Origin of the sequence: Paraburkholderia phytofirmans PsJN, assembly GCF_000020125.1 — a bacterium.
Lineage (GTDB): Bacteria > Pseudomonadota > Gammaproteobacteria > Burkholderiales > Burkholderiaceae > Paraburkholderia > Paraburkholderia phytofirmans.
Window position 1 is genome coordinate 914353 of sequence record NC_010681.1, and the last position, 115343, is coordinate 1029695.

Here is a 115343-nt window from a genome sequence, read left to right on the forward strand (position 1 = left end):
ACTTGTGGTCAACGAGGCGCTCGCGCATGGTTGCCCGGCCGTGGTCAGCGAAAGTTGCGGCTGTGTGCCGGAACTGGTGATCGACGGGGTGAGCGGCTATGCGTTTACGGCGGGCGATGTCGCCGGCCTGCAGCGCACCATGCTCAAGGCCATGGAGGCGTTCGCCGATGCGGGCGGCACCGCGCGCCGCTGCATGGATGTGATTCGCCGTTTCGATCCGCCATCCGCGGCCGCCAATATTGCTCGCGGCTGTGCATTGATGTTGAGCGACTGAGCCGCTTCGCCCGGCCAGGTCGCGCACAACGCCCTTACTCGCTCCGGCAGTCACGATGAAGATACTGATCTACGGCATCAACTATGCGCCTGAGCTGACGGGAGTGGGCAAGTACACGGCGGAAATGGCCGTGCTGCTGGCGAGCCGCGGACATGACGTGCGCGTGGTGTGCGCTCCGCCGTATTACCCGGAGTGGCGTGTCGGCGAGGGCTACGCGTCGTGGCGCTATCAGCACGAGACGCGCGACGGCGTGGCGATCTGGCGCGCGCCGCTGTGGGTGCCCGCGCATCCGAGCGGCCTGAAGCGCATGCTGCATCTGGCGAGCTTCGCGGCGACCTCGCTGCCGCTGCTTGTGCGACACGTGCTGTGGCGCCCGCACGCGGTCATGCTGATCGCGCCGACCTTGATGTGCGCGCCGGGGGCGCTGATGCTTGCACGCGTCACGCGAGCGCGAGCGTGGCTGCATATTCAGGACTACGAGGTCGATGCGGCATTCGATCTGGGGCTGCTAAAAAGCTCGCTTGCGGCCCGCGTGGCGCGCTGGGTGGAAAGCGCTTTGCTGCGGCGCTTCGATGCGGTGTCTTCGATCACGCGGCAGATGAGCGAACGCGCGACGACCAAGGGCGTCGACGCATCAAAGGTCGTTTGCTTGCCCAATTGGGTCGACGTGGCGACGATCTTTCCGCTCACGCGGCCGAGCGAATTCCGTCGCCTGCTGGGCATTCCTGACGACCGGAAAGTGATTCTGTACTCCGGCAACATGGGCGCGAAGCAGGGCATCGAAACGCTCGCCGATGCGGCGGTCGCGCTCGCCGCGCGCACGGACCTCACCTTCGTGTTCTGCGGCAGCGGCGCCGCGAAAGAGGATCTGCGCCAACGCTGCGCGGGATTGACGAATTGCGTGTTCCTGCCGCTGCAACCGTTGGACCGCCTGAACGAATTGCTCAACCTCGCCGATATCCACGTGCTGCCGCAACGCGGCGACGCGGCCGATCTCGTCATGCCGTCCAAGCTCACCGGCATGTTCGCGAGCGGACGCGCGACCGTGGCGATGGCGCGTCGCGGTACGGCGCTCTACGAAGCGGTGGCGCCGCGCGGCGTGGTCGTGCCGCCGGACAACCTGAAAGCGCTGACGGCGGCGATCACCGCGCTGACGAACGATGCGGAACGACGCGCGGCACTTGGCAAAGCGGCGCGCGTTTATGCGGAGCAGACGCTCTCGCCGGAGTCGACGATTCGCACCTTCGAGGAACGGCTCGCCATGCTGTTGCGCGAAGTGGGAGGCAAACGCGACAAACTTTACAAACGCGGCAAAGGCGGCACGCCGTCTTTCGCCGCACGGCCTTCAGGTGCTGCGGCACGGCGCCGGCGAAAACCGGCTACCGCGGAGGAAGCCGCGCCGGATTGATCCGGCACGCGGCTCTGTCATGAAGTCGATATCACCACGGAGAACGGTACACGCCCTGCTTGCTGGCGTAGGGATCGGTATAGGTGTTCCTTATGGCGCCTCCGGGCGCCGCACCGGCGCCCGCATTCGGACGTCCCGGCTGGGCGGCCACTCGCAGTTGGCCGTTGGCCGCAGCCGGCGCTTTGCCCTTGGCTTTGCCTTTGCCAACCGCGGGCTGCGCGGCCTGGTCGCCGCCCAGCACCGTCATGCGTTGCGTGTCGAGCAGCGCCGTGCGTTGGGCATCGTTCGTATCGCCTTGTGCGCCGTCGGCGCTGTAGGGGTTCGGGGAGCCGAGCAACGCCTGCTCGCTACTGCGATGCGCAGCGCGCCGGTTGGCGGGAAGCTGTGCATTGAGACCGTAGCCGTTGGCCGCTGTCGCAGCGGGCGGGAGGGCGGGCGCCGCGTTATTGGGCGCGGCGTTCTGCGCGAACGCCGGCACCGCGCACGATGCGATCGCGAGAAGCGTCCAACTGGCAGTGTGTCGAAGCGAGGTCGTCATCTGATTCCCCAAGGAGATGCTGTCGGGATGAAGCTATCGTGCGCCAACCGGTACGCGTGTAGCCGCCAAAACGCTTGCCTGCACAGCCACTGTGCGAAGCCGGGCCAGGCGCCGCAACATAATGTAAGAGGTTTGCCTGGCATGCCTGCCTATGTTTACCACTGTTCGTGGTTCGGAGAAAGCTGATGGGTAACGTAGCCGACGATCCTCACGTCGGGCGCATGCCGCAGGCCGAGGGCGCGCGCGAGAGCGGCCGCGTGATCGATCTGTCGCAGGCCGGAAAAGGAAACTATCAGGCGAGGCGCGGCGCGCTGATCGAACTCATCTGGTTCGTGCTCGAAGCCTGTGTGATCAACAACAAATTGCTGCCGTTCTCCAGTGTGCGCGTTGCGTTGCTGCGTCTGTTCGGCGCGAAGATCGGTACAGGTTGCCGATTCGTGCATCCGCTGCGCGTGAAGGCGCCATGGAATCTCGAGGTGGGCGAGAACTGCTGGTTCGGTGTCGATGTGTGGATCTACAACCAGACGCTGATTCGCATCGGCTCGAACGTGTGCATTTCTCAGGGCACGTTCCTCACCGCGGGATCGCACGACATGAGCACCACGATGGACCTGCACGTCGCGCCGATCATCATCGAGGACGGCGTCTGGATCACTTCGAAGTGCGTAGTGCAAATGGGCGTGACGATCGGCCGTTCGGCGGTCGTGACACCTTTGTCGGTCGTGCATCGTTCGCTGGAAGCGGAAGGCGTGTACGGCGGCAATCCTTGCCGTTTTATCAGGAAACGGTTCGACTCCGTGACCTGAACCACAGACTTAAAACCGCAGCGTTTGTACGCTGGGGTGGCCGAGGTCGTTTTGCCGGAATGCCGGCCGTCGCAATGGAATTGCCGCGCTGCATGATGCGCGGCATTGGCGATGGCACCCATGCAAGTTACGGCTGCGACGTCTGCGTGGTCTGGTTGCCGGCTCCGCCTGGCGAACCTCGCCATGCTCAGGAAATGCGTGAAGCAGATGGGAGTAGCGGATGTTCATCGATACACGTACTGTTGAACAGAACACCGTCGTCGAGACGACGGTCTGCATCATCGGCGGAGGGGTCGCGGGCATTACGCTCGCGCTCGAAATGTCGAGGGCGGGTATCGACGCCTGCATGCTCGAAAGCGGTGGCTTTGGACCTGACGACGCAACTCGCGACCTCTATCGCGGCGAGAACATCGGCCTTCCCTACACGTTCGCGGACGGCTCGCGCAGCCGCTATTTCGGCGGCAGCAGCAACTGCTGGGGCGGCTGGTGCCGCCCGCTCGATCCCTGGGACTTCGAAAAGCGCGACTGGATTGCGCACAGCGGCTGGCCGTTCGGCCTCGATGAACTGGCGCCTTACTATGCACGCACGCATGAACTGCTGAAGCTCGGTCCGCAGAATTTCGACCCCGCCTACTGGGAGCGCGAGATTGGCCGTCAGGACGTGCGCCGTCTGCCGCTCGCCACCGGCGACATGCGCGATACGGTTGCGCAGTTCAGTCCGCCGGTTCGCTTCGGCAAGGCGTATCGCGAAGAACTGTCGCATTCGACGCGGGTCCGCGTGTTCCTGCATGCAAACGTGCTCAGTATCGACGCCGACGCGCAGGGCACGACGATTTCGAAACTGAAGGTGGGCACCATCAGCGGCCGCGCGATAACGGTGACCGCGAGAATTTTCGTGCTGGCCACGGGCGGTATCGAAAACGCGCGCCTTCTGCTGGCATCGAACAACGTGCAGGCGGCCGGACTCGGCAATGCCAACGATCTGGTCGGCCGTTACTTCATGGATCATCCGCGCATGATGTCGGGCAAGGTGCGCTTCCGTCCGGGCATCGCGCGCAACAAGCTATACGACATCAAGTACCACTACCAGAATGTGGCTGTCTCGGCGCACGGCACGAAGATCTCGTCGCAGTTCGCGCCGAAGCAGGAGTGGATGGAACGCGAGAAGCTGCTCAATTCGCGGGTGTGGCTCTACTCGAAATGGTACGGCGAGGGCAGCGCGGGCTCCGAGGCGCTGATCCGTTTCAAGGAAGCGCTGATGGGCAAGGATCAGCCCGGCCGCAGCGTGAGGCGCGACATCGAGACCATGATCGCGCACCCGCTGGACACTGTCGGTTTCGGTTTGACGCGGCTGTTGCAATGGCCCGCGTTGATCACCGACGTGACGCTGCAGGCCATCGTCGAAGCGGAGCCCAATCCGGATAGCCGGGTGACCTTGTCGGCCGACAAGCGCGACCACTTCGGCATGCCGCGCGTGCGGGTGGAGTGGCGTCTCGGCGACCAGGTGCAGCGCACTTTCGACAAGACGTTCCAGTTGCTCGCGCAGGAATTGCAGATGGCGAACGTCGCGGACGTCACGCTCGATGAGCCGCTCGAAGGCCGGATGTGGCCGGCGAAGCTTGAAGGCACGTGGCACCACATGGGCACCACGCGCATGCACGATTCGCCGCGCGAGGGCGTGGTCGATCGCGACTGCAAGGTGCATGGGATCAGCAATCTTTACATTGGCGGCAGCTCGGTGTTTCCGACCGTCGGCGCCAATTTCCCGACTATCACGATTGCCGCGCTGTCGTTGCGTCTCGCCGGCCATCTGATGCGGCAGCTCAATGTGCCGGACGCCGTCGGCAGTACGCGAGGCGAAGCAGCCAACAGCACCACCATGTCGCTTCAGACACCGCCGCAGGTCGACACGTTGCCGATCGCGGCTTCGACCTTGACGCCGCTGATGAAAGAGCAGTGATGGGTGATCAGGACAAGCGAAATGGCGCGCACGAGGCGCGCCATTTCGCTTTGTTGTCGGCTGAAGAGGTTGCCCGCCTGGCGACAGGCGGCGCGCGTCAGTGGGTTGGCTGGGTCGTTTCGCGCAACGTGGTGAGCGTGTTGTCGCTGTTACGCGCGTCGTCGTGGGCGCCTCTGGTTTCGAGCAGAGCGGTCAGCGCGCTGACCATGGTCTCGACACGGAAGCGCGCGTTGAAAGTCTCGGCCGCCTGCGCGCGCATCGCCGCGCGAGCCGCGTCGTCCAGTTCGAGCCAGCGCAGCAGATTCTTTTCCGTTCCGTCGATGGTGTCGGCAGCCACCATTCCCGCGCCGTCCGCTTCGATTTCGCGCCACACGTTGACCTTATCGGAGATCAGCGCCGGCAATCCGCATCCAAGCGCCTCGGCCACCGCCACGCCGAAATTCTCCTGATGCGACGGCAGAACGAACACGTCGCTCGCATGAAAAGCGCCCCACTTGAGCTCGCCCTGGAGCATGCCCGGCAGACTCACGCGATGCGCGATGCCGGCCGCCTGCGCCTGGCTGCGCAGCGTCGAGGCCCAGCCGGTTTCGTCCGGACCCGCGATCACGAGATGCAGCGTCGGATCGCGGCTGGCAACGCGTGCGAAAGCGTCGATCAGCAGATCGCAGCCTTTCTTCGCGTGGACGCGGCCGAGAAACAGCACGATGCGTTTGCCGCGCAGGCTCGGTATGGCTTGCAGGAACGCCTCGCGCAGTGGCGCCGCCTCGAGTTGCGGCACCGTCGTGCCGAACGGCACGATCCGTTCATGTGCGCGATACAGCCAGAACGACTTGCGTGCGCGCGTGCGTTCTTCTTCGGTTGTGAAGATGACGGCGCGCGCGTCGCGCAACACGCGATATTCGGCCCACGGCCAATACAGCCATTTCTTCAGATGCTTGAGCGGGTACGCCTCCTTGAACCACGGGTCGAGCATGCCGTGCACATACACGTAGTACGGCACCTCGCTCCCGTGCAGCGCTTTCCATGCCGCGAAGCCGTGGTATTGCCACAGGCCGTGCACGATCACCGCGTCGAAGCGCTTCGCGTTGGCGGCGAGCCACGGCGCGAGGCGTTCGCTGAAGCTGTAGCGGCCTTTGGTCGGGCCGAAGACGTGGATCGGAAAAGGGAAGGACGCGAGGTAGGCGTCGCGCGGCGCGTCGCAGGTCGCCACTTCGATCTCGTGGCCGGCTTCGCGCATCGCCAGGCCGCTGCGGCGAACGCCTTCAACGGGACCGCCGGCGCGTGGGTCGACGCTTGCTAGCAGGTGGAGAATTTTCATCGGGCGGTATTCGGTCAGTTGGAGCGATGCCTGGGCGGCGAGTGCGGGACGAGGGCGCCGAACTGGCCGGCTTCGGACGCGGAACTGGCGGTGTGCGACATGCCGAGCGTGGACGAGAGGTCGGCGCGGCCCATGCCCGGCCGGATCCGTCCCGGTAGCTCCGGCATCGCTTCCGGGCGCACGGGTGGCGGGCTACGGAAGCGCCGTACGCGCGCCGGCAGCGCGCGCTGCAAACGTGCGTGCGTGGCGATCATCAAGCCGAGCGCGACGCCGAAGATCAACCCGGAAAAACGTGGCCCGAGCGGATTGCCGCCGATCGACGTGGCCGGCAACGCGGCAAACAGCATGATGGCGCGCCCCAAGACCGGCAGCATGGGCGCGTCGGGCACGACGGAACGCCAGTAGCGATACGAGAAGAAGCAGATTGCCAGCGCGGCGAGCGTGGCCAACGGCATGCCGATGCCGAACAGCAGGCCGCCCGCGAAGAATTGATAGACCCAGAAGTTGTGGCCCGCCGCCCATTCGCTGATCGCGTAAAAGTCCTTCTCGCTGATCTGGCCGGCGAGGTCCGGCAGATAGACCGGCGAGTAGCGGTAGTAGTGGCCGTAGCCTTCGCCGAACAATAAGGTGGTCGGCTCCGCGGTCACCTGATCGTACTGGTCGCGCATTTCCGCGAGACGTGTGATCGTGGTCGGATCCTTGCCGGAGCGCGTTTCCTCGGAGAAGAATATGCGCTGCGTCCAGTGCTCGGCGACGGTCGGGAAAGTCAGGGCGGCGATGCCGGCCGCGCCGGCGAGCACGGCGCCGATGATAATAGTGCGGCTCATCGCGCGCCAGATATGCCGGATCGACGGCGCGCTCAGCCCCATTGCGATCAGGAACAGCAGGACTGTGCCGATCATCACGCTGCGGGTCACGCTCAGCAATTCGATGATCACGCTCAGGGCGAAAATCGATACGGTGAAAAGCGAATAACGCTTTGCCACGATGAATTCGTGCAGCAACACGCCCTGCAAACCCAGCAACGTCACGGAGAGGATACGGAAGCGCACGTCGTCGAGATCGCCGCCGGTCGCCATGCCGTAGACCAGGGTGAACAGAAGGCTGATGACGTTGGCGACAAACAGCGCTTTTTCGAACTGGGCGATGCGAAACTCGCTCCACGGGCGGCACGCCACGAGATAGCCCAGCGTGAAGAGAATGAATGGCAGCAGCACACGCAGATAGTTGCCGGTGTCGTTATCCTGAACCAGTTGCGCGACGATGCTGCCGGCCACGCACAGGATCATGCTCCACGTGACGATGGAGCGCAGCCGCGAGCGCTCGTGAAAGCGCGGCGCGATGAGGAGCAGGGCAATCCCTGCGGCGATCGCCGGCAGAACGAAAATGAATTGCGCGAAGTGACCCGTATTCGCGTCGGTCGCCTTGTAGTCGAACGCGAGCGGCAGCAAAAAAAACCATATCCAGGGCGTTGCATACTGATGGCGCATTAACGATTCCCTCCCCGTCGCCGTAGATTCGCCGCGGTCTATAGCGGACGGTCTCGCATCGGGTTATTTTGAAGGAATGGCTACGCCTGTTAGTGGGCTGGACCGCATTCGTCGAACATTGCCTGGGTTTAGGCGTCAGCGGAAAGCGTAAGCTCTGCAAGAGGCGCGCACACTTGCGCAGGTTGTCGGTCAATGCCTTGAAGTTGGCGCGCACACACGCTTGGCGACACCGAATATGCAAAAAGGGGCCGCGTGCCTGGCGTGAGACAGAGGGGAACAGCATGAAGTTATTCGGCGGGGCGGGACCCGCAAAAGCCGGACGGGCAATCGAGCTCGACTTCGTCCGCGGCATCGCGATCATCATGGTGATGGGCTTTCACTTTCATGCGGTTCATACCGGCAATTACCTCATCCAGATTATTGAGTACCCGCTGAAGAGTTTCGGCCGCGAAGGCGTGAACCTGTTCTTCACATTGAGCGGCTTTCTGGTGGGCGGCCTGCTGCTTCGACAGTACGCCGAGACCGGTCATGTCGATGCCCGCCGCTTCATCATCCGGCGGATTTTCCGCATCTGGCCCGCGTATTACGTGCTGATCGCCTTCCATGTGCTGGCCGGACGCCACCCGTGGAATAGCTTCCTCGTCCAGAACCTGACACACTTGCAGAACTACCTGGGCACGTCGATTACGCAGACGTGGAGCCTCGCAGTCGAAGAACACTTTTATCTCGTGCTGCCGGCGCTTCTGTTGATTTTCTCGCGCTGGCGTCTTGGCGCGTGGACGATTGTCGGCATACTCACCGGTATCTGCGCGGTGGTGCTCACGGCACGCTGTTTCGCGGTGGCGGGGGGCAATCTCGATGGCGCCTTTGCTTATACGCAATACCGCATCGACAGCCTGCTGGTGGGCGTGATTCTTTCCGCGATCTACTGGATGAAGCCTGGCGTTTATCATCAGCTCGCAAAGCGCAAGTGGCTGCTCATCTTCAGCGTCTTGCTGCTGTGCGCGTGGCTTGCATTCGCCACGAAGAACCTCGTGCTGGACGAAAGCATCGGCTATACGATCCAGGCGCTCGGATTCGCCGCGCTGATCGTGCTGGTGCTCGAATATTCGGGATCGTTGCGTACTTCGTGGATCTATCGCGGCGTCGCATGGATCGGACTTTATTCGTACGGGATTTACTTGTGGCATTCGCTCGCGCTCGCGCCCGGCGACATGCTGATCCGCAAAGCGACCGCGCTGGGTCTCGCGCCGAGCCTGATCTGGGTCGTCGCGCTCGCGGCGCAGTTCGCGATCGCGATTGCAATCGGCTATGTGACCACGCGCGCCATCGAGTATCCGTTCCTGCTGATGCGCAATGCGCTGTTCCCCGAAAAGCGCAGCAGCTCGGTGCGCGAGGAAGTGCCCGCCGCTGCCGCCGGTGGGCAGTTATCCTGAACATGCAAGAGCATGCGCGCCGCTTACCTGCATAGGCGGCTATGAACCGACGCCAAATGTGACGAGGCGTCCATCCCACCGATGGACGCCTCGTTTTTTGTAGAACCCGCTGCGGAATCAGGCCATCTGTTGCAGCAAGGTCTGCTTGAATTGCCCAAGCGTATGCCGTGACAGCAGATCTTCACGCGCGGACGGCATGGCCTCAGGCGCATGCGGCCACGAGGTCATGGTCTCGGTGATCGCACGGCCGATCGACGCGGAACTCAGGTCGCTCAAAATCGGCCCCAGTTCGCAACGCCGGCTGAACCAGCCGATCAAACCGTCTTCAGTGGCGATCACGGGCTTGCCGAAACGGTACGCCTGCACCAGCACGCCGCTCATGCCGTAATGCCCCTTATAGCCGAGCCACACCGCGTCGCATGCCGAGAACAGATCGCGCTCCATATCGTTGGAAATGAAGGCGTCGAGCACCAGCGGCGCAGGGTTGAGACTGCGCACATGGTTGCGCATGAAGTGACGCGTGCCCGCATCCTGTTCGCCGGCGACGATGAGCGTGGGCGCATGCTCGAGCCGCGTCAGCGCATGCACCAGCTCGTAGATGCCCTTGCGTTCCGTGATCGCGCCGTACACCAGCAGATAGCGCTGCTCGGGATCGAGCCCCAGACGCTCGCGGGCCAGCACGGGATTTTCCGCATGTTCATCGGGAAACGGGTCGGCCACATAGGCGATCGCCGCGCTGTGCTTCGACGCGCCGCGTGCCGACCATTCCGGCAAGGTCGGATCGATCGTCAGCAGCGTACGCAGGCCGGTGGTGCGGATCGCGCGCTTGAAGAGCAGCGCCTTGATCGCATTGACGACCGGGCGATCGGGGGCCTTGATGCCGACCTTGTGATGATGAAACGTCGAGCGCATCGTGATGCCGATCCATGGCGTCTTGCCGAAAGGCGAGCCGAGAAATGGCAGCGAATAGAAAAAGTAATCGACGTAGGGCACGACCACGAGACGGATCGATTGCATGCGGGTGATGATCGAGTGCACGCGCTTGAAATAGCGGTGGAAGCGCCAGTATTCGTTGGGGTCGGGCAGACGGTTGCGGCTTCGCTCCTCCGGGTCGACGAAAGCGATCTGCTGGTCCGGGCGGTTGGCGGCGGTGATCTGTCTTGCGAGCCGGTGGTCTTCGTTGGCGCACTCGGTCACGAGCATGCACGGATAGCCGGCTTCCGCGCAGGCCTGCATGATCCACTCGGCGTATCGCCAGCGGTGGCCGGTGAGATTCGGTTCCACGATCAGGACGTAGTCTTGTTCCATTGCGTCGGTAACCATTTTCGTTGCGGAAATAAGTACCCGAGCGCCACTTCCCGCATGGCGCTGGCTGAACAACGTTAGCATCGCCGGAATCCGTGTAACTACTAATTTGTCCGGCTTTGTGGTTCAGCGTACTAGGGGGCGCTGGCTTAGGCTGAACCGGCCTAGCTGATGGCGGTTGTAGGCGATTCTCTCGCGGTATGGTCGTGCATGAAGTTCGATGAAAAAACTCGCCAGCTTGCTGGCGCGACCTAACAAAATATGCGCTGGCGGCGTTCGCAGGGCGATCCACGAAATCGTTCTGTGCGCGGCCGATTCAACGGCGCTCCGATTCGACGGAGAAACAGCTTGCGGGCGATCAGGCTTCCGGCGTTCTCGGTGGCGGGCAGCTTCGGCGCGAGTGCGGCGACGTGGGTCCTGCTACAGCAGTTCGCCGTGCGTGGACTTGTAGCGATCAAATTTCTTGCGATTGGCCGGATGCTCGGGCCGGCGGCAATTGGTAGCGTGAGCGTGGCCCTGCTCGCGGTGGCGATTGCCGAAGCGCTGTCCGATACCGGCCTCGCGCAAGCGGTCATTCAAGGCGAACATCCGCCTTCGCGCTCGCAGCTCGGCGCGGTGTGGACCACATTGACGGCGCGAGGCGTGCTCATCTCGCTGCTGCTGGTCGCGCTCGCCCCATTGCTGAGCAGCCAGTTCCATCTCGACGGCTCGCTGATCCTGATCCAGCTCGCCGCGCTGCTGCCGTTGCTGCGCGGTCTGGCGTCGCCGGCTTATTACGTGGTGCAGCGCGAGCGGCGCTTCCAGCACATCGCGGGCGTGGAAGTGGCGGCGTCGTTCGTCGATTGCGCGGTCGGACTCGCACTTGCGTATTTCGGCGCCGGTGCATCCTCGGTACTGATCGGCCTCGTGGCCGGCGAAAGCCTGAAAAGCACGCTCACCTGGGCGACCATGAAACCGCGTCCGCCGATCCGCGCCGTGTGGTCGGGCATCGGCCACTATGTCGGGTTCAGCCGCTGGATCTGGGCCAGCAGCGTCATCAATCTGCTGCTCAATCAGTTCGACAAGGTCGTGGTCGGCAAGCTGCTCGGGCCGGCCCAACTGGGCAGCTATCAGATGTCGTCGCGGCTCGCGCAGATGCTGCTCGCCGACGCCGCGATCGCCATGTCGCAATACCTCTTTCCGACCTTCGCGGCGCATCATCGCCGCAGTCCGCAGTCGGCGGCGCGCATCATCAAGATCTATCTGCTGGCGATCGCGCTCGGGCTCGCGGCTTTCGTCGCGCTGCTGAGGCTGATCGCCGAGCCGCTCTTCTCGCTGATTCTCGGCGCCGCATGGCTGCCGGCGGTGCCGCTCTTCAGGATTCTCGTGATCAACATGGCGATCGGCGCGTTGATCGCCGTGCTGGTGGCCTATCTGCGCGCGGTGGGCGACGCGAAGGCGACCGTGCATGCATCGGCGATTCAGGTGGTGGTGCTGTTGTTGAGCGCGCCACCCGCCGTGCACTATTGGGGCGTGACAGGCATTGCGTGGTCCATGACGCTCGGCCTCGGCTGCGCTGCGGCATGGATGCTATTCCGAACGTTGACGGCAAGGACGCCGTGATGCGCGTCTTTCATCTGGTTCTTGCGCCGCGTCTGTCAGGAGCTGAAGTTCTGGCCAGAGACCTTGCGCTCGATCAGTGCGCCGAGGGCATGGCGGTGTGCGTGGCTTCGCTGTTGCCGGCGCACGCCGATTTCGCGCCTTTGCAAAACGAGTTGGAAAGCCACGGCGTGGAGTGCTTCTTTCCCGAGCGGCGTCATCGTTCGTTCATCAAGCTGTGCCATCTGTTCGGCGCGGTGCGGCGTTTTCATCCGGATGTGATCTTCGCCCACGCGACCATTCCGTCGTTCTATGCGCGCGCGTTGCCGCTGCGCGTGCCGGTGGTCTATGTCATGCATTCGGCGACCAACGACTTCGAGCGTCCGCTGTTCAGGCGCATCGAACATGTCCTGTCGGGACGCGCCCGGATGGTGATCGGCGTGTCGGAGCAGGGCGTGACGGACTACGTGCAGGCTATCGGGGCGCATCCTTCGATGACCGTGGTGCCGAACGGCGTGGATCTCGCACGCTTCGCGTTCACCGACGGCGTGGAACGCGACGGCCGCGCGCCGCAGGTGGTGCAGATCGGCCGTTACGCGGCGGTGAAGAATCAGTTGCTGACGGTGCGGGCTTTCAGCGAAGTGCTCAAGTACGAGAAAGACGCGCGGCTCGTGTTGTACGGCGTGATCGAAGACCCCGACTACTGGCGCGATGTCATCGCGCTGGCGAAGACGCTGGGCATCGCGGAGCGTGTCGCGGTGGCGGGCCCGCGCACGGATGTCGCCACCGTGCTGTCGGAATCGAACGTGTTCGTCATGCCGTCGCAATCCGAAGCGCACAGCGTGGCGTTTCTCGAGGCACTCGCTTCCGGCGTGCCGATCGTCGCGAGCAAGATCCCGGCCTTCGCTTTCGCGAGCGGATTTCCGGGCGTCCAGTTGGTCGATACCGGCAACGTGCAGTGCTACGCCGAGGCGGTGATCGTTGCGCTAGGGCAGGCACGGGCGCAACGCTCGCTGGCCGGCTTGACGCTCAGGGATACCGCTGACCGCTATCGCGCGATCGCGCGGCAGGTGAGTCTCGCCGTGTCGGCCCGCTAGGGCGCGCGTGGCGCGCCTCGTCCTGCTCCTGTTCAAGCATGGCCCGTTGGGCGCTGGGATCAGTGATGATTGCTCACGTCACGTATATCGGGCGCGGGTTCGGGCGCGGGCTCCACGGGCGGCGGAATCTGCAGTTCCGTTTCGCGTTGCGCGAGTGTGACGAGACGCTGCGCCTCCTTGCTGCTCGCATCGATCCGCAGCGCGGTGCCGGCGTTGTGCGAGACGCAGGCCCATCGCGCGATATATCCGCAGCCTCGCGCGAGGCTCAGTAGCGCGTCGCGCTGCTGTTCGCGTGTGTTCAGCGTGGAGCGCATGTTCAACGCGTCGCGATTGTTCGGTTGCACGGCGATGATCGCCGCGAGGCGCGCTCTGGTCGCCGACAGATTGTTCTGCTGCAGATTGGCCCGTGCGGCTTTGAGATGCCGCGACATATCGGCGCGTGGTTGCTCCGGCGCGTTGCCTGATTGTCCGCCCGGATTGCGCTTCGCCTCGGGTCCAACGGATGCGACGCGGCGCGAAAGCGGCGGTGCAGTGTCCGCTGGCGGAATTGGCGGCGAACGCAGGGGCGCGGGCCGCACGGCGGCGATGGTCGTGGTGGTCGTGGCGCGCTGTGCGGAGGCGGTGACCGCAGGCTTTTGTGTGGCCGCGGACGGCGCAATAACGGGCTTCTGGGCGACGACGGTGGCCGGTTTCTGGGTGGCGGCAGCGGCGGGTTTCTGAACGGCGACGGCGGCAGGCTTCTGAACGGCGACAATCGCGGGCTTTTGCGGGGCGGCAGGCGCGGGCCGCTGCGCGACGGTGGCCGCCGGCTTCTGCGGAACGACGAGCGGCGCGACATTTTGCGTCTTCACCTTGCCTGACACCGCGATTGGCGTGCCGACATTCGAGTCGTTGCTATGGATGAAACCCAGGTACACCGCCGAGGTCACCACCAGCGCCGACGCGCCCAGCACGAGGGGTTGGCGCAGTCGCTGATAGGCTGAGACGGCGACCTCGGGCTCCTCGACGAACTCGTAGGGATTGACCAGTGCGCGCGAGGACGGATTCCAGATCCTGCGTGCCGGCAGACGGCTGTCGACGAGCGGCTGCGAGTCGTCCAGTGGACTGCTGAGCGGGACTTTGAGCGAGGCAGGCGGCGCCGGACGCACGCCGAACGAATCGGCCGGACGCCGATGGCACGAAGGACAAGGCGTGAAGCGGCCGGGTAGCGGGACACCGCAGTGCCCGCATCGGAAGGGATCGTGCTGATCGGAAGTCAAGTCGCTAAGCATCGCCGTGTCGCAAAGGGGCGTCGAATGCCGGCGCCACAATCAGAAAAACAAGGCACCGTAACGAGGCATGCAAGCAGGGTTACTGTGCGACTACGTAACCCCGCGCTTGCATGCACGCGCCATACGCGGCCCAGTACTGTGTCATTGGCGGTTCGGGCGCCGGCAGCGGCGGCAGCTTCACGCTGGATGCCGCAGCCGTCTGCGCCGCGCTCGCAGCCGCCATTTCCGAGGCGCTGTTGTCCGCAGTCGTCGCCGATGCCGCCGTGGCGGCCGTAGTCGTGGTGCCCGCGGAAGTCGCGCTCGCCGCCATGGGTGCAGATGCACCCTTCGCCGTGGCCGCCGTGGCCGCCGTGGCCGCCGTGGTTGCTGCAGGCGCACTCGCGCCAGGCTCGGCGGCGGCCGGCATGCTCGCGCCGAACGGCGCGGACGCGAAGGTGCTGGACGGCAACGGCGGCCGCGACGGCGCGCCGGTCGAAGAAGTCTTGGTGGCAGCCGGCTTGCGCGGTGGAATCTGCGATTCGTGAACGATGTTGACCTTGGTCTGTTTGTTCGCGGCCGCGTAGCACAGCGCGGTATCGACGCTGCGCTGATAAGGGCTTTGACTTCGGATTGGATAAGTGAGCGGCTGCCATGCGAAAGCAGCACTGCTAAACACCAGGAGCGTCAATACGGTATATGTTTTGATTTGCATCGCAGTCTCTCCCGCAGCGATGTTTCGCCTCTCGTAGGCAATGGCGCTTCGCGATGTGTTCTATGCCTGCTAATTTTGCCGCTGGACGGCGGCTCACTACCGCGAAGGCTGCTTTACCGAGCGTAACACCGTGTATTGTCAACGCAATACACTGGCATAGCGCGCGAAACCGCCATCCTGCAGTCGAAACAAGACAGATCGACGTGAAATGGCGGAAAACGTAGGGAGTATCCCCAGGCATCGCGGCCGTGCCGGGAGCGATTGGGCAGCCGCGCCGCCATGGATGATGAGGAGTCGGACATGAGGCAATGGAAGTACTGCTATCGAATACTTTTAGCGGTGACATCCACATTGTCGTTATCGGTGGCGTGGCCGCTATCGGTCGTGGCGAACGAGCAAACCGCGAACGACAATGCGCAAACCGCGGGTCAGCGAGCATATTTCGCGCAGACATACTGCGGGATCTCGCCCGGGCGCATCGGCGCGTATAAGGAGCGCTTGCGCAAGGTGCTGCACGACGCCAGCAATTTCGATCTGCGATGGCAGACCGGCTGGCGCCGCGGCGAGAAGGACGGCATTCAGATGAACGCCCTGCGGTTGAACGATCCGCAGGAATTCGCGGCGCGAACGAAGGCTGACTGCGAGCGGCTCAAGTGGATGGCGCAGAACGCCGTGCGGGTTCGTCCGCAGAAGTGAAACGGTTAACTGGCGCTTGCGGAGAAATGCAGAGACGTTGCGCGGCATCGTGAGCTGGACAGTGCACGGACAAGGATAGCGGACAGTCTGCCGTGCCACATAAATCCAGCATCGGTTGGCAAGAACAGATGTGCCCCTGGGAAGGGGCACGGAAGAATCGCTTGCAGATCGGGCGGATTACGGAACCGGCGGGAAGTGCCGCTTGCCGGTGTGCATCCGCAAGCGCCGGAAGCGCTCTTTCTTGTGCTCTTCGTCGAAGTGCGCAAGAGACGGTTTGATCAGATCGCTGCGCGACACGATGCCGATCAGTTGCAACGTGGTGGAATCCGCAACCACGGGCAAACGTTCGAGACCGTGCACCGCAAGCCGCGTGGCGACGAGGCGGCAGGTTTCACCGGGCAGCGCGAAAGTGGGCGAACGGTGCCGCAATATATCGGCGAGTCGCGAGTCGAGCGTATTGTGCGTCTCGTCGTCGCGGATTGCCTCCAGCACCGCGCGATCGACGACGCCCACCAGCGCGCCTTGGCGCACCACCGGATAAGCGCGATGTGTCTGCGTCGCGCCGAAGTACGTTGCCAGCGCTTCTGCCACGGACATGTCGCCATCGATCGTCTTGACCGTGCGCGACATCACCTCGTCGACATGGTGCCGTTCGAGTGGATCGACACCGTATTCCCGGTAGATGTGATACCCGCGCCGGGCGATTTTCTCGGTCATGATGGAACGCTTCATGACGACCGTTGCGAACCCGTGCGCGATCAGTGTCGCGGCCAGCAGCGGCAGCAGGGCGTTGCTGTCGTGCGTCAGACCGAAGGCGAACACGATGGCGGTCAACGGCGCGCCCAACGTGGCGCCGAGCGTGGCCGCCATGCAGACGAGCGGCCACAGTGCGGGTTCGCCGCCGGGCAGCACGTGCCCGAGCAGGACGCCGAGTCCGGCGCCCAACATGAGCAACGGAGCGAGCACGCCACCCGAGGTGCCCGAGCCGAGCGCGACGACCCAGATGACAGCCTTTACGATGAGGATTGCCAGCGCGATCTGGATGGCAATGTGCTGATGCAACAGATCGCCGATCACGTCGTAACCGACGCCCAGCGCACGCGGCTCAAGAAAGCCGCCAATGCCGACGACGAGTCCGCCGAGCGCGGGCCACCACATCCAGTGAATCGGCAGCTTGCCGAACAGGTCCTCGACTTTATAAAGCGCGGCCGACAAGCCCGAGGCAAGCGCGCCGGACAGCAAGCCGGCGACGACGCAGGACAGCAGCGACAGCGCGCCGGGCGGCGCGGTTTCGAGCGGAAACAGCGGGCCCGTGCCGAAGAATGCCGCGCGCGCAAAACCCGCGACGGCGCATGCCAGCGCGACCGGCAGGAAACTGCGCGGACGCCATTCGAACAGCAGCAGTTCGACTGCCAGCAGCACGGCCGCCACGGGCGTGCCGAAGACCGCCGTCATGCCCGCCGCCGCGCCGGCCACCAGCAGCGTCTTGCGTTCCGCGGCGGTGACCTTCACGCACTGAGCGATCAGCGAGCCCAGTGCGCCGCCCGTCATGATGATCGGGCCTTCCGCGCCGAACGGCCCACCGCTGCCGATCACGATGCCGGACGACAACGGTTTGAGAATCGCCACCTTCGGCGACATGCGGCTCTTGCCGAACAGAATGGCTTCAATCGCTTCGGGAATGCCGTGACCGCGAATCTTCTCCGAACCGTAGCGCGCCATCAGACCGACGATCAGGCCGCCGATCACAGGGATGACCACTACCCAGACACCCAACGTATTGACGGCAGGCGAGCGGTCCGCAAACGAAAACTGCTGGAAGAAAAACAGATTGGTGAACAGATGAATCAGGCTCAGCAGCACGAACGCCGCGAGCGTGCTGAGCGCGCCGATTCCGGCGGCGAGTGCGGAAATGCCGGGAAGCCGCGCGTTGACGGAAAAATCGCGCTTATGGGTATCGAAACTCATGGCGACTCAAATATCGATCTGGGGCACGTTAAACGCGCCTTTGAGCGATTTCAGCTCGGCGCGATGCATCTCGGCGAGACGGGCGAGCACCTGCTCACCGGCCTTCAGCAGATGAACCTCGACCTGGCGGCGATCCGTCTCGCTGACTTTCCTGCGGACCAGATCGAGCGCCTCGCAGCGGGACACCAGCGCGACTACGCCGTGATGCTGCGCCTGCAGCCGTTCCGCAAGCTCGCCGACGGTCGCCCAATCGCGCTCCGGATAACCCTTGATATGCAGAAGCAGCAGATACTGCAACGGCGTGATGCCCTCGCCCTGAGCGGCCTGCTCGGAAAAACGCTCGAAGCGCCGCATCTGATAACGAAACTCTGACAGTTGCTCGAAGTTCGCCTTGGTCAAGCCGCGCGTGAGTGTTTTCATTGGCGTGCCGTGGAGGAAGGGGTAAAGCGCGGATTATATCATGACGTGATATGTATGTCCGTGCTTGATCCCGGTGTGAACGACGAAGGCTATGCCGCGGTTCGCTGCCTGGCGTAAGCCTGGCGATACAGTCCCGCGATGAGATCGGCCTGCGTGATCATGCCGGCAAGCCGCTGTTGCGAGTCCAGAACCGGGATGTGGTGGTGCCCGTAGTTCGCAAACACCGGCACCAATTCGACGATCGGGGTGGTTCCTTCGACGGTCTGAACGTCCACGTTCATGAGTGCGCCAACGAGCGGCGCCGGAGTGACGCTGCGCCTGAACCAGCGTTTCATGGGAGAGGTTTGGCCGGGCGCTTTGCCGAATGCCCGTTTGTCCACAAGGTCGGCACGGGTCACGATGCCGATCACATGCTGCTTCTCGTCGGTGACCGGCAGTGCCTTGATATGGCGCTGTTTCAGCAGGCTCCATGCGGCGGAAGCACGCGTGGTTGCCGACACGGCGACGAGCGACCGCGACATGATGTCCGCGCAGGTCAGTTCATTGAACGTGCGGGCATAGGCCTGCAACTGCACGTCGCGCAGCAGGGATTCCAGATCGTCCGTATCGATATCGAGCAATTCGCCGCGCCGGTTCAGCACCGCTTCGAGGTCTGCGCGCGTGAAACCTTCGCTCGACGCCGAGGCCGATGCTCCCGCGCCTTTGAGCGAGCTCGCCTGGGCGACGTGGGGGTATCGATGCCCGGTAGCGGCGTGGTAGACGATGGCAGCGCATAGCAGCGTCACCGACTGGATCGCAATCGGCTCGGCCACGAAGCGATAGCCCAGCGCGTGCACCGCTGGACCGCCGAGAACCGCGGTCAGCGCAACGGCGCCCGACGGCGGGTGGACACAACGCAGCGCAAACATCGCACAAATCGCCAGCGCAACGGCCAAAGCGGCTGCGCCCACCGGATCGCCGATCCAGCTCGCACAGGCCACGCCGACCGTAGCGGAGACGATATTGCCGCCGATAATCGACCACGGTTGCGCGAGCGGACTTGCGGGAACCGCGAACAGCAGCACGGCCGAAGCGCCCATTGGTGCGACCAGCAATGGAATATTTGCCGCCGGTCCGAGAAGGACGTGCATGGTCCCGCCGGTGAACGCGATGCCGAGCAATGCGCCGACACACGATCTCAGGCGTTCCGGCCACCGGACGGCCATGGGATGCGGGGCGAAGCTGGCGAGCCAGCGGATGAGAGCGTAGCGGGACAAGGTTCGAATAGAAGAAAGAAGGCGATGCCGCGTTAGAGGAGGCCACACATTAAGGCCAAATCCTCGGGAAACGAAAGACTGCATCGTCATGATTATATTTCATTGTGATATAAAACTTCGTTCCGGGCTGCGGCAGCGCAGCAGACGTGCGGGCGGGCACGGGTCCGGGCTGGTCCGCGGGATGTTCCGCAGTTACGGCGCGCTTCCTGGCGTCAAGTCGGGTGTTTGCCGAACTCGCGGTGCAACGTCGCCAGCCACTGCGCGGACCTGCGTGCGTTGGGTCAGCCACGAGGCAAGAACCGAAGTCATGCCGCCGATAGCGGCGCCGACAAGTGCAGCCAGGGCAGAGATAACCGAAGCGTTCATGGACCATTCTCACGTTGTCATTCAGCTATCCATAATAATGCCGAGGTGTGTAATTTTGGAGTCGCCAGTCCGCAAAGGGAACGCGATGACGACCGCGTGGAAGCGATGCGTAACACCGCGCCGGCGAGCGTTCGTATCAACGGTCAGCTTTGGACCATGACCACGTGCGCCTGGATCTTACCGTCGACCGGCCCCGTGCCGAAGCGCTCGGCAATCGCAGTGGCGCATGCTGACGTCGCGTCATCCACGGCGCCGCCGGAGCGCGCCTCGATCTCACTGCGCAAAGGCGTGCCCTGACAAAGGCCGACGGCCGGCACAAGCGCAGATGCCGCACGGCTGCGCGCCGCAATGGTCTCGAAACGTGGAGCCGCGCTGAAGCCCGCATTCACGAGGTCGCGTGAAATGATCGCCGGGTCGAAATAACCGTACGGCGTGCGCGCCAAGAAAAGTGGAGGATCCGCCGGGAAGAGACCGGCGAGGGTTGCCGTGACGGTATTGGCAAACTCGTTTTCTTCAATGCGATCCCAGACGTTGAACAACAGCGCACCGTCGCGACGAAGTACGCGCCGAGCTTCGGCGAACGCATGCGCTTTGTCCGGAAAAAACATGGCCCCAAACTGGCAGACGACGACGTCGAAACTCGCGTCGTCGAACGGCAGGCGGGTCGCGTCTGCCTGTTGCCACCTCACTGGTCTCGAAGTGCCGATTGCGGCGGCGCGATCGAGCATCGGCTGATTCAGGTCGGTTGCAACTAGTTCGACATGCATGGGTAATGCATGCGCCATCGGGCGAGTCACTACGCCCGTGCCGGCCGCGGTCTCGAGCACGCGTGATGGCTGACGCCGGTCGACCCGGTTCGCCAGATCCGCGGCGTAGGGTTCGAAGAGCATCGGAACAAGGTGGCTCTCATAGAGCTCGGCGATCGAGCCGGTGAAGCGAGTATCGGTACCGAAGCTGTTCATACGCCTCCCTGCTGCTTTTCAGGCAATGTTAGGCGCAGCGGGGCGAATAGAACAGCCGTCTTGCCGGGTCTTCTTTGGCGGCAGCTTCGACGTACGCTTCGAGCGCCCATTGGTCGCGACACGGTGCGGCCACCGGGCATCCAGCGCGTTAGAATCAACCGGGATGAAGACACAGTACGGCGTGCCAACGTCGAAGCTCACCAACGATGCCGACGTTTCCGGAATCAGTCTTCGACACACTACGCTCGCAGCCAGCGATGGCGAACCATTGACGACCATGGCCGAATCCAATCCACCACTCACCTCGTCTGCGCCGCCGGCCGACACCGAACCGTTGCAGGATCCGGCGCTGCTGCGTCGCCTGCTGCGCGCCAAAGACCGAATGGACGCCGCTTCGCACGAGGCTTGGCCCGTCGATCGGCTGGCTACGGTCAGTGGCGTTTCCGAGGCCCATTTCGCGCGTTCCTTCAAGCGGGCTTTCGGCATCCCGCCACATCGCTACCTGTTGACGCGGCGCATCGAGCAAGCCAATACGCTGCTGCGCGACACGGCGCTCAGCATCACGGAAATCGCCTTCGCCACGGGCTGGGAGAGCCTGGGGACCTTTGGCCGCGTCTTCCGCGACATCAACGGTCGGAGCCCCAGCGCCATGCGCCGGGAGGCGCAGGCCGCCGTGCGGCAACTCGACCGCGTACCCGCCTGCGTTCTCAAGGCCGCCCAGCGTCCCGATCTCACCATCGCAGTTTTGGAGAAGCGGCGCCGCGAGGCCAAAGGTACATTGCCCACATCAACCAAGGAGGTCTCATGAACCAGGGTATCAGTGTGGTGGGCTTGTACGTCGACGATCAGGACGAAGCGCTCAAGTTCTATGTCGACAAACTCGGATTCCGCGTCCATACGGACGTGGCCAACGGCGCCTACCGGTGGCTAACGGTGCAGCATCCGGATCAGCCTTCTTTCCAGCTCGGGCTGTTCAGACCCGGTCCGCCCGTCCATGACGACGCCACCGCGCAGACCCTGCGTGCGATGGTCGCGAAGGGCGCCATGCCGCCACTCGTCCTGCTGGTGTCCGATTGCCGCGCGAGCTACGCTCATCTGAAGGCAAGTGGCGTGGAATTCACCCAGGAGCCGGTGGACCGTTTTGGCAGCGTCGATGCAGGTTTTCGCGACCCCGCCGGTAACGGTTGGAAGATGATTCAGGAGCCGCGAAGCGGGACGTGAATAGCCACTCCCGTCGTGTCGATGCTACCGTCGTTCGGGTATCAGGTAGCGGGGAATTGAGCCCACTTGCCAGTGGAGCGCTTGAGCACTGATCGGCAGAGGCGTATCGACACCTTGCCAGTCACGTTGTATGTATTTTCCCGGCGGCAGGGTCACGACTGCGTCATGTTGCTTGCCGTCGGCGGTCCAGCCGACGATAACCGGATCGTCGTTTCCGTATTGATACGCCTTGACGTTGTCCGAGTCGATCAACGCCTTCACCCACGGTCGCTTGCCGACTGTGCTGGTTAATACAGATGCCGCGACGAATGCCGGTTTCGGCGTCAGGTCGTAATGCAGTAACCCAAAATTATGTTCGATGTTATATGGGTCGGTGCCGTCATCGACAAAGTCATACCAGAACAGGACGCGAACCGTGCCATAGCGCCGTGACAGCAAAAAGCTGCGCGCCAGATTGGCCGCTTGCATGGCCTCGTCTTGCCCCGGTTCCTTGGGGTTGACGGGCCAGCCCATCTCCGTCACCCAAACTTGCAGAGGGCGGCCGTCGGCTTTCACACGGTCAGCGGCAAAGTCCTTCAGATAGGGCCACACTGTCGGGATACTCACGGCGTCGATTGGTGCGTCTACGGTTTTGTAGCCCTTTTCTGGCGTATTTGGCGACATATAGGGATGTACGCTGAAGCCGGTCTGGTCGTTTAGCCCTCCTTCCTCGAGTAAGCCGACCACACAGTCGCCGCCGGGGCCGCCGCCCGAGCCGCCGCCGCCGCAGGAGATAACCGATGCATTGGGATCCACATCTTTAATCGCGCCGAACGTTTCCCATAGTAGGGAAAGATAGGCTGCGTAGCTGATCTTGCTGAAGTCAGGCTCGTTCCACACTTCCCAATGGCTGACTGCTCCGCCGTAGGGCGCAGCCACAGTGGCGTCACCGTATCGCGCAACCACTGCGTCGACGTAAGCTGCGAAGCGCGCACGGGCGTCGGATGAAAAGGGAAAGTCCGACTTCGGAAACAGTGTAGGGTAGGCATCCGCGTTGCCGCCGCCAAGAACGATTACAGTCGAAATGCCGAGTTGTTTGCATAAGGCCAGGTAGGCGTCATAGCTCTGGGGAAATTTGAATACTCCGGGCTTTTTCTCGATTGCCGCCCAATAGAGGTCGTCCCGAATCCACGAGAATCCAGCCTGCTTGACGAGCGGCAGCAGCACCGACGCAGGTGGTATCACACGTTGGGCGAAGTGCGTGCCGACCCCGAAGTCGGAGGGCCCGATCTCGTCGCGTTTCGTGACGACAGCGATCGTGCTCGTGGTCTTGTCGAGCATTTCCCCATCGGATAATTTTAAGGTTGCGTCGACCCGGAATAGACCGGAGCGCGGGATCGCTACGTCGACGTCGATGGCCTTACCGCTGTCCATGCTGCCGATGGTTTTCTCGTACGACGCGAGCGGCGTGTGCACCGCCTTGCCGTCGCTGTCGTAGGAATAAACGACCACCGTCATTCTCGCTGCGCGCAAACGGGCCGGCGACAGAACCTCGAACCGTAGGGTCTTCTTTCCGCTTGTCAGCATGACTTGCGAGCCAGGCGGGTTGATCAGTTGCAGCTTGACCTGCGCGTATGAGACGCCCGAGAAAGCCAGAAACATCAGTGCGGGCAGCGTAGTGCGCCAGAGCGTGCGTGATCTGAACGGGCTGCGGCGGCGATGAATCGTCGGCATCGGATCAATCCTCATTGAAACGCTGATGAAATGGCCCGATCGGTTTGACGAGCGAAGAGACAGGCGCGGCAGGCACTTGGAGGCACGCGGAGCACCGTATCTTGGGCGGCAAGCAGACCCACGATAGAGGGCGTTCGCTGGCTTGTCAGTGCGACATCGAACTTTCAGAGCCATTCGCCGCCGCGCTACGTTTGAACTACAGCTTGCCGTTGGAAGCACTCGCTCAACCCACGCACAACCGCTATTCGTATGGAGAATCAACCGAATGTCTTACGAGAGCTTCAACGCTTACAAACGAAGTTCGGAATGGATTTCGGTATGAGGGGGGTTAAAAGATTTTCTATTGATCTAATGGAAAACCCTTCGATTATTTGAGGGTCGGCATCTTTTTAGGTGAAGTGACTTATTAACAGTATTTATCAGACAAAATCATTGTGAATTGGTATATTCGTATGAATAAAGGTGCCTATTATTTGATCTTTTCATCGCGATTCGGTTCGATGGCTCAATGCGCAAAAGCGGCCTGTGGAAAGGGATTGAGCACAAAAATTAAGATTTGAGAACCCCTAATTAATAGGTAAATAATTTTTTTATCAGTGCGCCGACGCAACATCCCGTATGTGCGGTGGCGCACATATGTTCTCTTTTTCGATACGCGTAATGCGGATATTTGCTTTACAGCATTAGTCTGGAGATAGTTCGCCTTATTGTTTCGTTTTTACATCCAGTTACATCATACGCAAATGTTGGGCACATATACTGCGATCCCCAACCGAACTGCGTAAGTTGTACTCATGACCTTACCTATCCGACCAAAAAATCAGCAACTTCTTCCACTGTCCGTCCCTTCTCTGATTCCTGCTGGACCCGTGCCTCGCAGGAAGTTCCTCGCGGGCCTCATCGCGGGTGCTGGGTCGATCGCACTTTCCGCGTGCGGTGGCGGCGGAAGCAGCGACTCGCCTGCGGCGGTAGCCAACGACGAGAGTGTCGCCAAAAGGGCCGGTTCAAGCGGTTTCACGGTAACGGCCCCAGCGGCCAACGCCTCTGTGTCCGGCACCATCACGGTGAGCGGCACTGCCGGCACCACCTGGCACAACGTGGCCGTTTATGACCACGCCACGGTCGCCAAGATCGGCGCCGACACGACGCCTAGCAGCGGCAAATTTTCCATCCAGGTTGATACGACCAAATTGACGGTGGGCTCGCACCAGATCGACGTGGTGGCATTTTCCGTTGCGGCGGGACAAGCCGGCGGCACCAAGACCACACAGACCATCACCATCAAGGTCACCCGGGCGACGTCCGGGTCGACTTCGGGTGCGCTGTTCTACGGCATGAATGGCCATCTTGCGTGGCCCGACGGTATCTATCACACCATGTCGGCAGCGGCCCAACTAGCCTTGCTCAAGGATCTCGGCGTCACGAACTATCGCGTGGACGTTGCAGATGGCGGCATGGCTCAGACGGTAGCCAACGCACTGACCGGCGCGTTCGCCGGCAGCGGCGTGGCCATCATGCCGTGTATTAACGCCGCTTCGACCGCCTATGATCAGAACGGTTCGGAATCGGCCGCCTACACATTGGGCTACAACCTTGGCGCCTCGATCGCCAAGCCGCTGAAAGGCCTTGTTAAGTATATCGAGTGTGGCAACGAACTCGACTCGGATGGCCTGGTTACGAACGGCGACGGGAGCAACACGAATAACTACAGTCCAGCGATCTGGCCGGCATTCCGCGGCGTCATTCGAGGCATGATCGACGGGGTGAAGGCAATCGACCCGACGATCCAGTGCGGTGTCAACGTTGGTATCCCGCTTGCCTATCGCGCCCTGCAAATGCTTTGGAGCGGCATCACGCCTGATGGCTCCGTCAACGGTGTTTCGGGTGCAGCCCCGGTCCGTTGGGACTACACAACGTTCCACTGGTATCAGAGTTCGGGCGATATCACTTGTGGTTGGCGAAATAACGCCTGCGTGAACGTACTGCAGATTCTGAAGGATTCTTTTAACTTGCCGATCTGGTTGACGGAATGGGGTTGGGAAGGCAGCCAGGTTACGCCGACGCAGCAAGCCAGCTATGTGACCCAGGCACTAACGGAGTACCGTTCGCTCAAGGATCAGTACAACATTCAGTCCGTCCAGATGTACTGCCTGATCGATCCTGACTTCGGTCTCATACAGGCAGATGGCGTTACGAAAAATCCGTCGTACTCGGCGTTCAAGAAATTCGTGGCCGCCAATCCAGTCTGACCTGAGCCATCACGCCACCGTCCTGGTGTAACGAGCTCCCGCAGCCCGCGCGCTTCTTTAAGCCGCGGGCTGTTCTTCTTCTGGCGGCAACCCGTCAGGCGGCGCGAATTGGGAGTCTTGTGCGGTAGGGCACAGACGTTGTCGCTGCTGCGCCGCAATCTGTCAGGCGAGACCGGACTGCACCACCCCCTGCCAGCAACGACCCCTTGATCCCCACCCACGCGTGACGGATGCCTGATTCATTCTGATGCGCCATTCAATCGGCGAGGCGCGTCCCGGGAGAGGATTTGCCGGTCAGTAGTTCACTCCGGTTCCAACCAACAAGGAGTTCGTCGTATGAATCCGAGTGTTTCCCGTACTCCGCCGATCGTGCTACAAAATAACGCTGACGCGTTCTCAGTGCATGAACTGGCACGGCAGATCGTAGACAACGTGTGGCTGGTCGCCGGCATTGTCGCGCTGGTCACCGGACTGGCCGCGCTCTACGCATTCGCGGCAACCCCGGTCTATTCCGCCGATGCGTTGGTCAAAGTGGATTTCCCTAAGCCCAATGCGCTCGGTGAAGCGTCAAAGGCGCAGGAGCAAGTGATTCCGCCCACACTCCCTACCGAAGCTGAGATTCAGATTATCCAAAGCCGAAGCGTGATTGTGCCGGTGATCAAAAAGTTCAAGCAGGATACCTTAATAACTCCGAAGCGCGTTCCGCTTATCGGGGCTTTGATTCGGCCATTTGCCACACCGGGTTCACCGATGCCGGCACCCACTGGCTTGGGATCCTTTGCATGGGGTGGAGAGGAAGCGTCCGTGGGTTCGCTGACCGTACCGGCCCGGCTCGAAGACCAATCAATGACGTTGACCGCTCTTGCCGACGGCCGCTACCGTCTCGCCGATCAGAACCGACGAGTATTGCTAGTGGGCACGGCCGGCGTACCGTCCCAAGCAAACGGTGTTGCTCTCACGATGGATCGGCTCGTCGCGCGTCCCGGAACCGAGTTCACGCTTGTACGTTTAAGCGAAGCCAAGGCAATCGAACGTTTCCAGCATCAGTTGAAAGTTAGCGAGTCGGGTAAGGACACGGGCGTCGTGCAGATCGTCTACGAAAACACTGATCCGGAATTGGCCCGGGCGATCGCCAACGGCATCGCGCAAGGCTACATTGCTTCCCATATCGCGCAGCACCGCGCAGAGGCCCTCACGACCCGGGACTTTATCATTGGAGAGCTACCGCAGCTTCGCGCCAACCTGACGCAGGCGGAGGCCGAACTGAGCCAGTACAAAACCGCATCGAGCTCGATGCAGGCGGGTACTGAAGCCGCGTCCTACCTCCAGGGAAGCATAGAGTTCGATCGCCAGATCGCGACGCTCAAGGTGCAAAAAGCGGCGTTAGAAAGTCACTTTGCGCCAAACTCGCGTGACGTGCAGACAGTCGTTAGCCAGCTCGCACTACTTCAAAATGCCAAGAGTGCGTTCGAAGCACGCTTCGACCAGTTGCCCGCATCCGAGCGTCGCTCGGCCGACCTCACGCGTAATGTCAAGGTGGCCGAAGATATCTATGTCGCGATGGTCAACAAGTCCAACGAACTTGCAGTGACGCAGGCCGGGACGCTTGGTAACGTACATATCATCGACACCGCGTTGTTGCCCGTTGACCCTGTGAAACCCAAGCGCCCGCTGGTGATCGGCGTGGGCGCCGCAGGCGGTCTGATCGTGGCGTTTCTGTACATCTTTATCCGGCGCCTATGGTCTTCCTCGCTCGAGAATTCGGTGGTGGCCGAGCGACATCTGAACCTGCCTGTTTTTGGTCACGTGCTGTTCAGTGACGAGCAGGCCCGTTTGGATCGGGCGCAGAATTTGAACTTCCCGTCGGCGAAGAAAGGGCTTTCTGGCCGAGCACAGCAAACAGCGGACGAGAGGATAACCGGATCGCCGCCGAGATTGACCTATGGTGGATCTGCTCCGCAAGATCCCGTGCTGGCCGGCGGTCGCTTCCTGCTCGCCACCGATGGATATGACGACATGCCGCTGGAAGCATTGCGCAGCATACGTGCATCATTGCAACGGCAGATTCAGGACGCACCGAATAAAGTACTTGTCGTGACCGGCGCGACGCCCGGTACAGGCAAAAGCTTTATCTCGTCGAATCTGGCCGTCCTGAGCGCAGAGGCCGGCAAGCGGGTATTGCTGATCGACGGCGATATGCGCAGAGGCCATTTGGCCGCCATCATGAAGCGAACCGGTACAGGTGGCCTCGCCGAAATTCTGAGTGGTGATGTCGATGCCGGTGCCGTCATTCAAAACACCGACGTTCATGGCCTGTCGTTCATCGCTGCCGGCCGGTATCCGCCCAATCCGTCCCGGTTGCTATCGACGCCTCGTATGCAACAGCTACTTGACCGTCTTGATGGACTGTATGACGTGATCATCATCGACACACCGCCAGTACTGGCGGTTAGCGACGCAAACCTGATCGCCTCTCTCGCGGGGTCGACAGTGCTTGTGGTACGCCCGAACGCCCAGAGCGAACGAGAACTGGAGGGTGCCGCGCAGGGTCTGGACCGTGCCGGCGCGCGTCTGATCGGCATGATATTCAACGCGATGCCACGCCGGCGCAGCGAAAAACGCAGCTACAGCTATGCGGAGGCCTATTCCGCAGCAAGTACTCCGCCGCCGGCAGAGCATGGCGTTTCGTGATCGCGACCTGGCGGATGTTGCGCGCTCTTGCATTGAGAAAGCAATGTACTCCAGACTGATATCCGTGCTGTTCTACATGTTTTTTACCTGCGTGATTCTCAATCCACAGGTAGATGGAACCACGCTTTATTTTTATATCGTGATTCCGTTTCTCGACCCGGACTTCTCTCGGTTTCTCGCCAGTACGGCGCGCCGCTGGGTCGGTCCGTTGCTGATTGCGGTTCTGGTAAGCGCGCTCACCTCACCTTCCGTGGCCGTGCGGGTTCTGTCGATCGGCATCTGCATCGGTTACCTGATGTACACGACAGTGCGACGCATTAGCTACCTTCATCCGTGGATGGTCATCAACATTGTGTTCGCGACCGTACAGTTTGCGATGTACTACGTCGATCGTGACTTTTCGTACCTGCTCGGACCAACGAATCTCTCACAGATGATCTGGGGCGACAACGCGACAATGACGTACACGAATTTCTATGAGGTCTTCTTCTTTACGCGCGTCTCGGGATTCTCTCGCGAGGCGGGATTCTTCTCTTCGTTGCTGGCTGTGTCGCTTATCTTGCATCTTTTCAGCGATGCGCCCAATAAAAAGCTCATTGGTCTTTATCTCTTCGGTCTTTTCATCAGCTTCTCGAAGTCGTCAATGGTGCTTTTCCTTTTTGCAGCGGTCTATCCGTTTCGGGACAAATTGCGTTTGCTCCATCCGCTCCTGATAATGAGCGCTTACTATGCGGCTATGTCAGTGATTTCGGTATACCTTGCGTCCAATAACTTTTTCGGCTCGGACACGTTTGGCCACCGGTTGGCCGGCTACGCTTTCATGTTCGATGCTCGGCTGGAGGATATCGTTAAGGGTACCAGTGCTGCAGAAATCATGGCTCACTACAAATACCTTCCATACATCCGCTTGATCCAGGAGGACATGGCGCAGGGTGCTCTCTTTGGCGGTCTTCCCGCCACAATTGCGGAATTGGGGCTCTTCGGTGCTCTGGTCGTTCTCGCCGTGATCGCGTTTACAGCGAGCGACGGTTTCGTCATGATGATTTTCCTGTTTATCAGCGCGACTGTCAGCGTGACTACGGTCACTTCCTTCATTCCGCTAGCGTATTTGATTTGCTACTGGCCCCGATTCGCGGCATACAGCGCAAACCGTCTGGAAACTGCGGCTCAATTCCAGCCACTTCCACAGTATTGCAAGACATAAGTTAGCCTCGTTGAAACGACGAGAACGACATTGCTGCGCGCCGCATTGTTATTGTGTTGATCTGTCCGCAGGTATGCGCGTTGCATTTCCGAAAAGTGCAGCAATTCGGGGTGCAAAGAGTGTCCGTCAGTTGTTGGCGCGGGCTCGCTGCCTTGAGTACGCAGGTACAGGCAGCCTAATCCCATTGTGCCCTGCCATTCACCGATCTCGCATGTGGCGCGGCGTCCAATGTCACGACGGACACGTCTGTTATTTTGAAGAGCCTGCCACGGATTCACGCCGTCTGCTGCAAGAATGTCTGCCTGAATGTCCGAGTTGTGACGGGACAGCAAGCGCTCTGCGCTGAAGGCGCGGCGGCTGACGCGTACAGCCACGAGGTCATCCTCCCGGTGACCACGCCTGACGACGCGGAACTCAGTCGGCTCAGGAACGGTCCCAATTCGCAACGCTGCACCGGCCGATCAGGCCGTCTTTTGTCGCGATGACGGTTTGCCGAACGGGCGCCCTTTACAACCGAGCGAGACCGCATCCCGTGCTTGAGCAGATCGCTGACACTGTTCTTTACCACCCGAAGTCCGAAAGCGGACCTCATAACAGAATACTGAATCAAAAATTCACGAGTCGTCTACACCGGGATCAATTCGTGCTCGGTAATGGAGTCGCCATGTGAGTAAGTTGGTCGACGCAGTAGTTCTGAGACGTACGCGGAATTCCACTCCATGGCCCAACTACGACGCATTACCTAACTAGCACTACGTAATGAAACCAGTGATCTTTAATGGCCATTCTGGCTGGCTGCATCCCGCGGATGGTAATAACGGCGTCGTGCTTTGTAATCCCTTCGGGCACGAGGCACTGTGGCTGCATAGAGCGATGCGCGAATTGACAGATCGTCTGGTTGCGCGCGGCGTTCCGGTTTTACGTTTCGATTACCGTGGTACCGGTGACTCCATTGATGGCCAAACTTTGTTGCGACCCTCCGAATGGGCCGACGAAGTTCTGGAGGCAATCGCCTATCTGAAAAGTGTGACCGCCGTTGAACAAGTTTCCCTGGCGGGCTTTCGCTTGGGGGCAACGGTTGCAGCTCTGGCCGCGCGCAGGTGCGACATCAAATCCATCGCAATGCTCGCGCCGGTCCGGTCACTCCGTCTATTCCTGCGCGAGATGAACGCTCTGCAGCGCATATGGTTAGAGGGTGCATGCGTCGGACAAGATGAGGTCACGCCGCCGGGGGCACGGGATTTTATGGGGCACAGAGTCAGTGCAGAGGCCTTGGAAACGATCGGCAGCCTAGACCTATGCGACGAGCCTATGTTGCCAGCGCAACGTATCCTGATCGCTCATAGTGGTCAGCCCGACGGCAGTCGTACACTCAGTGCACATTACGAACTCAACGGCGCCTTCGTAGAGTCGGTGGATTTCGAAAATTACGCGCAGTTACTACAGACTTCGTGGCTGTCCGAGCTTCCGGAAACACTCCTGAACAAGGTGGCGGATTGGTTGTCGACGGACGTAGAGCCGTGTGTCCATGCGCCGAAGGCGACGGTCGATGCAAATCCCGTTCTTGTCACGGCGTCTGCAATTGAATACCCACTGCAACTGCGGGAAAGGGGTATCTTCTCCGTCCTTTGCGAACCTGCAACGCGGAGCCCGACGGATGAGCCACCGCCTGTGCTGCTCATTGCTAACACGGCCGCGACTCATCACGTGGGGGATGGCCGCTTTGGTGTGGAACTAAGCCGCGCGCTTGCAGACCGCGGGTTTGCGTCGCTGCGCGTCGACGCCCGAGGGCTGGGCGACAGTCATTACGCGGCGAGCGGCCACCCTGGGCAAACGGTCCTCGATGCGATAGGCGCCGATCTGTCCTGGGCGGCCGACTGGTTGATTGAACGCGGTTACCGGGATATTGTCGTTTTCGGAATTTGTTCGGGGGCATACACGGCGTTGCAAGCGACGAGACTTAATCGTGCTCGTGCCGTGCGCGGTCTCGTCATGGTCAATCCGTCCGCCTTTGTTCTGCCGGACGGATGCACGATGCAAGGCGCGGCCGAGCGGAGGTTGGGATCGCCGCGGACGTACTTGCGTAGTTTGATGCGGGTCGAGAAGTGGATGGAGGTTATGCGTGGCAACGCGCGACTCGGACTTGCTTTGCGCACGATCTGGCGACACGCGGCGGCGCATGCCCAGGATCTCGCGGCCGCATGGAGCGGTGAAAAACTCTGCCCACCGACAGACAGATCCAAGGTTCGCGCATTATTTCAGCGCCTGGATGCGACCGGTGTTCATGTTCGTCTGCTCTTTAGCGCTCAAGACCATAGCATCGGCCAATTTCACCTGCACTTTGGCATGCACGGACGCCTCATGGAAAAGCTCGCAAGGGCACAAGCGTCTATTGTAAGCAATATGGACCACGAGGTACTGAGCCGGATTGCGAGACAAAATGTGACGGCCGTCTGCGAGGAGGTTCTTCGCACAACGCATCTCGCAGCCGCTGCTAACGGAAAAGTTACAACCGTCGTTAGGAAAAGGGGCGGCCCTCCAATCGAGGAGTACTCGCCCCCTGCCGACACCAGCGCGACAAAAGCGAGGTCGCGAATTGCAAACCGTAAATCGCCACTGTCGCCGACTTCCCGCCGGACAAAAGACTCGGCGTGACAGGGCGCCGTGTGCGCTGGTGAATCTCGTCGACTCGCGCTTTACTGCGATGGTGTCGATCATTTCAAAAACTTGCAGCAGACAAGCCAATTCTGTCGTGGCTAAATTTGCAGCACGACGGCTATGCGCTGGGCGTCCGCAATCTCCCGGCAGGGAGGATTTTGCTTGCGCACTCGCCACTACCGGCCCGTTGCGCAAACTTCACGGCTCGGATCCACCGTGCGATTACGAACATACGTTTCGCATATGAACCTGTACTCTCGCTTGTTGGAGCGCGCGGCGCTTGGCGAACCTTGACGGGTATAAACGCATGCAGAAATACAGAGTCTTGGTGATCAACGATTTCGTGCAAAAGGGTGGTGCCGAAGTGGTATACCGGCAGTCCGCTGACCTTTTGCGAGCTATGGCCGGTGTGGAAGTCGAATGCTTTCATGCCAGCCGTATCGATGAGAACTCGTCGTTGCTTTCCAAGTCGTGGAACGTGGCCGCAGCACGCGCGCTCAAGAAGATGCTTGCCGGCTATCGTCCCAACAGGATTCTCGTTCACAACTATCACAATGCTTTGTCGGCATCGGTGTTGGGCGTGATAGCCCGATACAAGCGAGAGTTGGACTGCGCGACGTACATGACATGTCATGATTTTCATCTTGTGTATTACAACCCAACCTTGCACTACGTGATGGGTGGCCGTGTAGAACAATTGACACTCGATGCGTTGCGGACTAGCCATGTACTGACCTTGCGTTCCAGCGCAAAAGGTGTGGTCCATGATTTCTTTTCGAAAGCATACTGGCACGCGGTGCGTGCAATACACAAGCCGGAGCGTATCTTCGATCGGATCATCTGTCCTAGCGACTTCATGCAGGAGGCGTTGCACCGGAAGGGCATCGACAACACGGTAGTCCTTTACAATCCTTCCGCGGTCGCAGTAGTGAGCGAACCGGTAAGCGTCCTGGATCGTAAGGGCTTCAATATTGCATTCGTCGGACGCGTCGCTCGTGAGAAGGGACTCGCGCAGTTTATCGAGCTGGCCGCATCGATCGATTTTTCACGTATTGAACGCATCGGTGTGTTTGGCGACGGCGCCGACCGCGAGGTGATCGAGCAACGATATGCACCTCTTATTGAGTCGGGAAAGCTTGTCTTCTTTGGTAACTTGCCGCAAGAGCAACTTTTTTCCAAATTAGGAGCTTTCGCCGATGCCATCGTGCTGCCCTCAGTCGGGGTGGAAGTGGCGCCGCTCGTTATTGTTGAAGCCGCGATGCTAGGCTTGCCCACGTTGATGCGTGAGGGCACGCATCGGCTGGATTTTGGCGACACAGTAGGCAGCAAGATAATGTATCGCGACGCCCCACAAAGCCTGCAAGCGGCGCTCGAGGAGCTTGCCGCGCATCTTGCAACACCGGAGAGACGGTACGACGTGAGTGAGTTCTTGCCTCAGTCCTACGCCGAGCGTTTGGCGAATATTATGCGTTTGACCTAGCCGATACGGTATGTGCCGGAGGACAGCACGCAAAAGCACGTATGGCAGGAAGTGGCCGACATTGACGGGAAATGATCGAGCGATGGCAGACGGAAGTGTTCAGTCAATCGTCGATGCGTGTGCTGCGAAGGACGCATTGGTAACCAGGCATTATTTCCTTCCCCTTTGAGCGACGATCTACAACCACGGGCAGACGCATTATGGCGCATCGACTGTTGCAGAACATGCTGGCATTGTCGGTATTGCAACTGGCGAATATGGTGCTTCCACTCGCCACATTGCCGTATCTTTTCCGCATTTTAGGCCCTGACCAGTTTGGGGCCTATGTATTTGCCCAGGGTGTAATCGCCTATCTTGTGCTGCTGGCGGACTACGGCTTCATTCTGTCGGCCACCGGAGCAATTGCAAAGGTGCAGAACGACCGCAACGCCGTTTCGAAAATCTTCTGGACGACGCAGGCCGCCAAATGCATCGTAGCGTGCGTGGGTCTCGTACTGCTACTCCTGGGCGTGCTTTTCGTGCCGAAGCTGAGCGAGCTTCGCCTCGTCATGTTTGCGACGTTTCCATTGGTGATCGGCACGTTGCTATTTCCGCAATGGCTCTTTCAAGGTCTGGAGCGGATGTCCTTTGTCACCATTTCGACCCTGACTTCGCGCCTGTTAGTCATACCGGCTACTTACCTCTTCATTCACTCGTCTGACGACACCTGGCGGGCGGCACTCATCAGCTCCATGAGTACTGTAGTCGCTGGATGCATCTCGCTTCTATTCGCCGCTCGCTTGAGGTTGATTTCTTTCTGTCTGCCAAGCGTGAGCGAAGTGGCGGGCGCATTTCGCGAAGGGTGGCACGTCTTCATGGCGACTGCGGCAATCAGCATGTACACAACCACCAACAGCGTAATACTTGGTTCGTTGGCGGGCAATGTGACGCTGGGTTATTTCGGTGCCGCCGACAAGATCAGGAACGTTGCGCAGGCGGTGATAACTCCACTTGGCAATGCCCTTTACCCGCGTGTCAACGCGCTGTTTGCCGAGGATACGCAGAAGGCCTTTGCGCTCGTTCGCAAGGCGCTTTACGCGATGAACGCCATTATGCTTTTTGTTTCCGTGATGCTCTGGGTACTTGCGCCGTGGATCGTGCGCTTCGGCATGGGACCACAATATGAACCGGCGATCGCTGTTTTACGGTGGCTGGCATTCGTGCCTTGGCTGGTGGCGCTGAGTAATGTGCTAGGGCTGCAAATGATGCTGCCGCTCGGCATGAAGAGAAAGTTTAGCGAGATTCTGCTCGTATCGGGCGTGTTCAACGTAGCGCTGTTGGTGCCGCTGTCGTCCGCCTTCGGAGCACAAGGTGCAGCGATGTCGATACTTGCAACCGAAGCTCTTGTCACTGCCACCATGGCATTCTATTTGATCCAGAAGAGAGTTCCGCTCTTTGCGCCGCGAGCGGTCACCGACTGAAGTGAGGCTGTGGCAATGGCGAAACTATTGCGCAAGAAGGGGTGAGCGGCCACGCCACGGTTGGACATCGCCTCAATTAGTCGAGGCGATGTCCATAAATCACGCACCTCATTGGACTCAGGAATCGCCTAGCGACCTCTTCCAGTCGGCCGGCAGTACCGTTTCGAATTGCCGTCGTCCCACAGCCTGCACAAAGTAGCGGAGGTATAGCGCGATGACACTGACGCGGCGATCTCCGAACACCAGAACCCGGGCAAGTCGTCGTGCAAAAAGCGACGCGGCCCAGAGCGGTGCCGGACCGCGATGCCGAAATACCATGTCGACATAGTTGCGCAGCCCGCATGCGTGCTTCCATTGCGTAGCTGCCGGCATGCGCCTCGTTTCCATCCATTCGCGTATTGAGTGCGGGCGCTGCACTAAATCCCGATTCTCTCCGTCCTTATGCATCATGTGCGAGGCGGTCACGCAACGCAATTCACCGATGCGACTCAGGCGGGCGGTGTATTCGACGTCGTCGTTCCAGACGAAATACTCGCGGGCGGGAAAACCCACGCGTTGAATCGCATCGTGCCGAATGCAGGCACCGACGAACGACATATAGTCGGTCTGGAAGGAAGCGTTCGTGTGCAACTCGGGCATCGGCGTGACCAGCCGCATCCGACTGTCGAAGGTTCCCTGATGCCAGTACTGCAAACGCTTGTCGATGCCGAATACCGAACCGCACATTGCAACGACTTCAGTGCGCGCGGCGTCTTCTGAGGCCATCAGTTTTTCGAGCGCGTCGGGCATTGGCTCCGCGTCGTCATCCATTAGCCAGTACCAATCGAAACCCTTGGAAAACGCGGTGGTGATTCCAGTAGCGAAGCCGCCTGCCCCACCAGTGTTGCTTTCCGCCAGAACAACAAAAACCGTGTCCTGATTTGCTTTAACGGCGTCCAGATACTCTCGCGAACCGTCGCTGCTACCATTATCAATCACGAAAATCGCATCGACAGTCTGCGTTTGAGCAAGCAACGCTTCGATGCATTCTTGTAACAAGGCTCGCCGGTTGTACGAGACAACGATTGCGGCAACACTTTTCGGCTTCATTGGGCCAGCTCCTCAGCGACTTTCAGTGCCGCGCCAACAACCTGATCCATGTTGTAGTAGCGATACTGCGCGAGCCTCCCGACGAACGTCACATCAGGCGTGGCCTCGGCAAGTTCGTGGTACCGCTTGAAAAGCGCCTCATTTTCAGAGCGGGGAATGGGATAGTACGGGTCGCCTTCGGCTCGTGGATACTCTCGCACGATCGACGTGCCGGAGTGTTGCTGCCCGGTCAGATGTTTGAATTCGGTTATCCTGGTGTATTCGTGATCGTTGGGGTAATTGATCGTCCCGGTTTGCTGGAATTGATCGACGTCGGTCAGATGTTCATGTTGGAACGACAGGCTCCGATAGGGGAGTTTGCCGAAGCGATAATCGAAAAACGCGTCGATCGGACCGGTATAGACAGTGTGTTCGCGTTCAACCACTGACCTCAGGACGCGAAAATCCTCGGACAAGCGCACTTCGATATTCGGATGTCCGAGCATCTTCTCGAACATTGCCGTGTAGCCCCGGGCGGGCATGAACTGGTATGTGTCGGTGAAGTAACGATCGTCGTCGTTAGAGCGGGTCGGTATGCGCGCGGCTACGCCCGCTGAAAGATCGGCCAGGTCGAGTCCCCACTGCTTCTGTGTGTAGCCGCGAAAGAACTTGTCGCACAAGTCGCTGCCCACGCTGCTCAACACGACGTCTTCGCTCGTCGCGATGTCGTTCCGGGCTTCGCGCACGGATTCAAGGTACGCTTTCACGCCTTCCTCGTTCAGATCCAGTCCGTACAGCTTGTTGATCGTCGTCCGGTTGATAGGAATCGGGTAAAACTCTCCGTCCAGGTGAGCGAGTACTCGGTGCTCGTAAAGTCGCCAGTCGGTGAAGTTCGACAGGTATTCGAAGATTCGCTTGCCGGAAGTATGAAAAATATGCGGTCCGTAGGGATGAATCAGCACGCCGTTCTCATCATAGCAATCGAACGCGTTTCCACCGATATGATTCCGCTTGTCAATCACCAGCACTCGTTTGCCAGCGGAGGCAAGGCGTTCGGCACATACTGTGCCCGCAAAGCCGGCCCCAACGATCAAGGCGTCATATTTCATCAGTTGAAGTCCTCTAGAAATGCGCAAGGTGGCTGCCATTCATGTCGCCAGCAGGGCGCACGGATGACCGTAGAGTTATTTGCGAGCCGGACGGGACGGTGCGGCACAGAGAAGCGCATGGGCCGACACTTGTCGCCTTCGGAAAACGCGCTCTCGTTCCAGGTAGAACTGTATGGCGCCAGAAAATACGGTGAATCTTGTCTGCGGACTGAAGGCAGCGTCGCCCACCGCAAGGGTGCCTGTTTGAAATTCCGCCATCGGTACGTTTGCGCACACATCGCCGTTCCCGTGGCGTATGTAAGAGAAATTGAATCTTCGACTCCGCATGGAACAGTGTGCAAAGCCTGCAATGCAAAAAACGGGTTCGCCGACCCCGAACAATCCGCTTCTCGTCACTCGCATGTAGTGTCGTCGCTTTAGTAACGATGCGACGGAGGGTTTTCGTTGGGAAACTTGTCGCGCTCGCCGGTTGGAACGCTGAAAGTGAGCGGCGTCGTGAGAATCAGAACATGGCTTTCTTCCATTGCGTCGGTAGCCATCGCGTCAACAAGTTGCCCACGCTTTGTGGGTAACCGAACGAGGAGTCGCCGGTAGCGGCGGAACTGGCCTAGCTGATGGCGGTTGTCGGCGGTTGTCTCGCGGTAAGGTCGTGCCACGGAATACCTTGCAAAACTTTGCCAGCTTGCTGGTGCAATCTAGCTCATTAAGCGCCGGCGGCGTTGCAGCGAGGCTTGAAATCGTTGTACGTTGCCGATTCACCGGCGCTGTGATTCAACGGAGTGATAGCTTGCAGGCGATCAGGCTTCAAGCGTTCTCGGTAGCGTACCGAGGCGGTGGGTAATAGCCGAGTCGCACAGGGGGACATCAAAGCAACATCCGCCGTCGCGCTGGCAACTCTGCGCGCCATGGACGATAGTGACAGCGCAAGGCGTGCTCATCTTGGAGAAGTCGTTCTCAGCGTCCGGCGTTGAGCGGTTGTGTGATCGCGTCGTCATCCAAGTGAAAATCGCGTTCTTGACCGAAGTTTGCTATGCCGCGGTTGAGAGCAGTCGGGAAATCCTTCGTGTGATAAATAAGGCGACGAGTCATCTATTGCTGCCGGCCACGTCAACACACAACACGCTTTACGACCAATATGGGACAGCACGAGTTTTTTCTTGCAATTATCGATATGGTTTCGGTCGATGGCGGGCAGTCCAAACTCACATCAAATTTTTGGACTAAGGTTTGCGGCCTCTATGTGACCGGTCCGTTTTCCGCGCACACATTCGGGTCCGTGATGTGGCTTATCGCGCCTCGTTGGCAACGGGTGCTAGGCGGAGCGACTGGCCCGCTGCTTAAGGCGGCATGGCGGACCGAAGTGGCGAGTAGCGGGAGCCATCCAGGCGGTCTGTCCTGTCCTCAGCTGTTCCTTTAATTCAGCACTAGACAAGACGTAGTGGTCACAGCGTCGAGGTCTTGAAAGCGCATGAGCGGAGACGCGAGATGAATCGGGGTAAGGCTTTAATTAAGGAGTTCCTGGCTGCACTGCTCGTCCTGACGGGCGTTGCCCGAGCGACGCGCGCATGGCTGTGGCGCGACCGCGTAGCGATCTTGCTCTATCACGACCCCGATCCTGCGACGCTCGACCGGCACCTTACTTACCTTAGGAAATTATGTGATTTTGTTCCGCTGACTGATGTCGCCGCGCCGGGTCGCGGTCGTGCTCGTGCGGCCATTACCTTCGACGACGGGCACAAGGGCAACGCGAAATTGCTGCCTATCTTTATCAAGCACAAGGTGCGGCCGACGATCTTTCTGTGCAGCAGCATCGTCGGCCGCGCGCGTAGTCATTGGTGGTTGCATCCCGGCTCGCTGGAGGCAGGCCATGAACGCTTGAAGCGGATGAGGAATGCAGAGCGCCTCACCGAACTCGCGGCGCATGGTTACCACCAGGAAGCCGACAATTTTGCAACCGGCCTTAGCATCGAGCAGATTGACGTCATGAGTGCGCACGTGGATTTTCAAGCCCACACGCGATTTCATCCGGTGCTGACTCGCTGCAGCGATAGCGAATGTGCAGACGAAATCGGCAGGAGCAAGCACGAAATCGAAGCGCTGCTGCACTGTGCCTGCGAACATTTCGCCTACCCGAACGGAAACTATGGCGATCGCGAAATTGGCTTCGCGAAGGCGGCGGGATACAAGAGCGCCCGCACGTGCGACGTCGGCTGGAGCGATCATCGAAGCGATCCGTATCGACTGCCCGCGATCATCATCGACGACAGCGCGTCGACGCGGCAATTCGCGGCGCAATTAACCGGGATTCCACTCTTTCTGCATTATCTAAAAAAGGGCGGAGGTTGGCGGGGCCGATTTCCTCAGTTCTGACTCTGCACAGCTTCCGCGGTTTTACGTTCTGGCCGCGAGAGGCGACGAGCAAGCACAGCCGGCGGTGACAACGGTCGGCTGACGAGAGCCGTATGAGGCAAGAGTTTCATGTACGGTTCCGCGAGAGAATTGAGGCGAAACCATCGGGCTAACTCACTATCCCCACATCCATGGGACCGACGGTTGAGCGAAATACAAACGGTCTATCAAGGCAGTACTTCCACAAAGGCACCGATCTGTCTGCGTATTCGCAGGCGGAACTCAATTCCGTGACGAGCCGTTTGAACGAGCGCCCGAGAATGACTTTGTATTACGAAACGCGCGCTGAACGATTCCACCAATTTATTACGCCCGCCAGTTGATTCTGGAGACATCAACGTAAGACTTTCCCTTAGTGCACTACCAAACATAACGGTCGACTCTAACGAGCTACACTTCGCAAGATTAGTAAAGGTGGTCGCTATCTCCCGCGTTTTGCCTGATTGTATTAGTGCCACAAAAATGGAGCGGAGACATGGAACGCTGCAGAGTCTTAATGATCAATGATTTCTCGGACAGAGGCGGCGCAGAGATTGTTTATAGGCAGTCGGTCGGACTCTTCAGGACCTTATCCGGCGTAGAAGTCGAGAGTTTCGACAATAGTCAATTTGTCGAACAAACTTCGTTAGTCTCGAGAGCCTGGAATCATGCCGCGGCCCAGGCTCTCGAAAAGACTATCCTCCGATTCAGGCCGCATCGCGTGCTGGTACATAACTACCATAACGCGCTCTCGCCCTCGGTGCTGGGCGTTATCGCGCGCCACAAGCGCAGTGTCGGCTACCGCACGTATCACACCTGCCACGACTACCATCTCGTCTATTGGAACCCTGCACTGCAGTTCTTCAAGAGCGGACTACCTCAAATTCTTCCGCTTGACGCGCTGAGTACATTCGCTGCGCTCAGGCTTCGTTCGTCGCCGAAAGGCTTCATGCACGACCTCCTGACGAAGACATACTGGCATGCGGTGCGGGCGGCGTGCCGACCGTCACGTGTCTTCGACCAGATTCTTTGCCCGAGTGCCTATATGCAAGAAGCACTGAATCGCTGCGGGATTACCAATACGGTGATCCTCCATAATCCATCGTCGGTGCCAACTGCGCGGATTGCGTCGCCTAAACGCGGCAAGGAACGCTTCAACCTTGCCTTTGCTGGACGACTGGCGCAAGAAAAAGGTCTTCGACAGTTCATCGAACTCGCACAAGCGGCAGACTTCGAGCATATCGAATCGATCGGTGCTTACGGCGAGGGCCCGGAGCGGGCAGTGATCGAGCAACGCTTTCCGGCGCTCATCAAGCAGGGTAAGTTGATTTTTTTCGGCAGCCTATCGCAGGAGCGATTGTTCACGGAAATGCAATGTTTTGCCGATGCAGTCATCGTGCCGTCGGTGTGCGCGGAAAACGCGCCGCTGATTGTCATCGAAGCCGCGATGCTCGGCTTGCCTGCACTCGTGCGCGATGGTGGAAGCATGGCTACGACGGCGGATGCAGTCGGCAACAAGATCAAATTCAGCACAAGTCCGGACGGTCTGAAGAAGGCGCTCGCGCAACTGTCCGCTCACCTGTCGAATCCCGAAAGGAGGTACCAAATCAGCGAATACTTGCCGGAGTACTACACCGAGCGCCTTGCGGCGATCATGGGTATTCGCGACGAGTTGCCGCTGGCCTCAAGGCACGAGTTTGCTGTGCGGCGCGCGTAGTGACCAGATTCATAGCGTTAACTCGACGCAGGCGTTGGTGTATTTCAGATCATCGTGTCCCGAGGTAGTCCGTCGTCCTGGGTGCCACTATCGCGTCGATGCTCCATCTGAACCCACAATTCACTTGAGCTCGAACTATTTAGAGCTCGGTTCGTTTGACTTTGAACCTTCTGGAACGCACCCAAAACCATATTGGCCGACGGCCGATGCCCGCGTATCAGTCCTGAGCGGCCATATCAGTTGCCTCGGCCTGTACCAGCGCGCGCACGAGCAGGTACACGGCCGGCAAGTTGTCGTCGTCACGCCGCCAGTCGACGGGTTCGTCGAGATCCATCCCGCACAAACGACTGTCCTCGAACCGTACGAACGTCGAACGTACCGTCTCACTGTGCCTGGCCAGGAAGCCACGATTCTCAAAGACCTGTTCATCGATTGTGAGCAGCGTGCGCCAGGTCGGCAATCGCGCGCTATTCGAGTGACGGCGACGACCCGTGTCGAGGTGACGACCTGCGACCGTGGCAATGATCTGCTGCAGGTCCAACGACGCGCTGCGGAGCGCGCGCTCAAGGGCGGCAGGGTTGATCTCGTGGACATCCATATCAAGAGCAGCGTCGCTAACCATATTGTTATCTTCCTGAGGATTCGCAGTAACTCGAAGCATCAAAACTGATGCTTCGACAATGCCCGGTTTCGCTGTGCCAACAATTCGCGAATCTGGGCTAGATGGTTATCGCCGACCGTGCAGTCTTCAACAGGCCGGCTATGTTGATGAGGCATTGGCGGACGTACGCCGAGATAGCGGCACACGGCGGATACGTACGGCTTGCCGTTGCCTCCCAGATGTCGCGCCGCAGCAGCCACACGCACGTCTCCAACATGCTTGCGCAACCACGCAAGCGTTTCGCGGTCACCGTCGTTCAAGATGCGGATGAGTTGGTTCATGGCCGATTCTGTATATAAAAACAGTACTGTGAATTTATACAGTATTTGTCCGGGATGCAAGTCAATTCGCAGGATGTCGGATTCGACTGGAAGAGAAGAGGGCGATCAAGCCCGGTGGGCGGTCGGTCGTCAGCTGCGCAGAGGCGGCTGACGGCGTACCTGTGCTCGATCTTCCGGCGTTTGGGATGAGGGTCTGGACGGCTCGGCCGGCGCGACGTGAGAGGTGCAACTTGGGTATCGCATTGGCAACTGTGGGCATACACGAGTGCCCACACTGCCACGAACTTTTTTACCCGGACGATCTTTTGATCAGCCCACGTGTTCGAGAGCGCGCGTCGTCTGAACTTTGCGCGGCCGGTCGCGCAGCAGCAGGGGCATCAAACGTCGGTTGGCTGTCTGCGCCGCCCACTCGCAATATGTGGCGCTGCCGAGCACCCAGCCCTTGAGCGTCGACTGCATCAGGTTATCGACATCGCGTTCGTCGAGGGCCTGTGCGCACAGAGCGCGGTAAGCCTGGTGGCGTTCGGACGGCGTGTTGCCGAGCGCCCGGTGGAGTGGATGATCCTTGGTGAAGCTATCGACACGCAGCCCGACGTGGTGCGTGTAGCTCGACCACGGGTAGTGTCCTGGCTCGACCACTAGGCGGTTGCGCACCGGCGCATGATCGATGGCCTGGCTCGCGAGCAGGAAATAACGGTCGGGCTCGATCACCGTCGCCCGGTACTCGCCACGCCACATCGTTCCGCGGCGTCCATGGCGGCGGTTGAAGGTTTCGACATAGCGACGGCAGACCGCCTGCATCGCCATGGCCACGCTCGACTCGTATGAAGGCGTGACAAGGAACTGTACCGTGTCGGGCATGAGTACCCACGCGTGGACTGCGAGATCGGCGACACGCGCTGCGTCGGCGAGGCAGGCGAGGAAGTACCGGTAATCTCCTTCGTCCAGGAATGCGGGCCCTGTGAGCCCCTGCAGAATAACGTGCTGCGGTTGGTCTGGGACGTAGTGCCGTGCAAGCCGTGTCATGCTGAATTAACCGGGAAAACCGATGTGAGAAAACGATCCGACAGGTGTCGGGCGCGCGACGTTGCGTAACGTGCGCATCGGAATAAATTCTATCGGTCATGTGCGTGCGCTTGCGTCACGAACAGGGCTTTTTTCTGGCCTCTTTTCGATGATTTGCCGGTCGCAACCGGCATCTTTTTACGCCACTGCTGAATAGCAGTGCCGCGCGATACATCTTAAGACGCTCTTGCAGTCTCATCCGGCACCAATATGCGTCAGTCTGCACGACAATACGGCGGTTGCGAGGGTCTTCGGCAAAAAGAAAGCCCGCGCGAACGCGGGCTAAATCTACATCCATGGAGGCGTGGAGGAGACGTTCATCAAGGTCGCCTCATACCCTCGAATGACCTTGCATAACCGCTCGTTTTCGTGAGGCGGCAGCGAATCTCTTACCTATTTGACCTTCGCTGCAGCGGCGACCTTGCGCATTGCCTCTTGCGGGTCTTCATTCGAGTTCATGAAGCCGGTCACGACATCGGTAATCGCGCCTTCGGTGGCTGACGACTGAACGTCGCCGAACGCGAACGACGGAAAGAACGTGTTGGATTTAATAGTGGTTTGCTCATCTGCGTATGACTTCTTGGCGCAGGCGTCGAACTTGTCCATTGAAACATCCTGCCTGACCGGAATCGAACCCTTGTACAGACTGAATTGTTCCTGGAAAGCGGGCGACATGATTGTCTTTGCCAACGCAAGCTGTCCGAGCGTCGCTTCTTTTTTGCCGTTCTGCTGGAAAAACACGAACGAGTCTACAGTGTAGGTGAAGGCATTCGACGTACCAGGCGCAGCCGCGCAAATATAGTCGACGTCGGCTTTCTTGTTCGCATTCGCGAATTCACCTTTTGCCCAGTCCCCCATGAATTGCATCCCACCCGATCCGTTGATGACCATCGCTGTCGCGAGATTCCAGTCGCGACCAGTCGAGCCTTTGTCGAAGTAACCCTGAATCTTCCGGGCAGTCTGGAACACCTGCAACATCTGCGGCGAAGTGAGTGTTTTCTGATCGAGGTCGATCATGGCCTTGCGATAGAAATCCGCGCCCTGAGATAGCACGACTGTCTCCCAGATGGTCATGTCTTGCCAAGGCTGGCCACCACGCGCGACGGGCGTAATGCCCGCAGCCCGGAACTTGTCGGCGAGCGCGAAGAACTCGGGCCATGTGGTCGGCGGCTTGCCGCCCACTTTATCGAGGGCGGCCTTGTTGATCCACAGCCAGTTGATTCGGTGCACCGAAAACGGCGCGGCCACGTAGTGGCCTTTTGACATCATCGTCTTGTTGATCTGCGCCGGAAGTTGGGCTTTCCAGTCGGTCGCGGACTTGTCGATATCGACCAGCACGCCTTGATCAGCCCAGTCCTGTATCAACGGCCCCTTGATCTGCGCAGCCGACGGTGCGTTGCCGGACATGACCTGGGTCTTCAACGCCGTCATGGCGGCCGCACCGGCTCCTCCGGCTACGGCGAAGTCTTTCCACTCGTAACCCTGTTTATCCATGTCGTCCTTAAGCACTCTGATCGCCTTCGATTCCCCGCCCGAGGTCCACCAGTGCAATACAGAAAGTGACTCGGCAGCACTTGCCACCTGTGCGCTCGTGGCGAGGGTCGATGCGACAATTGCAGCCGACATGAGTGTTCTTTTCATTGCTGTCTCCGTTAATTTTCTTTATGAATCACCAGGCAGGCGCACGCCACGATGGCGTGCGTGCACATTGCCCCTACAGATCGAAACCGAGCTGGGCTTTACCGAGGGGCGTCAGATCTTCGGCGGTTGCCCGTCCCACGAAGTCGACTTCGAAATGGTCGGCCGGGAAATCGGGCGGGCTCTTGCCTTCAAGGAAGCTTGGCAACTGGCGCTTGAGGTATTCGTCGTTCTTGGCACACGCGGGCGCCGACGCGATATACATCACGTTGCTGAAGCCCGCGCCGCGATGCGCGTCTTCGACTGCGTGGATCACGTCGCTGTGCCAGAACACGGTATCGCCCGCTTGCATGTGGGGAATCGATGAGAGCGCGTCGAAAAGCGGCGCATGAAATTCCGGCTTGATGGAGAGCGCGCGGCCTGGCATCGCGCCGCACAGGTCGTCGTCGGCGACATCGTCCTGAAGGGCGCGCAACAGGATATAAGCCATCGAATTCGCAATGGGCACGAGTTGCAATGTGCCGTCGCCGGGACCTTGCGGCGTCAGTGCGGTCCAGCCCTGAAACGTGCGGAACATCGAACATACGGCGGGCGACGCGATCTCTTCCACGTCGGGCCGGAACGCGGCATCGAACGGATCATAGCGACGCCAGTTGCCGTCGAACACATGCCGGTACACCTTGCGGAAATTCGCCTCGATCCACCGCTCGACCGAGCCGCCGTCGCAATGCGCGGACAAGCCCAATGACTCGGAACCAGGCGGCCGCCGACGCATCCGGTCGGCGTAAACCGGCACTCGCTCCGGATCGAAATGGACCCGGCCTTCGCTTTCATTGCTCCACAGCCGGTTCAGAAAGACGCGGGCCGCAGTCAGTGACGGCGCCTGGCGCGCGAGGACTTGCGGCTTAGACCAGTACACGCCGTAAATCTGTGGCTTGCTCGACGCGAGCTGGCCGAAGTATTTGTCCTCGGCGCGGTTCTGCAGACGCGTATCCAGGTCGTTGCGTTCGACGTAGTCCGCGATGTCGCGGTCCCACCTTTCGACCAGAGCGCGGTCGAACACATTGCGGATCACGCACGCCCCACGCGTTTTGACGAGTTCGATCTGCTCGGCGCTCACGCGCTGCTCCGCGATGTCGGAGAACTGGATTTCGGGGATCACGTTTTCGCCGCGATTGCGCTGCTCGGCGATTCTGCCGGCTTCGGCGCGAATCGCTTCATCGACCTCGGCGAAAACGTCACGATAGTTCGGAAGTCGTGCGCGAAGCTCCTGCTTGGCCTGCCGGATGGCTGCCGGCAAATCGTCGATGATGAGTGCCATGGTCGTCTCCTGGTGGGTTCTGATGTATCCGCAGGATAGGCTGATCGCACTCGTAAAAGTGATACCATCCAGACAATTTATTTGCGTCTTCTGCCATGAAACCAGCATACGAACACGTCGAATTTGGCGACGACTGCTCGGTCCGGGTTTACCATCGGCGCCTGCCGCGCATTCCGTTCGAATGGCACCATCATCCCGAGTACGAGCTGACCCTGACGCTGAACAGTCAGGGCAAGCGTTACATCGGAGATTCGATTGCGGACTATGTAGAGGACGACCTGGTTCTCGTGCCGCCGAATCTTCCTCACACGTGGGCGTCGAACCGCTCGATCGACGCGGCGTCCCCGCAGGTTGCCATCGTGATCTGGTTTGGCGGCGACTGGGCGCGGCGACTGGCGGATGTCTGCCCGGAATATGCGCCGTTGCGTAACCTGCTACGGCGGGCTGCGTGCGGGCTGGCATTCAGTCCGGACGTCGCCGCCGCCATGCACGGCCAGCTCGACGATCTGCTGTCCAACGCGCCGCGCGAACGCCTTGCGGTCGTGCTGAATGTTTTATGCGCGCTAGCGGAAGCACCCGGTGAGCCGCTCGCTTCGCCTGCCGCGTTTAGCGACCGGACAGAGGGTCCTTCAGGCCACGAACCGGAGCGTATCAACCGCGTGCTTTCGATGATCGATTTGCGCTTCGCCGAACCTCTGCGTCTATCCGAGTTGTGCGAGGCTGCGAACGTGTCGGAGCGTTCTCTTGCGCGCTACTTTGAGCAGCACATTGGAGAGAGCGTCGGGCGATATATCGCGCGGGTCAGAATTGGACATGCTTGCCGGATGCTCGCGCACACGTCCACGCCTGTTTCCGTGGTTGCAGCCCGGTCTGGATTTCCGAACGTCGCCAACTTCAACCGACAGTTCAAGGCGTTGAAAGAACTTACGCCCGCTGCGTACCGCAAACAGTTCGCGGCCGGCGCTATCGCCGAGACTGACACCGGCCCGCGCATCAACGAACGCTCATTTTCGTTGCAACGGAACCCGCGACTACCGAAATCCATTGCGTAACGCAGGCGGGCAGCCGGGCGTCGAAATATTCGCCAGAGAACTGCGCTACGGGATTCCCCTGGGTCGCTGCGGTAGGCTCTCACGCAAAGCAGAAAAGCCACGAGCGCGCGATATGCCTGCTATGGGCGAAAGATCAGTCTGCGGCGCAAGCTAAACCTAACCTATTGTTTTTTATGTCAATCGACTGACGTCGAGCGATTCCCGGTTACGGGAAAGAATGCAAACTACAGCGCTTAAGGTTCAAAGCTAAGCGAATCTCGACAAATATCAACAACCTCAGCATCCCTTCTTGAATTTGTCACCACCCGTCCATATAATTAGCACTCGCTGCACGAGAGTGCTAACAACATCGCCGGTTGGCTCAGCCAGCCGGGTTTTCTCAGCGTTCTTCAGTCTCAATCAAGAGAGGAGTATGTATGAACCTTCGTCCTTTGCATGATCGCGTGATCGTCAAACGTCTGGATCAAGAAACCAAGACCGCGTCGGGCATCGTGATCCCCGAAGCCGCAGCAGAAAAGCCGGATCAAGGCGAAATTCTGGCAGTCGGCCCGGGCAAGCGCGACGACAAGGGCGCTCAAATCGCGCTCGACGTGAAGGTGGGTGACCGCGTCCTGTTCGGCAAGTACGCAGGCCAGACCGTTAAGGTCGACGGCAACGAACTGCTCGTGATGCGCGAAGAAGACATCATGGCCGTGGTGCAGAAGTAAGCGGCAAGCCGCTACTTTTCCCGGTCGTATCTTAAAGAATTCAAGGAGTTAGAAGATGGCAGCTAAAGACGTCGTATTCGGTGATTCCGCCCGTGCCAAGATGGTTGAAGGCGTGAACATCCTCGCGAACGCTGTGAAGGTCACGCTGGGCCCGAAGGGTCGCAACGTTGTCCTGGAACGCAGCTTCGGCGGCCCGACGGTCACGAAAGATGGTGTCTCGGTCGCGAAAGAGATCGAACTGAAAGACAAGCTCCAGAACATGGGCGCGCAAATGGTCAAGGAAGTGGCTTCCAAGACCAGCGACAACGCAGGTGACGGCACCACGACCGCAACGGTCCTGGCTCAGTCGATCGTCCGCGAAGGCATGAAGTACGTTGCATCGGGCATGAACCCGATGGACCTGAAGCGCGGTATCGACAAGGCTGTGACGGCCGCAATCGAAGAACTGCGCAAGATCAGCAAGCCGTGCACGACCAACAAGGAAATCGCTCAAGTCGGCGCGATTTCGGCAAATAGCGATTCGTCGATCGGCGACCGTATCGCTGAAGCAATGGACAAGGTCGGCAAGGAAGGCGTCATCACGGTTGAAGACGGCAAGTCGCTGCAAGACGAGCTGGACGTGGTCGAAGGTATGCAATTCGATCGCGGCTACCTGTCGCCGTACTTCATCAACAACCCGGACAAGCAAGTTGCCGTGTTGGACAACCCGTTCGTGCTGCTGCACGACAAGAAGGTGTCGAACATCCGTGATCTGCTGCCGGTACTGGAACAGGTCGCCAAGGCTGGCCGTCCGCTGCTGATCATCGCAGAAGACGTCGAAGGCGAAGCGCTGGCTACGCTGGTTGTGAACAACATCCGCGGCATTCTGAAGACGGTTGCTGTCAAGGCTCCGGGCTTTGGCGATCGTCGTAAGGCCATGCTGGAAGACATCGCGATCCTGACCGGCGGTCAAGTCATCGCTGAAGAAACCGGCCTGACGCTCGAAAAGGCAACGCTGGCTGAACTGGGTCAAGCGAAGCGTATCGAAGTGGGCAAGGAAAACACGACGATCATCGACGGCGCTGGCGAAGCTGCCAACATCGAAGCACGTGTGAAGCAGGTTCGCACGCAAATCGAAGAAGCAACGTCGGACTACGACCGTGAAAAGCTGCAAGAACGCGTTGCCAAGCTGGCAGGCGGCGTTGCAGTGATCAAGGTCGGCGCTGCGACCGAAGTCGAAATGAAGGAAAAGAAGGCACGTGTCGAAGACGCACTGCACGCAACGCGCGCAGCTGTGGAAGAAGGCATCGTGGCAGGCGGCGGCGTTGCGCTGATCCGCGCACGTACGGCAATCGCCGGCCTGAAGGGCGCTAACGCCGATCAGGACGCAGGTATCAAGATCGTGCTGCGCGCGATGGAAGAGCCGCTGCGCCAGATCGTCACGAACGGTGGCGAAGAAGCCAGCGTCGTGGTGGCAGCTGTTGCTGCTGGCCAAGGCAACTACGGCTACAACGCAGCAACCGGCGAGTATGTCGACCTGGTCGACGCCGGTGTTGTCGACCCGACGAAGGTGACGCGCACGGCGCTGCAAAACGCAGCTTCGGTCGCAGGTCTCCTGCTGACGACCGACGCAGCTGTTTGCGAACTGCCGAAGGAAGATGCACCGATGGCTGGCGGCATGCCCGGCGGCATGGGCGGCATGGGCATGGACATGTAATTTCGATTGGGCCTCACTGCGAGGTCCAGTTGGAAGCACATGGGGAAGCGCGCCGCAAGGCGTGCTTCCCAAACAAAAAAACCCGCAGAAATGCGGGTTTTTTTATGGGCGCTCGCCGCAGGCAGAAGCGCCCGGATCAGAGGGCAGCCGGCGCTCGGCGCCGGCCATCAATTATCAGTGCCGCGCTTCGCCCGGCGCCGCGTCCTTGCCGGCTGCCGGCGGCGTTTCGTCATCAGCGCTGCGCGCCCAGAAGAACCGATCCGGCATATACGCGCCCATGCCCGGCCGGAACGCATTGCGCACGGCCTGGTACAAATACTCCTGCGCCTCGCGCACCGCTTCGGCGGGATCCTGGCCGTTGGCGAGCAAAGCGGCGATCGCCGCGCCCAACGTATCCGTCAAGCCCATGATGCGATGGTTGCCACGGTCCCACATGTCCTGACGCAACTGGCCGTCTTCGCTGAAGAGCGTATTGACGTGCCGGTGCGTGCCGGTTTCCGTCGACAGAATGTATTCGCAGCCTTGCGACAGCAGATGCGAGATGGCGGCGTCGAGGCTGGGCGCTTCGGCGTCGCCGTCCGGTTGGGCGAGCGCGAGCAGCGTGGCCGAGTCGGCAACCAGCAACGTGGTTTGCGGCGCGAGCAGGTCGGCGATCGCTTCGCGCAGTTCGTCGGCGGACAGCACGTGCTCGTCGTCGAGCGTGAAGTCGGGGGCGAGAATCAATGGGATGTCGTCGTAATCGGCGACGACTTCGGCAATCGCGCTCACCACTTCCGCGCGGGTGCAGGCGCCGACCTTGAACGCGGCAATCGGCATGTCTTCGAGCAGCATCCGCGCCTGGGTCGCGACCACTTCGGGGTCGAGCCCGGTGACTTCGTCGCAGCTTGCCGAGTCGCGCACGGTGTAGCCCGTGAGCACGGAGACGCCATGGCAACCCATGCTGGCAAGGGTCATGAGGTCGGCTTGCAGGCCGGACCCGCCGGTGGGATCGGAAAGGCCGAAGGTGAGGACGATCGGAGGCGTGTCGCTGGGCATGAAGATTTGCGGAAAGGAGCTGAATTTAGGCGCAGAGAGTGCGCAATCGACTCAATTATGCGGCCTAAACCGTCCCGAGGGCGTTTTTTCGCATCTCGCGATGTGTCGCAGCAAGCACGCGCGGGCCGGCGCGCGGCACGACGCCGCGATCACTTTGCCGGCGGACGCGAACTGCATAGCCAAAGGCCGTCGCACGCTACGATTGCACGTTTCGATTGCTAGGCATTGGGGCGGCAACACGGTACCATCATGGCTCCCGTTTCCACGGACTCTACGACGCGACACAAGAATGGAATATCAAAGCTGGATGTGCCTGATTTGCGGCTGGATTTACGACGAAGAAGCCGGTTTGCCGGACGAAGGCATTGCGCCGGGCACTCGCTGGGAAGACGTCCCGATTAACTGGACCTGCCCGGAGTGCGGCGCGCGTAAGGAAGACTTCGAGATGGTTCAGATCTGAAGTCGGGAGCGGCGGGCCGTGCCGCGTGCCTGCGGCACGGTATCGGCAAGGTGTTTCGCAGCCGCCGGCGTGACGCGCCGGATCAAACGCACCCGGTGCGCGCTGAAGTTTGCCCCAACGCGTCGGCGTGGAACGTCTTCGGTCGTGCCGTGTCGCAACGTTAGTCTGTCATTGTCCCGTCGCCGGTTCGCGCGTTAGCCGATCAGTCTGCGTGCGGCGCGAGGCGACGGCCCGTCAGCTTCGTGTCGCCTGCCCATGACTCCTCAATCCGCTGCACCCGTTTCCTTCGATGCCTTGCCGAATCCGCGCGGCGGCGCTGTGCGTCCCGCCGAACTCGCGTTGGCTGAGGCGCTGCTGGCATTCGAACAGCACAGCGAGAGCACGTCGGCGTTGCTGCGGGCGTCACACGCATTGCGCGGAGCCGGCTGGCTGAGCGCACAGCGCTTCGCCGACGCACTGGTGCGGCTGTCGCCGCTCGCGGAGGGCGACCCGGCGGACGCGGTCAACGCGCGGCCCGTGTTCGGCGCGGCCTTGCGCGACTTCCGCGCCGCGCTCGAGCGTCATAATTTGCGCGAACTGTCCTGTTCGCCTGTGCTGTTCAATCATTACCGGGCGCTCTGCGCGCATCTGTCGGAGCACACGCCCGGTTCCACCGTTGCCTTTGAAGATCTCGCGCTGACCGCGCGGCCGGTGCCGCCGGTCTCGCTGCACGCGCAGTCCGCCGATCAACTGGCGCATCTGCGGGCGCGCTATGAGCGCGCGCTGCTGCCGGTGCTGCGCTCGCAAGCCGATACCGGCAGTGCGGCGGCGCTGGCGGTGACCAACGCGGCCCTCGACGAACTGGACGCAGTGTTCGGCGAACTCGCCGGCCCGGACCCCTATGATTTCTGGCGCCTCGCCAAAGCTTGCGCCAAGGCGTTGCGAATCAGCGGCCGCGCCGCGGGTGAAACCGACGCGAGGCGTTTTTACGCCCGTTGCAACCTTGCGCTTGCCGACCACGCGCGCGGCATCGAGCTTGCGCCACGCTCGCTCGTGCGCGCAACGCTTGCGCTGCTGTGGCGCGACTACGCGTTGTTCGGCGCCGCCGCTGAAGACGCCGATCAGGTGGAAGTCCTGCACGACTACGGCTTGACTGTCGACTGGCACGTCGCGGGCACCCAGGCGTCCGAAATGCTGTGGGAAGCGGGCGCCGTGCAGGCCCAGGCGATCAGCGCCACTCGCAGCGCGTTGACGCGCGAGTTGGGCGTGCTGGCCGTCAATGTGAACGCCTACGAAGATTTTCTGCAAACGGCGGATGCATCGATCTCCGCGTTGACCGAGCATGCCCGTGCAGCCGACCAGCCGGAGAAAGCCGATCCAAGCGAAGCGCTGCAAGCGGGCGATGCCGCTTATCGGCTCGGCTCCGCCGCGTGCGCGCTGGGCCTCGGCCACGTGGCGCTGCTGGCCGATGCGCTGGGGCTTGCGTGGCGTCGTCGCGCGCATGCCGGCGTCTCGACGCCTGCGGTGCGTGCGCACGTGATCGTCGGCGCGCCAGCGGCGAGCACGCTCGAACAGGCCGCCGAAGCCTTGCGCGCCACGCTGCACAAAGTGGCGGCGGGCGTCGCGCCCCCCGGCGGCAACACCGCGCTGGCTGCCTTGACTCGCTCGATCGAGCAGGGCGGCGCGTGAGCGAGATGCGTGACAGAACCGGTAAGCCTCACCGTCCGCCCGCCGGCAGCAACGGGCCGCAATGAGACAACCCGCCGGCACGCAATACGTGTGCCGCCAACCCTCGCGAACCCGCACCGTGGCGAGCGCCCGCGTGCGTGATAGAGTGCAACTTAATTCGCCGTCGATGGCTCGCGGCACGCTTCATGGCACACATCGCGGTTCCACGCTCAAAGCCCCGCCATCCTGCATCGTCTTTGCTAAAATCCGAACTATGTCCAAGAGTACCGATCGCATCAATCTGACCAACCAGTTCCTGATCGCCATGCCGAACATGGCGGATCCGACGTTTTCAGGAACGGTGGTCTACCTTTGCGATCACAGCGAGCGCGGTGCGCTCGGCCTCGTGATCAACCGGCCGACCGATATCGACCTGCAAGCGCTTTTCAGTCGCATCGATCTCAAGCTCGAGATCGAACCCCTTCTCCATGTGCCCGTCTATTTCGGCGGCCCGGTGCAAACCGAGCGCGGCTTCGTGCTGCACGATCCGAAAGACGGCAACGCGTACACGTCGTCCATGTCGGTGCCGGGCGGCCTCGAGATGACCACGTCGAAAGACGTGCTCGAAGCCGTGGCAAGCGGCACGGGTCCGGAGCGTTTTCTCCTCACGCTCGGCCATGCCGGTTGGGGCGCAGGCCAGCTCGAAGAAGAGATTTCGAAGAACGGTTGGCTAACGGTCGAAGCCGACCCGAAAATCGTCTTCGACGTGCCTGCCGAAGAACGCCTCGAAGCCGCGTTGGCCTTGCTCGGCATCAACCTGTCGATGCTGTCGGGCGAGGCGGGCCACGCATGAGTCTGCCGGCCGGACGTGAGGCGACGCTGCTTGCGTTCGACTACGGTGAAAAACGCATCGGCGTGGCGGTCGGCAATTCGCTGACACGTCGCGCGCGGCCGCTCGTGATCGTGCAGAACCGCAGCCGCGAATATCGCTTCGAGGCAGTCGGCAAACTGATTGCCGAGTGGAAGCCGGACGCGCTTGTAGTCGGGCTGCCATTCCATCCGGACGGCGCGCCGCACGAAATGACGCAACTCGCGAAGCGCTTCGGCAACCAGCTGAATGGCCGCTTCAATCTGCCGGTCACGTGGGTCGACGAACGCTATTCGTCGGTCGAGGCGAAGGCGGAAATCCGCGCCGGCAACGGCCGCGCCGACATGCTCGATGCCGAAGCCGCCAGCATCATCCTCCAGCAATATCTAGACGGACTTTCCGACGATCATGAGTTCCATTGACGCCGAAGCGCTTTATCGCGCGTTGCTCGACCAGATTCGCGCGGTGTATGGCGACCAGCTCGGCGCCGGGCAAGACGGTGCCGAGGGTGCCGTGCTAGCCGGCATTTACAGCGGCGGCGCGTGGCTCGCCGAACGGCTGGCGCGCGACTTGAACCTGCCGAGCTTCGGTGTGGTGAACGTCGCGCTGCATCGCGACGATTACGCGAAAAAAGGCCTGCACTCACAGGCGAGCCCGACCTCGCTGCCGTTTTCGGTCGACGGCCGCCGTATCGTGCTGGTCGACGACGTTCTCTACACCGGCCGCACGATTCGCGCGGCGCTCAACGAACTGTACGACTACGGCCGCCCGGCATCGGTCGAGCTGGCGGTGCTCGCCGATCGCGGTGGACGCGAACTGCCGGTGGCGGCGCGTTTTGTCGGCGGTGTGGTGAACATTCCCGCCGACGCCACACTCGTCCTGGCCCGTTCGGATAGGGCGCAGGACCAGCCGCGTTTCACTTTTCACACTGAAGCACGCGTCGATTGAACGCGGCGCGAGACTGCGCGAGTGTGTGTCGAACCCGTCGCGTTCCGCGCTTCGCATTGAATCAACACACGCCACGCAAAAGAGAGTTTTCTAGCCGTTCGTCGCAGCTCAACACGCGAAGCACCGCTTGGCATCGTCACACGCAGTTCGCATCGACACCGATCACGTTGAAGCCCGTATTTGAAGCAGGTACACCATGAACACCGCCACCCAGGCTCCCAAGGATTCCGCCGATAGCGCCACCGAGCGCTTCCGTTACGGCTTCCTCAAGGGCAACCCGCAGCTCACGAAAAACGGCGAGCTCAAACATCTGTTGTCGATCGAGGGCTTGCCGAAGGCGATCGTCAATCACATTCTCGACACCGCCGACCAGTTCGTCAGCGTGACCGATCGCGAAGTGAAGAAGGTGCCGCTGCTGCGCGGCAAGTCGGTGTTCAACCTGTTCTTCGAGAACTCGACGCGCACCCGCACCACCTTCGAGATCGCCGCGACGCGTCTGTCGGCGGACGTGCTGAATCTGAACATCAACGCGTCGTCCACGAGCAAGGGCGAGTCGCTGCTCGACACGATCAACAACCTCTCGGCAATGCATGCCGATATGTTCGTCGTGCGCCATGCATCGAGCGGCGCGCCGTATCTGATCGCCCAGCATTGCGCGCCGCACGTGCACGTGATCAATGCCGGCGACGGCCGTCATGCGCACCCCACGCAGGGGCTGCTCGACATGTACACGATCCGCCACTACAAGAAGGACTTCACGAAGCTGCGCGTGGCGATCGTCGGCGACATTCTGCACTCGCGGGTTGCGCGCTCCGACATTCACGCGCTGACCACGCTTGGCGTGCCGGAAGTGCGCGCGATCGGTCCGCGCACGCTGTTGCCGGGCGGTCTGGAACAGATGGGCGTACGCGTGTTTCATAACCTCGACGAAGGCCTGAAGGACGTCGACGTGATCATCATGCTGCGTCTGCAGAACGAACGGATGAGCGGCGCGTTGTTGCCCTCGGCGCAGGAGTATTTCAAGAGCTGGGGCTTGACGCCGGAGCGTCTCGCGCTCGCCGCGCCCGATGCGATCGTGATGCATCCGGGCCCGATGAATCGTGGCGTCGAAATCGATTCGCAAGTGGCCGACGGTCCGCAATCGGTGATTCTGAATCAGGTGACTTTCGGTATCGCGGTGCGCATGGCGGTGATGGGGATTGTCGCGGGCAATCACGATTGAACCCAACCAAGGGAGCGCATGAACTATTGCCGGCGCATTCCCTCCTTGGGCAGCCGGTTCGTTTGCGAACCCATAGGCAAAGCCGAGCGGAAGGAGGGAGTCTAGCGGGCAGGTTTGTTGTTTGCCTTTGCGGCCGACTTCCGGACGTGCTCCGCAGTACCCTGCGCTTAAGCGTAAGCGCGCGCCGCTTCCAGTGTAGCGCCCCCAGCGCTGCCGACAAAATGGGCGTGGCTCCAAAAAACAATGGTTATAACGGCGCAAGATGGTCGGCAAATCTCTTTCGTGCGCGCCGTGCGCTCGCCGTCTTCAGGTTGTCGATCAGCACGGATATATGTAGCGCCGGATGGGTGTCGATCAGCAAGTGCACGTGGTGCGGTTCGCCGCCAGACTCGATGAGTTTGCAGCGCCACGCGGCGAGGGTTTCGCCGAACGCCGCTTCCAGATAGGCGAGCAGTTTCCTGCGACAAGATTTTGCGCCTGTATTTCGTCACAAAAGCGACGCGGAGTTCAAGGTTATAAACAGCATGGGGGCCAGATCTGTTAGTGTTATCGACCGTTGCGCCTTAACGGTTCATTGGTCCTGATATAGCAGCTATGGAACGCCGCAAAGTCACCTTCAAGCTTTATCCCAGCGCTACGCAGGCCGAGCGCCTGACGGGCTGGATTCGCTTGCACTGTGAGCTATACAACGCGGCTCTCGAGGAGCGAATCGACGCCTATCGGAAGACCGACAAGTCGATCAGCTATTACGAGCAGCAAAACGTGTTGCCGGCGATCAAAGCCGATCGTCCGGAGTTCGTCGAACTAGGCAGTCACGCACTCCAGCAGACACTGCGCAGGCTGGATCTGGCCTTTCAGGCGTTCTTTCGCCGCGTCAAGGCTGGGCAGACGCCGGGCTTTCCGCGCTTCAAAGCCAGTAAGCGGTTTTCTGGCTTCTGCTATCCGGACCCGGCCGGCTGGAAACTCATGCAGTCCGGCACGCGCGGCGCAACGATTCGCATAGGCAGCGGCAAGGGCGCCATGTCGATCCGCGCACGCGGCCGGCATCGCTTCGGCGACGGCGCGAAGCCCAACGATCTCACGATCATGCGCAAGAACGGCGACTGGTTCGCGTCTGTCACGTTGCGTGTATCGGCGGCGGCTTGCGCTCGGATGCGGAATGGTGAAGACCATCGCGGCGTTGACTTCGGCATCAACGATTGGGCCACGTTCGACAACGGCGAGACGATCGCCAATCCGCGATTCATCCGCAGCAAGCTGTCATGGATGGCGGATCTGCAGCGACAGCAGGCGAGGAAGAAGCGCGGATCTATCCGCTATAAGCGGCTTGGCAGGCACGTAGCGAAGCTTCACGAGCGGATCGGTAACCTGCGCCGTGAGTTCCTGCACACGGCGACCTCGCGCATGGTCGCGTCGTGCGCAGTGCTCGCCACGGAAGAATTGCGCACGCAGAACATGAGCCGTTCGGCCGGGGGCACGCAGGACAAACCCGGCCGGGTTGTCAGGCAAAAGGCTGGACTCAATCGCGAGATCCTGTCGGCCGGATTGGGCATGGCGCACAACATGCTGGCGTACAAAGCGGTAGAGGCTGGTACGCGACTGCATGTGTCGAACACACGCCAGTTAAAACCATCGCAGCGCTGCGCCGCATGCTGGGAGATCGTGCCCAAAACGCTCGCGCAACGTGTGCATGAGTGTCCGCATTGCGGCCACACGGCACCACGCGATCAAAATGCAGCGGCGGTCGTGCTGATCGACGCGCACACGCCTGGGACGGGCGTGGCGGCGAGACCCAAACCTCTGTCGCGGCAACGCGCCAAGTCAAAGTCCGGGACCCGTGAAACCCCTGATACAGTGTCGCAAGACGCTTAGCAGAGGGAGAGTTCATGATTCATATTCAAGGCGGTACGCTGATCGATACGGCAGCCGGCACCGAACAGCAGCAGGACGTTTTTATCGCGGAAAGCAAGATCGTCGCGCTCGGCAACGCGCCCGCCGATTTCGAGGCGACGCAAACCATCGACGCGCGCGGCCTGCACATTGCGCCAGGCCTCGTCGACTTGTCCGCCCGTCTGCGCGAACCCGGCTACGAACACAAGGCGACGCTCGAATCCGAAATGGCCGCCGCGCTCGCGGGCGGCGTGACGAGCCTCGTCTGCCCGCCGGACACCGATCCGACGCTCGATGAACCCGGCCTCGTCGAGATGCTCAAATTCCGCGCGCGCAATCTGAACCAGGCGCACGTCTATCCGCTCGGCGCGCTGACGGTCGGCCTCAAAGGCCAGGTGATCACCGAGATGGTCGAGTTGACCGAAGCGGGCTGCATCGGCTTTTCGCAGGCGGACATGCCGGTGGTCGACACCCAGGTGCTGATGCGCGCGCTGCAGTACGCGAACACCTACGGCTATACCGTGTGGCTGCGTCCCGTGGACGCCTATCTCGGCAAGGGCGGCGTCGCCGCGAGCGGCGCGCTGGCGTCGCGGCTGGGGCTCTCGGGCGTGCCGGTGTCGGCGGAAACCATCGCGCTGCACACCATCTTCGAACTGGTGCGCGTGACCGGCGCGCGGGTGCATCTGTCGCACGTGTCGTCGGCGGCGGGCATTGCGTTGATGCGCGCGGCGAAGGCCGAGGGCTTGCCGGTGTCGTGCGACGTCACCGTGAATCACGTGCATTTGATCGACCTCGACATCGGCTACTTCGACGCGCAGTTCCGGCTCGATCCGCCGCTGCGTCAACAGCGCGATCGCGAAGCGATTCGCGCGGGCCTGGTGGACGGCACGATTGACGCGATCTGCTCCGACCACACGCCGGTCGACGACGACGAAAAGCTGTTGCCGTTCGCCGAGGCGACACCGGGCGCGACCGGATTGGAGCTGTTCCTGTCGCTGACGGTGAAGTGGGCCGATGAGGCACGCGTGCCGCTCGCGAAGGCGCTGAACCGCATCACCACGGCGCCGGCCGATGTGCTCAAACTCGACGCAGCCGGCCGTGTCGCCGTGGGCGGCGTGGCCGATCTTTGCGTGTTCGATCGCAATGCGCATTGGCGCGTCGAGCCGCGCGCGCTGAAGAGCCAAGGCCATAACACGCCGTTCCTCGGCTACGAACTGCCGGCGCGCGTGCGGGCGACCATCGTGTCCGGGCACGTCGCATTCGAACAGCGCTGATCGCCGCGGTGTTGCTACGCTCATTGTCCCGCTTATAGGCAAGTTCATAGGCCAGCTCACGGGCCAGGCCACTGGCCCAATCAGGAACGCTCCGACCATGAAGCTCGCGTTACGTAAAGCCCGTCTCGTCGTTCATCTGCTGCACGGCATGTGGATCGTGGCGACGCGCTTTCCCAAAGCCAGCGCCGAGGTGCGTCACACGCTCAATCGCGAATGGTCGCTGAAGATGTTGCGCCTATGCGGCATGCGGCTCGTCGTGCATAACGACAGCGCGCGGCTCGATCGCGGCGCGCTGGTGGTTGCCAACCACATTTCGTGGATCGACATCTATGTGATCAACGCGTGGCGGCCCACGCCGTTTGTATCGAAGGCCGAGATCCGGCAATGGCCGGTGGTCGGCTGGCTCGCGCAGCAACTGGACACGGTGTTCATTCAGCGCGAGAAGCGCAGCGACGCGAAGCGGATCATGCATGAACTGTCCGACCGCCTGGGCGCGGGCGAGTTGATGTGCGTGTTTCCCGAGGGCACCACGTCCAACGGTCTCGCGGTGCTGCCGTTTCACGCGAACATGTTTCAGGCGACTGTGTCGGCCTCCGTGCCGGTGCAGCCGCTGTGCATCATGTATGAAGACGCGCAAGGCCGGCAATCCACCGCGCCTGCGTATATCGACGATCTGTCGCTCGCCGATTCGCTGAATCTGCTGCTGCGAGGCGGACCGCTCACCGCGCATATCTATGTTTGCGCACCGCTCGCGCCAGGCGCGGACCGGCGCACATTGGCAGCCGAAGCGGAAGGCGTGATCGCGGTCGCATTGCGGGAGATGCAAAGCGGCGCCGCGATGACCGGCGCGGTGATGGCGGAGCGCGCCGCGACATCCGCTGCCGTGGCGCCGCTGATCGAAGAACCGGTCGATCAGGTCGATCGGTCAGGGCGTTCGGCCTGAAATTCGTCCTACGGTCGATCCAAACGCGTAACTGAGCGGACGCGGCTGCTTAGTTGCCACCGGCCGCCGCGCGGCAGCTCTCGCACTCGACCTGTGTCAGCGTGCGCTCCGCGGGCTTTTGCGCAAGACGCACGGCGGAAAGTTGTCCGCCCCACACGCAGCCTGAGTCGAGACCGATCAGATTGTCGCGCAGAATCAGCCCGAGCGCGGCCCAATGACCGAACACCACGGTCACATCGGCGGTCTTGCGCGAAGGGACATCGAACCACGGCATGCAACCCGGCGGCGCCGCATTCAGGCCGCCGCTGCTGCTGAAATCCATGGTGCCTTCGGCGTTGCAGAAGCGGATGCGCGTCAACGCGCTGCACGTCAAACGCAGCCGCTCGATGCCTTTGAGTCCCGGTTTCCAGCGGTTCGGCTCGTTTCCATACAAACCGGCGAGCGTCTCCTTCCAGTTCGGCGCGCGCAGGGCGCGCTGCAATTCGTCGGCGAGTTCGAGCGTCAGATTCACGTCCCACTGCGGCAGCACGCCCGCATGAACCATGAGCATGCCATTGTCGAAGTGCGCGATCGGCCGGTGGCGGATCCATTCGAGCAGGTCGGCGGCATCCGGCGCGGTAAGAATCTCGTCGATCGTGTCGCCTTTCTTGGACTTGCGAATCCCCGCCGACACCGACAGCAGATGCAGATCGTGATTGCCCAGCACCGGCACCGCCTGCTCGCCGAGCGCGATGACGTCGCGCAACGTAGCCAGCGACTCCGTGCCGCGGTTGATCAGGTCGCCCGCGAACCACAGCGGCGTGCCGGCCGGCGGCGCGGCCTTGGCAAGCAGTCGCTGGAACGGCGTGCGGCAGCCTTGCAGATCGCCGAAGGCGAGCGGGTGTGGGGGCGGATCGGAACGAGTGGAAGACGTAGTGGCGGGTGTCATCAAGAAAGTGGGTGCGGTTTGATACACGCTGTTACGCACGAGGCGTGCCGCGTTGGGCAATGCAACATATTAGCGTGACATAATAGCCCGTTTGAAGGCTTGATATCGGGTGAGGCGCCGCTGGCAAGCGGCTCGGCGCAGGGCGCTCACGATATTGCGACACAACAGGATGACTTTCATGAACGGAGAAAGCATGTCGTCTTTTCATGCAGAGCAACCTATTCGTACGCTCGTCACCGGGGCGAACGGCTTTACAGGCCGCTATCTGGTCGACAACCTGCTCGGCCGCGGCCACACGGTGATCGAAACGATCGCCGGGCGCGACGAGCCGGAAACGCCGACGCGCGTGCGGCTCGACATCACGTCGCCGGATGCCTGCCGGCGCGCGATCGAAATCGCGCGGCCCGATTACATTGTCCACCTCGCAGCGATCAGCTTCGTAGGCCATAACGATCCGCTCGACTTTTACCGCGTCAACGTGATCGGCACGCTGAATCTGCTGGAGGCGTGCGCCGCCGCCGGTCATACGCCGCGCAAGCTGCTGATCGCGAGCAGCGCGAACGTCTACGGCAACGTGACGAGCGCCGCGATCGACGAGAGCTTTCCCGTCACGCCGGTCAATCACTACGCGGCCAGCAAGGCGGCGATGGAAACGATGGTGCGGACCTGGTTCGACCGCCTGCCGATTCTGATCGTGCGGCCGTTCAACTATACCGGCCGCGGCCAGGCGTCCAACTTCCTCGTGCCGAAGATCGTCGAGCACTTCGCGCGCCGCGAACCTGCGATCGAACTCGGCAATATCGACGTCGCGCGCGATTTCTCCGACGTGCGCTACGTGGCGAGCGCCTACGAAGCGTTGCTCGACTCCGAGGCCGCCTCGGAAACCGTCAATGTGTGCACGGGCACGCCCTTCACATTGCGCGAAATCCTTTCGGCGGCGAGTGATTTGACCGGGCATGAACTCAAGATTCAGATCAATCCCGCTTTCGTGCGGCAAACCGATGTGAAGATGCTGGCCGGCTCGCCCGCCAAACTGCGCGCGCTCGTGCCGAAAGTCGAGGCCATCCCGTTCATGGATACGCTGCGCTGGATGCTGGCGGCATAATCGGCCGCATTTGCGCGGCCATCCGCCATCTTTTTGCGTCACGGTGACGCGCGACTTTCGTTCGCGTATAAACAATCATCATGCGTCGCATTACCGGCTGATTTGATCAGGCGTGTGCGGCGTGTGCTTCCGTTTTTCCCAGTGCATCACGCTCAGTAAGACCGCTAGCCGTTCCATCGGCGCGGCGCTCCATCACGCTTGCGACCGTTCTCAGCGACATGCGTCATGAAAGTGTGACGGCCGAATTAACTGATGGAAACCAAACTTGTCAAGCTGTTTCAAGTTGTTAGGGTTCTAGTTTTTGCCTTTGGCGGCTTTATAATCGGGGCTTCATAAGATTGGCGTTTAAGCGCCCGCCCGCAGTGCCCAAGGGCGGCGGCGAGCGTCCACAAGATTCCGACACCACAACGCGTGGTTGCAGATCAGTCAAATCATTTCGATCTGCCACCAACATCTAGAAGGGAATTTCATGATTCTGGTAACGGGCGGCGCCGGTTTTATCGGCGCCAATTTCGTGCTCGACTGGCTCAATGCGTCGGACGAAGCGGTACTGAACGTGGACAAGCTGACGTACGCCGGCAATCTGGGTACGCTCAAGTCGCAGCAAAACAATCCGAAGCACGTTTTCGTGCGCGCGGATATCTGCGATCGCGCCGCGCTCGACGCGCTCTTCGCCGAGCATAAGCCGCGTGCCGTGCTGCACTTCGCCGCCGAAAGCCATGTGGATCGTTCGATTCACGGCCCGGCTGATTTCGTGCAAACGAACGTGGTCGGCACCTTCACGCTGCTCGAGGCGGCCCGTCAGTACTGGACTGCGCTCGGCGAGGCCGACAAGGCCGCGTTCCGTTTCCTGCACGTATCGACCGACGAAGTGTTCGGTTCGCTCTCCGCAACGGATCCGCAATTCTCCGAGACCACGCCGTACGCGCCGAACAGTCCTTACTCGGCCACCAAGGCCGGATCCGACCATCTGGTGCGTGCCTATCATCACACGTACGGTCTGCCGGTGCTCACCACGAACTGCTCGAACAACTACGGTCCGTACCAGTTCCCCGAGAAACTGATTCCGCTGATGATCGCCAACGCGCTCGGCGGCAAGGCTCTGCCGGTGTATGGCGACGGTCAGAACGTGCGCGACTGGCTGTACGTCGGCGACCACTGCAGCGCGATCCGCGAAGTGCTCGCGCGCGGCACGCCGGGCGAGACGTACAACATCGGCGGCTGGAACGAGAAGAAGAATCTCGACGTGGTCCACACGTTGTGCGATCTGCTCGATCAGCTGCGCCCGAAGACAGGCGCGTCGTACCGCGATCAGATCACGTACGTGAAGGATCGTCCGGGCCACGACCGCCGTTATGCAATCGACGCGCGCAAGCTCGAACGCGAACTCGGCTGGAAGCCTGCGGAAACGTTTGAGACAGGTCTCGCGAAAACGGTCCAGTGGTATCTGGACAATCAGGCATGGTCGGACGAGGTCGCCTCCGGCGACTATCGCAAGTGGGTTGAGACCAACTACGCGCAGCGCGCGTAAAGGCAAGGCAATGGCGCGCAAAGGCATTATTCTCGCGGGCGGATCGGGCACACGCCTGTATCCGATCACGCACGTGGTTTCCAAGCAGTTGCTGCCGGTCTACGACAAGCCGATGATCTACTACCCGCTGTCCACGCTGATGGTGGCGGGCATTCGCGACGTGCTGATCATTTCGACGCCGCAGGACACGCCGCGTTTCGAAGCAATGCTGGGCGACGGCAGCCAGTGGGGCATGAATATCCAGTACGCGGTTCAGCCGTCGCCGGATGGGCTCGCGCAGGCGTTCATCATCGGCCGGGATTTCGTGGGCAACGATCCGTCGGCGCTGATTCTCGGCGACAACATTTTCTACGGCCACGATCTCGCGAAGCAGCTCGAGCGCGCCAGCGAGAAAACCGACGGCGCCACGGTCTTTGCGTACCACGTGCACGATCCCGAGCGTTATGGCGTGGTGGAATTCGACAGGCAGTTCCGCGCGTTATCAATCGAAGAGAAGCCGGTCAAGCCGCGTTCGAACTACGCGGTCACGGGTCTGTACTTTTACGACAAGCAGGTCTGCGACATTGCCGCGGACATCAAGCCGTCGTCGCGCGGCGAACTCGAAATTACCGACGTCAACTCGCGTTATCTCGCCAACGCGGCGCTCGAAGTGGAAATCATGGGGCGTGGTTACGCGTGGCTCGATACGGGCACGCATGACTCGCTGATCGAAGCCGCGACCTTCATCGCCACGCTGCAGAAGCGTCAGGGCCTGGTGGTCGCGTGTCCGGAAGAAATCGCTTACCGGCAGCAGTGGATCGACGGCGAGCAATTGCAGGCGCTCGCCAAACCGCTCGCGAAGAACGCCTACGGCAAGTATCTACAAAACCTTCTTACGGACCAAGTGGCATGGCCATCCAAGTAACCGCTACCACGCTGCCTGAAGTCAAGATCATCGAGCCGAAAGTGTTCGGCGATGCGAGAGGCTTTTTCTTCGAGAGCTTCAATGCGAAGGAATTCGCCGAGCAGGTCGAGCCGGGCGTCGAATTCGTGCAGGACAACCATTCGCGCTCCGCGAAGGGCGTGCTGCGTGGGCTGCACTACCAGGTCCAGAATGCGCAGGGCAAGCTCGTGCGTGTCGTCGAAGGTGAAGTGTTCGACGTCGCGGTGGACATCCGCAAGAGTTCGCCGAATTTCGGCAAGTGGGCGGGCGTGGTTCTGTCGGTCGACAACCATCGGCAGTTGTGGGTGCCGCCCGGTTTCGCGCACGGTTTCGTGGTGCTGTCCGAGTCCGCGCAGTTCCTCTACAAGACCACCGACTACTGGTATCCCGAGCACGAACGCAGCATCGTCTGGAACGATCCGGCGATCGGCATCGAGTGGCCGATCGACGAAGAGCCGCTGCTGGCGGCGAAAGACGCGGCGGCCAAGCTTTTGGCCGATGCCGACGTCTTCGCTTAAGGGGTTGGCATGAGCGCACATGATGCCAAGCGGACGATTCTCGTCACCGGTGTAAATGGCCAAGTGGGTTTCGAGCTCGCGCGTACGCTGCAAGGGCTCGGCACCATGGTCGCGGTGGATCACGCCGCGATGGACCTGTCCGATCCGGATCAGGTTCGCGCCGTGGTGCGCAACATCCGGCCTACGCTGATCGTCAATCCCGCGGCTTATACGGCGGTGGACAAGGCGGAAGAAGAACTCGATCTCGCCATGCGCATCAACGGCGAAGTGCCGGGCGTGCTCGCTGAAGAAGCGAAAAAGCTGGGTGCGGCGCTGGTTCACTATTCGACCGACTATGTTTTCAACGGCGAGAAAGACGGCGCCTACGTCGAAGACGATCCCACCGATCCGCAAAACGCGTATGGGCGCACCAAGCTGGCAGGCGAGCAGGCCATCGCCGCGAGCGGTTGTGACCACCTGATTTTTCGCACGAGCTGGGTGTACGGCACGCGCGGCAAGAACTTCCTGTTGACGATGCTGCGCCTCGGCGCGGAGCGTGACGAATTGAGCGTGGTCGCCGACCAGATCGGCGCGCCGACCTGGTCGAAAACGATTGCCACGCTTACGGCAAACGTACTCGCCCAGGCAGCGGCGCCGGGCCAGGGCGACTGGTGGCAGCAGCGTTCGGGCGTGTATCACCTCACTGCGGCGGGTTCGGCGTCGTGGCACGGTTTTGCCGAGGCCATTTTCGAACTGTCGGGCCTGGCGAAAACGCCGACCGTCAAGCCGATCCCGGCTGCTTCCTATCCGACGCCGGCGAAGCGGCCCGGCAACTCGCGCATGTCGAATGACAAGCTTGCACGAACGTTCGGCGTGCAGGCGCCGGATTGGCGCGACGCCTTGCAACTTTGCCTGGGCGAGCGTTGAGCGGCACCCCGCTGACATCGCGTACGGGTGCCGTCGTTGTTTTCTACAACCCCGATGCGGCCTGTATCGAGCGGGCCAACCGGCTCGCCGCACGGATGCACTGCGTGGTGGTCGACAACACGCCGGCCATGCGCCCGGCGAGCGAGCTGGGACTGGACGGCGCGATCGAGTACCTGCCCAACGGCGAGAACGCGGGCATCGCGACGGCGATCAATCAGGGCATCGAAGCGCTGATTCGCGGCGGCTTCGACATGGCGATCATCTTCGATCAGGACAGCGAGCCGCCGGCTTCGCTATTCACGGAGCTGCCGAAGGTCATCGACGCGGCCAACGCATCGGGCGAGCGAGTCGCGCTGGCGGGTCCGGCTTATGAAGACGCGCGCCTGCGCGGCCTTGCGCCGTTCGTGCGCTTCAAGTGGGGCACGCTGGAGCGGATCGTGCCGCAGGGCGATCAGCCTATCGATGTCGACTTCCTGATTTCGTCGGGGTCGTGCATCAATTTGCGCTGGTGGTCGAGCATTGGTCCGATGGACGACGCGCTTTTCATCGATTTCGTCGACCTGGAATGGTGTGTGCGTGCCAAGCAGAAGGGCTACCGGGTGCTGGGCGTGCCGTGGGTGCACATGAGCCATGAACTTGGCGGCGAGCCGGTCCGTATTCTGGGGCGCGCGTATCCCATGCACAGCCCGTTGCGCCACTACTACCTGTTCCGCAACGCCATCGTGCTGATTCGGCGCTCCTATGTGCCCTGGACGTGGAAGTCGTCCGAACTGGTCAAGTTTCCGGTGCGGCTCCTCATCTATTCATTGATGCCCTCGCAGCGGCTGGCGCATCTGAAAATGGCCTTGCTCGGTATGTGGGACGGCATTCGCGGGCGGCTGGGTAGACTTTAAAACGCGGTGCGACAGCAGTCGGTGCCATTGGCAAACTACACGGGCAACAGGCGTCTCGTCGGATGCGTAGGAAAGAATTGCATGAACACAAAATTTGATGGGCATCAACAGGAAGCAGTCAGTCAGGACGTGTCCCGGGATGAGCCGTTGTCGTCTGGCGCCGAGGATGCACACCGTCTTCAGGCGCGCGTGACACAGCTCGAGAAACAGCTCACCGACGCGCTCACCGACGGCGAGTCGATCGCCAAGCTCAACAATCGGCTTCTGAAGCTGGAAGTCGAGCACGCCGCTTTGCTCCGTTCGACTTCGTGGCGTGTGACGGCACCGCTGCGTTCGGTGAGCCGTATCGCCGCGGCGGTCCGGCTCGCGTTCAGCACCATTGGCCGCCAGGCCGAGGTCAGGGGCGGGCTGGGCAGCGCGCTGGGCTATTACGCGTCGGTGATCGGGCGCGAAGGTCTGCCGGGCGTCGTGGCGCGCGTGCGCCGGCTCAAAAGCGGACGCGGATTCGCCGACGGTCCGCCGCGTGACGAGGTCTACCACGAGTGGATCAGCCAGTACGATACGGTCACGCCGGCCAAGCAACGCGAAATCGAAGCGGAAATCGGCCTGCTGGCGCGCAAGCCGCTGATCTCCGTCGTCGTGCCCACGTTCAATAGCGACGAGCGTCTGCTGCGCGAAATGGTGGCATCGGTGCAGGCGCAGATCTATCCGCACTGGGAGCTGTGCATCGCGGACGATGCGTCGACCCAGCCGCACGTCAAAGCTGTCCTGGAGGAGGTCGCCGCGGCCGACAGCCGCATCAAGGTCGTCTTCCGTGAGACGAACGGGCACATTTCCGAAGCCAGCAATAGCGCGCTCGCGCTTGCAACGGGCGAATATGTCGCCTTGCTGGATCACGACGACCTGCTGCCGCCGCACGCGCTGTATATGGTGGCGCGCTACATCAATCTGCATCCGCATGGCCGGATGTTCTACAGCGACGAAGACAAGCTCACCACCGAGGGCAAGCGCACCACGCCTTACTTCAAGTGCGACTGGAACCCGCAGATGTTCCTCACGCAGAACATGTTCTCCCATCTGGGCGTGTTCGAGACGAAGCTGGTTCGGGACGCGGGCGGTTTCAGGAAGGGCTTTGAAGGCAGCCAGGATTACGACCTGGCATTGCGTTGCGTGGAACTCGCCGGCGACGACAGCGTGATCCACATTCCGCATGTGCTGTATCACTGGCGCATCGTGCCCGGCAGCACGGCAGGCAGCGGCAGCGAAAAGCCGTATGCGCTGGTCGCCGCGATTCGCGCGCTGGAAGATCACCTGGAGCGCGCGAACATCAGCGCGACGGTCGAGCATCCGGTGGAATCGCTCGGGGTGCTACGCGTGCGTTATACGCTGCCGAGTCCGCAACCCAAAGTGTCGATCATCATTCCGACGCGCGATGGGCTTGCGCTGCTCAAGCAATGTGTGGACAGTGTTTTTGCCTACACGCTTTATCAGAATTTCGAAATCATCATCGTCGACAACGGCAGCGTGAAGCCGGAGACAATGAAATATTTCGACGAAGTGTCACAGCGTCCCAATGTCCGTGTATTGCGCGATGAATCGCCATTCAATTTCTCGGCGCTGAATAATCACGCGGCGCGCGTGGCGACCGGTGAATTCCTGTGTCTCCTGAATAACGATATCGAGGTGATCTCGCCGGACTGGCTGAATGAAATGGTCAGTCTGGCCAATCTGCCGCGCGCCGGCGCGGTGGGCGCGTGCCTGTGGTATCCGACTGATGCATTGCAGCACGGCGGCGTGGTGCTCGGGCTCGGCGGGATTGCCGGCCACATGCATCACATGATGAAGCGCGGGCACTTCGGGTACTTCGGCCGCGCGGTGGCTACGCAGAATCTGTCGGCGGTGACGGCCGCTTGCCTCGTGGTCAAGAAGTCGGTCTACGACGAAGTGGGCGGACTGGAAGAAGACCTGGCCGTCGCCTTCAACGACGTGGACTTCTGCATGAAGCTGCTGAAGGCGGGCTACCGCAATATCTGGACGCCGTATGCCGAGATGTACCATCACGAATCGGCGACTCGCGGCTCGGACCTCGATCCGGACAAGTACGAGCGGTTCGTGAGCGAAATCCGCCGTATGGAGGCACGTTGGGAAGGCTGGTTCGAACGCGATCCGGCGTACAACCCCAATCTGTCGCTCAGTTGCGAGGTGCTGCCGTTTACGCTGGCGTCGCCGCCGCGCATCGGCCAGTTCGAATAGCGGCGCAGACGCGCTGGTGTCTGCATGAAGCAGCGTGAGGCGCGCTGAGCCCTTGATTTGACGGCGTTCAGTCCGCTACGGCAGAATGCCGGGTTAAGATGGCGGCGGCTGTATCCACGAATAATCATGACGTTCCGGCGCGCCTGTCAACACGCCGCCGGAATTTTTAGCACCGTTTGCATCGGTTTGACAATCGAAGCGCAGACGGTTTGTCGGAACCTATCAATGCAAATTTCTGTTTTGCGGCATCGGTCGCTCTTGTGGGACTTTGTCCGCCGTGACCTGGCGACTAAATTCCGCGGTTCGGCGCTCGGCTCCGTCTGGATGATCGTTACGCCAATCCTGACTTTGCTGGTCTATTTCTTTGTTTTTAGCGTCGTGTTTAAGGCGCGTTGGGCCGGCGAAGGGTTAAACAGCAAGGCGTCCGCGCTGATTCTTTTCAGCGGGCTGATCACTTACACGTTCTTTTCCGAATGCTTTCTGCGCGCGCCGATGCTGATGCGCGAGAATCCGAACTTTATCAAAAAGGTCGTGTTCCCGCTGGAGGTGCTGCCGCTCGCCATTACGTTGTCCGCGGTCGTGAACGCGGCGATCGGCTATGGCCTTCTGCTCCTGTTCAACCTGGTGTTCGTCGGCTTGCCGCCGCTGTCGGCCATTGCACTGCCGGTCGTTCTGCTGCCGATGTTTTTCGCCGTGCTGGGCGTGACGTATCTGCTGGCGTCGCTCGGCGTGTATCTGCCCGACATCAAGCTGCTGGTGCCGCCTATTTCCATGGCTATCATGTACCTGAGCCCGGTGTTTTATCCGCTCGACATGGTGCCGCAAATCCTGCGCTTCGCGGTCGCGATGAATCCTTTTACGCCGGTGCTGGAAAACGTTCGGCACGTATTTTTCTTTGGCCAATGGCCGGATGTGCTCGGCATGATTATTCAGTTGGCCGTGTCGATTGCTTTTCTGTGCGCATGCTATTGGTTTTTCATGAAATCCAAAAAAGGATTTCCTGATGTGCTTTAGGAAATTCGCTTAAAGGTATAAGTCGAATTAACGTCGGCAGGGATTGGATTAATATAATGAATAGCAAGAAGGCGCGTGTTGGCATTGTTATCGTAACCTTCAATTCAGCGGAGGTGTTCGCGCTTGCGATCGAGAGTCTGATCAAGACCCGAAGCGATACGGAATTCGTGGTGGCCGCGATCGATAACGCATCCCGGCCGGCTGAGCGTGCCGCCGTGCAGGCCACGTTCGAACACGCTGTCGCCCAGCAAGGCTTGCAAGGCAAATTCTTTCAGCAAGACAAGAACCTCGGCTTTTCCGGTGGCAATAACATCGGGATCCAGTACTGCCTGGCGGATCCGACGATCACGCATATCTGCCTGCTCAATAGCGACGTCATCGTCACCGATCATTGGCTCGACTATCTCGTCGCGGCGGATAAGGATGCGATCGGTCCGCTGACCAACGCGTCGAACAATGAGCAGGGCATTCCCATTCCCTACCATCTCGGCGACCGCAACCGACTGGGCGAAGGCAGCGCCGCGCTCGATATGCCGGTGCTCGCGGAGTTTGCGATTCGCCGGCGTGAAGGCTGGCTCGGCTTGACCGTCGACAGCGACTTCCTGAGTTACTACTGCGTGCTGTTTTCGCGCGAGTTGCTCGAACGCGTCGGCGCGCTCGACGAGCGCTTCTTTCCAGGCGCATACGAAGACGACGACCACTGCGTCCGCATTTTGCAAGGCGGATTCAAGATGCACGTGGCGCGCGATGTATATATTCACCATTGGGGCTCGGCGTCGTTCGGCAAGCTCGACGTCGCCGAGGCACAGGGATTCGCCGCGCAGAATCGCGCGCGCTTCGAAGAGAAGCATGGCCGCGCGTGGCAGGACCGCACGCGCCTGTCCGTGACCGCGTGGATGCAGGATTCGTTGTTTGCGATTGCCTCGCCGAAACGGTTTCCGATTCACCTCGAAACGCATCACCTTTACGCGCGCCAGATGCGCACGCTGGTGGAAGGCCTCGAGGCCTATTCGAAGCATCTGAATGGCGAAATCGCGCGCTGGCAGGCTGAGCAGATGAACGATCTGCGTTCGCTGGTGATGGGGCGTTATATCGACGAACCCGTCTCGGCGGCGTCGTTGTTGCCCGTGATCAACGGCATCGATGCGGACATCGAGCAATATTTGTTGACGGACGGCGAAGGCGTGTCGCCGGAAGTCGTGCAGCGCATGAAGGTTCGATTCGAATCGTTCGCTAATGAACTGGATGCGCTAGTCGCCAGGACGTCGCGTACGGCTCGCGAGCTGACCGCGATGCAAGCCGCCAGGTCGCAGGACAAGCCGCTCAGCTTCAAACAGCGCGTGACCAACCGGCTGGCTCGCGCAGCGCGATTCCCCACCTCGAAGGTGAGCCGCCTCGTGCGCGGATACGAATTGTTGCAACTGCTGCGGCATGGCGACGGAATTCTTTTCTTCGCTCCGTATCCGACCAAGGAGCGTGAGCGCGACGGCTATTTTCAGCGTGTCAAGGCGATCGATTCGCTGTTTCCCTCGAAACACAGGGTGTATTGCGATGTGCGCGGTCATCCGGAGGCCAAGCCTTTTATCGAAAGGGCGGCGCATAACGCCTGGGTGCTGAACATTTCCCTGGCGTCTCGCAATCAGCAACGGCTCGTCGCGCTATTGGCGCGCCGCTTCAAACGCGTCTACTTTCACAGCGTTTTGCGCATGCCGAATGCGGCAGCGGAAGCGGCGCTTCGCGCGCCGGGCCTGAAATGGGTGCTTGATGTGCACGGCGTCGTGCCCGAAGAGTTCCGGATGCACAATGATTTCTTCTCCGCGCGCATTCATGACGATTGCGAGCGCATGGCGGTGGAGAATGCGAGCCGCGTAATTGTCGTGTCGCAGGCCATGGGCAACTATCTCGCGCACAAGTACCGCGAGCTGTTGCGCGCGAAAGTGATCGTGTTGCCGATCTTCGCATTGGAAGAAGGAAGCGAAGGAGCGCGGCCCTACAAGGATGGCCGGCCCACGGTCATTTATGCCGGCGGCACGCAGAAGTGGCAAAACGTACCCGCCATGATGAACGTGGTTGCGCGAGCACTGGACCACGCCGACTGGTGGATGTACACGCCGGATGTCGAGGTGATGAGAAACGCGGCGGCGCCCGAGGTTCAAAACCACCCGAACTTCCATGTGGCCAGCGCGACGCGTGCCGAGCTCAACGAGGTGTACCAGCAGTGCCATTTCGGCTTCATTCTGCGCGACGACATGGTGGTGAACCACGTGTCCTGTCCGACCAAGCTGATCGAGTATCTGGCGTTCGGCATCGTGCCCATCGTGGACACGCCCAACATCGGCGACTTCAACACGTACGGCATGCGTTACGTGAGTGTGGAGGATTTTGCCAAGGGGCGGATTCCTGACGCGGCCACGCGCATGGAGATGGCCGCGCACAATCGGGCCATCTGCGAGCGGCTGGTCGAGCAGAAGGCCACGGGCGAGAAGGAACTCATCGAGGCGCTGACCTAGTCGGCTAACCGGGGCCGCCGCGCGAAGAGAGGCGGGCGGCTCCCGATCACAGCTTTGTGTAAAGCTGTTCATCAACAAAGAGAGTGGTCTTGGACGATATAGCTATCCACGTTCGCGATTTGAGCAAGCGTTACGAACTTTATGCGAAGCCTCACCATCGGCTGGCGCAGATGCTGCTTCGCGGGCGTCGGCAGTTTTTCGGCGAATTCTGGCCGCTGCGCAACATCTCCTTCAACGTTAAGAAGGGCGAAGCAGTGGGTATCGTGGGCCGTAACGGCGCCGGTAAATCGACACTGCTGCAGATCATCGCCGGCGTCCTGTCGCCTACTCAGGGCGACGTGGAAGTCCATGGTCGGGTCGCGGCCCTGCTGGAATTGGGCAGCGGTTTCAACCCGGAGTTTACCGGCCGCGAGAACGCTTATCTGAACGGCTCGATTCTTGGCCTGACGCGCAAGGAAATGGACGCGGCCATGCCGGAGATCATCCGCTTCGCGGCGATCGGCGATTTCTTCGATCAACCCGTCAAGCACTACTCGAGCGGGATGATGGTGCGCGTTGCCTTCGCGGTGCAGGTGCAGTTGAACCCGGACGTGCTGATCGTCGACGAGGCACTGGCCGTTGGCGACGCGCTGTTCCAGAAGCGCTGCTATCAGCGCATTCGTCAGTTGCGGGATCGCGGCGTCGCGATTCTGTTCGTGTCGCACGACATCGAGTCGGTTCGAACCTTCACCGACCGCGCGATTTTGCTCCATCACGGCGAGGTCATGGCGGCGGGGCCGTCCGGCGAAGTCGTGCTGGCCTATCGCAAGCTGTTGCACGACGAGGAAAACCTCGCCAAGCAGAAGGAGATCGCCGAGCACAAGCAGGCGCTCAAAGCGAACACCGCACCGGCGGTCGCGGCGCCCGTCGAATCGCCGCAACTGACGGCGCCCGCCGCGACGGCCGAACCGCTCGAGGCCGCTGCAGCTGAAGGCCATCTCGGGCAAGCCGTGTCGAACGTCTCGGACGCAGCGGATCAGATGGAAACCGAGGCGCGCAACGAAGGCGGCAAGTTCGAATTCGGCAGCCTCGAGGCGCTGATTACAGACGTCTCCGTGCTCGACGGCGCGGGCGAGCAGTGCACCACGTTCTATACCGGCGATACAGTCAAGATCGTGGTGAAATTCTCGATCCGTGAGGACATGGACAAGCTCTATGTCAACCTGCGCATCCGCAACAAGGAAGGCATCAAGATGTACTCCTGGGGGACGTTCAACCAGGACGCCGAACTGATCGCCGGCAAGCAGGACGGCTTCGTTTTCTGGAACCGCAAATTCCGCGCGGGCGAAGAGCATTCCGTCGTCTTCACGATGGACTCCTGCGCGCTGGGCGAAAATTTCTACGAAGTGCAGGCTTCGCTGATCCACCAGGAGTCGATGAATTTCTCCGATCAGGCGATCTTGCACTGGATCGACGAGGCCGCATTCTTCATGGTCCGCGCGCGCGTCGACACGCATTTCTTCGGCGGCGTGTGCGATCTGCACATGCGCGCCGAACTTGAAGCACCTACCGGCGAAGCCTCGTAAGTCAACGCCCGTCAGTCGCAACGAGCAGGGCGACTGACCTTCTTCGACAAAACGGCTCGCCGTACAAAACCTTGGTATCGACTGTATGACCGTGTTTTCAAGCCACGATGTGCGAGCATGCTTGCGCCAGTGCGTCACCTGTTTCGGGCACGGCAGGATCCTGTACATCGGCGCGCACGCCGCGGATGCGCTCGACTTCCTGCTTGCCGCGGGAACCGATCCGTACGCGCTTTCGCTCGACGCGGATGGCGGGGCGCAAGCCGATCATCGGTTCGTGTCCGACCGGCTCGAAGCGGCGTCCGTCGCGGCGCCGGCTCTCGACTTTGCCCGGCGTGAATCTTTCGACGCGGCGATCGTGATTCTCCCGCAGAACAGTGTGGCCGCCGACGCGTCAACGTGGCTCCAGCTGATTGCGCAGGCGGGGATCAGGAACGTCGCGCTGGTGACGGCGGTCGCGCAGAACCGCACCGACGCAGCATCAGCCGGCCAGACCAAAAAACAGGCCTTCGAACTTGGGTTCCGCATTCACGCCCGCTCGACGTTCGCGCGGCTGACTCATCCGCTGCCGCCGTTGGGCGGCTACGAAGTCTGCGCGTTCGAGCGTGCTGCGAACGCGTCGGCGGAACGCCACCCGGCGCCGGCCGAAGATATCTTGTGGCATATCGACCCGGCGTCGCAAACCGCAGTCGCCGAGTTCACGCAGATCGACGGTTTCGTTCGAGTCGGCGACACCGTTCTCGTGCTGGACGATACGGCCGGCAGCGGTGCTTACATCGTTGCGCAGAATTCCATCGCGCGTCACGTGCTCGGCATCGTGCTGGACGCGTCGCGGTGCGGTTACGCGTCGACTCAGTATGGCGAGGCCGGACGCGTCGATTTCAAGCCGTGGGCCAGTGATGCATTGCATACCCTTGCGAGCCATTCATTCGACGTGGTGATCTGCCGCGACCTTCGCTGTTTCGCGCCGCTCGACTGGGCACGGCTCGCCGACATCGTGCGGCCCGGCGGCCGCCTGATTCTCGGCCTTCAGGCGCCGGAAAGCGCGGGCGATGCATCTGTCGCATTGCAGTCGCCGGTCGAACTGCTGCGCGCGAGTACCGGTTCGACCCACGCAAGCTGGCTGCCGGAAGGCGCGTTCATTTTGCCGCCGGGTGCGCCCTCGGACGTCGCCTGGCGCAAGATGGCACTCGACGAGCGCCTCGTGGCCAGCGACGGTCATCTGATCGTCGTGTCGATGCGCGATCCCGTCGGCGCGGATGCGTCGGCTTTTGTCGATACGATGTACCAGCACGCCGATTCGCCGGCGTTCAATGTCTTGCCGGACGCACGCAGCATGGTGAATCCATGGCTCTTCCGGAGCATGGTGACCATCGGCACGCGCATGAACAACGATGCCGAATTGGGAAGCCTGCAAGCGCGCGTGCTGGAGCAGGCGCCGCACGACACCGCCGACTACGGCGCCGCGCTGTGCGGCCACGCGTATCGCGTGCTTGCCGCGCGGGCCTCGACCGACACGGTGCGCACGTGCGTGGCGGAGATTCAGGCGTACCTGGATACGAATAAGAAGGACGCACAATATCTGCGGTGGTCGATCTCTCAGAGTTATGTGGCCGCGAAACTGTTGCAGGCGGTAGGCGATCTGGAAGGTGCCGAGGCTTGGGCATTGACGTGCGCCGCGATGGACCCGGTTCCGTTTAGTCCGCTGCTGACGACCAAGACGGTTGCCGCGCTCGATCTGGCGGCCAGCTTTGCCGTAGCGCGCCGCGACTATGAGGCCGCGCGCCGGTATCTCGAACGGGCGGTGCGGGAAGTCCAGCGGGTTCTGTCGGGCGACTGGGTGAACATTCTCGGCGACACGGCGAAGCCGTTGAGCTTCGGCTTGCCGGAAGTGTCGCAACTGGCCGAATTGGGCGCGCGGTGCGCTTATCTCCTGAATTATCTTGCCGATGCCGAGTATCGGCCCGGGCTGGTGTGGCGTGAACACCGGGGCTTTTACGAGCGTGTGTTCGAAGCAAAGGACACTCAGCTCGAAGCTTTGTTGGACCGCAACACCTTCCTGTACGGCGAAACACAGCGCCTGGAAGATGTCGTCCTGCAGTTGAAAGGCGAAGCCGACAGGCTCGAAGGCGTCATCCGGCAAGGCAAAGATGAAGAGGCTCGCCTCGAAGCCGTGATTGGAGAGAAGGATCGCGAAGTGGCTGCTCTTACACAGACCGTCGCCGCAGGCGAAGCAGAAAAGACTCGTCTCGCGGCCGCGCTCAATGAACAGGTGCTGACTAGCGAGGCGCTGCGTGCCGCCGTTGCGCGGACCTTGAAGGCCAGGTTGCTGCGCGCAACTCGCGCGCTGTCGCGGCGGCTAGGTATGACGGGCCGCGCCCGCCAGCCCGCACCGGCCGCTGCGCCTCCCGCGCCGGTCCCGGCTCCCGTCAAGCGCTTCCCCAATGCGCCGTTGTTGCTCGACGGAGGGCGCGTCGCGCAATGGCTCGGGCAGTTCGACGCGGATGCGCCGCGCTGGGTATCCAGCCAGGCGCTCGCGTCTGTCTTGCCTGAGAGCGAGCGCAGTACAGGCGACCTGAATGCGCCTGACGCGCAACTGAAAATCATCGCCGCCGCCGATTTGCGGTCTCTGGCACCGCAAGCGCCGGGCGTGGTGATCGTCGCCGTGTTCGAGGCGGGCGACAACCCGTACGCATTGCGCAGCGACGTCTACGACCATGTCGACTTGTGTATTGCACTCGATCACAAAGTGTTCCTGGGACTGGCGTTGCTGCATCCCATGGTGATCGAAGCGGCACCCGCGAATGTCGTCGACTCCGCGCGCCGTTTCTGGAAGGCGATCAATAGCACGCAGCCGCTGATCGTGCCGGACGCCCCCGCTTTCAACCCGCCGGTTTCACCGGTTGTCATGCTGCAGGTCGACAGCTTCATGGTCGGCGGTCTCGAACGTGTTGTCTTCGACTTGCTGGACCGTTTGGGCAAGGCGGGCTTTAAACCGATGCTCGGCGTTACGGGCGACGTTGCGACCGAGGCCGAGGCCGAACTCAAGCAGCGCCAGTTCGACTACGTGCGCCTGCCGGGCGATCCCGCCGAGCTTCGCGCGGTGCTGGTCGAGCGGAAGGTGGCGCTCGTCAATGCTCACTATTCGCTGACGCTCAGCGACATGTGCGCTTCGCTGAAAATACCGTTCGTCCAGACCGTGCATAACATGTACATGTGGCTCGACGCCGCCGGCAAGGAACAGTGGCGTCGCGTGGATGAAGTGACGGACGCGTATATCTGCGTGTCGGCCAATGTTGCGATGTTCGCGGATGTGAATCTGCGTCTGAGCGCGGAGCGCATGATCGTCGTGCCGAACGGCTGCGACTCGGGCAGCGCAATGCCCTTGCTCGAACCGGAGCGCGACCTCGCGCTGCGCGAGGAGCTCGGATTTCCGGCGGATAGTCCGGTCTTCGTCAACGTCGCCTCGATCAATCCGGTGAAGGGTCAAGGTCTGTTGATCGACGCGTTTGCGATCGCGCATGCGAAGCGGCCCGACATCCGTCTCGTGATCCTCGGGAAGCACTCGGATGCCGGCTACGCTGCGCGGCTCCAGGAGCGCATCGCGCATCACGGCTTGCAAGGCGTGGTGTCGATGCCCGGCTATCGGTCCGACGTCTATCGATTCGTCGATCTCGCGCGCGCGGTCGTGATGCCGTCCTTTACCGAAGGCTGGAGTCTGGCGATTTCGGAGACGCTTCAGCGCAACGCGCCGGTCATCGCCACCGATGTCGGCGGCGCGCGCGAACAGTTGATCGGCGAAGCAAACACGGTGATTCGCGCCTATCGTGACGACTGGTCGACGCTGGACGGTGCCGAGTTCTATCAGGCCATCGCCAACGAATGGGAACTGCACGCGGTTCGCGACGAACTGGCCAGAACGATGGTCGAGCACGCCGGGCGGCCGGTGCGTCAGCCGCGCGAGAGTTTGCAGCAGTCGTTCCAGTCGATGACACCGACGGAAGCCTACACGCGGCACGCGGAGATTTTCGCGGCCATCCTGACTCGCACGAACGCCGATTGCGTTCGCTATGCATCGTATCTGCCTCAGCGTCAAAGCCGTTACTTCAAATTGACCGATGCGCGGCCCGAAGTGGTCTGAAGCTGCCGGAACCAAAGGATATCTACCATGGCAAAGAAAAAAGTAGTGGTGTTTGCCGGCACGCGGCCGGAAGCGATCAAGGTCATCTCGGTGGTGCAGGCGCTGCGCGCGGCGCCCGACGATTTCGACGTGTGCCTGTGCTCGGTCGGTCAGCATCGGGAAATGCTGATGCAGGCTTTCGCGGACTTCGGCGTGACGCCGGACGCGAGTCTGGACGTGATGTCGCAGAATCAGTCGCTGGCTGGGCTGAGCGCGCGTCTGTTCACCGCGATCGATGAATTCCTCGCCGCGCAGTCGCCCGACATCATCCTCGTGCAGGGCGATACGATGACCGTTCAGGTGGCGGCGTTGACGGCTTTCTATCGTCGCATTCGCGTCGGGCACATCGAAGCCGGTTTGCGCAGCCACGACATGGCCGCGCCCTTTCCGGAGGAACTCAATCGACGTGTGGCGTCGCTCGTGACCGACCTCCATTTCGCGCCGACGGAACTGTCGAAGAAGAATCTGCTGGCGGAGCAGGTGCCCGCGGAACAGATCTTCGTGACCGGCAATACCGTGGTGGACGCGCTGTATCTGATGCTCGAGCGCCTGAAGAACGAGCATGTCGAGTTGCCGGAGCGAGTCGAGGCCGCACTCGCGGAAGGGCGGCGCATCGTGCTGGTGACGGGGCATCGTCGTGAGAGTTTCGGACCTGGCTTCGAGAACATCTGCACGGCGTTGCGGACGATCGCCGAGGCGCATCCGGACGTGCGTATCGTCTATCCGGTGCATATGAATCCGAAGGTCCGGGAGGTCGTCAACCGCGTGCTGAGCGATCAGCCGGGCATCTATCTGGAAGAGCCGCTGACCTACAAGCCGTTCCAGCGGCTCATGGCGGCGAGTCACATTATCCTGACCGATTCGGGCGGGATTCAGGAGGAAGGGCCCGCGTTGGGCAAGCCGGTTCTCGTGATGCGCGATGTGACCGAACGGCCGGAAGGCGTCGAGTCCGGTGTCAACAAACTGGTCGGCACGGATGTGGCCACGATCGTTCGTGAAACCGCGCGTTTGCTCGACGATCCCGCTGCCTATCAGGCCATGTCCGCCGGCAAGAACCCGTTTGGCGACGGAACCGCGGGCGCTCAGATCGTCGCCATTCTGAAGTCGAAGTTCGCGCAGTCCTGATTGGCATGGCGCTGACAGTCGCGGGCCGGGCATCGTTGAGTTCGCCCGCTCGCGCTTGCGTCAGCCCGCATTCGGCCGACCGCTGTCAGTGTGCAAAGTCGTATTGATCGATAAAAAAATATGAAATCCAATGACCGCACCTGGGCAGCGGGGGCGCCCATCACGGCCGGCCCGAATGCTTCGGTGATCGATGACAAGGCCTCCAACGGGATCTGGCTGTTAGCCGTCTTCGCAATCACGCTCGGGCTGACCTTTGCGCGGATGCCGCAACGCCTGACGCAAGGCTTCCTGTGGGCGGAGGACGTATCGATCTTTCTCAAGGGCGGCTACGAGGAGGGCTTCAGGTCGATATTTGCGCCATACGCGGGCTATCTTCACGCCGTTCCGCGCCTGATCGTCGCGGCGTACGCATCACTGGGGTCGCCTGTCCACGCGCCGCTGGTCCTGGCGTGGGTCTGCGCGATCGTGCTGGCCAGCGCCGCAACGCTGCTTTTCACTGCCGTGTATCGCCATGTCGGCCGCGTGGCGGCCCTGTGCTTCGCGCTTGCGCTGATTGTCGTCCCTCAGGATGGCGAAATATGGCTGACCGTCACCAATCTCCAATGGATCCTCGGGCCTTTGCTGCTCGTTCTGCTCTGGCGGGAATTCGCGGCCAAACAGGTTTTCCCAGCGCGAGTGTTTTATCTCGACGCGGTGCTAATCGTCCTGCTGGCTCTGACGGGTCCGTTTGGTCTTGTGTTCAGTGTGTTCGTGATTGGGGCTGCTTTTATCAAGGGGCGGCACGAGTGGACAGTTCGCACTTGGGGCCTGTTTGTCGCATACGGTCTGGCGCTGACGGCCCAAATGGCGTGCCTGGTGCACGCGAGCTCGCAAGGCGGGCTGGTCAATTTTAATCCGGCGGATTTCCACTGGATCAGTTCTTTCCTGCGGTATTTCGTTCTCGATTTTATAAGTCCGGCTTCGTTGAACGATAAATGGAGCGTTGGCATGCGTATAGGCGTGTCGCTTATCGCTATCGCATGTTGCGGTTTTGCGCTGTACAAGACGCCCGGCAATTACCGCTTTGCGTGTGTCGCACTTCTTTTTCTCGCCGTGCTGTTCTGGGTACTTGGCATAGCCCGGTTTGGCCGCACGGATCTCCCCATGCGATGGTCGATGGGCGGATCGAGATATCTCTACGTGCCGTTCGTGTTCTGCTTCTGGGCATTGGTCATTTGCCTTTCAAAGGCGAATGGCATCGGTGCCAAACTGGTAGCGGGTGCGCCGCTCCTGCTGATCTGTTTTTCCAGCGCGTCGGGTTTTGCGAGCGGGAAATGGCCCGCGACGAATATAACGTCGCTAGTGACCGGTGATGCTGTTTCGTACCGGTTATTGCCACCGCCTGGCGATTCATTCGGCACGACCATCAGGACCGTGCGGTAAGGCGCCGTTAGCGCCGCGTGGCGTCGGAAAATCGACCTATTGTCGCGGCAGATAACGCTGCGCAAAAAGGCTCGCTTCATCAATTGACGTGGGGCATTGGGGAGATTCCGCTCCCGCCGGATCGTGGGAAGGGAAAAATGCCGGAAAATCACTGGTAAAATCGTTATCTCAGAAATAGGCGGCGGGAGAAGCGATTTATGGTGAATTCGGTAGACGCGGGAAAGGACCGAGCGCCGTCGCTGGACATGCTGCGCGGCTATGCGGCCTTGATCGTCGTTTTCGCGCATACCACGGTGGCAGGGCTTTACAAGGTCGAGCCGCTGTGGGGATGGCTGAAATGGACTCCCCTGCGCGTTTTGTGGGCCGGCCACCAGGCAGTGATCGTGTTCTTCATGTTGAGCGGCTATGCGCTCGCGCATATGTACGGCGAACTGAAGTCGCGCCGTTATCCTACGTTTGCCGCTGCGCGGATCATCCGGCTTTATCCTCCGTTCATTGGTTCGCTCGTGGTCGCCGTCGGCCTGTACTGGCTCGTCGGCCGCGCGGGTTATGTCTGGGAGCGCGGCTGGATGTACACGGCGCATCCCGTACTCGACAAGCAGGTGATCTTCGATCATCTGAAAATGATTGGAAGCTACGACACCAGCGCGATCAATCCGCCAATGTGGTCGATCGTGCATGAGATGAGATGGTCATTGGCATTCCCCATCATTGCCTTTCTCGTCAACCGCTTTCGATTCAAGGCTGTCATTGCAGCGGTAGTGAGTTCGACGCTCATCGGTATTGCGGCGCTGGCTGGATCGCCTACCCATATTCCCTGGCCGCTTCAGGATGCGCTTCTGACGACACACTACGGCACGTTCTTCGTCATAGGTGCGTGGTTTTATTCGCGTCGTTTTCAGATTATCGACAGGGCGACTGCATTGCCGGTCAAGTCACGTGCCATGTGGTGGATCGCGGCGTTGGTCCTGTTCTCCTATCCGTTCGATAATCCGTGGAGCATCGGTGGACGGATTTTCGGCGACCTCGGGGTCTCAATCGGAGCATTCCTGCTAATGGCGCTGTCCTTCACCATCAAGGAAGGGCGTGTTTATTCGATTGGACACTGGTTGGGGAAAATCTCCTACAGCCTGTATCTCAACCACTACGTGATACTGAGCGTGTCGCTGGTGATTCTCTATCCCCGCTTTGGGCCGGTTCCTGTCTGGATCGCCACGGTTTGTGGCGCACTGGTTCTCGCGTTCGCAATGAACAGGCTGGTCGAGGTGCCGTCGCAAAACTGGGCGCGGGCTTTGCGTCGCCGCTGGTCGCCAAAGACGGTTGAGCGTTCGGCAAATAGTGCGAACCTTGTTCAACGATAACAATAACGATGGCAGAGATTCAGATAGACCCCGTTTCTAGCATCGAAAATGAGTTGTCACGACGCAGGTCTTTAGTCGATGGTGCTTTCGTCTTCGTTCTCGCTTTCATCGTGCTATTTATCCGCATGCACGGTCGGCTCACGCGCGGTTACCTGTGGGCTGAAGACGCGCCCATTTTCATCAAGGAAGGTTTCGAACTTGGCGCGCGAGCCATCATTACGCCTTATGCAGGATACCTGCATGCGGTGCCGCGCCTGCTGATATACGGCTATACGTGGTTCGGGACGGTTACTTCCACGCCGCATGCATTTGTCTGGCTTACCACGTCCACCACGCTTGTTTCCTGCCTGTACCTGTATGTGATCGCCGCGCGCTATTTGCCGCGTGCGGGCGCCTATCTGCTCGGTCTGTCGCCCGTTCTCATTCCTCACAACGGCGAGGCGTGGTTGACCGTCACGAATCTCCAATGGGTGCTGGCGCCCGTGCTTATTGCGATGGTTTGGGACTGCACGCAGCGCACCGACACGAACCGGATCTTCGGCCGCTGTGTCGCCATCGGTCTGCTTTCGCTGACCGGCCCGTTCAGCATTCTGTTTTCGCCCATTGCCGCGCTGGGCATCGTGGCTCACCTGAAGCGGTCTGGAAGGCGCCTGTGTTCGTTGCCGCTGCTGGTAGTCGTGGCCGGCGGCGCGGTTCAACTGGCAACGCTACTGACAAGTCCGCCAAACCATCCGGCAGCGCACGCCGCAAGCGAGTATCTGCACTTCGGCTGGCTGAGCGCTTTTTTCCACTATTTCGTGCTCGACTTCTTACTCGCCGATCGGTGGATCAATGGTTTGGGCAAGGGCATGTTTTACGTTTCATTCGCGCTATTCGCCGCAGTGCTGGCGTGTGTGGCGACTTTACCCGGCAAGTGGCGCAACGCCTGCGTGATTGCGCTCGCGCTCGCCGTCGCCTTCTGGATGCTCGGCGTGGTGCGAAGCGACGCGCCGGAGTTGCCCGTCCGGTGGTCGGGCGTGAGTGCGCGGTACACCTTCTTTCCGCTCATCCTGTGCATGTGGACGTTCGTCATCGCGGCCGCCAAAAGCAGAATCGCGCTTGCCCGCTACGGCGCTACGCTCTTCTTATTGCTGATGCTGGTGAACAGCGCATTGCGCTTCGCGGCTCCGTGGTATCCCTACGAGATCGTATCGACGCAAGCCGGCGTTTTCCTTGTCCACGCGCCGCCCGGCGATGTGTTCCGGGCAGAGGTCAAACCGCTGCGTTGATCGTATGGGCGGATAGTTCGGCTACTTCGGCTACTTCACTTCACGCCGAACTGTCAGTGCTTGAAGCTCCACTTCTTGTGCCCCACGTAGCTCGTGAACACCGGTACCGCGACGCCGACGGCATGCGCCAGATCCCGCGCATGCCAGGTCATGCCCATCCGCGGAAACACGTAGTACGCCAATCCGACGCTTACGGCCCAGGTCTGCACGACGGCAACGAGATTGACGAGCGTAAAGAAGAACACCGACCGCCCAGTCGACTGGGTGCTCTTCGTGAACACGAACAGCTTCGCCAGAATGAACGCGGTGATCATCCCCGTGATATACGCGACGACAATGGCGGCCGAATAAGGCATCCACTTGTTGTAGACAATCCGGCTGCCCCAATTGACCGCCGCGGCAAAGCCGCCGGTCAACAGGAACAGCAGAAAGCTCTTCGAGACGAAGGTACGCTTGGCAAGTGCATGAACCCGGGTCATATCATCTTCGCCATCTTGCGCGATAGGCCGATACTCTCCGAGATGCCGCGGTCTTCCGGATAGTAATAAGACGTATCGGCCACGAGCAGGCCTTCCACCGGCAACTGGATCGGCGGCAGCCGGTCGAGATAACCCGGCTCGCAAATCGGTTGCGCGAAGCGATACCGGCTCGCGCGCACGTCGATGAAATCGTCCGGCTTCAGCGCCGGGTTGATTTTCATCAGATAGCGTTTCACTTTGTCGATGAACGCCGAATCCGGTTCCTGGTACTTCGGATGTTCGCCCGGAATATAGAACGGCACGTAGACCACGTGATGATCGAGCGGCCGCAGATTCGTGTATTCGACAATGCCCGGAATATCCATCTCCGGATCGTTAGTGTTCAGCCAGAAGTTTTCGGTTACCGGTTTCTTCAGCTTCGCGATAATGCACACCACGGCCACGTTCTTGACGCTGCGGAATGCGTCGAGTATCCCGGTGGGCAGATCCGGCATCACGCGCGGCACATACGGAAGCGGAATCGTACTGATGACCTTGTCGAACGGCAGGAACTCGCCGCCGGCTTCGATGCCCCTGACTTTACCGTTCTCGATGACGACCTTCTGCGCGGGTGTGCCAAGACGAAACTCGCCGCCGTTGGCCTCGATATAACGGCGCATACCTTCCAGCAAGGTATCGGAACCGCCTTCGAGATAGCCGAGTTTCTCGTGAAAGAGGTTATAGCGCGAACGACCGATACGGCGAATACGACTCCAGATCCAGGCTGCCGACAGGTTGTACGCGTAGTCGTAGAACTTGTAGTCGAACAGACGGCGCCACAACACTTCCCACGCTTCTTCACCAATCCAGCGGCGAATCCAGCCCGTCGCTTCGACGTGGTCGAGCGGCTTCCAGTCGTTGCGCTTGGTCGATAGAAACGCGTGCAGGCCGTAGCGGAATTTGGCTTGCAGGCTGAGTCCCTTGAACTTCAGGAGCGCCATCGGGTTGCCCCACGGCTGCACGCGGCCTTGATAGAAGTAGCCCATCTTCGTTTCGCGCCACTGCATTTTTTCTTCGAGTCCGAGCTCGCGCAGCACTTCGAAGAAAGCGTGGTCGGAAATCGCGTGGAAGTGGTAGTAGCGTTCGATGGAGAGGCCGCCGAAGTCGAAGCACGCGGCCATCCCGCCAACCCGGTCGTCTGCTTCGAATATGACCGGCTTGCGCCCGTCCTTGACGAGCTGGTAGGCGGCGCCGAGACCCATCGGCCCGGCGCCGAGTACTGCAATGCGTTGTTCGCTCATAACGTGGCTCTGCTCAGAATTCCAGTGCGATGTGGCTGTACGTCGGATCGTTGAAGGTCTCGTCCATGGCCTTGGCGAGCGGCGTAGCGCGGATCTTGAAGATGCCTTCCCAGTCGATCACTTCGAATTCGTCGCCGGCCGTCAATGCTTTGAGCTGGTCAGCGGTGAACGGCGGGTTCTTGTCGAAGATGGCATACACCTTCAGCAGAACATAGAAGAGCCCATACGGAATTCGCACGATCGCGCACGGTGCGCGAGTGGCGCGCTTGATCTGGCGGATGATGTCGATATAGTCCACGCGTTCAAGGCCGGTGATATTGAATGATTGGCCCTTGATGCGCGACTCGATGCAACTGATGATCACATTGCAGAAGTCGCCCACATAGAGCGGCTGACGCATGTATTTGCCGCTGCCGGGAATCGGGAACACCGGCACACGGTGCATGAAGCGCGACAGCCAGCCGAGATGCTTGCGGTCGAACCAGCCGAACATCAGCGTGGGCCGCAACACCACGCATTCGATGCCCGAGGCGTGCACGATCTCTTCCTGCTCGCGTTTCGTCTCGGTATAGAAATCCTCGCCCACGGAATTTACCACCGAGGAACTGATGTGCACCGTGTACGGAATCTGGTTGCGCTTGATCACGTCGAGCACGTTTCGCGTCGACGTGATGTTGTTGCGAATGAATGGTTCGATGGTCGGAGCGCCGATCTGCGCCTGCAGCATCACGACGAGATCCGCGCCTTCGAAGTGCTGCTCCCAACCGCCCGGTTCGGCCAGGTCGGCATAAATTGCCGTCACGTCGGGATGGACCTTGCGAAGCACTTCCAGGTTGGCTTTGTGCTTGTCGATTACGACCAGATTGTCGTAGCCGCGCGCTTTGAGGCGCGCAACGAGGTTCTGGCCGACGAGGCCGGCGCCGCCTGGAAGAAGGATGCGGGTTTGGTTCATGCGTTAACTCTTTGAATGGGGCGTTCAGCAACTTTGTAAGGGCTAGATGATACTAGCAAGGCGAGGCATCTCCAGAAACGGCCTGGAAGCGGTTGGAAAGCGCCGGCCGTCGTTACGGGCCGCGTCTATTGAACTGCCGCTGCCGCGGGCAATGCTGCGGGCATCGCTTTTTCGGCCTGCAGTGCGCAATACGCACCGGCGGCTGTTTGTCCATCGACGCGTATGCCGCCGCTTGCCGGCGCCTTGAAGAAGGCCGTCCAGCCGCTGTATCGGGCGCTTCGTCCGAATATGTTGCGAACGTCGCCTCGCTCGGCGCCGATGACACCGGTGCCAAGCGTCGTACCGGTGGCGTCGGTAACGACGATCGCTCGTGGCGTGCGCTTATCTGCCTGATCGTAAATCCAACCCGTCGCGCGGTACGTGCCGGGGGTCGTCGTCGCCGAGATGTCGTCGATGCTGCCGGCGCACGGCAGGGACGCGTTGACCTGGCTCGGCGGCACCAGGTAGTCGGGCTGATCCGGCGCGAAGATGGACAGGTGTTCCGCCTCGGCTTGCCGCGCGATGTTCGGAAGAGCATCAGGAAACGGATAGACCGGGCGGATGATCTCCGCGTCATAGACATGAGCCCGCAGCGCGAGGCCGGCGACGAACCGTGCGTAAGTCTCGTCACGATCCGCCCGCACGAAGAAGCGTTGACCCGACGCGACGGCCAGCGTGGCGAGTGCGGCGACAAAGACGGCACGCCTCAATTGTTCAGGCGTGCGGCTGTTCAACACGGCAAAGAGGATCAGCGCGAGCCAGCCCATCAGCGAGGCGGTCGTATAACGCGAAGCCAGCGCTGTCTCCAGCCCGAACCAAAGCCGCCCGCTCGCCGTCAGCAGCGCATTGCCCGCGATGAACAATGCAAATACGAGCAGCGCCACCCCTTGCGGACGATCGGCACTGGCGCGCAAGAGTCTGAAGCAGTTTGCCGCGAGCGCCGCCAGCACGAGAATACCCGCGACATACGCGCCCGCGAGGCCGGTCCTGATCTGAAAGGCCGGCGAACCCAGATAGAGCAGCACGTAGCGAATCGCGGCAAGCGGGTGTTCGCGCACGCCGGCGAGCAGGTTGCCGCTGCTACCCGGCTTGTGCCAGTCGATGAAATAGGCGAGCCATACGGCAACGGTCACGATGACGATTGCCAGCAGTTGGCGCGGGTTCAGCCGCGCGTAGAGCGCCTGCACGATCAGCGCGGGAAGCACCAGTACACCGCTCGACATCGAATATGCCGCGAGCCACGCACTGACCAACGCCACCGCCAGCCAGCCGAGCCGTTTAGCTGGTTTGTCGCCGGCATTGGCTTCGGCGGTACGATCGATTGAATGGAACGCGAGCAGCGCAAAGAGATAAACGGCGAACCACTGGCTTTGAAATCCCCATGCGAAGTTTTCCCGCTGCATCCACGAGAAGGCGAATACAAGGATGGCGCCTGCCAGTCCGAAGCGCGTCTGCCGCGAGAGAGTAGGGCGGTAGTGGAATGTGATGCGGAAAAACGCCGCTGCAAGCGCGCCCGCGAGCACCAGATTGGAAATGAGCGAAAAGACATTTCGGCCGCCGAAATAACGGATGTCGGCGAAAAATATCAGCCGCGAGAAAGTCAGGCGATGTTCGTTATGCTGCTCGAAAAACGCGTGCCAGGGATCTTGCGCGGCGCGCATATAGAAGCCAATGGAGCCGTCCCATGAGTCGCCGTACGGCAGCGGCGAAAAGTGCTGCCACACCGCGAAAACCGTTGTTGCGAACGTGATGACGCCTAGCGCCAATACCGCGTAGTTGCCAAGAGTTTCTCGCCGACTCATCGTCCCGATTTCCCTTCACAGGGACGCGCGCTTGAACAGGAAGCGTGGCACCGAGCGGATGATCAGCATGATGATCGCCCAGAACCAGCGCGTATACAGCACGTCCTTGCGCTTGTCGACGGCGCGCACGATATCGCTCGCCACCTGATCGGGCGTCGCGACGAGCGGGCCGGGCAACGGCAAACCGGCTGTCATCGGCGTCGCCACGAAGCCCGGCTTGATGGTCAGAACGTGGACGCCGGTTTTGAATAGCCGTGCATTCAGCCCCTCGCAGAATGCGGAAAGCGCGGCCTTCGCGCTGCCGTACAGATAGTTCGAAGGCCGGCCGCGATCGCCCGCCACCGACGAGATGACCGCCAGCGCACCGCGCTTTTGCGCTTCCAGGATGTTGGCAATCGGCGTCAGCAGGGCGATAACAGAAACGGCGTTCGTATTGAATTCACGCACGGCCACCGCGGGGTCCGCCTGGCACGCGGCCTGGTCCGGCAGGGTGCCGGGCGCGACCAGCACGATGTCGAGCGCGCCGAGTTCTTTCTGGCACTGTTCGAGCATGCCCGCATGCAGATCCAGGCGATCAATATCGAGTTGATGACAAGCTGCCAGTTGCGCGCCACGCGCGCTCAGATCCGCAGCCACCTGCTGAAGGCGTTCGCCGTTGCGGGCAACCAGGAAAAAACGTGCGCCTTGCGTGGCCCATTGGCGTGCACAGGCGATGGCGATCGCCGACGTGGCGCCGACGATAAGAATGTTTTTCATGTTCGAGTGGTCCGTTCCCAGAAACGCGAGAGTAACGCGGGGTCGCGCAGCGCTTCGAGTTGCTGCCATTGAGGGTAAGCGGCGCGAAAGTCGGCGCCGGGCATGTGCGCGTCTTTAGCCGGATAGATGCGGCCGCCGGCTTCGCGCACGATTGCATCGAGATTCGCAAAGAGCCGGGTATTCAAAGCGTCGCGCTGCGGGAAATCGAGAGCGAGGGACGTGCCTTCCATCGGAAACGACAACAGGCCCGGCGAGCGCAAGTCGCCACAGCGTTTCAGCACGGCGAGAAATGAGCCCGTGCCGCTTCCGGCAATCGCGTCGAGAATCGCGCGCGTTGCGTCGCGCGCCGTGGCCGACGGCACCACGCATTGATATTGCTGAAAGCCCGCGCGCCCGTAGATTCGATTCCATTCCAGCAAGCTGTCCAGCGGATAGAAGTAGGCGTCGTAACCGACCTGCGCAACAACTTCGCCGCGCTGCTGCTTCTGATAGTAAAGCTCGTTGAACGCGCGCAACGTGAAGCGGTTGAACACGGGAATCGGCAGCGTGAATGGCACGGTGCGTTTCTTTCGCCGTGTGACTTCGAGCGGTCCGTCCGTTGCATGGTCGCCGGCCATGAAGATGCCGCGACCGAGCGCCGAGCCGCGACTTTGGCAATCCACCCACGCCACGCTGTATTCATGCAACGGGTCGAGCTTTTCCGACAACGCGAAGAATTCGTCCAGATCGCCGAAGCGGATGCTGGTCATGTCGATCAGACTCGAGCGGATCGGCATCAACTGGATCTCGGCCCAGAGGATCAGCCCGGTCAGCCCGAGGCCGCCGATCGTGGCGGCGAAAAATTCGGCTTGCTCGTCGGGCGAGCACTCGAACTGCGAGCCGTCGCTGCGCGCCAGCGCGAAGCGGCGCACATGCCGGCCGAAGGTGCCTCGCACATGGTGATTCTTGCCGTGGACGTCGTTTGCAATCGCTCCGCCCAAGGTCGCGTATTTCGTGCCCGGTGTGACCGGCAGCATCCAGCCGCGTGGAATGGCGACGTCGAGTATCTGTTCGAGCGTGACGCCGGGTTCCGCGCGCAAGACACCGGTTTGCCAGTCGGCGGCAATCAGCCGGTCGAGCGGCAGCGTTTGCACGACATGGCCGGAGGCGGCGAGGCAACTGTCGCCGTAGCTGCGGCCATTGCCGAAGGCGAGCGTGGTGCCATGTTCCCGGGCCGCGTCCGACCACGCGGCGCGCGCGGCATCACGCCATGCAATCGCATGCGCTTCCTGCGGTATCGGCGGGTAACGTCCCCATGACAGAACTCGACTCATCGTCTAGATCGCGGCCCAGAAAATCAGGCCGCACAGCACGACGACTGCGAGGCTGACCCGGTCGCGCGCCGCGAACACGATCGGATCGTCGTGCATCAGACCGCGATGCGCAATGATCCAGGTGCGGCTTACCCAGTAAAGCAGCAGCGGACACGCGAGCCAGATGACTTGCGGGTGGTGGTACATGCCGGCGGTTTTCGCGTCCTGGATATAGAGCGCAAGCACGAGCACGGCCAGATAGCCGGACGAGGTTCCAAGCGACGAGATGAGCGACAGGTCGCTCGCCACATAGCCGCGCCCGCGCGTCTTGACGAGACCGCGCGCTTTCATCGAGTGCAGTTCGGCATAGCGCTTGACGAGCGCGAGGCTCAGGAAGATGAACATCGAAAAGGCGAGCAGCCAGAAGGTCAGTTGCGCGTCGACCGCTGCCGTTCCGGCGATGATGCGCATCGTGTACAGCATGGCCAGCACCACCACGTCGACCATCACCTGGCGTTTCAGAAACGTGGAGTACGCGAGCGTCAGTACGTAATAGCCGAACAGCGCCGCGGAGAATTGCCAGGGCAGGAAAAGCCACGCCGTGACGAACGCGACCACCAGCAAGACAGGAAAGAGCGCAAGTCCCCATGTGAGCGGCAGAGCGCCCGAAGCAAGCGGACGTTTGCGTTTGACCGGGTGGTGACGATCGTCTTCGAGATCGAGCAGGTCGTTGAGCAGATAGACACTCGAGGCGCACAAGCCGAACGTGAGAAACGCCAACACCGCAGCGAGAGTCAGTTCGGGCGAGGACAGCTTATGTGCGGCCAGCAGCGGCAAGAAGATCAAAAGGTTCTTCAGCCACTGGTGCAGGCGCAAGGATTTGGCCCATGTCTTGACGGCGGGTGGACGCGATTCGATCACCCGCTCCACATTGCCGATCTTGCGCGCGGCGCGTTCCACGCCATTGGACGGATTCACCACATACGCGCGGTCGGCGGATTGCCAGACTGCCAGGTCGTCGTGCGAATTGCCGGCGTAGTCGAAGCCTTTTTCGCCGTACTCGGCGACCAGCGTATCGCGCTTGTTGTGAGCGGACAGGTTGATGCTGCCGTTCGTTGCGAACGTCCTGTCGAAAATGCCGAGATGGGCGGAGATGGCCTGCGCGTAACGTTCGTGGCTTGCCGTGGCCAGCACCAGCGAGCGGCCGGCGTCGCGCTCGACTTTCAGCCATTGCAGGACCGTGGCGTCGTAGGGCAGCACGGCCACGTCAACGTTCGTCGCGTCGGCGAGGCGCGCTTTCAAACCCGGCTTGCCGCCGCGCGCGAGCCACAGCAGCGGCTCATAAAAGCGTTGCGGGGCTGCCTTCAGATAGGCAAATCCAGACTCGATCAGGATGTCTGAGCGAATCAATGTGCCATCGAGGTCGACGACGAGTGGTCTGCTGCGCATTCATTCTGCCCTGAGGGCGGTTGTCAGATTTGTTGAGCGGACGGCTGCCGTCTGTGGCGCTGCGCTGAAGCCCGAGTTTCGTCCGATTACGAACGGCCGGAGTTTGGCGGCGTTACTTTACTATTCCGCGATAATGCGCACAACCTTACAGGCGAAGTGTCTGATTCTGAGGCAAGAATGCCGGATCAAAACATAATAAATAGCGTTTAACGGAATCGTATCGGGCGTAACAAAGGGAAAGACGGGTTGCCGAACTGCGAAAATTTAAGCAAACTTCGGGTTTGTTGCGTCTGCGCAACGTAGCTTTTCGTCGTGCCCGCCCGAAGTGCTCACCGATGTGCCCACCGAAGTGCCCAAGATAAGGCACGCAGTTCTACATGAAAGAAACGCGCACTCTGCATCCCCTGTCCGACGGGTTGTCCGTGTCGGTGGTGGTCTACCACCCGGATACAGAACAGTTGGTGTCCACGCTCACGGGCCTCGCCGTCGCGTGCGATGCGCTGCACATCAGCCGGCCCGAACTCCCGGTGACGCTATATCTGGTGGACAACGGCGGCCTGCCCGACATCCCGGCAACGCTAGAGGAACTGCGGGCGCGCGGCATCGTGTGTACGATCATCGCGGGACAGGGAAACGTGGGCTACGGCAGGGGCCACAATCTGGCAATCGAACGTAGCGCCAGCCGTTATCACCTGGTGCTGAACCCGGACATCGATCTGGCAAGCGACGCGCTTCGCGAAGCGCTCGATTTTTTCGATGCACACCCCGAAGCGGGCCTCATCACGCCATGGATCGGCGATGAGCATGGCGAGCAACAGTTCTTGTGCCGACGTTATCCCACGTTGCTCGATCTGTTTGTGCGCGGCTTTTTGCCCTCGGGAATGCGTCGGCTGTTCGTCCGCCGACTCGCACGCTACGAAATGCGCGACCGGATCAATGCGCGCGACACAGTGTGGGATCCGCCGATCGTCAGCGGCTGTTTCATGCTGTTTCGCATGACGGCCCTGAAGCAACTGGCGGGCTTCGACGCCCGCTATTTCCTTTACTTCGAAGACTACGATTTGAGTCTTCGCGCGCATGACGTCACCCGCGTCGTCTATGCGCCCGCGGTGCGCGTGTTGCATCACGGCGGCGGTGCGGCGCGCAAAGGCTCTGTGCATATCCGCATGTTCATGTCTTCGGCGTACAAGTTCTTCGACCGGTTCGGCTGGAAGTGGCTATGAGCCGGGTGCTCGTTACGGGGGCCAACGGCTTTGTCGGCCGCGCGCTGTGCCGCGCGTTGCGTGACGCCGGCAACACAGTCACCGGCCTTGTACGGCGGCAGATGCCGCGCGAATACGGCGTGGACGAATGGGTCGACCCCAGCGTGGATTTCGCGGGCATGGATGCAGGTTGGCCCGAAGCATTGCAAGTGGATTGCGTCGTGCATCTGGCGGCGCGTGTGCATGTCATGCTCGAGGACGCCGCCGATCCTGAGGCTGCTTTCCAGGCGACCAATGTCGAGGGCACACTGCGTTGCGCGCGCGCCGCGTGGCGGCATGGCGTGCGGCGCTTTGTCTTCGTCAGCAGCATCAAGGCGATGACTGAAGCCGATTCAGGCCGCCCGGTGCGCGAAGACGATTCCCCTGCGCCGCAAGATCCGTACGGTCGCTCGAAACGCGCAGCCGAAGAAGCGCTGATCCGCCTGGGTGCGCAGACCGGTCTCGAGATCGTGATCGTGCGCCCGCCGCTAGTCTATGGTCCGGACGTGCGAGCCAATTTCCTGAGCCTGATGAACGCCGTATGGAAGGGCGTGCCGCTGCCGCTCGGCGCGCTTGGCGCAAGACGCAGCCTCGTCTATGTCGACAACCTCGCGGACGCTTTAGTGCATTGCGCGACCGACGCGCGCGCGGCCCAGCAGTGCTTTCACGTTGCGGACAGCGACGCGTTGACGATCGCCGAACTAGCGCGCGCGCTTGGCCGCCACCTCGGCCGGCCCGCGCGTTTGCTGCCCGTGCCCGAGAGTTGGCTGCGCCTTGCCGGCCGCCTGACGGGCCGCACGGCGCAAGTAGACCGGCTGGTCGGCTCATTGCAGCTCGACACCAGCCGGATTCGCACGGTGCTGGGCTGGCAGGCGCCGTACTCCACCGAAGAAGGGCTGGCCGCGACAGCCCACTGGTACCGATCCACGCATTGAGGCGCGCATGCTGATGTCCCCTTCCACGATGCCGGGCTGGACGAGCGTGATCCTGATCGCGCTCGGCTCCGCTTGCGCCTGCGCGGCGATCCTGTGGACGCTGCTCAGGACCGGCCTCGCGTGGCGTCTGGCCACCGACATTCCCAACGACCGCTCGTTGCACACGCGGCCCACGCCGCGGGTCGGCGGCTGGGGCATCGTTCCGGTGGTGATCGTGGCAACGCTGATCGTCGCGCCGCATCTCTGGCTTGCCGCGCTGTGCGCTGCGGTGCTGGCGGCGGTCTCGCAGATCGACGACCGGCGCGGACTGCCCGCGCGGGTCAGGTTCGCGGCGCATCTCGCTGCGGTGGCGATCTTCGTCTGGGCGCATCCCGCGCACGCGCCGCTTTGGCTGCTGGCGGCCTTGTCGTTTTTACTGCTCTGGCTGGTCAATCTTTACAATTTTATGGACGGCGCGGACGGCCTGGCCGGCGGCATGACGCTGTTCGGCTTCGCGGGCTACGCCGCCGGGGCCGCGCTCACCGCGCATCCGTCGCCGGAGCTCACGTGGGCGTCGGCCGCCGTGGCGGGCGCCGCCGCGGGCTTTCTGGTCTTCAACTTCCACCCGGCGAAAATCTTCCTCGGCGACGCCGGGTCGATTCCGCTCGGCTTTCTGGCAGGCGCTTTCGGCTATTGGGGCTGGAGCGAGGGCGTCTGGCCGATCTGGTTTCCCGCGCTGGTGTTTTCGCCGTTCATCGGCGACGCGTCGGTCACGCTGCTGCGGCGGCTCCTGCGCGGCGAGAAAATCTGGCAGGCACACTGCGAGCACTATTATCAGCGCATGGTTCAATACGGCCTCGGGCATTCGAAAACTGCCATCCTATGGTATGCAGTAATGGCGGCTGGTATAGTACTTGCTGTCGTGTTGCTTGGCTGGCCTTCAGCCTTTCAATGGTGTAGCGTGGGCGCATGGGTGATCGTGCTGGTATTGATTGGTATCGGAGTCGATTCACGCTGGCGTCGATTCCGGATAGCAGATTCCGAACAACCTGAGGTGTGACGCCGATGTTTCGACACAAAGCCTCATGGCTATCATTTAGCGCTTTCGCCTTCGACCTTTGCGCCGTCGCCGGTGCGTGGCTCGCCGCTTATCTCATCCGCTTCAATGGCTACGTACCAGACGAGTTCTGGTCCGGCGCCGTCCGAACCCTCATCTGGGTCCTGCCCGTCTACGGTGTGATGTTCCGCATCTTCGGCCTCTATCGGGGCATGTGGGTGTTCGCGAGTCTGCCGGACCTGATGCGCATCGCCAAGGCCGTGATGGCCGGCGCATTCACGATGATGATGGTGGCCGTCATGGCCCAGCCGCATCCCATCATTCCGCGCTCCGTACTCGCTGTTTCTCCGCTTCTCCTGTTCCTTGCCATGGGCGGCTCGCGCGCGCTCTATCGCGCGTCGAAAGAGTTCTATCTGTACGGCGGCCTCGTCGGACAAGGCAAGCCGGTGGTGGTGCTCGGCGCGGGCAACGCGGGCGCGAGCCTCGCCCGTGAGCTGTCGCGCTCGAGCGAATGGCGGCTGGTGGGCCTGCTCGACGACGACCCCGCCAAGCAGGGCCGCGAAATTTACGGCTACAAGGTGTGGGGGCCGATCAGCGACCTGCAGCACTGGGCTTCGGACATGAAGGTCGAGCATGCGATCATCGCCATTCCGTCGGCGTCGGTCGATGCGCAGCGTCGCGTGGCAACGCTATGCGTGCGCGCCGGCGTGCGGGCCATGGTGCTGCCCGCGCTGACCACGCTGACGCAAGGCGAAGCGTTCCTGTCGCGCGTGCGGCAGATCGATCTGGAAGATCTGCTGGGCCGCGAGCCGGTACGTATCGACATGCCGCACGTCGAAGCGCTGTTGAGCGGCCGCGTGGTGATGGTGACCGGCGCGGGCGGCTCGATCGGCTCGGAGTTGTGCCGCCAGATTCTGCGCTTCGAACCCGCGCAGTTGATCGCGTTCGATCTGTCCGAATACGCGATGTACCGTCTCACGGAAGAATTGCATGACCGCTTTCCGAAGCTCTCCGTGGTGCCGGTGATTGGCGACGCCAAAGATTCCTTGCTGCTCGACCAGGTGTTGTCGCGCTACACGCCGCACATTCTCTTTCACGCCGCGGCCTACAAGCATGTGCCGCTGATGGAGGAGTTGAACGCATGGCAGGCGGTGCGCAACAACGTGCTGGGCACATACCGTGTCGCGCGCGCGGCGATTCGCCACGACGTGAAGCATTTCGTGCTGATCTCCACCGACAAGGCGGTGAACCCGACCAACGTGATGGGCGCAAGCAAGCGCCTCGCGGAAATGGCTTGCCAGGCGCTGCAGCAGACCAGTACGCGCACGCAGTTCGAAACGGTGCGCTTCGGCAACGTGCTCGGCAGCGCGGGCAGCGTGATTCCCAAGTTTCAACAACAGATCGCGAAGGGTGGGCCGGTCACGGTCACGCATCCGGAGATCACGCGCTTTTTCATGACGATCCCCGAAGCCTCGCAACTCGTGCTGCAAGCGTCGAGCATGGGGCATGGCGGTGAGATCTTCATTCTCGACATGGGCGAGCCGGTCAAGATCGTCGATCTCGCGCGCGACCTGATTCGCCTGTATGGCTTCAGCGAGGAACACATCCGCATCGTGTTCACGGGCCTGCGTCCGGGCGAGAAACTCTACGAGGAACTGCTGGCCGACGACGAAGCCACCACGCGCACGCCGCATCCAAAGCTGCGCATCGCTCAGGCGCGTGAAGCGCCCGACAATCTCCTCGACGAACTGCTGCCGTGGCTGATGCAGCATCGTGTGCCGAGCGACCAGGAAGTGCGCCGCGATCTGCGGCGCTGGGTGCCGGAGTATCAGCCGGCCGCCACGCCGGCGTTGCATAGCGTGGCGTCGGCGACGCGGGCTTCGTGACCGAAGACCACGGTGAAGAAAGTCAGAAAGCAAAAAGCGCTCATTCGAGCGCTTTTTTTTGTTACCGCCGGGTCTTCCTGACCACCATCCAGCGTGGTGACTTGAACCGCACGATACTCACGTAGAGCCACACGTAAGTCGCGGCGAACACCACCACGAAACAGAACAGATGCAGCGTATGCCGCCAGAACAACGTGGCTGGCACGACCGCGATCAGACACAGCAGCCACAGGTACGGGGACGTCAGCGAATTACGACGCGTCAATTCGCGCGCGGTACGCGTGCCGACCGCCCAGCGCATCAGCCGTTTGTACACCAGCATATGCAGATGCACGCCGTCCGGAATGCCCGGCGACATGCCGCGAATGAATTTCTTCCGGTAGATCGAGAAGCAGGTCTCGAAGATCGGGTACATGAACAGCAGCACGGGATACCACGCGGACACGTCGCGATTGCGCATCACTAGCATGATCGACAGCTCGGCCAGCATGAAGCCGATGAAATACGCGCCGCCGTCGCCGAGAAAGATCAGCCCCGCCGGGAAATTCCAGATGAAGAAGCCGAGCACCGCGCCCATCATCATGAACGAGGCGGACAGCACGATCGGATCGGACACCTGGAACGCCACGTAGGCGAGCGAGGCGAACATCATGAACGCGACCATCGACGCCAGTCCGTTGAAGCCGTCGATGATATTGATCGCGTTGGCGAGCGCGGCCACCGCCAGCACGGTGACCGCGCACGAGATCACCGCGTACGAGAGCAGGAAGTCGAGCGGCGGCACGCTGATGCGCGTCACGGCGATGTTCAGCAGGAAATAGGCGAGCGCGGCCGCGGCCATCGTACAGACCAGCCTTGCAAGCGGCGACACGCGCTTGGTCAGGTCTTCGACCAGCCCCGAGCCGAAGGCCGGCATGCCGCATGCAATCAGCCCGAGAATGCCGCCCGACACGGCGGGATACGCGTGATGCAACTGCACGGCGGAGACGATCAGCCCGAGCAGAATGCCGGCCCCGCCGATACGCGGCACCGGGCGCACATGGAATTTCTGCACGCCGGCCAGATCGGTGTCGGTAGAGAATTTTTCATGCAGATGCGCGTAGCGCACGATCAACAGCGTGATCAGCAGTGAAACGAGAAAGCCGAGCGCAAAACTAAGCATGAAAGTGAGCCTGAGCGAAGACGCCGAATTATACAAACGAAACGCACCCTGCCCGGAAAAGCAGCAGCGCCGCGTGGTTGTCCGAAGATCCCAGATAGTGAGGTGAAAGTGGCTCGCAAACGCCCGCCAGTCATGGATTCCACCTATTTAGCAGCGGCCGGCCGGGGTCGTTAACCGGGATGCGGCGAAGAGTAAGTCATGCGCAAAAAAACGCGCGCGGCTGCCAACCCGTTTCGCCGCCGATCGGCAAGACGTTCCGGAGACCCAATGCTAAATAACATCACAATTCGTGGCGGCCTGACGCTGGTGATCAGCGTATTCGTCGCTTTCCTGCTGACAGTGATCGGTGTCGGCTATGGCGCGCTCAAGCTCGCCAACAGCAGCCTCGACGACACACAGCGCAGCGCGGCGGCGTTGTCGCATCTGAAGGCGAGCTCAGAGAAGCTGCTGCAAGTGCAACTCGCGCTGGGTTCGTATCAGACGCTCTTCAGCGTCGGCAAGCAGACCGACGACCTGTTGCCGGCCGCGCACAAGGTGCTGGTCGAATCGAACAAGGACTTCCGCGATTACATGGCCGGCCCGTTTGCGGACGATAACGAACAGAAGCTCGCGCAGGCCGTGGAACAGGCGCGCAGCGCGCTGGTGGATAAGGCGATCGAGCCGGAATTTAAGGCGCTTGCTGACTTCGATTTCAATACCTTCCGAAATATTCAGGGCGAGACGGCCAACAGCTTTTACGCCACTTATTCGAAAGCGATCGACGCGCTCGAACGCTCGCGCATCGAAAGCCAGCATCAGCAAGCACAAACGGCGGCGCAGCGTTTCCAGATCGCGACATTGTTGTTCGCCGCGATTGGCGTCATCGCACTTGTGATCGGCGTGGCGGCGCGCATCGGTTTGTCAGTGGCGTTGATCAAGCCGGTCAATGCCACCGTCAAGCATTTCGAGCGCATCGCGGCCGGCGATCTGACCGTCGCCATCAAGATCAAATCTCGCAACGAGATGGGGCAATTGCTGGGCGCATTGACGATGATGCGCGACGGGCTCGTCGAGACCGTGTCGAAAGTGCGCGGCAGCACGACGGCGATTACTCAGGGGGCCAACGAGATTGCGTCGGGCAATGCGGATTTGTCCTCGCGCACCGAGCAGCAGGCTGCGGCGCTTCAGCAGACCGCCGCGAGCATGGAGCAGTTGTCGGCCACGGTGAAACAGAACGCGGACAACGCGAAGCAGGCTAACCGTCTCGCTCATGGCGCGCTCGACACGGTCACGCGCGGCGGCAAAGTGGTGTCGCGTGTCACTGAGACGATGGATGGGATCAGCGAGTCGTCGCGCAAGGTGACGGAAATCATCGGCATGATCGAGGGGATTGCGTTTCAGACCAACATTCTGGCGTTGAATGCAGCAGTGGAGGCAGCGCGCGCTGGCGAGCAGGGGCGCGGGTTTGCAGTGGTGGCTTCGGAAGTGCGCAGCCTCGCTCAGCGCTCGGGCGCGGCAGCGAAGGAGATCAAGGAGTTGATCGGTGAGTCGGCCGCCAAGGTTCAGGAGGGCGCCTCTCTCGTGTCCGACGCGCAGAAGACGATTCACGAAGCGATGAGCGCGGTCGAGCGCGTGACCGGCGTGATGAACGAGATCGAGGCGTCCGCGCTCGAACAGAGCGACGGTATCGAACAGGTCAACAAGGCCGTCTCGCAGATCGACGAAGTCACGCAACACAATGCGGCGCTCGTGGAAGAAGCCGCTGCTGCGGCGAAATCGCTGGAAGAGCAGGCGACTGTATTGCGGGATGCTGTGGCGGTGTTTCAGATGGCGTAGTGAAAAGGGCCGCGCTCCTTGGGGGCGCGCCATACGCAGCGCGAAAAAAGATGGCCGGCTCAAGACCACGTATCTCGACACGCGCGAAACGCCGATACGCCGGCACTAACCAGCGACATCGCTGTGGTAAATCTGGGCGGCTTGCAGTGTTGAACGGCTGACCTGTAAATCATTGCGCGTGAAGCGGAAATGACCTCGACAGCCGACGGAAGGCGAATAACATCTTGATCGGGCCCGCGGCCGAAAAAATTCATTCGCGGATCGCACAACCATCGACTCTTCGCCTCAGACCTTGTCGCTTTTCATCGATTAGTCCCGCGCAGCGCGGTAAAAAATGCGGAGGAGACGTCCTTAATAATTCGGACATATGCAGTCCGACCTGATATCAGCAGACCATTCGGCTAGCGTCGAATTCGGCTTGCTCTGCTATAAGGGAGCGTCCAGGTACAGCGCAAGAACGAACGCTCAACGCAAATAAGTCCTCACTATTCCGCCTATTCTCCCCAGTATTCCGCCACCTTTATTGGCGCTGCCGTCCTCGGCGGCTACGCTGCATTGCGACATTAGAAGCAACGCAATGACAAGCGCGAAGCTTTTGATCGTCTCCGTTATCGCTTCAGTTCGCCGACCGCCCGAGCCGGGGGGAGTGAATCATCACTGTCTCCTCTATTCGAGTGGCGGTCCGCCATCAGCGGGCCGGGAATACTTACGTGAGGGAAATGACGATGACTAATCAGCTGTGCCGCCGTGGTAACCGTCTGCTAGAGGCACTCACAACGCAGGAATGGGAGGCGTTAGCTCCTCATCTTGAACTCGTCGAGTTGACAACAGGTCAACTGCTGTCGAAATCCGGTGAACTCATACGCACCGTCTATTTTCCTGTCACGGCCATCGTGTCTCTGCTGCAGACAATGGAAAACGGCAGTTCGGTGGAAATCGCCGCGATCGGAAGGGATGGGACGACGGGCGTCCCCATTCTGACAGGCGGCGACACCATGCCCGCCAGTGTGCAGGCGCAATGCGGGGGGTTCGCCCATCGAATAAGCGCAAACGCGCTGCGCGAAGCATTGAGCGACTGCGCGTCCCTACGCTCGCTGATGCTGCTTTACATGCAGGCGCTGCTCACACAGGTCGCACAAACTGCGGCGTGCAACAGGCTGCATCGAATCGACGAGCAACTGTGCCGGTGGCTGCTGGTCGACATCGACCGTTCGGGAACGAGCGATTTGCAGGTGACACACCAAATGATTGCCGACATGCTCGGTGTGCGCCGCGAAGGGGTGACTGAGGCGTCCGGCAAGCTTAGCGCAGCCGACCTCATTCATCACAGTCGTGGCCGTGTTCGCATCCTGGATAGAACCGGACTTGAGGCACGGGCATGCGAATGCTATGGGATCGTCAAATGTGAATTCGACCGCTTATTGCCGCGCCTGAGTGCGCTGGAAGCTACGCGCTAGAATGCCCATTCGCGCGCGAACCTGCAGCCGGCTCGGCGCGCGTCTTGACGCCGGGCCAGCGGTGTTCCAGATTTGCTGTAGATGAATTGGTAATCCAACTGAATCTGGAGCCGCAGACTCGCCGGGCACCGCTTCAAAGACGGTAGGTTCCGCATTCACTCAACCCTGATCGAAATCTCGCAGCAGCGCCGGTCCAATAAAAAGCGCTGTCCTGCGGCCGTTTTGTTGTTTCGCCAATGTGCGGTGCTCCACCTGCTACTTTGCGCCGCGCATCGCCTGCTCCCTGCGACTAATTTCATGTTTGTGTGCGCGACTGGGCTCGAGCTGTAGTCTCTGACCGGCGCGGTCATCTGTGTGTCCCGCCCAAATCCCGTATCGCATACCAGACGAATACCTTACTGGTACGGCCAAAGATGTATCCGTTTCCGACCTGGTAATGTTTCAAGTAAAGTATGATGTTTGGCGCAGCGACCCCGCGTCACACCATCGTTGTTGCCTGTTTGTCCTGGCGTTCGGCGCGTTGCTTGACCGTCTGCGTGCGGTGGTTTGTGATGAATCGCGAAGGGGGAGTCGTATTGAACCACTCTCGCCTTAATTCAAGGGACCAGGTAAATGTCGAGCGTTTTGACACATTTGTTGTGCTTCATATTTGGCGTGGTCATCGGCGTTTTTGTGTGCGCCTTATGTGTCGCGCGGTCCAGAACGCCACGAGACGATAATTAAATTTTTCTGGCGGAGCGCGCGGGCAGTTGTCGTATCAACGCTGTTGCGGCTTCGAGCAGACAAACTCTCTAACCATTGCTCAGAAGCGGACGGCGTCAGCGGGACGCAATCGGAGCACGTGCAACGCGAGACTGCAGACGCTACTCCGCGGCATCAAGCATCCCTTCTGTTCGCATTTGCGCAGGCGAGTGCGCCCATGTCGAACGTACGGCTCCGCACAGACACGTTGCGCTTGAGCAGGGACCATACAAGTTCAGCATAAGCTACTGCAGACGGTCGACGATTGATGCTGTCGGCTTTTGTGACCTTCCGCACCAAGCTACGCTTTCTAGAGGCGTTCGTTGACTCCAGCACATGGACTGATGCGCAGGGATTCGATGGGAGCGATCGTAGGGGGAGCGAGACTAACGTCGCAGTGTCGCTGCCATCTAAAGGAAATCTACCGTCAACGCGTGATTTGACGGCGTCAATGAAGCATCGGCAGAGCGGCGACGTGGGCAGCCTGGAAAGACTATCCAGCGCAATGCCTGGCGGATCATCCAGCAGACGATCAAGGCAGAATCGACGACATTGCTCGAGCAGTACGACGACGTGCATACATGGGATGGCAGGCGCGCGGTGGCGCGTAGCGGCCATCTGCGCGAACGAGAGATCATCACGCTATTCCCGCATGAGCCGGCAAAGATGCGCCGCCCCTCGGTTTCTGAATCGCAATTTAACTCGACGTGGCCAGGTTCGAAATGAAAAACGAGCGCGGACAGAATTTTCTAAAGCGCGTCGATCTTATTGTCGGTGGTACCTTGCTGTACATAATAGGGGCCGTTCGAAAAAAGCGAAGCTTGCCGGCTGAATGCCGAACGGCCGCGATTTTCGCATTCGCTGCCATTGGTGACTCGATTTTGTCATCAATCATCATTTCCGAATTGAGGAAAGTAAAAGATATTTCGAAGGTGGTTGTATTCGCATCGCGAAGCAATGCGCGCATTTATGATCTATTCGCTGGACTGGACGAAGTTGTAGTGGTCCCTCTTACCAGCCCGTTGGCTGCGCTGCGGGAAATAAGGAAACATCAAGTCGATCTGTTGGTCGACACATCGCAATGGCCGCGAATTTCTGCCTTGTTGTCGGCGTTCACGAAGGCGAAGTTCACCATTGGCTTTAAGACCAGAGGACAGTTCCGCCACTATGCTTATGACGCGAGTGTCGAGCATGATGAACGTCTGCACGAACTGGATAATTTTAGAAGGCTGCTGCGGCCGCTAGGGGTTGAGTCGACAGAATCCCCGCGAATAACGAAAGTTATTGGTTCCGGTCGTTCGCCATTCGCCATCGACGACGACTATATTGTTTTTCATCCATGGGCCTCCGGGACAAATTTCCCAATGCGCGAATGGCCGGTGGAGTGCTGGCGCGATCTCGCGCTTAAGCTGATTGATGGCGGGTACGCAATTGTCATAACCGGCGGTCCGGAAGACGCGAGCCGTGCTCAGCAACTGGTCGATCTGATCGCCAGCAAGAAGGTCATAAGCCTGGCGGCCAAGGTGAGTTTGACTGAGGTAGCCGAAGTAGTCAGGCAGGCGAAATGCATAGTCTGCGTCAACACCGGAATCATGCATTTATCCGCAATGCTGGATACCCCAATGGTAAGCCTGCATGGTCCGACCAATCCTTTCCGGTGGGGCCCGGTAAATAAAGAGCGTGGAGTCCTGGCGGTCGCGAGGCAAGACGGTGGCATGTTTCTGAGCCTCGGGTTCGAGTACCCGAGAGATGCGCAGTATGTGATGGGGAAGATAAGCGTCGCTTCTGTCGTCGACGTTCTGAGTGAAGTCTATTCAATCAATTTAGGCCATCATGACAAGAAACCCGCCGGTGAAGCTTTCGCCTCCTGATTTCGATTGCGCTCAATTGATGGTCGTGGGCGACGTCATGCTCGATTGGTACTGGCATGGTTCGACCTCGCGGATCTCGCCGGAGGCGCCCGTTCCCGTCGTTCATGTGCAAGCTGAAGAGACGCGTGTGGGCGGGGCGGGAAACGTCGCGCTGAATGCGGCGGCACTTGGTGCTCGCGTTCGTCTTCTCGGGTTGGCGGGACAGGATGCGCACGCCGACCGGATTGAAGAGTTGCTGCGCGAAGGCGGCGTTGACTGCGTTCTCCAACGCGTCGCGGGCAGCAAGACGATCACGAAGCTTCGCATTCTCTCCCGCCATCAGCAGATGATCAGGGCGGACTTTGAGGACCACTTTCCCGAACGCAACGGCGATGAGTTGATCTTCAGCTTTGAGCGGCAGTTGCACGAAGTCGATGCCGTGGTCTTATCCGACTACGCCAAAGGCTCACTGCACGATTCGAAGAACCTGATCTCCGCTGCTCGCCGCACCGGAAAGCCCGTCATCGTCGATCCGAAAGGAACGGATTTCGAGCGTTATCGCGGCGCCACCGTCATTACGCCGAACCTGTCCGAATTCGAGGCCGTCGTTGGGCGTTGCGATAGTGATGCGACGATCGAGCAGAAGGGTGCCGCCCTCTGCGATGCGTTTGAATTCGAAGCTGCGCTCGTTACACGCAGCGAGAAAGGCATGACCCTGATTGCCCGGGGCCACGCCCCGTTGCATTTGCCCACGCGCGCGCGCGAGGTGTTCGATGTGACAGGAGCCGGGGATACTGTTGTTGCCACGCTAAGTGCCGCGCTCGGCGCCGGCATGCCGCTGGACGAAGCGGTCGTACTTTCCAATGTCGCGGCAGGCATCGTCGTGGCTAAATTGGGAACCGCTACGGTCCGTCGTCCCGAACTCCAGCAGGCACTGCAGCAGGACTTGCACACCGCCCGTCGAGGCAATATTCTCGCGCGGGTTTCGCTGTTACCGTGGCGCCCGAAGCCCCGGGCTGAAAAACTGAATAGTGTGGGCACCTGACACGTTGATTGTTAGCAGCGAGTTCAGGGCCGCGGACCGAACGCATTCGATTGCGCGGACCTCGTCCTTCTCAGGCTGCTATCAAGCGGCAGCGGTACTGCGAGCGCTGAGAGCCTCAACTGGCAGCGCCGCGTAAGCGGTGGCGAGATGATAGGGCGTAGTCGACGGCATGTCGGCGCGCGACACGTTGCCCGTAGCGGTCTTGCATTCGAACCAACCGTGCCCATGCAGAAACCGCTGGCGGAATCGTTCGATCTGTCCAGGCAGCACGGTGCGCGCCGCGTCATCGTCGCGGGTGGCGAGTGCGCGCAGATATTCGCTTTGCGCCCAGATTCGCTGCGTGGCGTCCTTCATCCGGCCGGCTTCGTCGAGCGATGCGCACACGCCGCCCGTCACCTGATCCACGCCATGTTGCTGCGCAAATTCAAACGCGCGCGTGAGCGCGTCGTCGAGTCCCGATCCGTTCAATAGCTCTCCCGCTTGCCGGATCAGCCAGAACCATTCGAACTGATGGCCGGGTTCCAGACGGTTGTCTTCGACTCCTAACGGCAGTTCCGCGATGCAACCGGTCGGCATATGCACGAACGTGCGCTCGATGGCGTCTGCCAGCTTGCGCAACGCGGAATCGAATGCACTGTCGTGGGTTACGTCGCGTGCGGCGAGCCAGGCTTCGGTGAGATGCATTAGCGGGTTTTGCAGCGGCGTGCCCGTCACCGTCGAAAAATCCGCGTCGAGCGCTGCGTTGAACAATCCGTGTTGCGCGGCGAAACGCGTTTCGATCAGCCCCGAGGTGCTGTGGACGAGGTCGCGTGCGTCACGATTGTCGAACCTCGCGGCATATTCAGCGCATGCGAACACCAGGAACGCGTGCGTATAGAGATCCTTCGTCGTATCGAGTGGCGTACCTTGCGCATCGACGCTGTAGAACCAGCCGCCGCGCTGTTTGTCCTGGAAGTAGTGCAACAGCGATTCGAACAGCACATGGGCGTGAGCTGCTTCACCGGCTTGCGAGAAGACGAACAACTGTCGCGCGCACGCCATCGCGCGATAGCGTTCGACCGGCATCGGAAGGTGGCATGCGTCAGCGCTAACGGCTTCGTAGGGCAGATGCATTGCGCTATTGAAGCCTGGCCCCCGCCAGACCGGCAGGACGATGCGTGCGAAGTGATCTCGTAGCGTGGCGGCAAGGGCTATCGTGGAGGCGGGCGTATCCATGCTGCGAATCTCCTTCCACGTTAAACGCGCGATGGCGCGGATTGTGCGGATTGCGCGGATTGCGGATGAACCGGACGAGCCGCTCCACCCGCGAGTTCACGCTCCAGAACATCGAGCAATTGATGTGCAGACCGCTCCCACCGGAAACCACGAGCATGCTCCCGTCCGCGTTCACGCCAGGCTTCGCGTACCGCGGCGTCCTCCATCATCTGCGTCACCTTGTCGACGATGTCGTCGACCGAATGCGCGTCGCAGTAAAGCGCGGCATCGCCGCATACCTCAGGAAGGGACGCTTCACGCGACACGATGACCGGGCATCCGCAAGACATCGCTTCAAGCGGCGGCAGCCCGAAGCCCTCATATAACGAAGGAAACAGAAAGCAGGCAGCATTCTCATACAGCGCTCTCAATTCGCCGTCCGATACGAAGCCTGCGGGGATGATGTTTTTCGACAAGTCGTAACCCACTTTTGCCTGTGAACTGAAGACCCGCAAGTCGCATCCGCCGACGACAACAAATTTCAGGTCAGGGCGGTCGCTCAGGCGCTCCATCGCGGCAACGATGCGTGGAAGGTTCTTTCCTACCGAGAGATTTCCGACAGCGAGTACATAAGCGTCTTTCTGCAGATCCAAGCGCGACAGAATCGCCGGATCGGGTACGATCTTCTCAAAGTGGTCCACACCATTCAGGACTACCGAGATGCGCGACCCGTCGATGCCAAGTCGTTCCATGATGCGTGTCTTCGAGAACTCCGACACCGTCACGATGTGGCTGGCGTTGCGCTTCAGCAGAGAAAACGCGACGCGATACCAGAGCCTGTACTTCCACGAATAATTTTCTGGCAGATCGTAGATCGCAACGTCATGCATCATCACGACCTGCCGGCGAGCGAACAACGGGCCCATATTACAAAGGCTGAGAAGCGTTCGGCCGCCAAGCGCGAATGGCAGTGCGAGTTGCTCCCACAGCGAGCCCTTGAACCACCGGCCGATCACTTTTGTTTTCGGCAAGACAACGTCGGTTCGTGCGTTCGGGGGAACCAACACGGGCAGGTCGGTTTCATCGGGAAACAGACGCTGGAACGCCATCGCCAGTTCATAGCCGACACGTTGCACGCCTGTTATGCGTTGAGATGCGAACTTGCCATTGATTGCAAACCCAGCGGAAGGACCCGGCCAGTGAGACTGTCGCGCCGAACTGATGTCGGCTGGCAACGCAGACTGAACGTGGGCATCTTCCGGACGCACGTGAGACCGCTCCGCAAACTGCTTCATCGGATGTCGCTCCTGTATGCCAGCCGTTGTGAGCATCGGGAAGGCGCTGTCAGCCGGCAAAAACGTTTGCCGTTCGGCCTTGCGTGTGAGATTGCCGCAACTGGACTTTCGGGGGAGAGAGAAGGTGGGATGTCGGCTATTTCGCTACGCCGCGAGGACACGAAGCGAATTTCGTAAGCTTCACCGGCGAGATGATCTGAAACGCCGCAAGGCACGAATAGCGTACCTGTAGAAGCCGATTCGACGACATGAACAACGTCCGTAGGCATTTCGTACGGGTTAGCTTGCGATGCACGGGTGCGCATGCTGTTCAATACGCCCCGCTTCCGTCGAAGACCACCTTGAATGTTCTTAGCAGAATGCTGATGTCGAGCAGCGTCGAACGTTCCTTCACGTACGAGACGTCGAGCGCGACTCTCGTTGCGTAGTCAACGTTATTGCGTCCGCTGACTTGCCACAATCCTGTCACGCCGGGCCTGACCGACAGGTAATAGTGGGCGTCGGGGCCATACCGTTCCAGTTCCTTCGTGACGATAGGGCGGGGGCCGACGAGACTCATGTCGCCCCGCAGAACATTCCAGAGCTGAGGCAGTTCATCCAGGCTCGTCTTGCGCAAAATTCGGCCAACAGTGGTGATGCGTACATCGTTCTTAAGCTTGAAATCGCGATTCCATTCCTCGCGCGCGGCGGCGTCGGTGGCAAGGAGTTCGGCGAGAACGACATCGGCCTTCGGCACCATGGAGCGGAATTTCAGGCAGCGAAACGATCGTCCGCCTCGCCCAACGCGTGGATGGCCGAAGAAAGCGGAACCGCCGTCGCTTACTACGACGCAGCCTATAACTAGAAAAATCGGCAGCAATACCAGGAGTAACGCCGACGCGCCGAAAATGTCGAAAACGCGTTTTGTGAAGTCGCTTTTTCGCGACGGGATGTCAGGATCATTGGCCGCCGGCAACGCACGGCGAGGCATTGGGCCCGCAGCGGAATCCGACGACACGTCCGAAGCGAACGGCTCCTCGGCGCGATCCAATTCGGAGGTGCTGTCCATATGCGAAGCTGAAAAGCCGCGGGCGCCCATATCAGGATGTTCGGCGTGCGAACGACTTTCGTAGCGGGTATCGAAAGGATTGACGTCCTTTGACACTGATTTCGATACCTTGCCGACTAAAGCCATCGCTGCCCCCGGTTCGAAGTTCGTTGACGAATACATCAGTGTTTCGGCATTGCAAGTCGTGCCGGTTGTTTCAATCGTTGAGGCAAAGCACGCCATCAGACGAATGCGGCGGACGACTCGAGATCGGACAGCAGGGATATAGCAATTAAATTGCTACAAAAAATACCGCAAATAATTAAGAAATCCAGCTTATGAAAAAATGAATAGAAACTGCTGTATGCCAAGCGGAGACGAGCGCTAGCGGCATGCTAAGCGTCGCATTCCCCGGCAACTTAAATCCTAATTATTTCAGTAGAAAGTATAGCTTTGCAATTTGGCGTCCGTGCCCGGACAAGTCGTAAATTGCCGATGTCTTGGCCGACTCAGAAAGATATGCCAACTGGCTTCGCCATGCTTCGGACGGCAACCGCTGGCACTACGAAAATGTTTGATCGTTATCAATATCCCAACTGCGATGGCCGAAGCCGGATTCGACAGATAATCCAGTTTCATCCGGCGGGCCGAGGCTCACCGATTACGTATTGACCCACGACGTCGATCAACGCGATAAATACGCGCTTGCTCCGTGCTTGATCGAGTATGTGTAGACGTAGAGTATCTGTACGAATGTCGCTACTCCGTTCGGTACAGCACACAAAGCTCGGTTAGCGCACGCGTAAATCGCCGCGTCCATGTGTATGATGAAAGCGGCGCGCCGCGCAGACGCTTGCTCCAACAAGATGAGTGCCGATTGCCGTCGCAAAAGCGTTGCGCGTTGTTTCCCGGAGTTGAGCCAAACGTGTAGCGAGAGTTGCGCTGGCTTTAGTGTGCCGGCTAGCCCGCGAGACGAGTGTTCGATCTCGCACGCAACGCGCCAGATCTGTCATCTGGCTTGCGCAGTCGAGAGAGGAGGTTGAGTGTGATTCGCACGGTTCGTGCGTCAGGCAAGTTGGTGCGCCTCAGTGGCTCGCCCCAAGGTACGCCGCCTTCACCGAGGGATCGTTGCGCAATTCCGTCGCGGGGCCGTGCGCCGCAATTCTGCCGTTCTCCAGTACGTAGCCATAATCGGCCACATTGAGTGCCGCGGCGGCGAACTGTTCGACCAGCAACATGGTGACGCCCTGACTCTTCAGATTGCCGATGATTCGGAAAACCTCTTCGACCAGAATGGGCGCGAGTCCCATCGACGGTTCGTCGAGCAAGACCAGATCCGGGTTCATCATGATCGCGCGCGCCATCGCCAGCATCTGTTGCTCGCCGCCGGAAAGCGTGCCGGCCAGTTGATGGCGTCGTTCCTTGAGCCGCGGAAACATCTCGATAGCCCGCTCCAGATCGGCCTTCACATCTCCGCGCGGCCGCGCCGAAGTCAGGCGCGGGAACGCGCCGAGTATCAGGTTGTCGGTCACGCTCATGGTCGCGAACACGCGCCGGCCTTCCGGCGAATGCGCAAGCCCGAGCCGCGCGATGCGATGTGAGTCCAGCGCGTCGATGCGCTTTGCGTCGGTGCCGACGCCCATCGTAATCTCACCGGCACTCGGCCGGATCATGCCGGAGATCGCGCGCATGGTCGTTGTTTTGCCCGCGCCGTTGGAGCCGATCAGCGTGACCACAGACGCCTTCGGCACATCGATTGAAATGCCGTGCAGCACTTTCACTTTGCCGTAGCCCGCATGCAGATTTCTGATCGATAACATGTCTGTTCCTGTAAGCGCGCTGGCTCGCTTCACGCCGCTTGATCGGCAGGCTGGCCGCCGAGATAGGCTTCGATGACTTTTTCGTTAGACTGAATATCAGCAGGCTTGCCCTCAGCGATCTTCTGCCCGAAGTCCAGCACCGAAACGCGGTCGCACACGCTCATCACCACGTCCATGTGATGCTCGATGAGCACGACGGTAATGCCGTGATCGCGCACTTTGCGAATGATCGCGACCAGTTCTTTGATATCCGGCGCGGTGAGCCCCGCAGCGGGTTCGTCGAGCAACAGCAATTGCGGATCGAGCGCGAGTGCCCGCGCGATTTCGAGCAGACGCTGTTTGCCGTAGGGCAGGTTGCGTGCTTCCTCGGCGGCGACATTGTCGAGGCCGACGAACCGCAGCATGCCGAACGCGCGCTCACGCGCGGCGCGTTCCTCACGCCGATAGCGTGACGACATCAGACCGACATCCGCGAGATTCGCGTTGAACGTGTGATGCAGGCCGACCAGCACATTCTCGAGCGCGGTCATCTCGCCGAACAACTGCACGTTCTGGAAAGTGCGCGCGATTCCAGACAGCGCGATCTGTGCGGAGGTCTTGCCCGCGAGCGACGCGCCCCGATACTCGAGCGTGCCCGCGGTCGGCACATAGATGCCGGTGAGCACATTCATCATCGTGCTTTTTCCGGATCCGTTCGGGCCGATGAGTCCGTGGATCGTGCCGCGCTGCACGGTCAGATCGACGTCGTTGAGCGCCTTCAGTCCGCTGAACTGCATCAGGATGCCGCGCAACTGCAGGATGTCTTCCGTGCCGCCCGCGTGTACCGCCTGAACCGCATCGCCACCGCTCGTGGCCGGTTGCGTGGCGTCGACGGTAACCGTGCGGACCCGCCCATGCATCACGATCTTGCGCACAAAGCCGACCACGCCGTCCTGCAGGTAATACACCACCAGCAGAATCATCAGCCCGAAGATCGTCAAACGCCAGTCGGCGAGCGTCTCTATCCGGTAGGAAAACGCGGCAAGACCTGCCGTGCCCAAAACCGGAATCGCGACCTTGCGCGGCGTGGACACTTTGCGCGCCAGCGCGACGCCCGCGCCGATCACGACGACCGCTGCCAGCACCGAGGCGACGGTGCGGAACATGTCGATATCGTCGAGCAGTTTGGGCAGCAGCACGATGATCGCCGAGCCGAGCAATGCGCCAGTGCGGGTCTTGCGGCCGCCCATGATGATCGCGAGCAGGAACAGAATGGTGAGTTCGAAATTATAGGTATTCGGCGAGATGTACTGCTCCGAATACGAATAGAGGCAGCCGGCCAGGCCGGCAAACCCGGCGCTGATCACGAACGCATAGACCTTGTAGCGGTACACCGAGACACCCATGCAGTCCGACGCGATCGGACTGTCGCGCAGCGCCTCGAATGCGCGGCCCAGATGCGATCGGAGCACGCGGTGCACGACGATCAGCGAGGCGACCAGCAGCGCCGCGACGAGCCAGTAGTACTCGACTTCGTTCATCGGCCGGCCGGCGAGCGAAGGCTTCGGGATCTTCACGCCCATCGGCCCGTTGGTCAGAAAATCCATCTCGTTGATGAGAATCTGCAGGATCGTGCCGAACGCCAGCGTCACCATCGCGAGGTAAGGACCGGACACGCGCAGCGCCGGCAGCGCGAGAATCGCGCCGAAGGCGGCGGTGATGAGAATCGCCAGTGGCGCGGTGACGATGAACGGCATGCCGAGCTTGAAGAACAACACGCCGGCCGTATAAGCGCCGACGCCGAACAGGCCGGCGTGCCCAAGCGACACCTGCCCTGTATAACCGACCACGATGTCGAGACCGAACAGCAGGATCGCGTAGATCATGATCGTTTCGAGCAGGTGGATGTAGTACGGGTTGCCCGACAACACGGGAAACACCGCGAGCGCGATCAGCGCCAGTGCGGACGCAACGAGCTTCTTCGGATTCACGGCGGCCCTCACACTTTCTTGATCGACGTCTTGCCGAACAGGCCGGCGGGTTTCAATGCGAGCACGATCAGCAGCAGTACGAGCCCGGGCACGTCCTTATAGCCGGTGGAAATGTAGAAGCCGGTCGTGGTCTCGGCGATGCCGAGAATCACGCCGCCCACCACGATGCCCAGCCCGCTCGACAGCCCGCCGATGATCGCCACCGCGAACGCCTTGAGTCCGAGCACGGCGCCCATCGTGGCGCCGGTGAGCGTGAGCGGCGCGATCAGCACGCCGGCAAAAGCCGCGGTCAGAGACGACAATGCGTACGAAAACGTGATGACGAGGCCGGTATTGATGCCCATCAACGCCGCGGCGTCGCGGTCGTTCGCGGTGGCGACCACGGCCTTGCCGAAGATCGTCTTCCGATTGAAGAACTCGACCGCCAGCATCATCACCAATGCGCCGCCGACCACCAGCAATTCCATCGGCAGCACATTGGCGCCGAATACTTTTAGCGGAGCTTCCGGAAGCGGGGAGGGGAAGCGCAGATCGTCGCGGCCCCAGAGGTTCTCCGCGACGTTCTTGAAGATGATGCCGAGCGCGATCGTCGACATGATCCAGCCGAATTCGGATTTGATCCTGATCGCGGGCCGCACGCCGATCCGTTCGACAAACGCGCCTTGCAGCAGACCGAATACGCAGACGAGCGGAATCATCAGCCAGTAATTGACGCCGAGCGTGACGAGCGTGAGGCCGACCAGCGCGCCGAGCATCAGCGCATCGCCCTGACCGAAGTTGAGCGTGCCCGACGTGGCGAACGTGAGCTGATAGCCGAATGCGATCACGGCGTAGATCATGCCGAGTGCAATGCCGCTATAGATGAGCTGCAGAAGAATGGCCATCGCCGACCGCCTTGAAGTTCACCGGATATGAAGCAAAGCCGCGCCCGCCGCGAGGCGGGTACGGCTTTCGTAGCATGCTGCCGCGCTTGGTTCGCGCTTACCTCACGCTCAGTTCGCCGAGCTCGCCTGCTTGCTGCGCAACTGGCTGCCGCCTTTCTTGTCGGCTTCGTACGCGTAGACCACGCGGCCGCCCTTGACCTCGCCGACCACCGGCACGTTCGGGCTGATGGCTTCGTGGTCGTCGTGCGTGAAGGGTTTGTCGTAGACCATCACGACGCCTTCCACCTTGGTGTTGAGGTTTTCGAGCGCGGCGCGCACTTTCGGGCCGTCGGTCGAGCCAGCCTGGGTGATCGCGGCGGCCAGCAGATAGACCGAGTCGTAACCTTGCGCGGCGGACACCGGCGAGTCGATGCGGTTGTTCTTCGGCTTGAATTCCTTCAGGTACGCGTCGATAAAGGTTTTGCGCTTCGGCGTGTTGGCTTCCTGAATGAAGGTCTGCGGCATGCGCGCGCCTTCGCCGTTGGTGCTGGCGTTGTCGATATAGTTCGCCATCGACAGGGTCCAACTGCCGATCAGCGGCACTTTCCAGCCGAGCTTGGCCATGCCGTTGGCGATCTGCGCGAGTTCCGGTCCGATCCCGTACGTCAGCACCGCTTCCGCGCCGGCCTCTTTGGCCTTGAGCAGCTGCGCGGTCATGTCGACGTCCTTGATATTGAATTTCTCGACGGCGACGGGTTTCACACCTTTGGCGGCGAGCGCTTTCTCGAGGTCTTCGCGGCCGAGCTGACCGTAGTTGGTCGAGTCGGCGAGAATCGCGACCTTCTTGAAGCCACGTTTGGTCACGGCTTCTTCGACGATCATCGGCGCCTGGATGCGATCCGCGGCGGCATTGCGGAACACGTAGTTATCCGGCTGATCGGTGAACTGCTTCGTCACGATGCTGCCTGTGGCGACGTTGTTGAACACGGGAATCTTCGCTTCCTGGAAGAAGCGTTGCGAAGCGAGTGCGACGCCGGTGTTGATGTAGCCGACCACCGCGACGACCTTTTCCTTGTTGATCAGCTCTTGCGCGATCTGCACGCCGCGTTCGTTCTTCGCTTCGTCGTCGCGTTCCACCAGCACGATCTGGCGGCCCAGCACGCCGCCGGCTTTATTGATCTCGGCGGTCGCGAGGCGCACGCCGTCGCGCATGCTGACGCCCATCGAAGACGAGCCACCGGTGAACGGTCCGTCGACGCCGATCTTGATCGGATCCGCCGCGTAGCTGACATTGGCGAGGGCACAAAGGGCGAGCGCACCCACAACGCTTTTCAAGCGAATTCCCATAGCTGTCTCCGTAGCATGTCTTTTCTTGCATGAAGCCGCGATGCGGGCTCATGCGCGCCGATTCACACGTTCTTAGGAAGCCTGACCGTCAATCGGTAAGTCAGTATAGAAATCGTAAAGTATTAGTAATATTCGGAATTACCCGTGTGGTGCAATCCCGCAGTCGACGGCGGCGGAACCCCTGCCTGGCGGCTCCTTCGCGCCACCGTCGACTTTCAGTCAGCTCAGGCGAAACCTTGCGGGTTCGTCGATTGCCAGCGCCAGTGATCCGCGCACATCCGCTCGATGCCGAACTGCGCGCGCCAGCCGATGATCTTCTCGGCCGCGGCCGGATCGGCGAAACACGACGCCACGTCGCCGGGGCGGCGCGCGACGATTTCATACGGCACCGGCCGGCCGGCGGCTTTCTCGAATGCCTTGACCACATCGATCACGCTATAGCCCTGACCCGTGCCGAGGTTCACGACGAAACTCGCGTCGCGCTTGACCAGCGCGTCGAGCGCGGCCAGATGTCCGCGCGCCAGATCGACGACGTGGATATAGTCACGCACGCCGGTGCCGTCGGGCGTCTCGTAGTCGCCGCCGAACACGCGCAGCTTCTCGAGC

The 115343-nt window shown here is 60.9% G+C and carries 91 protein-coding genes and 1 pseudogene (2 of these 92 only partly in view); 54 read left to right on the plus strand and 38 right to left on the minus strand.

The annotated features are described in order from the left end of the window. Together BPHYT_RS04010 and BPHYT_RS04015 are read left to right on the plus strand one after the other, a co-directional pair. Positions 1 to 274, plus strand: partial view of a glycosyltransferase family 4 protein gene (locus BPHYT_RS04010; RefSeq protein ID WP_012431880.1) — the end only. The gene continues 869 nt to the left of window position 1, outside the view; only the last 274 of its 1143 coding nucleotides appear in the window; its start codon lies off the left edge, out of view; its stop codon occupies positions 272 to 274. Positions 275 to 329: 55 nt separating this feature from the next. Next, positions 330 to 1682: a glycosyltransferase WbuB gene (locus BPHYT_RS04015; RefSeq protein ID WP_012431881.1), complete on the plus strand. Its 1353-nt coding sequence runs from the start codon at positions 330 to 332 to the stop codon at positions 1680 to 1682. 31 nt (positions 1683 to 1713) lie between these two features. Here the strand turns inward: BPHYT_RS04015 and BPHYT_RS04020 are convergent, their stop codons facing one another. Next, complete coding sequence (locus BPHYT_RS04020; protein ID WP_012431882.1) at positions 1714 to 2220, minus strand: hypothetical protein; 507 nt, start codon at positions 2218 to 2220, stop codon at positions 1714 to 1716. Positions 2221 to 2405: 185 nt separating this feature from the next. Between BPHYT_RS04020 and BPHYT_RS04025 the strand changes: the two genes are divergently transcribed. Continuing rightward, positions 2406 to 3026, plus strand: coding sequence for a DapH/DapD/GlmU-related protein (locus tag BPHYT_RS04025; protein ID WP_012431883.1), 621 nt, complete (start codon positions 2406 to 2408; stop codon positions 3024 to 3026). A 220-nt stretch (positions 3027 to 3246) separates the two neighbouring features. Beyond that, positions 3247 to 4986: an FAD-dependent oxidoreductase gene (locus BPHYT_RS04030; protein ID WP_012431884.1), complete on the plus strand. Its 1740-nt coding sequence runs from the start codon at positions 3247 to 3249 to the stop codon at positions 4984 to 4986. Between the two features lie 97 nt (positions 4987 to 5083). Here the strand turns inward: BPHYT_RS04030 and BPHYT_RS04035 are convergent, their stop codons facing one another. Both BPHYT_RS04035 and BPHYT_RS04040 read right to left on the minus strand, forming a co-directional pair. Next, positions 5084 to 6304 carry a glycosyltransferase gene (locus tag BPHYT_RS04035; protein ID WP_012431885.1) on the minus strand — a complete coding sequence of 407 codons (1221 nt, stop codon included), beginning with the start codon at positions 6302 to 6304 and terminating at the stop codon, positions 5084 to 5086. Between the two features lie 14 nt (positions 6305 to 6318). Next, a complete protein-coding gene (locus BPHYT_RS04040) occupies positions 6319 to 7794 on the minus strand; it encodes a hypothetical protein (RefSeq protein ID WP_012431886.1) in 1476 nt (491 codons plus the stop codon). A gap of 281 nt (positions 7795 to 8075) precedes the next feature. Here BPHYT_RS04040 and BPHYT_RS04045 point away from each other — a divergent pair, with 281 nt between their 5' ends. After that, positions 8076 to 9230 carry an acyltransferase family protein gene (locus tag BPHYT_RS04045; RefSeq protein ID WP_012431887.1) on the plus strand — a complete coding sequence of 385 codons (1155 nt, stop codon included), beginning with the start codon at positions 8076 to 8078 and terminating at the stop codon, positions 9228 to 9230. Between the two features lie 117 nt (positions 9231 to 9347). Here the strand turns inward: BPHYT_RS04045 and BPHYT_RS04050 are convergent, their stop codons facing one another. Further along, positions 9348 to 10553 (minus strand): glycosyltransferase, encoded by a 1206-nt coding sequence (locus BPHYT_RS04050; protein ID WP_041758263.1) that lies wholly within the window; start codon positions 10551 to 10553, stop codon positions 9348 to 9350. A gap of 330 nt (positions 10554 to 10883) precedes the next feature. On the opposite strand from BPHYT_RS04050, the gene BPHYT_RS04055 reads away from it, so the two are divergent. Beyond that, positions 10884 to 12137 (plus strand): oligosaccharide flippase family protein, encoded by a 1254-nt coding sequence (locus tag BPHYT_RS04055; RefSeq protein ID WP_041758268.1) that lies wholly within the window; start codon positions 10884 to 10886, stop codon positions 12135 to 12137. Continuing rightward, the gene (locus tag BPHYT_RS04060; RefSeq protein WP_012431890.1) at positions 12137 to 13210 is read left to right on the plus strand and encodes a glycosyltransferase; all 1074 of its coding nucleotides are present in this window, start codon (positions 12137 to 12139) and stop codon (positions 13208 to 13210) included. Before BPHYT_RS04055 ends, BPHYT_RS04060 begins: the two co-directional genes overlap by 1 nt. A 59-nt stretch (positions 13211 to 13269) precedes the next feature. Here the strand turns inward: BPHYT_RS04060 and BPHYT_RS04065 are convergent, their stop codons facing one another. Both BPHYT_RS04065 and BPHYT_RS39035 read right to left on the minus strand, forming a co-directional pair. Then, the gene (locus tag BPHYT_RS04065; RefSeq protein ID WP_012431891.1) at positions 13270 to 14481 is read right to left on the minus strand and encodes a hypothetical protein; all 1212 of its coding nucleotides are present in this window, start codon (positions 14479 to 14481) and stop codon (positions 13270 to 13272) included. A 79-nt stretch (positions 14482 to 14560) separates the two neighbouring features. Then, on the minus strand, positions 14561 to 15172 hold the full coding sequence (locus BPHYT_RS39035; RefSeq protein ID WP_083772032.1) for a hypothetical protein: 612 nt from the start codon (positions 15170 to 15172) through the stop codon (positions 14561 to 14563). A gap of 498 nt (positions 15173 to 15670) precedes the next feature. On the opposite strand from BPHYT_RS39035, the gene BPHYT_RS39040 reads away from it, so the two are divergent. Further along, positions 15671 to 15868 (plus strand): hypothetical protein, encoded by a 198-nt coding sequence (locus BPHYT_RS39040; protein ID WP_238535621.1) that lies wholly within the window; start codon positions 15671 to 15673, stop codon positions 15866 to 15868. A 177-nt stretch (positions 15869 to 16045) separates the two neighbouring features. On the opposite strand, the gene BPHYT_RS04080 is transcribed toward BPHYT_RS39040, so the two are convergent. The 4 genes from BPHYT_RS04080 to BPHYT_RS04095 all read right to left on the minus strand — a co-directional run bounded on the left by BPHYT_RS04080 (position 16046) and on the right by BPHYT_RS04095 (position 20840). Next, positions 16046 to 17836: a chloride channel protein gene (locus BPHYT_RS04080; RefSeq protein WP_012431894.1), complete on the minus strand. Its 1791-nt coding sequence runs from the start codon at positions 17834 to 17836 to the stop codon at positions 16046 to 16048. Between the two features lie 6 nt (positions 17837 to 17842). After that, positions 17843 to 18256, minus strand: coding sequence for a MarR family winged helix-turn-helix transcriptional regulator (locus BPHYT_RS04085; RefSeq protein ID WP_012431895.1), 414 nt, complete (start codon positions 18254 to 18256; stop codon positions 17843 to 17845). Between the two features lie 89 nt (positions 18257 to 18345). Further along, a complete protein-coding gene (locus BPHYT_RS04090; protein WP_012431896.1) occupies positions 18346 to 19512 on the minus strand; it encodes an HPP family protein in 1167 nt (388 codons plus the stop codon). Between the two features lie 509 nt (positions 19513 to 20021). Then, positions 20022 to 20840, minus strand: a complete 819-nt coding sequence (locus BPHYT_RS04095; RefSeq protein ID WP_012431897.1) for a class I SAM-dependent methyltransferase — start codon at positions 20838 to 20840, stop codon at positions 20022 to 20024. Between the two features lie 277 nt (positions 20841 to 21117). Here BPHYT_RS04095 and BPHYT_RS04100 point away from each other — a divergent pair, with 277 nt between their 5' ends. After that, on the plus strand, positions 21118 to 21648 hold the full coding sequence (locus tag BPHYT_RS04100; protein ID WP_012431898.1) for a helix-turn-helix domain-containing protein: 531 nt from the start codon (positions 21118 to 21120) through the stop codon (positions 21646 to 21648). Continuing rightward, positions 21645 to 22061 (plus strand): VOC family protein, encoded by a 417-nt coding sequence (locus tag BPHYT_RS04105; protein ID WP_012431899.1) that lies wholly within the window; start codon positions 21645 to 21647, stop codon positions 22059 to 22061. The genes BPHYT_RS04100 and BPHYT_RS04105 overlap by 4 nt, the downstream gene beginning before the upstream one ends. Positions 22062 to 22085: 24 nt before the next feature. Here BPHYT_RS04105 and BPHYT_RS04110 read toward each other — a convergent pair whose 3' ends face one another. Beyond that, on the minus strand, positions 22086 to 23774 hold the full coding sequence (locus BPHYT_RS04110) for a beta-glucosidase (protein ID WP_012431900.1): 1689 nt from the start codon (positions 23772 to 23774) through the stop codon (positions 22086 to 22088). Positions 23775 to 24568: 794 nt separating this feature from the next. Between BPHYT_RS04110 and BPHYT_RS04115 the strand changes: the two genes are divergently transcribed. The 3 genes from BPHYT_RS04115 (at position 24569) to BPHYT_RS04125 (ending at position 29918) form a co-directional block, all read left to right on the plus strand. Beyond that, a complete protein-coding gene (locus tag BPHYT_RS04115; RefSeq protein WP_012431901.1) occupies positions 24569 to 26023 on the plus strand; it encodes a glycosyl hydrolase in 1455 nt (484 codons plus the stop codon). Between the two features lie 336 nt (positions 26024 to 26359). Then, positions 26360 to 28714 carry a polysaccharide biosynthesis tyrosine autokinase gene (locus BPHYT_RS04120; protein WP_012431902.1) on the plus strand — a complete coding sequence of 785 codons (2355 nt, stop codon included), beginning with the start codon at positions 26360 to 26362 and terminating at the stop codon, positions 28712 to 28714. A gap of 43 nt (positions 28715 to 28757) precedes the next feature. Continuing rightward, positions 28758 to 29918 (plus strand): hypothetical protein, encoded by a 1161-nt coding sequence (locus tag BPHYT_RS04125; protein WP_012431903.1) that lies wholly within the window; start codon positions 28758 to 28760, stop codon positions 29916 to 29918. On the opposite strand, the gene BPHYT_RS38085 is transcribed toward BPHYT_RS04125, so the two are convergent. Then, on the minus strand, positions 29882 to 30292 hold the full coding sequence (locus BPHYT_RS38085; RefSeq protein ID WP_148225060.1) for a hypothetical protein: 411 nt from the start codon (positions 30290 to 30292) through the stop codon (positions 29882 to 29884). The genes BPHYT_RS04125 and BPHYT_RS38085 overlap by 37 nt on opposite strands. 385 nt (positions 30293 to 30677) lie before the next feature. Here BPHYT_RS38085 and BPHYT_RS04130 point away from each other — a divergent pair, with 385 nt between their 5' ends. From BPHYT_RS04130 to BPHYT_RS04140, 3 genes are all read left to right on the plus strand, one after another. Further along, entirely contained in the window at positions 30678 to 32573 is a 1896-nt protein-coding gene (locus BPHYT_RS04130; protein WP_012431904.1) for an alpha/beta fold hydrolase, read from the plus strand. Positions 32574 to 32856: 283 nt separating this feature from the next. Continuing rightward, the gene (locus BPHYT_RS04135; protein WP_238535622.1) at positions 32857 to 34056 is read left to right on the plus strand and encodes a glycosyltransferase family 4 protein; all 1200 of its coding nucleotides are present in this window, start codon (positions 32857 to 32859) and stop codon (positions 34054 to 34056) included. Between the two features lie 224 nt (positions 34057 to 34280). Then, a complete protein-coding gene (locus tag BPHYT_RS04140) occupies positions 34281 to 35516 on the plus strand; it encodes a flippase (RefSeq protein ID WP_238535645.1) in 1236 nt (411 codons plus the stop codon). A gap of 117 nt (positions 35517 to 35633) precedes the next feature. Here BPHYT_RS04140 and BPHYT_RS04145 read toward each other — a convergent pair whose 3' ends face one another. Then, entirely contained in the window at positions 35634 to 36605 is a 972-nt protein-coding gene (locus tag BPHYT_RS04145) for a glycosyltransferase (protein WP_012431907.1), read from the minus strand. Beyond that, entirely contained in the window at positions 36602 to 37693 is a 1092-nt protein-coding gene (gene glf, locus BPHYT_RS04150; RefSeq protein WP_012431908.1) for a UDP-galactopyranose mutase, read from the minus strand. Before glf ends, BPHYT_RS04145 begins: the two co-directional genes overlap by 4 nt. A 1485-nt stretch (positions 37694 to 39178) precedes the next feature. Here glf and BPHYT_RS04155 point away from each other — a divergent pair. The 3 genes and pseudogenes from BPHYT_RS04155 to BPHYT_RS04160 all read left to right on the plus strand — a co-directional run bounded on the left by BPHYT_RS04155 (position 39179) and on the right by BPHYT_RS04160 (position 41798). Beyond that, positions 39179 to 40063, plus strand: a complete 885-nt coding sequence (locus tag BPHYT_RS04155; RefSeq protein ID WP_012431911.1) for a polysaccharide deacetylase family protein — start codon at positions 39179 to 39181, stop codon at positions 40061 to 40063. Between the two features lie 191 nt (positions 40064 to 40254). Beyond that, positions 40255 to 40425 (plus strand): annotated as a pseudogene (locus BPHYT_RS37085) (IS30 family transposase); the annotation flags it as partial. A gap of 152 nt (positions 40426 to 40577) precedes the next feature. Next, the gene (locus BPHYT_RS04160) at positions 40578 to 41798 is read left to right on the plus strand and encodes a glycosyltransferase family 4 protein (protein WP_012431912.1); all 1221 of its coding nucleotides are present in this window, start codon (positions 40578 to 40580) and stop codon (positions 41796 to 41798) included. A gap of 217 nt (positions 41799 to 42015) precedes the next feature. Here BPHYT_RS04160 and BPHYT_RS04165 read toward each other — a convergent pair whose 3' ends face one another. The 5 genes from BPHYT_RS04165 to BPHYT_RS04185 all read right to left on the minus strand — a co-directional run bounded on the left by BPHYT_RS04165 (position 42016) and on the right by BPHYT_RS04185 (position 46764). Further along, on the minus strand, positions 42016 to 42420 hold the full coding sequence (locus BPHYT_RS04165) for a DUF2471 domain-containing protein (protein ID WP_012431913.1): 405 nt from the start codon (positions 42418 to 42420) through the stop codon (positions 42016 to 42018). Between the two features lie 38 nt (positions 42421 to 42458). Then, entirely contained in the window at positions 42459 to 42740 is a 282-nt protein-coding gene (locus BPHYT_RS04170; protein WP_012431914.1) for a hypothetical protein, read from the minus strand. 309 nt (positions 42741 to 43049) lie between these two features. After that, positions 43050 to 43766 (minus strand): transposase, encoded by a 717-nt coding sequence (locus BPHYT_RS04175; RefSeq protein ID WP_012431915.1) that lies wholly within the window; start codon positions 43764 to 43766, stop codon positions 43050 to 43052. A 432-nt stretch (positions 43767 to 44198) separates the two neighbouring features. Beyond that, a complete protein-coding gene (locus BPHYT_RS04180) occupies positions 44199 to 45431 on the minus strand; it encodes an ABC transporter substrate-binding protein (RefSeq protein ID WP_238535646.1) in 1233 nt (410 codons plus the stop codon). Positions 45432 to 45519: 88 nt separating this feature from the next. Beyond that, positions 45520 to 46764, minus strand: coding sequence for a DUF1479 domain-containing protein (locus BPHYT_RS04185; protein WP_012431917.1), 1245 nt, complete (start codon positions 46762 to 46764; stop codon positions 45520 to 45522). A gap of 95 nt (positions 46765 to 46859) precedes the next feature. Between BPHYT_RS04185 and BPHYT_RS04190 the strand changes: the two genes are divergently transcribed. The 3 genes from BPHYT_RS04190 to groL all read left to right on the plus strand — a co-directional run bounded on the left by BPHYT_RS04190 (position 46860) and on the right by groL (position 50219). Continuing rightward, positions 46860 to 47816 carry a helix-turn-helix domain-containing protein gene (locus BPHYT_RS04190; RefSeq protein ID WP_012431918.1) on the plus strand — a complete coding sequence of 319 codons (957 nt, stop codon included), beginning with the start codon at positions 46860 to 46862 and terminating at the stop codon, positions 47814 to 47816. 416 nt (positions 47817 to 48232) lie between these two features. Then, on the plus strand, positions 48233 to 48523 hold the full coding sequence (gene groES, locus BPHYT_RS04195) for a co-chaperone GroES (RefSeq protein ID WP_007178996.1): 291 nt from the start codon (positions 48233 to 48235) through the stop codon (positions 48521 to 48523). Positions 48524 to 48578: 55 nt separating this feature from the next. Next, the gene (groL, locus tag BPHYT_RS04200; RefSeq protein WP_012431919.1) at positions 48579 to 50219 is read left to right on the plus strand and encodes a chaperonin GroEL; all 1641 of its coding nucleotides are present in this window, start codon (positions 48579 to 48581) and stop codon (positions 50217 to 50219) included. 174 nt (positions 50220 to 50393) lie between these two features. Here the strand turns inward: groL and BPHYT_RS04205 are convergent, their stop codons facing one another. Then, the gene (locus tag BPHYT_RS04205) at positions 50394 to 51254 is read right to left on the minus strand and encodes a hydroxymethylpyrimidine/phosphomethylpyrimidine kinase (protein WP_012431920.1); all 861 of its coding nucleotides are present in this window, start codon (positions 51252 to 51254) and stop codon (positions 50394 to 50396) included. 289 nt (positions 51255 to 51543) lie between these two features. Here BPHYT_RS04205 and BPHYT_RS04210 point away from each other — a divergent pair, with 289 nt between their 5' ends. The 6 genes from BPHYT_RS04210 (at position 51544) to BPHYT_RS04235 (ending at position 56399) form a co-directional block, all read left to right on the plus strand. Next, positions 51544 to 51714 carry a rubredoxin gene (locus tag BPHYT_RS04210; RefSeq protein ID WP_006047743.1) on the plus strand — a complete coding sequence of 57 codons (171 nt, stop codon included), beginning with the start codon at positions 51544 to 51546 and terminating at the stop codon, positions 51712 to 51714. A 255-nt stretch (positions 51715 to 51969) separates the two neighbouring features. After that, positions 51970 to 53382, plus strand: a complete 1413-nt coding sequence (locus tag BPHYT_RS04215; RefSeq protein WP_012431921.1) for a hypothetical protein — start codon at positions 51970 to 51972, stop codon at positions 53380 to 53382. A 253-nt stretch (positions 53383 to 53635) separates the two neighbouring features. Next, a complete protein-coding gene (locus BPHYT_RS04220; RefSeq protein WP_007178990.1) occupies positions 53636 to 54214 on the plus strand; it encodes a YqgE/AlgH family protein in 579 nt (192 codons plus the stop codon). Beyond that, entirely contained in the window at positions 54211 to 54651 is a 441-nt protein-coding gene (ruvX, locus tag BPHYT_RS04225) for a Holliday junction resolvase RuvX (RefSeq protein WP_012431922.1), read from the plus strand. The genes BPHYT_RS04220 and ruvX overlap by 4 nt, the downstream gene beginning before the upstream one ends. Beyond that, complete coding sequence (gene pyrR / locus BPHYT_RS04230) at positions 54638 to 55177, plus strand: bifunctional pyr operon transcriptional regulator/uracil phosphoribosyltransferase PyrR (protein WP_012431923.1); 540 nt, start codon at positions 54638 to 54640, stop codon at positions 55175 to 55177. The genes ruvX and pyrR overlap by 14 nt, the downstream gene beginning before the upstream one ends. A gap of 196 nt (positions 55178 to 55373) precedes the next feature. Beyond that, entirely contained in the window at positions 55374 to 56399 is a 1026-nt protein-coding gene (locus BPHYT_RS04235) for an aspartate carbamoyltransferase catalytic subunit (protein ID WP_012431924.1), read from the plus strand. A gap of 247 nt (positions 56400 to 56646) precedes the next feature. Here BPHYT_RS04235 and BPHYT_RS39615 read toward each other — a convergent pair whose 3' ends face one another. Beyond that, complete coding sequence (locus BPHYT_RS39615; protein WP_148225108.1) at positions 56647 to 56853, minus strand: transposase; 207 nt, start codon at positions 56851 to 56853, stop codon at positions 56647 to 56649. A gap of 140 nt (positions 56854 to 56993) precedes the next feature. Between BPHYT_RS39615 and BPHYT_RS04240 the strand changes: the two genes are divergently transcribed. The 3 genes from BPHYT_RS04240 (at position 56994) to BPHYT_RS04250 (ending at position 60506) form a co-directional block, all read left to right on the plus strand. Beyond that, positions 56994 to 58271, plus strand: coding sequence for an RNA-guided endonuclease InsQ/TnpB family protein (locus BPHYT_RS04240; RefSeq protein WP_012431925.1), 1278 nt, complete (start codon positions 56994 to 56996; stop codon positions 58269 to 58271). A gap of 14 nt (positions 58272 to 58285) precedes the next feature. Further along, positions 58286 to 59563: a dihydroorotase gene (locus BPHYT_RS04245; RefSeq protein ID WP_012431926.1), complete on the plus strand. Its 1278-nt coding sequence runs from the start codon at positions 58286 to 58288 to the stop codon at positions 59561 to 59563. A gap of 97 nt (positions 59564 to 59660) precedes the next feature. Beyond that, positions 59661 to 60506, plus strand: a complete 846-nt coding sequence (locus BPHYT_RS04250; protein WP_012431927.1) for a lysophospholipid acyltransferase family protein — start codon at positions 59661 to 59663, stop codon at positions 60504 to 60506. 49 nt (positions 60507 to 60555) lie between these two features. Here the strand turns inward: BPHYT_RS04250 and BPHYT_RS04255 are convergent, their stop codons facing one another. Next, entirely contained in the window at positions 60556 to 61434 is an 879-nt protein-coding gene (locus BPHYT_RS04255) for a symmetrical bis(5'-nucleosyl)-tetraphosphatase (protein WP_012431928.1), read from the minus strand. Between the two features lie 193 nt (positions 61435 to 61627). On the opposite strand from BPHYT_RS04255, the gene BPHYT_RS04260 reads away from it, so the two are divergent. The 15 genes from BPHYT_RS04260 to BPHYT_RS04330 all read left to right on the plus strand — a co-directional run bounded on the left by BPHYT_RS04260 (position 61628) and on the right by BPHYT_RS04330 (position 84004). Continuing rightward, positions 61628 to 62539, plus strand: coding sequence for a GDP-mannose 4,6-dehydratase (locus BPHYT_RS04260; protein WP_012431929.1), 912 nt, complete (start codon positions 61628 to 61630; stop codon positions 62537 to 62539). A gap of 469 nt (positions 62540 to 63008) precedes the next feature. Beyond that, the gene (gene rfbB, locus BPHYT_RS04265) at positions 63009 to 64070 is read left to right on the plus strand and encodes a dTDP-glucose 4,6-dehydratase (protein WP_012431930.1); all 1062 of its coding nucleotides are present in this window, start codon (positions 63009 to 63011) and stop codon (positions 64068 to 64070) included. 10 nt (positions 64071 to 64080) lie between these two features. Further along, complete coding sequence (gene rfbA / locus BPHYT_RS04270; protein WP_012431931.1) at positions 64081 to 64974, plus strand: glucose-1-phosphate thymidylyltransferase RfbA; 894 nt, start codon at positions 64081 to 64083, stop codon at positions 64972 to 64974. Continuing rightward, positions 64959 to 65510, plus strand: a complete 552-nt coding sequence (gene rfbC, locus BPHYT_RS04275) for a dTDP-4-dehydrorhamnose 3,5-epimerase (RefSeq protein ID WP_012431932.1) — start codon at positions 64959 to 64961, stop codon at positions 65508 to 65510. Before rfbA ends, rfbC begins: the two co-directional genes overlap by 16 nt. Before the next feature lie 9 nt (positions 65511 to 65519). Beyond that, positions 65520 to 66416, plus strand: a complete 897-nt coding sequence (gene rfbD, locus BPHYT_RS04280) for a dTDP-4-dehydrorhamnose reductase (protein ID WP_012431933.1) — start codon at positions 65520 to 65522, stop codon at positions 66414 to 66416. Continuing rightward, the gene (locus tag BPHYT_RS04285) at positions 66413 to 67309 is read left to right on the plus strand and encodes a glycosyltransferase family 2 protein (RefSeq protein ID WP_012431934.1); all 897 of its coding nucleotides are present in this window, start codon (positions 66413 to 66415) and stop codon (positions 67307 to 67309) included. The genes rfbD and BPHYT_RS04285 overlap by 4 nt, the downstream gene beginning before the upstream one ends. Before the next feature lie 81 nt (positions 67310 to 67390). After that, on the plus strand, positions 67391 to 69562 hold the full coding sequence (locus BPHYT_RS04290; RefSeq protein WP_012431935.1) for a glycosyltransferase family 2 protein: 2172 nt from the start codon (positions 67391 to 67393) through the stop codon (positions 69560 to 69562). 126 nt (positions 69563 to 69688) lie between these two features. Then, positions 69689 to 70576 carry an ABC transporter permease gene (locus tag BPHYT_RS04295; protein WP_083772034.1) on the plus strand — a complete coding sequence of 296 codons (888 nt, stop codon included), beginning with the start codon at positions 69689 to 69691 and terminating at the stop codon, positions 70574 to 70576. A gap of 56 nt (positions 70577 to 70632) precedes the next feature. Continuing rightward, positions 70633 to 73086 (plus strand): glycosyltransferase, encoded by a 2454-nt coding sequence (locus BPHYT_RS04300; RefSeq protein WP_012431937.1) that lies wholly within the window; start codon positions 70633 to 70635, stop codon positions 73084 to 73086. An 89-nt stretch (positions 73087 to 73175) separates the two neighbouring features. Beyond that, entirely contained in the window at positions 73176 to 74651 is a 1476-nt protein-coding gene (locus BPHYT_RS04305; protein ID WP_041758272.1) for an ABC transporter ATP-binding protein, read from the plus strand. 85 nt (positions 74652 to 74736) lie between these two features. Further along, positions 74737 to 78789, plus strand: a complete 4053-nt coding sequence (locus BPHYT_RS04310; protein WP_012431939.1) for a glycosyltransferase — start codon at positions 74737 to 74739, stop codon at positions 78787 to 78789. Positions 78790 to 78816: 27 nt separating this feature from the next. Further along, on the plus strand, positions 78817 to 79953 hold the full coding sequence (gene wecB, locus BPHYT_RS04315; protein WP_012431940.1) for a non-hydrolyzing UDP-N-acetylglucosamine 2-epimerase: 1137 nt from the start codon (positions 78817 to 78819) through the stop codon (positions 79951 to 79953). Positions 79954 to 80073: 120 nt separating this feature from the next. After that, positions 80074 to 81375, plus strand: a complete 1302-nt coding sequence (locus tag BPHYT_RS04320; RefSeq protein WP_012431941.1) for a hypothetical protein — start codon at positions 80074 to 80076, stop codon at positions 81373 to 81375. 197 nt (positions 81376 to 81572) lie between these two features. Then, the gene (locus BPHYT_RS04325) at positions 81573 to 82736 is read left to right on the plus strand and encodes an acyltransferase family protein (protein ID WP_012431942.1); all 1164 of its coding nucleotides are present in this window, start codon (positions 81573 to 81575) and stop codon (positions 82734 to 82736) included. A gap of 125 nt (positions 82737 to 82861) precedes the next feature. Next, entirely contained in the window at positions 82862 to 84004 is a 1143-nt protein-coding gene (locus tag BPHYT_RS04330; protein ID WP_041758274.1) for a hypothetical protein, read from the plus strand. 53 nt (positions 84005 to 84057) lie between these two features. Here BPHYT_RS04330 and BPHYT_RS04335 read toward each other — a convergent pair whose 3' ends face one another. The 7 genes from BPHYT_RS04335 to BPHYT_RS04365 all read right to left on the minus strand — a co-directional run bounded on the left by BPHYT_RS04335 (position 84058) and on the right by BPHYT_RS04365 (position 92053). Next, positions 84058 to 84483 (minus strand): GtrA family protein, encoded by a 426-nt coding sequence (locus BPHYT_RS04335; RefSeq protein ID WP_012431944.1) that lies wholly within the window; start codon positions 84481 to 84483, stop codon positions 84058 to 84060. Further along, positions 84480 to 85763 (minus strand): NAD(P)/FAD-dependent oxidoreductase, encoded by a 1284-nt coding sequence (locus BPHYT_RS04340; RefSeq protein ID WP_012431945.1) that lies wholly within the window; start codon positions 85761 to 85763, stop codon positions 84480 to 84482. The genes BPHYT_RS04335 and BPHYT_RS04340 overlap by 4 nt, the downstream gene beginning before the upstream one ends. Positions 85764 to 85776: 13 nt before the next feature. Further along, positions 85777 to 86715: an NAD-dependent epimerase/dehydratase family protein gene (locus tag BPHYT_RS04345; RefSeq protein WP_012431946.1), complete on the minus strand. Its 939-nt coding sequence runs from the start codon at positions 86713 to 86715 to the stop codon at positions 85777 to 85779. Positions 86716 to 86840: 125 nt separating this feature from the next. Next, positions 86841 to 88556 carry a hypothetical protein gene (locus BPHYT_RS04350; RefSeq protein ID WP_012431947.1) on the minus strand — a complete coding sequence of 572 codons (1716 nt, stop codon included), beginning with the start codon at positions 88554 to 88556 and terminating at the stop codon, positions 86841 to 86843. A gap of 15 nt (positions 88557 to 88571) precedes the next feature. Then, positions 88572 to 89312 carry an SDR family oxidoreductase gene (locus BPHYT_RS04355; protein WP_012431948.1) on the minus strand — a complete coding sequence of 247 codons (741 nt, stop codon included), beginning with the start codon at positions 89310 to 89312 and terminating at the stop codon, positions 88572 to 88574. After that, complete coding sequence (locus BPHYT_RS04360; protein ID WP_012431949.1) at positions 89309 to 90625, minus strand: FAD-binding oxidoreductase; 1317 nt, start codon at positions 90623 to 90625, stop codon at positions 89309 to 89311. Before BPHYT_RS04360 ends, BPHYT_RS04355 begins: the two co-directional genes overlap by 4 nt. 3 nt (positions 90626 to 90628) lie before the next feature. Further along, on the minus strand, positions 90629 to 92053 hold the full coding sequence (locus BPHYT_RS04365) for a UbiA family prenyltransferase (RefSeq protein WP_012431950.1): 1425 nt from the start codon (positions 92051 to 92053) through the stop codon (positions 90629 to 90631). A 377-nt stretch (positions 92054 to 92430) separates the two neighbouring features. On the opposite strand from BPHYT_RS04365, the gene BPHYT_RS04370 reads away from it, so the two are divergent. From BPHYT_RS04370 to BPHYT_RS04385, 4 genes are read left to right on the plus strand one after another with little or no spacing between them, the layout of a single operon-like run. Continuing rightward, positions 92431 to 93276: a glycosyltransferase family 2 protein gene (locus tag BPHYT_RS04370; protein ID WP_012431951.1), complete on the plus strand. Its 846-nt coding sequence runs from the start codon at positions 92431 to 92433 to the stop codon at positions 93274 to 93276. Continuing rightward, positions 93273 to 94229: a UDP-glucose 4-epimerase family protein gene (locus tag BPHYT_RS04375; protein ID WP_012431952.1), complete on the plus strand. Its 957-nt coding sequence runs from the start codon at positions 93273 to 93275 to the stop codon at positions 94227 to 94229. Before BPHYT_RS04370 ends, BPHYT_RS04375 begins: the two co-directional genes overlap by 4 nt. Before the next feature lie 7 nt (positions 94230 to 94236). Further along, entirely contained in the window at positions 94237 to 95268 is a 1032-nt protein-coding gene (locus BPHYT_RS04380; protein WP_012431953.1) for an MraY family glycosyltransferase, read from the plus strand. 5 nt (positions 95269 to 95273) lie between these two features. Further along, positions 95274 to 97151, plus strand: a complete 1878-nt coding sequence (locus BPHYT_RS04385; RefSeq protein ID WP_012431954.1) for a polysaccharide biosynthesis protein — start codon at positions 95274 to 95276, stop codon at positions 97149 to 97151. Between the two features lie 61 nt (positions 97152 to 97212). Here BPHYT_RS04385 and BPHYT_RS04390 read toward each other — a convergent pair whose 3' ends face one another. After that, on the minus strand, positions 97213 to 98313 hold the full coding sequence (locus BPHYT_RS04390; RefSeq protein ID WP_012431955.1) for an MraY family glycosyltransferase: 1101 nt from the start codon (positions 98311 to 98313) through the stop codon (positions 97213 to 97215). 267 nt (positions 98314 to 98580) lie between these two features. Here BPHYT_RS04390 and BPHYT_RS04395 point away from each other — a divergent pair, with 267 nt between their 5' ends. The 4 genes from BPHYT_RS04395 to rfaE1 all read left to right on the plus strand — a co-directional run bounded on the left by BPHYT_RS04395 (position 98581) and on the right by rfaE1 (position 105221). Next, positions 98581 to 100128 carry a methyl-accepting chemotaxis protein gene (locus BPHYT_RS04395; RefSeq protein WP_012431956.1) on the plus strand — a complete coding sequence of 516 codons (1548 nt, stop codon included), beginning with the start codon at positions 98581 to 98583 and terminating at the stop codon, positions 100126 to 100128. 725 nt (positions 100129 to 100853) lie between these two features. Beyond that, on the plus strand, positions 100854 to 101585 hold the full coding sequence (locus BPHYT_RS04400) for a Crp/Fnr family transcriptional regulator (protein ID WP_012431957.1): 732 nt from the start codon (positions 100854 to 100856) through the stop codon (positions 101583 to 101585). Between the two features lie 1463 nt (positions 101586 to 103048). Further along, the gene (locus BPHYT_RS04405) at positions 103049 to 104197 is read left to right on the plus strand and encodes a glycosyltransferase family 9 protein (protein ID WP_012431958.1); all 1149 of its coding nucleotides are present in this window, start codon (positions 103049 to 103051) and stop codon (positions 104195 to 104197) included. After that, positions 104160 to 105221: a D-glycero-beta-D-manno-heptose-7-phosphate kinase gene (gene rfaE1, locus BPHYT_RS04410; RefSeq protein WP_083772035.1), complete on the plus strand. Its 1062-nt coding sequence runs from the start codon at positions 104160 to 104162 to the stop codon at positions 105219 to 105221. Before BPHYT_RS04405 ends, rfaE1 begins: the two co-directional genes overlap by 38 nt. An 81-nt stretch (positions 105222 to 105302) precedes the next feature. Here the strand turns inward: rfaE1 and BPHYT_RS04415 are convergent, their stop codons facing one another. The 8 genes from BPHYT_RS04415 to galE form a co-directional block, all read right to left on the minus strand. Beyond that, a complete protein-coding gene (locus BPHYT_RS04415; RefSeq protein WP_012431960.1) occupies positions 105303 to 106436 on the minus strand; it encodes an AGE family epimerase/isomerase in 1134 nt (377 codons plus the stop codon). 20 nt (positions 106437 to 106456) lie between these two features. Next, on the minus strand, positions 106457 to 107710 hold the full coding sequence (locus BPHYT_RS04420) for a glycosyltransferase family 4 protein (protein WP_012431961.1): 1254 nt from the start codon (positions 107708 to 107710) through the stop codon (positions 106457 to 106459). Positions 107711 to 108020: 310 nt separating this feature from the next. Continuing rightward, complete coding sequence (locus BPHYT_RS04425; RefSeq protein ID WP_041758758.1) at positions 108021 to 108884, minus strand: sugar transferase; 864 nt, start codon at positions 108882 to 108884, stop codon at positions 108021 to 108023. 938 nt (positions 108885 to 109822) lie between these two features. After that, a complete protein-coding gene (locus BPHYT_RS04430; protein ID WP_012431963.1) occupies positions 109823 to 110557 on the minus strand; it encodes an ABC transporter ATP-binding protein in 735 nt (244 codons plus the stop codon). A gap of 29 nt (positions 110558 to 110586) precedes the next feature. Beyond that, the gene (locus BPHYT_RS04435) at positions 110587 to 112527 is read right to left on the minus strand and encodes a branched-chain amino acid ABC transporter ATP-binding protein/permease (RefSeq protein WP_012431964.1); all 1941 of its coding nucleotides are present in this window, start codon (positions 112525 to 112527) and stop codon (positions 110587 to 110589) included. A gap of 8 nt (positions 112528 to 112535) precedes the next feature. Then, positions 112536 to 113411, minus strand: coding sequence for a branched-chain amino acid ABC transporter permease (locus BPHYT_RS04440; protein ID WP_012431965.1), 876 nt, complete (start codon positions 113409 to 113411; stop codon positions 112536 to 112538). 108 nt (positions 113412 to 113519) lie between these two features. Further along, positions 113520 to 114737, minus strand: a complete 1218-nt coding sequence (locus tag BPHYT_RS04445) for an ABC transporter substrate-binding protein (RefSeq protein ID WP_012431966.1) — start codon at positions 114735 to 114737, stop codon at positions 113520 to 113522. Between the two features lie 224 nt (positions 114738 to 114961). Beyond that, positions 114962 to 115343, minus strand: partial view of a UDP-glucose 4-epimerase GalE gene (galE, locus tag BPHYT_RS04450; RefSeq protein WP_012431967.1) — the final stretch only. It continues 641 nt past the right edge of the window; the window shows 382 of its 1023 coding nt (coding positions 642–1023); its start codon lies beyond the right edge, outside the window — the gene reads right to left on this strand; the stop codon is at positions 114962 to 114964.

Excerpts from the sequence above, each read along its gene's own strand:
- BPHYT_RS04255 (WP_012431928.1), bottom strand. The coding sequence starts at position 61,434 with ATGACACCCGCCACTACGTCTTCCACTCGTTCCGATCCGCCCCCACAC.
- BPHYT_RS04385 (WP_012431954.1), top strand. The coding sequence starts at position 95,274 with ATGTTTCGACACAAAGCCTCATGGCTATCATTTAGCGCTTTCGCCTTC.
- BPHYT_RS04060 (WP_012431890.1), top strand. The coding sequence starts at position 12,137 with ATGCGCGTCTTTCATCTGGTTCTTGCGCCGCGTCTGTCAGGAGCTGAA.
- BPHYT_RS04425 (WP_041758758.1), bottom strand. The coding sequence starts at position 108,884 with ATGGCTTTAGTCGGCAAGGTATCGAAATCAGTGTCAAAGGACGTCAAT.
- pyrR (WP_012431923.1), top strand. The coding sequence starts at position 54,638 with ATGAGTTCCATTGACGCCGAAGCGCTTTATCGCGCGTTGCTCGACCAG.
- BPHYT_RS04155 (WP_012431911.1), top strand. The coding sequence starts at position 39,179 with ATGAATCGGGGTAAGGCTTTAATTAAGGAGTTCCTGGCTGCACTGCTC.
- BPHYT_RS04380 (WP_012431953.1), top strand. The coding sequence starts at position 94,237 with ATGCTGATGTCCCCTTCCACGATGCCGGGCTGGACGAGCGTGATCCTG.
- BPHYT_RS04025 (WP_012431883.1), top strand. The coding sequence starts at position 2,406 with ATGGGTAACGTAGCCGACGATCCTCACGTCGGGCGCATGCCGCAGGCC.
- BPHYT_RS04430 (WP_012431963.1), bottom strand. The coding sequence starts at position 110,557 with ATGTTATCGATCAGAAATCTGCATGCGGGCTACGGCAAAGTGAAAGTG.
- BPHYT_RS04145 (WP_012431907.1), bottom strand. The coding sequence starts at position 36,605 with ATGAAGCCGAAAAGTGTTGCCGCAATCGTTGTCTCGTACAACCGGCGA.
- BPHYT_RS04335 (WP_012431944.1), bottom strand. The coding sequence starts at position 84,483 with ATGACCCGGGTTCATGCACTTGCCAAGCGTACCTTCGTCTCGAAGAGC.
- BPHYT_RS04355 (WP_012431948.1), bottom strand. The coding sequence starts at position 89,312 with ATGAAAAACATTCTTATCGTCGGCGCCACGTCGGCGATCGCCATCGCC.
- BPHYT_RS04175 (WP_012431915.1), bottom strand. The coding sequence starts at position 43,766 with ATGACACGGCTTGCACGGCACTACGTCCCAGACCAACCGCAGCACGTT.
- BPHYT_RS39035 (WP_083772032.1), bottom strand. The coding sequence starts at position 15,172 with ATGCAAATCAAAACATATACCGTATTGACGCTCCTGGTGTTTAGCAGT.
- BPHYT_RS04400 (WP_012431957.1), top strand. The coding sequence starts at position 100,854 with ATGACTAATCAGCTGTGCCGCCGTGGTAACCGTCTGCTAGAGGCACTC.
- glf (WP_012431908.1), bottom strand. The coding sequence starts at position 37,693 with ATGAAATATGACGCCTTGATCGTTGGGGCCGGCTTTGCGGGCACAGTA.
- BPHYT_RS04115 (WP_012431901.1), top strand. The coding sequence starts at position 24,569 with ATGACCTTACCTATCCGACCAAAAAATCAGCAACTTCTTCCACTGTCC.
- BPHYT_RS04345 (WP_012431946.1), bottom strand. The coding sequence starts at position 86,715 with ATGAACCAAACCCGCATCCTTCTTCCAGGCGGCGCCGGCCTCGTCGGC.
- BPHYT_RS04415 (WP_012431960.1), bottom strand. The coding sequence starts at position 106,436 with ATGGATACGCCCGCCTCCACGATAGCCCTTGCCGCCACGCTACGAGAT.
- BPHYT_RS04105 (WP_012431899.1), top strand. The coding sequence starts at position 21,645 with ATGAACCAGGGTATCAGTGTGGTGGGCTTGTACGTCGACGATCAGGAC.
- BPHYT_RS04160 (WP_012431912.1), top strand. The coding sequence starts at position 40,578 with ATGGAACGCTGCAGAGTCTTAATGATCAATGATTTCTCGGACAGAGGC.
- BPHYT_RS04250 (WP_012431927.1), top strand. The coding sequence starts at position 59,661 with ATGAAGCTCGCGTTACGTAAAGCCCGTCTCGTCGTTCATCTGCTGCAC.
- rfbC (WP_012431932.1), top strand. The coding sequence starts at position 64,959 with ATGGCCATCCAAGTAACCGCTACCACGCTGCCTGAAGTCAAGATCATC.
- BPHYT_RS04360 (WP_012431949.1), bottom strand. The coding sequence starts at position 90,625 with ATGAGTCGAGTTCTGTCATGGGGACGTTACCCGCCGATACCGCAGGAA.
- BPHYT_RS04035 (WP_012431885.1), bottom strand. The coding sequence starts at position 6,304 with ATGAAAATTCTCCACCTGCTAGCAAGCGTCGACCCACGCGCCGGCGGT.
- BPHYT_RS04190 (WP_012431918.1), top strand. The coding sequence starts at position 46,860 with ATGAAACCAGCATACGAACACGTCGAATTTGGCGACGACTGCTCGGTC.
- BPHYT_RS04440 (WP_012431965.1), bottom strand. The coding sequence starts at position 113,411 with ATGGCCATTCTTCTGCAGCTCATCTATAGCGGCATTGCACTCGGCATG.
- BPHYT_RS04045 (WP_012431887.1), top strand. The coding sequence starts at position 8,076 with ATGAAGTTATTCGGCGGGGCGGGACCCGCAAAAGCCGGACGGGCAATC.
- groES (WP_007178996.1), top strand. The coding sequence starts at position 48,233 with ATGAACCTTCGTCCTTTGCATGATCGCGTGATCGTCAAACGTCTGGAT.
- BPHYT_RS04165 (WP_012431913.1), bottom strand. The coding sequence starts at position 42,420 with ATGGTTAGCGACGCTGCTCTTGATATGGATGTCCACGAGATCAACCCT.
- BPHYT_RS04290 (WP_012431935.1), top strand. The coding sequence starts at position 67,391 with ATGAACACAAAATTTGATGGGCATCAACAGGAAGCAGTCAGTCAGGAC.
- BPHYT_RS04170 (WP_012431914.1), bottom strand. The coding sequence starts at position 42,740 with ATGAACCAACTCATCCGCATCTTGAACGACGGTGACCGCGAAACGCTT.
- BPHYT_RS04240 (WP_012431925.1), top strand. The coding sequence starts at position 56,994 with ATGGAACGCCGCAAAGTCACCTTCAAGCTTTATCCCAGCGCTACGCAG.
- BPHYT_RS04365 (WP_012431950.1), bottom strand. The coding sequence starts at position 92,053 with ATGCGCAGCAGACCACTCGTCGTCGACCTCGATGGCACATTGATTCGC.
- BPHYT_RS04030 (WP_012431884.1), top strand. The coding sequence starts at position 3,247 with ATGTTCATCGATACACGTACTGTTGAACAGAACACCGTCGTCGAGACG.
- wecB (WP_012431940.1), top strand. The coding sequence starts at position 78,817 with ATGGCAAAGAAAAAAGTAGTGGTGTTTGCCGGCACGCGGCCGGAAGCG.
- BPHYT_RS04130 (WP_012431904.1), top strand. The coding sequence starts at position 30,678 with ATGAAACCAGTGATCTTTAATGGCCATTCTGGCTGGCTGCATCCCGCG.
- BPHYT_RS04340 (WP_012431945.1), bottom strand. The coding sequence starts at position 85,763 with ATGAGCGAACAACGCATTGCAGTACTCGGCGCCGGGCCGATGGGTCTC.
- BPHYT_RS04125 (WP_012431903.1), top strand. The coding sequence starts at position 28,758 with ATGTACTCCAGACTGATATCCGTGCTGTTCTACATGTTTTTTACCTGC.
- BPHYT_RS04235 (WP_012431924.1), top strand. The coding sequence starts at position 55,374 with ATGAACACCGCCACCCAGGCTCCCAAGGATTCCGCCGATAGCGCCACC.
- BPHYT_RS04140 (WP_238535645.1), top strand. The coding sequence starts at position 34,281 with ATGCTGGCATTGTCGGTATTGCAACTGGCGAATATGGTGCTTCCACTC.
- groL (WP_012431919.1), top strand. The coding sequence starts at position 48,579 with ATGGCAGCTAAAGACGTCGTATTCGGTGATTCCGCCCGTGCCAAGATG.
- BPHYT_RS04390 (WP_012431955.1), bottom strand. The coding sequence starts at position 98,313 with ATGCTTAGTTTTGCGCTCGGCTTTCTCGTTTCACTGCTGATCACGCTG.
- rfbB (WP_012431930.1), top strand. The coding sequence starts at position 63,009 with ATGATTCTGGTAACGGGCGGCGCCGGTTTTATCGGCGCCAATTTCGTG.
- BPHYT_RS04350 (WP_012431947.1), bottom strand. The coding sequence starts at position 88,556 with ATGAGTCGGCGAGAAACTCTTGGCAACTACGCGGTATTGGCGCTAGGC.
- rfbA (WP_012431931.1), top strand. The coding sequence starts at position 64,081 with ATGGCGCGCAAAGGCATTATTCTCGCGGGCGGATCGGGCACACGCCTG.
- BPHYT_RS04395 (WP_012431956.1), top strand. The coding sequence starts at position 98,581 with ATGCTAAATAACATCACAATTCGTGGCGGCCTGACGCTGGTGATCAGC.
- BPHYT_RS04040 (WP_012431886.1), bottom strand. The coding sequence starts at position 7,794 with ATGCGCCATCAGTATGCAACGCCCTGGATATGGTTTTTTTTGCTGCCG.
- BPHYT_RS04015 (WP_012431881.1), top strand. The coding sequence starts at position 330 with ATGAAGATACTGATCTACGGCATCAACTATGCGCCTGAGCTGACGGGA.
- BPHYT_RS04325 (WP_012431942.1), top strand. The coding sequence starts at position 81,573 with ATGGTGAATTCGGTAGACGCGGGAAAGGACCGAGCGCCGTCGCTGGAC.
- BPHYT_RS04330 (WP_041758274.1), top strand. The coding sequence starts at position 82,862 with ATGCACGGTCGGCTCACGCGCGGTTACCTGTGGGCTGAAGACGCGCCC.
- BPHYT_RS04370 (WP_012431951.1), top strand. The coding sequence starts at position 92,431 with ATGAAAGAAACGCGCACTCTGCATCCCCTGTCCGACGGGTTGTCCGTG.
- BPHYT_RS04375 (WP_012431952.1), top strand. The coding sequence starts at position 93,273 with ATGAGCCGGGTGCTCGTTACGGGGGCCAACGGCTTTGTCGGCCGCGCG.
- BPHYT_RS04120 (WP_012431902.1), top strand. The coding sequence starts at position 26,360 with ATGAATCCGAGTGTTTCCCGTACTCCGCCGATCGTGCTACAAAATAAC.
- BPHYT_RS04065 (WP_012431891.1), bottom strand. The coding sequence starts at position 14,481 with ATGCTTAGCGACTTGACTTCCGATCAGCACGATCCCTTCCGATGCGGG.
- rfaE1 (WP_083772035.1), top strand. The coding sequence starts at position 104,160 with ATGACAAGAAACCCGCCGGTGAAGCTTTCGCCTCCTGATTTCGATTGC.
- ruvX (WP_012431922.1), top strand. The coding sequence starts at position 54,211 with ATGAGTCTGCCGGCCGGACGTGAGGCGACGCTGCTTGCGTTCGACTAC.
- BPHYT_RS04260 (WP_012431929.1), top strand. The coding sequence starts at position 61,628 with ATGTCGTCTTTTCATGCAGAGCAACCTATTCGTACGCTCGTCACCGGG.
- BPHYT_RS04080 (WP_012431894.1), bottom strand. The coding sequence starts at position 17,836 with ATGAGTTTCGATACCCATAAGCGCGATTTTTCCGTCAACGCGCGGCTT.
- BPHYT_RS04215 (WP_012431921.1), top strand. The coding sequence starts at position 51,970 with ATGACTCCTCAATCCGCTGCACCCGTTTCCTTCGATGCCTTGCCGAAT.
- BPHYT_RS04210 (WP_006047743.1), top strand. The coding sequence starts at position 51,544 with ATGGAATATCAAAGCTGGATGTGCCTGATTTGCGGCTGGATTTACGAC.
- BPHYT_RS04420 (WP_012431961.1), bottom strand. The coding sequence starts at position 107,710 with ATGAAGCAGTTTGCGGAGCGGTCTCACGTGCGTCCGGAAGATGCCCAC.
- rfbD (WP_012431933.1), top strand. The coding sequence starts at position 65,520 with ATGAGCGCACATGATGCCAAGCGGACGATTCTCGTCACCGGTGTAAAT.
- BPHYT_RS04185 (WP_012431917.1), bottom strand. The coding sequence starts at position 46,764 with ATGGCACTCATCATCGACGATTTGCCGGCAGCCATCCGGCAGGCCAAG.
- BPHYT_RS04310 (WP_012431939.1), top strand. The coding sequence starts at position 74,737 with ATGACCGTGTTTTCAAGCCACGATGTGCGAGCATGCTTGCGCCAGTGC.
- BPHYT_RS04405 (WP_012431958.1), top strand. The coding sequence starts at position 103,049 with ATGAAAAACGAGCGCGGACAGAATTTTCTAAAGCGCGTCGATCTTATT.
- BPHYT_RS04180 (WP_238535646.1), bottom strand. The coding sequence starts at position 45,431 with ATGTCGGCTGCAATTGTCGCATCGACCCTCGCCACGAGCGCACAGGTG.
- BPHYT_RS04050 (WP_041758263.1), bottom strand. The coding sequence starts at position 10,553 with ATGGTTACCGACGCAATGGAACAAGACTACGTCCTGATCGTGGAACCG.
- BPHYT_RS04245 (WP_012431926.1), top strand. The coding sequence starts at position 58,286 with ATGATTCATATTCAAGGCGGTACGCTGATCGATACGGCAGCCGGCACC.
- BPHYT_RS04085 (WP_012431895.1), bottom strand. The coding sequence starts at position 18,256 with ATGAAAACACTCACGCGCGGCTTGACCAAGGCGAACTTCGAGCAACTG.
- BPHYT_RS04320 (WP_012431941.1), top strand. The coding sequence starts at position 80,074 with ATGAAATCCAATGACCGCACCTGGGCAGCGGGGGCGCCCATCACGGCC.
- BPHYT_RS04445 (WP_012431966.1), bottom strand. The coding sequence starts at position 114,737 with ATGGGAATTCGCTTGAAAAGCGTTGTGGGTGCGCTCGCCCTTTGTGCC.
- BPHYT_RS04110 (WP_012431900.1), bottom strand. The coding sequence starts at position 23,774 with ATGCCGACGATTCATCGCCGCCGCAGCCCGTTCAGATCACGCACGCTC.
- BPHYT_RS04220 (WP_007178990.1), top strand. The coding sequence starts at position 53,636 with ATGTCCAAGAGTACCGATCGCATCAATCTGACCAACCAGTTCCTGATC.
- BPHYT_RS04300 (WP_012431937.1), top strand. The coding sequence starts at position 70,633 with ATGAATAGCAAGAAGGCGCGTGTTGGCATTGTTATCGTAACCTTCAAT.
- BPHYT_RS04295 (WP_083772034.1), top strand. The coding sequence starts at position 69,689 with ATGACGTTCCGGCGCGCCTGTCAACACGCCGCCGGAATTTTTAGCACC.
- BPHYT_RS04205 (WP_012431920.1), bottom strand. The coding sequence starts at position 51,254 with ATGCCCAGCGACACGCCTCCGATCGTCCTCACCTTCGGCCTTTCCGAT.
- BPHYT_RS04095 (WP_012431897.1), bottom strand. The coding sequence starts at position 20,840 with ATGAACAGCTTCGGTACCGATACTCGCTTCACCGGCTCGATCGCCGAG.
- BPHYT_RS04100 (WP_012431898.1), top strand. The coding sequence starts at position 21,118 with ATGGCCGAATCCAATCCACCACTCACCTCGTCTGCGCCGCCGGCCGAC.
- BPHYT_RS04020 (WP_012431882.1), bottom strand. The coding sequence starts at position 2,220 with ATGACGACCTCGCTTCGACACACTGCCAGTTGGACGCTTCTCGCGATC.